Origin of the sequence: Pseudomonas sp. NPDC089422, from assembly GCF_044749405.1 — a bacterium.
In the GTDB taxonomy this organism is placed as follows: Bacteria; Pseudomonadota; Gammaproteobacteria; order Pseudomonadales; family Pseudomonadaceae; genus Aquipseudomonas.
This window is the reverse complement of the sequence record NZ_JBIVHW010000014.1, coordinates 56,892-170,972: the sequence shown is the minus strand read 5'-3', so window position 1 is coordinate 170,972 and position 114,081 is coordinate 56,892. Positions and strand designations below refer to the sequence as shown.

At 54.8% G+C, this 114,081-nt stretch carries 100 protein-coding genes and 4 pseudogenes (1 of these 104 cut by a window edge); 67 read left to right on the top strand and 37 right to left on the bottom strand.

What is annotated here, in order from left to right:
• Positions 1 to 86: 86 nt before the first annotated feature.
• Positions 87 to 596 carry a class I SAM-dependent methyltransferase gene (locus ACIPZ8_RS24055; RefSeq protein WP_400728499.1) on the bottom strand — a complete coding sequence of 170 codons (510 nt, stop codon included), beginning with the start codon at positions 594 to 596 and terminating at the stop codon, positions 87 to 89.
• Between the two features lie 486 nt (positions 597 to 1,082).
• Here ACIPZ8_RS24055 and ACIPZ8_RS24050 point away from each other — a divergent pair, with 486 nt between their 5' ends.
• The 4 genes from ACIPZ8_RS24050 (at position 1,083) to ACIPZ8_RS24035 (ending at position 6,180) form a co-directional block, all read left to right on the top strand.
• A complete protein-coding gene (locus tag ACIPZ8_RS24050) occupies positions 1,083 to 1,685 on the top strand; it encodes a hypothetical protein (protein ID WP_400728497.1) in 603 nt (200 codons plus the stop codon).
• Positions 1,686 to 1,729: 44 nt separating this feature from the next.
• Positions 1,730 to 3,697, top strand: coding sequence for a hypothetical protein (locus ACIPZ8_RS24045; RefSeq protein WP_400728494.1), 1,968 nt, complete (start codon positions 1,730 to 1,732; stop codon positions 3,695 to 3,697).
• A 9-nt stretch (positions 3,698 to 3,706) separates the two neighbouring features.
• Entirely contained in the window at positions 3,707 to 4,699 is a 993-nt protein-coding gene (locus tag ACIPZ8_RS24040; protein WP_400728491.1) for an ATP-binding protein, read from the top strand.
• Between the two features lie 497 nt (positions 4,700 to 5,196).
• Positions 5,197 to 6,180: a hypothetical protein gene (locus tag ACIPZ8_RS24035; RefSeq protein WP_400728488.1), complete on the top strand. Its 984-nt coding sequence runs from the start codon at positions 5,197 to 5,199 to the stop codon at positions 6,178 to 6,180.
• 112 nt (positions 6,181 to 6,292) lie between these two features.
• On the opposite strand, the gene ACIPZ8_RS24030 is transcribed toward ACIPZ8_RS24035, so the two are convergent.
• On the bottom strand, positions 6,293 to 6,781 hold the full coding sequence (locus ACIPZ8_RS24030) for a helix-turn-helix domain-containing protein (protein ID WP_400728485.1): 489 nt from the start codon (positions 6,779 to 6,781) through the stop codon (positions 6,293 to 6,295).
• 229 nt (positions 6,782 to 7,010) lie between these two features.
• On the opposite strand from ACIPZ8_RS24030, the gene ACIPZ8_RS24025 reads away from it, so the two are divergent.
• From ACIPZ8_RS24025 to ACIPZ8_RS24010, 4 genes are all read left to right on the top strand, one after another.
• Entirely contained in the window at positions 7,011 to 7,415 is a 405-nt protein-coding gene (locus ACIPZ8_RS24025; protein ID WP_400728482.1) for a hypothetical protein, read from the top strand.
• 2 nt (positions 7,416 to 7,417) lie between these two features.
• Entirely contained in the window at positions 7,418 to 7,822 is a 405-nt protein-coding gene (locus ACIPZ8_RS24020) for a DUF6957 family protein (RefSeq protein WP_400728479.1), read from the top strand.
• Between the two features lie 86 nt (positions 7,823 to 7,908).
• Positions 7,909 to 8,640 carry a metallophosphoesterase gene (locus tag ACIPZ8_RS24015; protein WP_400728476.1) on the top strand — a complete coding sequence of 244 codons (732 nt, stop codon included), beginning with the start codon at positions 7,909 to 7,911 and terminating at the stop codon, positions 8,638 to 8,640.
• Positions 8,641 to 8,702: 62 nt separating this feature from the next.
• A complete protein-coding gene (locus ACIPZ8_RS24010) occupies positions 8,703 to 9,062 on the top strand; it encodes a hypothetical protein (RefSeq protein ID WP_400728473.1) in 360 nt (119 codons plus the stop codon).
• Between the two features lie 37 nt (positions 9,063 to 9,099).
• Here the strand turns inward: ACIPZ8_RS24010 and ACIPZ8_RS24005 are convergent, their stop codons facing one another.
• Complete coding sequence (locus tag ACIPZ8_RS24005) at positions 9,100 to 9,378, bottom strand: hypothetical protein (RefSeq protein ID WP_400728470.1); 279 nt, start codon at positions 9,376 to 9,378, stop codon at positions 9,100 to 9,102.
• A gap of 131 nt (positions 9,379 to 9,509) precedes the next feature.
• On the opposite strand from ACIPZ8_RS24005, the gene ACIPZ8_RS24000 reads away from it, so the two are divergent.
• The gene (locus ACIPZ8_RS24000) at positions 9,510 to 9,851 is read left to right on the top strand and encodes a hypothetical protein (RefSeq protein ID WP_400728468.1); all 342 of its coding nucleotides are present in this window, start codon (positions 9,510 to 9,512) and stop codon (positions 9,849 to 9,851) included.
• A 203-nt stretch (positions 9,852 to 10,054) separates the two neighbouring features.
• Here the strand turns inward: ACIPZ8_RS24000 and ACIPZ8_RS23995 are convergent, their stop codons facing one another.
• On the bottom strand, positions 10,055 to 11,035 hold the full coding sequence (locus ACIPZ8_RS23995) for an IS5 family transposase (protein ID WP_400728465.1): 981 nt from the start codon (positions 11,033 to 11,035) through the stop codon (positions 10,055 to 10,057).
• Positions 11,036 to 11,908: 873 nt separating this feature from the next.
• Between ACIPZ8_RS23995 and ACIPZ8_RS23990 the strand changes: the two genes are divergently transcribed.
• Positions 11,909 to 12,349, top strand: coding sequence for a hypothetical protein (locus ACIPZ8_RS23990; RefSeq protein WP_400728462.1), 441 nt, complete (start codon positions 11,909 to 11,911; stop codon positions 12,347 to 12,349).
• 220 nt (positions 12,350 to 12,569) lie between these two features.
• Here the strand turns inward: ACIPZ8_RS23990 and ACIPZ8_RS23985 are convergent, their stop codons facing one another.
• Positions 12,570 to 13,571 (bottom strand): NAD(P)-dependent oxidoreductase, encoded by a 1,002-nt coding sequence (locus ACIPZ8_RS23985; RefSeq protein WP_400728459.1) that lies wholly within the window; start codon positions 13,569 to 13,571, stop codon positions 12,570 to 12,572.
• 688 nt (positions 13,572 to 14,259) lie between these two features.
• Between ACIPZ8_RS23985 and ACIPZ8_RS23980 the strand changes: the two genes are divergently transcribed.
• Positions 14,260 to 14,529 (top strand): c-type cytochrome, encoded by a 270-nt coding sequence (locus ACIPZ8_RS23980; protein ID WP_400728456.1) that lies wholly within the window; start codon positions 14,260 to 14,262, stop codon positions 14,527 to 14,529.
• Positions 14,530 to 14,693: 164 nt separating this feature from the next.
• Here the strand turns inward: ACIPZ8_RS23980 and ACIPZ8_RS23975 are convergent, their stop codons facing one another.
• Together ACIPZ8_RS23975 and ACIPZ8_RS23970 are read right to left on the bottom strand one after the other, a co-directional pair.
• Positions 14,694 to 15,629, bottom strand: a complete 936-nt coding sequence (locus ACIPZ8_RS23975; RefSeq protein ID WP_400728454.1) for an AraC family transcriptional regulator N-terminal domain-containing protein — start codon at positions 15,627 to 15,629, stop codon at positions 14,694 to 14,696.
• Between the two features lie 137 nt (positions 15,630 to 15,766).
• Positions 15,767 to 16,144 carry a PaaI family thioesterase gene (locus tag ACIPZ8_RS23970; protein WP_400728452.1) on the bottom strand — a complete coding sequence of 126 codons (378 nt, stop codon included), beginning with the start codon at positions 16,142 to 16,144 and terminating at the stop codon, positions 15,767 to 15,769.
• A gap of 136 nt (positions 16,145 to 16,280) precedes the next feature.
• Here ACIPZ8_RS23970 and ACIPZ8_RS23965 point away from each other — a divergent pair, with 136 nt between their 5' ends.
• The 14 genes from ACIPZ8_RS23965 to ACIPZ8_RS23900 all read left to right on the top strand — a co-directional run bounded on the left by ACIPZ8_RS23965 (position 16,281) and on the right by ACIPZ8_RS23900 (position 30,929).
• Positions 16,281 to 16,412: a hypothetical protein gene (locus ACIPZ8_RS23965; RefSeq protein WP_400728450.1), complete on the top strand. Its 132-nt coding sequence runs from the start codon at positions 16,281 to 16,283 to the stop codon at positions 16,410 to 16,412.
• Positions 16,413 to 17,032: 620 nt separating this feature from the next.
• Positions 17,033 to 18,100 (top strand): NAD(P)-dependent alcohol dehydrogenase, encoded by a 1,068-nt coding sequence (locus ACIPZ8_RS23960; RefSeq protein WP_400728447.1) that lies wholly within the window; start codon positions 17,033 to 17,035, stop codon positions 18,098 to 18,100.
• A gap of 83 nt (positions 18,101 to 18,183) precedes the next feature.
• Positions 18,184 to 18,705, top strand: a complete 522-nt coding sequence (locus ACIPZ8_RS23955) for a nuclear transport factor 2 family protein (RefSeq protein WP_400728444.1) — start codon at positions 18,184 to 18,186, stop codon at positions 18,703 to 18,705.
• A 54-nt stretch (positions 18,706 to 18,759) separates the two neighbouring features.
• The gene (locus ACIPZ8_RS23950) at positions 18,760 to 19,596 is read left to right on the top strand and encodes an oxidoreductase (protein WP_400728510.1); all 837 of its coding nucleotides are present in this window, start codon (positions 18,760 to 18,762) and stop codon (positions 19,594 to 19,596) included.
• Between the two features lie 48 nt (positions 19,597 to 19,644).
• Complete coding sequence (locus ACIPZ8_RS23945; RefSeq protein ID WP_400728441.1) at positions 19,645 to 20,619, top strand: DMT family transporter; 975 nt, start codon at positions 19,645 to 19,647, stop codon at positions 20,617 to 20,619.
• 377 nt (positions 20,620 to 20,996) lie between these two features.
• Complete coding sequence (locus ACIPZ8_RS23940) at positions 20,997 to 22,217, top strand: OprD family porin (protein ID WP_400728507.1); 1,221 nt, start codon at positions 20,997 to 20,999, stop codon at positions 22,215 to 22,217.
• A 313-nt stretch (positions 22,218 to 22,530) separates the two neighbouring features.
• Positions 22,531 to 23,436, top strand: a complete 906-nt coding sequence (locus ACIPZ8_RS23935) for a LysR substrate-binding domain-containing protein (RefSeq protein WP_400728439.1) — start codon at positions 22,531 to 22,533, stop codon at positions 23,434 to 23,436.
• A gap of 215 nt (positions 23,437 to 23,651) precedes the next feature.
• Positions 23,652 to 24,137, top strand: a complete 486-nt coding sequence (locus ACIPZ8_RS23930) for a (2Fe-2S)-binding protein (protein WP_400728437.1) — start codon at positions 23,652 to 23,654, stop codon at positions 24,135 to 24,137.
• Positions 24,134 to 26,323: a molybdopterin cofactor-binding domain-containing protein gene (locus ACIPZ8_RS23925; RefSeq protein ID WP_400728435.1), complete on the top strand. Its 2,190-nt coding sequence runs from the start codon at positions 24,134 to 24,136 to the stop codon at positions 26,321 to 26,323. The genes ACIPZ8_RS23930 and ACIPZ8_RS23925 overlap by 4 nt, the downstream gene beginning before the upstream one ends.
• Before the next feature lie 247 nt (positions 26,324 to 26,570).
• Positions 26,571 to 26,921, top strand: a complete 351-nt coding sequence (locus tag ACIPZ8_RS23920) for a Zn-ribbon domain-containing OB-fold protein (protein WP_400728433.1) — start codon at positions 26,571 to 26,573, stop codon at positions 26,919 to 26,921.
• The gene (locus ACIPZ8_RS23915; protein WP_400728430.1) at positions 26,918 to 28,063 is read left to right on the top strand and encodes a thiolase family protein; all 1,146 of its coding nucleotides are present in this window, start codon (positions 26,918 to 26,920) and stop codon (positions 28,061 to 28,063) included. The genes ACIPZ8_RS23920 and ACIPZ8_RS23915 overlap by 4 nt, the downstream gene beginning before the upstream one ends.
• A gap of 1 nt (position 28,064) precedes the next feature.
• On the top strand, positions 28,065 to 28,829 hold the full coding sequence (locus ACIPZ8_RS23910; RefSeq protein ID WP_400728427.1) for an SDR family NAD(P)-dependent oxidoreductase: 765 nt from the start codon (positions 28,065 to 28,067) through the stop codon (positions 28,827 to 28,829).
• 11 nt (positions 28,830 to 28,840) lie between these two features.
• Positions 28,841 to 29,647 (top strand): enoyl-CoA hydratase/isomerase family protein, encoded by an 807-nt coding sequence (locus ACIPZ8_RS23905; protein WP_400728424.1) that lies wholly within the window; start codon positions 28,841 to 28,843, stop codon positions 29,645 to 29,647.
• A gap of 61 nt (positions 29,648 to 29,708) precedes the next feature.
• Positions 29,709 to 30,929, top strand: coding sequence for a CaiB/BaiF CoA transferase family protein (locus ACIPZ8_RS23900; protein ID WP_400728421.1), 1,221 nt, complete (start codon positions 29,709 to 29,711; stop codon positions 30,927 to 30,929).
• Between the two features lie 30 nt (positions 30,930 to 30,959).
• On the opposite strand, the gene gcvA is transcribed toward ACIPZ8_RS23900, so the two are convergent.
• Both gcvA and ACIPZ8_RS23890 read right to left on the bottom strand, forming a co-directional pair.
• The gene (gene gcvA / locus ACIPZ8_RS23895; protein WP_400728418.1) at positions 30,960 to 31,868 is read right to left on the bottom strand and encodes a transcriptional regulator GcvA; all 909 of its coding nucleotides are present in this window, start codon (positions 31,866 to 31,868) and stop codon (positions 30,960 to 30,962) included.
• 136 nt (positions 31,869 to 32,004) lie between these two features.
• Positions 32,005 to 33,438: an aldehyde dehydrogenase family protein gene (locus tag ACIPZ8_RS23890; RefSeq protein ID WP_400728415.1), complete on the bottom strand. Its 1,434-nt coding sequence runs from the start codon at positions 33,436 to 33,438 to the stop codon at positions 32,005 to 32,007.
• Between the two features lie 300 nt (positions 33,439 to 33,738).
• On the opposite strand from ACIPZ8_RS23890, the gene ACIPZ8_RS23885 reads away from it, so the two are divergent.
• Together ACIPZ8_RS23885 and ACIPZ8_RS23880 are read left to right on the top strand one after the other, a co-directional pair.
• The gene (locus tag ACIPZ8_RS23885; protein WP_400728412.1) at positions 33,739 to 35,079 is read left to right on the top strand and encodes an MFS transporter; all 1,341 of its coding nucleotides are present in this window, start codon (positions 33,739 to 33,741) and stop codon (positions 35,077 to 35,079) included.
• Between the two features lie 286 nt (positions 35,080 to 35,365).
• Positions 35,366 to 37,075, top strand: coding sequence for an ABC transporter ATP-binding protein (locus tag ACIPZ8_RS23880; protein WP_400728409.1), 1,710 nt, complete (start codon positions 35,366 to 35,368; stop codon positions 37,073 to 37,075).
• A 7-nt stretch (positions 37,076 to 37,082) separates the two neighbouring features.
• Here ACIPZ8_RS23880 and ACIPZ8_RS23875 read toward each other — a convergent pair whose 3' ends face one another.
• On the bottom strand, positions 37,083 to 38,006 hold the full coding sequence (locus ACIPZ8_RS23875) for a LysR family transcriptional regulator (RefSeq protein WP_400728406.1): 924 nt from the start codon (positions 38,004 to 38,006) through the stop codon (positions 37,083 to 37,085).
• Positions 38,007 to 38,137: 131 nt separating this feature from the next.
• Complete coding sequence (locus tag ACIPZ8_RS23870; protein ID WP_400728404.1) at positions 38,138 to 39,037, bottom strand: LysR family transcriptional regulator; 900 nt, start codon at positions 39,035 to 39,037, stop codon at positions 38,138 to 38,140.
• A 131-nt stretch (positions 39,038 to 39,168) separates the two neighbouring features.
• On the opposite strand from ACIPZ8_RS23870, the gene ACIPZ8_RS23865 reads away from it, so the two are divergent.
• Positions 39,169 to 39,999: an oxidoreductase gene (locus ACIPZ8_RS23865; protein WP_400728402.1), complete on the top strand. Its 831-nt coding sequence runs from the start codon at positions 39,169 to 39,171 to the stop codon at positions 39,997 to 39,999.
• Between the two features lie 32 nt (positions 40,000 to 40,031).
• Positions 40,032 to 40,316, top strand: a complete 285-nt coding sequence (locus ACIPZ8_RS23860; protein ID WP_283725612.1) for a DUF2790 domain-containing protein — start codon at positions 40,032 to 40,034, stop codon at positions 40,314 to 40,316.
• 314 nt (positions 40,317 to 40,630) lie between these two features.
• Here ACIPZ8_RS23860 and ACIPZ8_RS23855 read toward each other — a convergent pair whose 3' ends face one another.
• Both ACIPZ8_RS23855 and ACIPZ8_RS23850 read right to left on the bottom strand, forming a co-directional pair.
• On the bottom strand, positions 40,631 to 41,008 hold the full coding sequence (locus tag ACIPZ8_RS23855) for a hypothetical protein (protein WP_400728399.1): 378 nt from the start codon (positions 41,006 to 41,008) through the stop codon (positions 40,631 to 40,633).
• Between the two features lie 100 nt (positions 41,009 to 41,108).
• The gene (locus tag ACIPZ8_RS23850) at positions 41,109 to 42,077 is read right to left on the bottom strand and encodes a toll/interleukin-1 receptor domain-containing protein (RefSeq protein WP_400728505.1); all 969 of its coding nucleotides are present in this window, start codon (positions 42,075 to 42,077) and stop codon (positions 41,109 to 41,111) included.
• 345 nt (positions 42,078 to 42,422) lie between these two features.
• Here ACIPZ8_RS23850 and ACIPZ8_RS23845 point away from each other — a divergent pair, with 345 nt between their 5' ends.
• Together ACIPZ8_RS23845 and ACIPZ8_RS23840 are read left to right on the top strand one after the other, a co-directional pair.
• Positions 42,423 to 43,253: an oxidoreductase gene (locus tag ACIPZ8_RS23845; protein WP_400728396.1), complete on the top strand. Its 831-nt coding sequence runs from the start codon at positions 42,423 to 42,425 to the stop codon at positions 43,251 to 43,253.
• A gap of 163 nt (positions 43,254 to 43,416) precedes the next feature.
• Complete coding sequence (locus ACIPZ8_RS23840) at positions 43,417 to 44,451, top strand: phenylacetaldoxime dehydratase family protein (RefSeq protein ID WP_400728393.1); 1,035 nt, start codon at positions 43,417 to 43,419, stop codon at positions 44,449 to 44,451.
• A gap of 60 nt (positions 44,452 to 44,511) precedes the next feature.
• Here ACIPZ8_RS23840 and ACIPZ8_RS23835 read toward each other — a convergent pair.
• From ACIPZ8_RS23835 to metC, 5 genes and pseudogenes are all read right to left on the bottom strand, one after another.
• A pseudogene (locus tag ACIPZ8_RS23835) lies at positions 44,512 to 44,796 on the bottom strand (alcohol dehydrogenase); the annotation flags it as partial.
• 130 nt (positions 44,797 to 44,926) lie between these two features.
• Positions 44,927 to 45,685 (bottom strand): amino acid ABC transporter ATP-binding protein, encoded by a 759-nt coding sequence (locus ACIPZ8_RS23830; RefSeq protein ID WP_400728390.1) that lies wholly within the window; start codon positions 45,683 to 45,685, stop codon positions 44,927 to 44,929.
• The gene (locus ACIPZ8_RS23825; protein WP_400728387.1) at positions 45,682 to 46,332 is read right to left on the bottom strand and encodes an amino acid ABC transporter permease; all 651 of its coding nucleotides are present in this window, start codon (positions 46,330 to 46,332) and stop codon (positions 45,682 to 45,684) included. Before ACIPZ8_RS23825 ends, ACIPZ8_RS23830 begins: the two co-directional genes overlap by 4 nt.
• 3 nt (positions 46,333 to 46,335) lie before the next feature.
• Positions 46,336 to 47,157: a transporter substrate-binding domain-containing protein gene (locus ACIPZ8_RS23820; protein WP_283724211.1), complete on the bottom strand. Its 822-nt coding sequence runs from the start codon at positions 47,155 to 47,157 to the stop codon at positions 46,336 to 46,338.
• Between the two features lie 108 nt (positions 47,158 to 47,265).
• Positions 47,266 to 48,432: a cystathionine beta-lyase gene (metC, locus tag ACIPZ8_RS23815; RefSeq protein WP_400728384.1), complete on the bottom strand. Its 1,167-nt coding sequence runs from the start codon at positions 48,430 to 48,432 to the stop codon at positions 47,266 to 47,268.
• Between the two features lie 118 nt (positions 48,433 to 48,550).
• On the opposite strand from metC, the gene ACIPZ8_RS23810 reads away from it, so the two are divergent.
• A complete protein-coding gene (locus tag ACIPZ8_RS23810; protein ID WP_400728381.1) occupies positions 48,551 to 49,462 on the top strand; it encodes a LysR substrate-binding domain-containing protein in 912 nt (303 codons plus the stop codon).
• Between the two features lie 314 nt (positions 49,463 to 49,776).
• On the top strand, positions 49,777 to 50,178 hold the full coding sequence (locus ACIPZ8_RS23805) for a hypothetical protein (RefSeq protein ID WP_400728378.1): 402 nt from the start codon (positions 49,777 to 49,779) through the stop codon (positions 50,176 to 50,178).
• Positions 50,179 to 50,353: 175 nt separating this feature from the next.
• On the opposite strand, the gene ACIPZ8_RS23800 is transcribed toward ACIPZ8_RS23805, so the two are convergent.
• The 4 genes and pseudogenes from ACIPZ8_RS23800 to ACIPZ8_RS23785 form a co-directional block, all read right to left on the bottom strand.
• Positions 50,354 to 51,502, bottom strand: coding sequence for an XdhC family protein (locus ACIPZ8_RS23800; protein ID WP_400728375.1), 1,149 nt, complete (start codon positions 51,500 to 51,502; stop codon positions 50,354 to 50,356).
• A gap of 125 nt (positions 51,503 to 51,627) precedes the next feature.
• Positions 51,628 to 52,392: a methyl-accepting chemotaxis protein gene (locus ACIPZ8_RS23795; RefSeq protein ID WP_400728502.1), complete on the bottom strand. Its 765-nt coding sequence runs from the start codon at positions 52,390 to 52,392 to the stop codon at positions 51,628 to 51,630.
• A gap of 93 nt (positions 52,393 to 52,485) precedes the next feature.
• Positions 52,486 to 53,361: pseudogene (locus tag ACIPZ8_RS23790) on the bottom strand (cache domain-containing protein); the annotation flags it as partial.
• Between the two features lie 520 nt (positions 53,362 to 53,881).
• On the bottom strand, positions 53,882 to 54,403 hold the full coding sequence (locus ACIPZ8_RS23785) for a DinB family protein (RefSeq protein ID WP_400728373.1): 522 nt from the start codon (positions 54,401 to 54,403) through the stop codon (positions 53,882 to 53,884).
• An 840-nt stretch (positions 54,404 to 55,243) separates the two neighbouring features.
• Between ACIPZ8_RS23785 and ACIPZ8_RS23780 the strand changes: the two genes are divergently transcribed.
• From ACIPZ8_RS23780 to ACIPZ8_RS23765, 4 genes are all read left to right on the top strand, one after another.
• On the top strand, positions 55,244 to 55,492 hold the full coding sequence (locus ACIPZ8_RS23780; protein ID WP_400728370.1) for a hypothetical protein: 249 nt from the start codon (positions 55,244 to 55,246) through the stop codon (positions 55,490 to 55,492).
• A gap of 187 nt (positions 55,493 to 55,679) precedes the next feature.
• The gene (locus ACIPZ8_RS23775) at positions 55,680 to 57,038 is read left to right on the top strand and encodes a DUF4041 domain-containing protein (protein ID WP_400728368.1); all 1,359 of its coding nucleotides are present in this window, start codon (positions 55,680 to 55,682) and stop codon (positions 57,036 to 57,038) included.
• Between the two features lie 48 nt (positions 57,039 to 57,086).
• Complete coding sequence (locus ACIPZ8_RS23770) at positions 57,087 to 58,253, top strand: restriction endonuclease (RefSeq protein ID WP_400728365.1); 1,167 nt, start codon at positions 57,087 to 57,089, stop codon at positions 58,251 to 58,253.
• 104 nt (positions 58,254 to 58,357) lie between these two features.
• A complete protein-coding gene (locus ACIPZ8_RS23765; protein ID WP_400728362.1) occupies positions 58,358 to 59,629 on the top strand; it encodes a cyclic-phosphate processing receiver domain-containing protein in 1,272 nt (423 codons plus the stop codon).
• Positions 59,630 to 59,849: 220 nt separating this feature from the next.
• Here ACIPZ8_RS23765 and ACIPZ8_RS23760 read toward each other — a convergent pair whose 3' ends face one another.
• Positions 59,850 to 63,104, bottom strand: coding sequence for a DEAD/DEAH box helicase (locus tag ACIPZ8_RS23760; protein WP_400728359.1), 3,255 nt, complete (start codon positions 63,102 to 63,104; stop codon positions 59,850 to 59,852).
• Positions 63,105 to 64,056: 952 nt separating this feature from the next.
• On the opposite strand from ACIPZ8_RS23760, the gene ACIPZ8_RS23755 reads away from it, so the two are divergent.
• The gene (locus ACIPZ8_RS23755; protein WP_400728356.1) at positions 64,057 to 64,308 is read left to right on the top strand and encodes a hypothetical protein; all 252 of its coding nucleotides are present in this window, start codon (positions 64,057 to 64,059) and stop codon (positions 64,306 to 64,308) included.
• A gap of 20 nt (positions 64,309 to 64,328) precedes the next feature.
• Here ACIPZ8_RS23755 and ACIPZ8_RS23750 read toward each other — a convergent pair whose 3' ends face one another.
• Positions 64,329 to 65,282 carry a tyrosine-type recombinase/integrase gene (locus ACIPZ8_RS23750; RefSeq protein ID WP_400728353.1) on the bottom strand — a complete coding sequence of 318 codons (954 nt, stop codon included), beginning with the start codon at positions 65,280 to 65,282 and terminating at the stop codon, positions 64,329 to 64,331.
• A 192-nt stretch (positions 65,283 to 65,474) separates the two neighbouring features.
• On the opposite strand from ACIPZ8_RS23750, the gene ACIPZ8_RS23745 reads away from it, so the two are divergent.
• The 4 genes and pseudogenes from ACIPZ8_RS23745 to ACIPZ8_RS23730 form a co-directional block, all read left to right on the top strand.
• Positions 65,475 to 66,491, top strand: a complete 1,017-nt coding sequence (locus ACIPZ8_RS23745; RefSeq protein ID WP_400728351.1) for a DNA-binding protein — start codon at positions 65,475 to 65,477, stop codon at positions 66,489 to 66,491.
• 111 nt (positions 66,492 to 66,602) lie between these two features.
• Positions 66,603 to 68,678: a PAS domain-containing protein gene (locus tag ACIPZ8_RS23740; RefSeq protein ID WP_400728348.1), complete on the top strand. Its 2,076-nt coding sequence runs from the start codon at positions 66,603 to 66,605 to the stop codon at positions 68,676 to 68,678.
• Positions 68,679 to 68,857: 179 nt separating this feature from the next.
• Complete coding sequence (locus tag ACIPZ8_RS23735; RefSeq protein WP_400728346.1) at positions 68,858 to 69,091, top strand: hypothetical protein; 234 nt, start codon at positions 68,858 to 68,860, stop codon at positions 69,089 to 69,091.
• Positions 69,060 to 69,231, top strand: a pseudogene (locus tag ACIPZ8_RS23730) (GlxA family transcriptional regulator); the annotation flags it as partial. The gene ACIPZ8_RS23735 and the pseudogene ACIPZ8_RS23730, both read left to right, overlap by 32 nt.
• A 21-nt stretch (positions 69,232 to 69,252) precedes the next feature.
• Here the strand turns inward: ACIPZ8_RS23730 and ACIPZ8_RS23725 are convergent.
• The 3 genes from ACIPZ8_RS23725 to ACIPZ8_RS23715 all read right to left on the bottom strand — a co-directional run bounded on the left by ACIPZ8_RS23725 (position 69,253) and on the right by ACIPZ8_RS23715 (position 75,524).
• Positions 69,253 to 69,900 carry an HAD family hydrolase gene (locus ACIPZ8_RS23725; protein WP_400728343.1) on the bottom strand — a complete coding sequence of 216 codons (648 nt, stop codon included), beginning with the start codon at positions 69,898 to 69,900 and terminating at the stop codon, positions 69,253 to 69,255.
• Positions 69,901 to 69,999: 99 nt separating this feature from the next.
• Positions 70,000 to 74,574, bottom strand: a complete 4,575-nt coding sequence (locus ACIPZ8_RS23720; protein ID WP_400728340.1) for a hypothetical protein — start codon at positions 74,572 to 74,574, stop codon at positions 70,000 to 70,002.
• A gap of 242 nt (positions 74,575 to 74,816) precedes the next feature.
• Positions 74,817 to 75,524 (bottom strand): HAD family hydrolase, encoded by a 708-nt coding sequence (locus ACIPZ8_RS23715; protein WP_400728337.1) that lies wholly within the window; start codon positions 75,522 to 75,524, stop codon positions 74,817 to 74,819.
• Between the two features lie 83 nt (positions 75,525 to 75,607).
• On the opposite strand from ACIPZ8_RS23715, the gene ACIPZ8_RS23710 reads away from it, so the two are divergent.
• Positions 75,608 to 75,817: a hypothetical protein gene (locus ACIPZ8_RS23710; RefSeq protein WP_400728332.1), complete on the top strand. Its 210-nt coding sequence runs from the start codon at positions 75,608 to 75,610 to the stop codon at positions 75,815 to 75,817.
• A 108-nt stretch (positions 75,818 to 75,925) separates the two neighbouring features.
• Here ACIPZ8_RS23710 and ACIPZ8_RS23705 read toward each other — a convergent pair whose 3' ends face one another.
• Positions 75,926 to 76,336 carry a helix-turn-helix domain-containing protein gene (locus ACIPZ8_RS23705; protein ID WP_400728329.1) on the bottom strand — a complete coding sequence of 137 codons (411 nt, stop codon included), beginning with the start codon at positions 76,334 to 76,336 and terminating at the stop codon, positions 75,926 to 75,928.
• Positions 76,337 to 76,615: 279 nt separating this feature from the next.
• On the opposite strand from ACIPZ8_RS23705, the gene ACIPZ8_RS23700 reads away from it, so the two are divergent.
• Positions 76,616 to 76,825: a hypothetical protein gene (locus tag ACIPZ8_RS23700; RefSeq protein ID WP_400728325.1), complete on the top strand. Its 210-nt coding sequence runs from the start codon at positions 76,616 to 76,618 to the stop codon at positions 76,823 to 76,825.
• Between the two features lie 9 nt (positions 76,826 to 76,834).
• On the opposite strand, the gene ACIPZ8_RS23695 is transcribed toward ACIPZ8_RS23700, so the two are convergent.
• Both ACIPZ8_RS23695 and ACIPZ8_RS23690 read right to left on the bottom strand, forming a co-directional pair.
• Positions 76,835 to 77,362, bottom strand: a complete 528-nt coding sequence (locus ACIPZ8_RS23695; RefSeq protein ID WP_400728322.1) for an SH3 domain-containing protein — start codon at positions 77,360 to 77,362, stop codon at positions 76,835 to 76,837.
• Between the two features lie 329 nt (positions 77,363 to 77,691).
• Positions 77,692 to 78,024, bottom strand: a complete 333-nt coding sequence (locus ACIPZ8_RS23690; RefSeq protein WP_400728319.1) for a hypothetical protein — start codon at positions 78,022 to 78,024, stop codon at positions 77,692 to 77,694.
• 599 nt (positions 78,025 to 78,623) lie between these two features.
• Here ACIPZ8_RS23690 and ACIPZ8_RS23685 point away from each other — a divergent pair.
• Entirely contained in the window at positions 78,624 to 78,941 is a 318-nt protein-coding gene (locus tag ACIPZ8_RS23685; RefSeq protein ID WP_400728317.1) for a hypothetical protein, read from the top strand.
• Positions 78,942 to 79,596: 655 nt separating this feature from the next.
• Complete coding sequence (locus ACIPZ8_RS23680) at positions 79,597 to 80,079, top strand: hypothetical protein (protein WP_400728314.1); 483 nt, start codon at positions 79,597 to 79,599, stop codon at positions 80,077 to 80,079.
• A 593-nt stretch (positions 80,080 to 80,672) separates the two neighbouring features.
• Here the strand turns inward: ACIPZ8_RS23680 and ACIPZ8_RS23675 are convergent.
• The gene (locus ACIPZ8_RS23675; RefSeq protein ID WP_400728312.1) at positions 80,673 to 80,984 is read right to left on the bottom strand and encodes a hypothetical protein; all 312 of its coding nucleotides are present in this window, start codon (positions 80,982 to 80,984) and stop codon (positions 80,673 to 80,675) included.
• Positions 80,985 to 81,007: 23 nt separating this feature from the next.
• Entirely contained in the window at positions 81,008 to 81,943 is a 936-nt protein-coding gene (locus tag ACIPZ8_RS23670; protein ID WP_400728309.1) for a hypothetical protein, read from the bottom strand.
• A 349-nt stretch (positions 81,944 to 82,292) separates the two neighbouring features.
• Between ACIPZ8_RS23670 and ACIPZ8_RS23665 the strand changes: the two genes are divergently transcribed.
• The 7 genes from ACIPZ8_RS23665 (at position 82,293) to ACIPZ8_RS23635 (ending at position 89,409) form a co-directional block, all read left to right on the top strand.
• The gene (locus ACIPZ8_RS23665) at positions 82,293 to 83,408 is read left to right on the top strand and encodes a hypothetical protein (RefSeq protein ID WP_400728306.1); all 1,116 of its coding nucleotides are present in this window, start codon (positions 82,293 to 82,295) and stop codon (positions 83,406 to 83,408) included.
• An 822-nt stretch (positions 83,409 to 84,230) separates the two neighbouring features.
• Positions 84,231 to 84,560, top strand: coding sequence for a hypothetical protein (locus ACIPZ8_RS23660; protein WP_161774813.1), 330 nt, complete (start codon positions 84,231 to 84,233; stop codon positions 84,558 to 84,560).
• Complete coding sequence (locus ACIPZ8_RS23655; RefSeq protein ID WP_400728303.1) at positions 84,544 to 84,843, top strand: hypothetical protein; 300 nt, start codon at positions 84,544 to 84,546, stop codon at positions 84,841 to 84,843. The genes ACIPZ8_RS23660 and ACIPZ8_RS23655 overlap by 17 nt, the downstream gene beginning before the upstream one ends.
• A 1,303-nt stretch (positions 84,844 to 86,146) precedes the next feature.
• Entirely contained in the window at positions 86,147 to 87,145 is a 999-nt protein-coding gene (locus ACIPZ8_RS23650) for a hypothetical protein (RefSeq protein WP_400728300.1), read from the top strand.
• Between the two features lie 39 nt (positions 87,146 to 87,184).
• On the top strand, positions 87,185 to 88,465 hold the full coding sequence (locus tag ACIPZ8_RS23645; protein ID WP_400728297.1) for a tyrosine-type recombinase/integrase: 1,281 nt from the start codon (positions 87,185 to 87,187) through the stop codon (positions 88,463 to 88,465).
• Positions 88,466 to 88,538: 73 nt separating this feature from the next.
• Positions 88,539 to 88,850: a hypothetical protein gene (locus ACIPZ8_RS23640; RefSeq protein WP_400728295.1), complete on the top strand. Its 312-nt coding sequence runs from the start codon at positions 88,539 to 88,541 to the stop codon at positions 88,848 to 88,850.
• Positions 88,851 to 88,968: 118 nt separating this feature from the next.
• Positions 88,969 to 89,409 (top strand): hypothetical protein, encoded by a 441-nt coding sequence (locus ACIPZ8_RS23635; RefSeq protein WP_400728292.1) that lies wholly within the window; start codon positions 88,969 to 88,971, stop codon positions 89,407 to 89,409.
• 260 nt (positions 89,410 to 89,669) lie between these two features.
• On the opposite strand, the gene ACIPZ8_RS23630 is transcribed toward ACIPZ8_RS23635, so the two are convergent.
• Positions 89,670 to 89,945, bottom strand: a complete 276-nt coding sequence (locus ACIPZ8_RS23630) for a helix-turn-helix domain-containing protein (protein ID WP_016487079.1) — start codon at positions 89,943 to 89,945, stop codon at positions 89,670 to 89,672.
• 794 nt (positions 89,946 to 90,739) lie between these two features.
• Between ACIPZ8_RS23630 and ACIPZ8_RS23625 the strand changes: the two genes are divergently transcribed.
• The 7 genes and pseudogenes from ACIPZ8_RS23625 to ACIPZ8_RS23595 form a co-directional block, all read left to right on the top strand.
• Entirely contained in the window at positions 90,740 to 91,501 is a 762-nt protein-coding gene (locus ACIPZ8_RS23625; RefSeq protein ID WP_400728288.1) for an SIR2 family NAD-dependent protein deacylase, read from the top strand.
• Positions 91,502 to 92,357: 856 nt separating this feature from the next.
• Positions 92,358 to 92,678: a hypothetical protein gene (locus ACIPZ8_RS23620; RefSeq protein ID WP_400728286.1), complete on the top strand. Its 321-nt coding sequence runs from the start codon at positions 92,358 to 92,360 to the stop codon at positions 92,676 to 92,678.
• 227 nt (positions 92,679 to 92,905) lie between these two features.
• On the top strand, positions 92,906 to 94,555 hold the full coding sequence (locus ACIPZ8_RS23615) for a hypothetical protein (RefSeq protein ID WP_400728284.1): 1,650 nt from the start codon (positions 92,906 to 92,908) through the stop codon (positions 94,553 to 94,555).
• Positions 94,556 to 94,706: 151 nt separating this feature from the next.
• Positions 94,707 to 97,127: a TerB N-terminal domain-containing protein gene (locus ACIPZ8_RS23610; protein WP_400728281.1), complete on the top strand. Its 2,421-nt coding sequence runs from the start codon at positions 94,707 to 94,709 to the stop codon at positions 97,125 to 97,127.
• Positions 97,124 to 98,419, top strand: a complete 1,296-nt coding sequence (locus tag ACIPZ8_RS23605; RefSeq protein ID WP_009681866.1) for an ATP-binding protein — start codon at positions 97,124 to 97,126, stop codon at positions 98,417 to 98,419. The genes ACIPZ8_RS23610 and ACIPZ8_RS23605 overlap by 4 nt, the downstream gene beginning before the upstream one ends.
• Positions 98,394 to 100,634, top strand: a complete 2,241-nt coding sequence (locus ACIPZ8_RS23600; RefSeq protein WP_400728277.1) for a DEAD/DEAH box helicase — start codon at positions 98,394 to 98,396, stop codon at positions 100,632 to 100,634. Before ACIPZ8_RS23605 ends, ACIPZ8_RS23600 begins: the two co-directional genes overlap by 26 nt.
• Before the next feature lie 248 nt (positions 100,635 to 100,882).
• Positions 100,883 to 101,248: pseudogene (locus ACIPZ8_RS23595) on the top strand (transposase); the annotation flags it as partial.
• Positions 101,249 to 101,571: 323 nt separating this feature from the next.
• On the opposite strand, the gene ACIPZ8_RS23590 reads toward ACIPZ8_RS23595, so the two are convergent.
• Positions 101,572 to 103,503, bottom strand: a complete 1,932-nt coding sequence (locus ACIPZ8_RS23590; protein WP_400728274.1) for a UvrD-helicase domain-containing protein — start codon at positions 103,501 to 103,503, stop codon at positions 101,572 to 101,574.
• On the bottom strand, positions 103,500 to 105,893 hold the full coding sequence (locus ACIPZ8_RS23585; RefSeq protein WP_400728271.1) for an AAA family ATPase: 2,394 nt from the start codon (positions 105,891 to 105,893) through the stop codon (positions 103,500 to 103,502). The genes ACIPZ8_RS23590 and ACIPZ8_RS23585 overlap by 4 nt, the downstream gene beginning before the upstream one ends.
• Before the next feature lie 303 nt (positions 105,894 to 106,196).
• On the opposite strand from ACIPZ8_RS23585, the gene tnpA reads away from it, so the two are divergent.
• From tnpA to ACIPZ8_RS23555, 6 genes are all read left to right on the top strand, one after another.
• Entirely contained in the window at positions 106,197 to 106,517 is a 321-nt protein-coding gene (gene tnpA / locus ACIPZ8_RS23580) for an IS66-like element accessory protein TnpA (RefSeq protein WP_400728269.1), read from the top strand.
• Positions 106,514 to 106,849, top strand: a complete 336-nt coding sequence (tnpB, locus tag ACIPZ8_RS23575; protein ID WP_400728266.1) for an IS66 family insertion sequence element accessory protein TnpB — start codon at positions 106,514 to 106,516, stop codon at positions 106,847 to 106,849. The genes tnpA and tnpB overlap by 4 nt, the downstream gene beginning before the upstream one ends.
• Positions 106,850 to 106,912: 63 nt before the next feature.
• Positions 106,913 to 108,460, top strand: coding sequence for an IS66 family transposase (gene tnpC, locus ACIPZ8_RS23570; protein ID WP_400728263.1), 1,548 nt, complete (start codon positions 106,913 to 106,915; stop codon positions 108,458 to 108,460).
• Between the two features lie 113 nt (positions 108,461 to 108,573).
• Positions 108,574 to 109,104, top strand: a complete 531-nt coding sequence (locus ACIPZ8_RS23565) for a DMT family transporter (RefSeq protein ID WP_391137254.1) — start codon at positions 108,574 to 108,576, stop codon at positions 109,102 to 109,104.
• A 143-nt stretch (positions 109,105 to 109,247) separates the two neighbouring features.
• Entirely contained in the window at positions 109,248 to 109,967 is a 720-nt protein-coding gene (locus tag ACIPZ8_RS23560) for a hypothetical protein (protein WP_400728260.1), read from the top strand.
• A gap of 62 nt (positions 109,968 to 110,029) precedes the next feature.
• Positions 110,030 to 110,452 carry a VOC family protein gene (locus ACIPZ8_RS23555; RefSeq protein WP_400728258.1) on the top strand — a complete coding sequence of 141 codons (423 nt, stop codon included), beginning with the start codon at positions 110,030 to 110,032 and terminating at the stop codon, positions 110,450 to 110,452.
• A gap of 7 nt (positions 110,453 to 110,459) precedes the next feature.
• Here the strand turns inward: ACIPZ8_RS23555 and ACIPZ8_RS23550 are convergent, their stop codons facing one another.
• The gene (locus ACIPZ8_RS23550; RefSeq protein ID WP_391137303.1) at positions 110,460 to 111,365 is read right to left on the bottom strand and encodes a LysR substrate-binding domain-containing protein; all 906 of its coding nucleotides are present in this window, start codon (positions 111,363 to 111,365) and stop codon (positions 110,460 to 110,462) included.
• 214 nt (positions 111,366 to 111,579) lie between these two features.
• Here ACIPZ8_RS23550 and ACIPZ8_RS23545 point away from each other — a divergent pair, with 214 nt between their 5' ends.
• Positions 111,580 to 112,104, top strand: coding sequence for a hypothetical protein (locus tag ACIPZ8_RS23545; protein ID WP_400728255.1), 525 nt, complete (start codon positions 111,580 to 111,582; stop codon positions 112,102 to 112,104).
• Between the two features lie 742 nt (positions 112,105 to 112,846).
• On the opposite strand, the gene ACIPZ8_RS23540 is transcribed toward ACIPZ8_RS23545, so the two are convergent.
• A protein-coding gene (locus tag ACIPZ8_RS23540; RefSeq protein ID WP_400728253.1) for a hypothetical protein crosses the window boundary here: on the bottom strand, positions 112,847 to 114,081 show its final stretch. The gene runs 2,800 nt beyond the window's last position; 1,235 of the gene's 4,035 nt are visible here — the last part of the coding sequence; its start codon lies off the right edge, out of view; the stop codon is at positions 112,847 to 112,849.

Here is a 114,081-nt window from a genome sequence, read left to right as displayed (position 1 = left end):
CTCTGAAAAACAAAACGCCCGATGCGGTGCATCGGGCGTTTTGAGGCCTGTCGGCCTACCTGAACAGGTGTAAACCTATTTCAGGACTAGACATGTGGATCCAGGCTGGCGTGATAAAGGGTTTCCCCCTCGAATTCGCCCAGCGCCTCGCCATGGGACGGGCCGCTGGTGAACATCAAATACGCACCCGGCGCAGCGTGCTCCTGGAATACCGGGAACATCCGGCGCTGGTCGTCGGGCTTGAGGTGGAAAAAACTGTTCCAGGCCAGGATGCCAGCGAACTGTCGATCAAGTTTCAGCGTGCGCATGTCTGCATGAATCCATTGCTGTTCGCTGAAACGTGCGCGGCACAACGCAAGCATCTTCGCGGAAGAATCCACACCCACGAGCGACAAGCCAGCCTCGATCAGGAATCGTGCAACGGGCTGGCCAGAACCGCAGCCCAGATCGAGCACCACATCAGATGGCTGCAGCAGCGCATGAAAGCGCTCGATCCATTTGCGTTCAGTGAAATGATCGCCGCGCAGTCGATCCCAGGCCGAAGCGTGGCGGTGGTAAAGGTCGATGATCTCATCGGCTGAGGGGTGGTGAGGCATGGGGCATCCTTGAATGGCCAGTTGAACGGCCTGGAGTACACGGAAGAAACGATAACCCCATCTCCGGTAGCTGCTTTAACCAAACAAATCAGTGAGTTGGGAATTTTTATCCCGCTATTCGGTGAGTCAGTCGGTAAAAATTACTTCCCGCATTGAGAAGTAACTTCGACCCCATCGCACCGTTAAGAGGTAAATTAGACCCTATGGCATCACACGTCATTAGGATTAACTAAATGCAATGTCTATCTCATAGTTTTTGTGGGATAAGCCTTGTAGATGAGAGTTTTTATATCTTACTGGTCTTTAAGCGGCTTCGAAAGTAGCAAATCAGTCCTAAACGGCTCCATTCGTCGTACTAAAATTCAGGAAGCAATTTCGTACCTTCGTATCCAGTGAGGCCTATCCAAAATGCCATCACTCAAAGGGCACCGCCGCAAGCAGCTGGCAGCTAGCAGGAAGACGAGTGCTCACAACCGAAGCTTATGGATGACGTACAGCCCCAAAATGGATGCTGACCTCATCATCCTGGGTGATCTAGAGATCATCCATTGGGCTACGGAGCTTGAGACTTCTTCCGACGTGCTGACCTACCGGTTCGATGAAGACGTTAATGTAAGCGTGGACGCGGAAGGGGCAGAGAATTTCAAGAAAGTCAGAGGCATATGGGTTGAGCACAAGGATGGCTCGATTGCACTCCACCAAATCGACCCCAGTGAGAGGCTAGTACCTGACCGAAAAACCATCCCGATTAGATACTGTCTTATAGATCAGGTCATTCGGCACGGACATCTCGTTTCAATTTCTTATGGCCGTCTAGCCTTGGAAGCCCACAAGCTTGGGTTCTGGCTTAAAGTAATTACCATGGCATCACAGGTCAGGGGCTATGTGCTCGACCATGAAATAAAACTTGTTGGATCTCAAGTCCAGTTAATGAAGGAGGGCACTATCCGGTCTCTCCTTGCTGAGCTGTCTTTTTCAGATCAGGCTATCGCACTAGGAGTCATTTGTAGACTAATAATCTCAGGAAGTATTCGAGTTGAAGCGGAAAAAAATGGATTTGGTTATGACACAGTGTGGCACCAACCATGATTAGACGGTCGCGTTCGGAAATTGTGACCCTTATACAGGCATCAATGCCTTGGGAAAGTGTGTCTGAGCAATCATTGCCTCCAGAAACTGCGGCAGTATTTAAGCATCGGAAAAAAGCGCTAGAGATGTATATGGAGGGGTGCACGATATCAGACATAACGCACCAGACCACAGTAGACGGTAGCTATCTAAAAAAAATCATCAAGCGATGTTTGACTGTGGCTCCAAATGGTTTTGTGTACGGATATAGTGCGCTGCTGCCCAATACGGCCATCAAGGTTTACAGGCGGACAAAGCTTGTCGATGCGTCGCTGTGGCAATCGGGTGCAGGCTTCGCCGGAATGTTGGGAGCTACTTTTGAGCGGTACCCAGACCTTAAATCAAGACTCACAGCGCTTATTTTGAAAAGAAATCCAAAGCCAAAGCAAAACGACAAGAGCAAGGTAGTACATGAGTTTTCGAAAAGAGCGATAGATATTCATCTAGACTTTATAGAAATACTCAAGGAGAACGGGCATCCGATAACAGAGTGGCCATTTAATACAACGCATAAGGGAATAAAACCCTTGACTAAGTTTTTCAACGAGGTGCGAGAAGCGCATTATGAGCGTGTGGTGCACCTTACTGGAGATAGTGGCGCGATAGCGCATGTCCCTGTAGGAACTGGCCATCGCTCACTGACCAGGTCGGCAGGCCTGATGGATATGATTGAAATTGATTCGTATACATTTGATGCCATGTTTGTCTTGATTCGTGAGCACGAACATGGTCTAGAAACCTATCATGTATTGAGAAGGTTGCATGTGCTTGTGGCGGTCGAGTCTTTGACTACGGCGGTACTTTGGTATTATGTTGTGCATGGAAACGATGTGAGTGCTGAAGATGTTTTGGCGCTAATACGGCAAATGCTGAGCGCTCAACTTCCGAAACCTGAATTCACCATCAAGAATCTAAAGTTATTAGAGGGCGCAGGGTATCCCGCAGAATTGTTCCCGGAAATGGTGCAAGTTTTGCCATTGATTATTAAAATGGATAATGCGCTTGCGCATCTAGGTCGTAAAGTGAGCACTGAGATGAGGAAGCAAACTGGATGCATCCTCGAATTCGGCGTGCCTGGTCGACCAGAAAGACGTCCACATATAGAGCATGCGTTCAAACGACTAGCGGAAGACTTGATCCAGCGTTTTCCAAGCACTACTGGCTCCGGCCCTAATAATGGTAGAGCGGATGATCCTGAACTAGCAGCTTGCAAATTCCGGATCGCCAGTGATGACTTGGATCAGTTGGTATATACTTATTTCGCGAACCTCAATGCGGAGCCCTCCGAAGGTTTGCGTTTCTTGTCTCCACTGGAAGCCGTTTCACAACTGGTAAAAAAAGATCATTACTTACCGAGGCTTCCGCCAAATGATGTGAGGAAGACGTTAGGAGTGGTTACTGTAACGATTTCTCGCGAGGTAAAAGGAGGGGTAAAAGATGGCCATCGCCCTTATGTCACTATTCATAAAGCCAGATATACCTCCGATCGACTGATTGATAGTCCTGAGCTCATAGGGAAAAAACTCATAATTGAAGTCCAGGAATCGGATTTGCGCGTCGTTAATGCATATTTAGAGAATGGATCACCTATAGGCCCACTCACCGTGCAAGGCGACTGGGTCGAACTACCGCACAGCCTAAGAACTCGAAAAGAGATAAATTCGCTCATTGCTAGAAAGATTATCTTTCGACTTAAGGGCGTGTGTATCGTTACAGTCTATACCCGCCATCTTGAAGCAAATTTAGATAATGCTGCAGCGCGTAAGAGACAAGATAAAAAATCGGGAACTACACTCGACAGAGTAAGGTTTGAACAGTCTCAGAGCTCGCTTGATAATCAGGCTCTGGTTGAACGCGAAACACATGAATTACCCATGTCTTCTCCCTCAGCGGCCGCTACGCCAATACCTAAACGCGAATATCTTGTGCCGCCCAGTGACCTAGATCTCCTAGATTTGGTAAAAAAGCTTTGAGGGGGCATCATGACTACCTATGATCCGCTTGACGCTCAGCAGAAAAAAAATCTCTTTTGGAATCATCCATTAGTGACGAAAGACTATGTTGCATTGACGCCGAGTATGCCTCAAGTGCTTGAGGTAGTCATGGACGCTATCGCGCTTCATAAAAAAAGCCTTGTTTTTAAGGCATTTCCTCGGATGGGAAAAACCACGACATGCAAGTTCGTGCTTAGTGCGCTGGAGCGTCATCCTGCCTACAAGGATAGATCCATCAGTCTGGTCTCTGCGGACACCCTTGGGGAACCAAACCGTAGGGAGAGTATCATCATAAGCCTTGCAAAATTCCTAGGGATCCCCATACCTACCAGGCCGATGGTCGCATCCATACGCACAAAAGTGTTGCATGAGGTAGAAAGCCGGTTGCGGAATCAATCAGGCCGACATTGGATTTTGATTGCAGATGAACTTCAAGCACTTAGCGTGGAAGATTTAGAGCATCTACAATACATGCAAAATGAGCTTGCGCTGCATAATATCGACACGACCCTTATCGGCTTCAGTCAAACACAAATTTCTCACAAAATAACTTTATTGAAGGAGCAAAAGCGTGTGGAGCTGATTGTTCGATTTCTCAATGAGGTATGGGACTTGCCCTATTGTGCTGACCAAGGCTGGATATATCAAACCCTTAAAAGTTACGATGCTGATTTTACTTATCCGGCAGGAAGTAACTGCAGCTACACTCGGTTTTTCTTGCCTCACGCTTATGCCGCTGGTTTTCGAATCGCTGCCGCGGCCCCAGATATTTACAAAGTCATGTCGGCGTCTGCCAAAGCTCTCAGTCTTCCTTTAGTGCCTACTGAATATATATTCGAAGTATCTCGGTTGATCTTGATTCGTTCTAGTGAGCGAGATGCTACAGGTTTTACATTGGCGCGTGAAGACATAGAGTCCATTGTAATCGAGTCTAAGCTGGATGAATACGTCGATATATTAAAGACTATCGGTGCTCTATGATTCCTACAAATCCAGTGCGGCTAACATATCTCCGGCCCGCCTTTAAATATCAGTCATCTTGGCTTGTGTTTCTTCACTTGATCAAATGGAATCATCTGAAATCCTTTTCTGAAATACGCGATATCATAGGATTGCCGCGAGGGCAGGTTTCAGTCAGGGATCGCTGGTGGGTCTGCGAGCATGTTCCTCATTGGAGAGTAGAACGGGCATGTGGGCTTCCGCTTGGCGAGCTTAAATACTCGTATATAGATGGATGGTTTCCCTTACCTGTAGATTGGAGGCGTCATACGTTGGAAATGAGGCCGCGCCCAAAGATTAGGCATTGCCCGGAATGCATTAAATATGGATATCATTCTGTAGTATTCTATTTTGAGTGCATCTCACACTGCCCGTGGCATCATTTGCCTCTGGAGTATTGCCGAAATTGCTCCGACGCATTACAAAGAAAGAGGCACGAAAAGCATGGTATTGCAGCTATTGCAGAAGAATGCCGACACATGAAGGTAATACTTGGCATAGAATCGCCTGAAGAAATTTCAATAGACTATATTGTTAAAATTGAGGACTGGTGTGATCGGTTCAGGGGATGGGTAAAAGATGGTCAAAAACTGATCGGTGAAGCTGTATATGAGGTTGTAGTGGAATTACCTTCCAATCGTCAGAATGTAAATATAGTCTTCCAGTATCTGGCATGGCATACCTATCGATCTGGGCAATCGACAAAACTTTATGCGCCAATCAGATTTCTAAAGATTCCGCGGTCAAAGCTCGCGATTACAAACCCTGCGAAAGAGAGCGATAGAGAGGCGACACGACCCAAAGGCGAACTAAATTATGTTATTGCTACGGCCAAGTCAATAAGGCGCTATATATTTAATCGATACATACGATTGCATAGGAAATGTTTTTCACGTATCGCTCGCTTGAGTGAAGAGTCTTGGTATTCATTGAATCTTGAGTCTGTCTGCCCCTGTGTAATGGCTTATTTGATTATTCTGTCGCGGCAATGGGGGGTTTCACCTTGGCATTTACTGCATATGCAAACTAGTCATGTGGAAACATTTCTCAATAGACTTTGGCTGAGTCGTAAAACACGGGCTTGCGAGGTTGAAGTGGCAATGTATAAATTGATTGGTGACTTTTATCGGGTATGGAGCGTTCTTCGTCATTATAAAGATTTGAATTGTTGGGCGCTGGTCTTAAACTACAGGCATGAAGGCGTTTACACCACCTACGTCGCGCCAATGATATTTGAGACTGCTCGTGAGTATCGCGGCTATATTCATCGCGATGCGCTCATATTTATGGAGAATCCAGAAGTAGCGCTCGCAGGTAGCATTGCAAATTGCACCTGTCGTCGCAGACATTCTTTACTAGTACATGTTGATCCTCTTGATAACTACTCACTTATCAGAAATCAGAATATTTTTTGCATATTTATCAATAAAAACTCTAAAAGCGGTCTTCGTCTTGATTTGTAGCGTGTCGCTTCTCGTTATAATCTTTTTAATATTTATTAGGAGCTGACCTTTAAAGTAATGTCGTACTTAAGCAGTGCAAGCAATTTATGTATACGACATCTCCGCAATACCACTAATCTTGAGCTTTACGCCAAATTCTACCAACAGTCGTTTGGTGAATCCCTAACTCTCTAGCAGTTTCACTTTGACTGAAACCCTTATCTCGAAGTTTCAACGCTTCCTGGATGATGCTATCAGGAAGGCTCCATCCTGCTTTTTCCTTCACTAGCTTGCCATCTGAGAAGTGCTTTGGCATGTCGGCAACGATGCCCAGAGCATCAAGCTTTTGAATTTCCTTTTTCAGATCCGCACGACGCTCCCCGATGGACAACCGCTCATCATAGCTTGAGGCCACCATCAACAAAGCTATCGGATCGAAGGATAGGGCTTCAGCAATGCTGCCTAGCATCTCCAATGTAACGCCGGTTTTGGCGTTTTCCAGACGCTGAAGGTGGCGAGGCTCAATCTTGGTCTTGATCTTTGCATACAGCTGATCACGAGACATCCCGCGGCCGGCGCGCGCGAGACGCAGCACTGCCGCGAGGGCTTCCCTCGATACCATGTCGAATCCTCAAAAGTGAGGATAAGGCCATATTGATCCTATGCACGCCATGACATATAGTTCATGGCGTGCATAGGATGGCCACCTTGGGTCTCGCAACCCGCGTGGAGTCTAAGGCTAGCGGTATCGGCCTCCAGCCAACGAATGGCAAAAAATGACGATCATGGTCGAGAGTATGGCCTTCAGTGACCGTTGCGTGTGGACTATCCCGTCGTAGGGAGTCCCCCTCATGCGACCAGCAATGCTAGGAAGAAATGTGTTTTTGACGAAGAGCGATGAGCTCCAAGGGAGGTTCAGGATTGAGGACTCAGAAGTCCTGTTCTGGAAATCCATCAACCTGAGCCGCTGCACCTATGTGTTTCTAGTCGAAGGGGTAGGTTTCGATGCAGGCGCCCTTGGCCCTACATCACAGCTTGTGTTTGACGTATCAACTATCAAGTCACTCTGGGAAAACGGATCACCAGAGCTCCTGAGCGTGCACAGGGTGTACGTGATTCCTCCACTAGCCCTACGCAAGGTCGGTTGCTACATGGAGCCGCTGTCTGAGATCCGAATCAGCGGTGGTAGTGAGAGGTCTCCTGTCTATGAGTTCGTTACAGACACCGGTCGTGTTTTCAGCAGCGATGAGGTCTGACCATGGCTGTCACGCTTGAAGAGGTGAGTGAGTTTTTCTACGGGCGAGGGGAGGTTGTCTCGGGATGGGAGGGTGACGATGGCGCGCTGATAGAGCTCGCTCAGGCGTATCACCCGGGTAAGCCGTATTGCTTGGTGCGTAAGTGGATCGTTGCCGACCTGCAACTCTCACAGGCAGAGCTGGAACGATTGAAATCTGAGGCGGTACAGCCTTTGGTGCTTTTTGCTCATGAAGTTGTCCGAGACAGTCGCAATCGATTTGCCCCTGGGCACTGGGTGCGCAGCAACTTTGGGATCTCGCACAACAACCCATGCATGTTCGAAACCAGGAGCACGGTTTACCTTCTGCTAGGTGATGGCTGCAAGAAGCGCGCTACCCTCAACACGGTTTTTTCACTGCGTCCCTAGCTCAATCCGAGAGCTAGCCCGGCTTCCCTTCGGTGAAGCCTTGGAGAAGCGATCCATACAATGCTGCTCGGAGCGTGAGAGAGCTGATGAAGGTTTTGGTGTATTCAGATTTGCATTTGGAATTTCGGGGCTTCGAGCCGCCCCAGGTCGACGCCGATTTGGTGGTGCTCGCTGGAGACATATCCGTGCGCGGTCAGGGCGTGGCTTGGGCCAACCAAACCTTCAGATGCCCAGTCATCTACGTCCCCGGTAACCACGAGTACTACAAAGGCGGGCATCTGGATCGTACGCTCATCAAGATGAAGCAGGCTGCGGATGAGCATGTGCATGTCCTCGAAAACGAATGCCTGGTCATTGGTGATACCCGATTTTTGGTGACCACCGCCTGGACAGACTTCACCTCAACCGGCGATTACAAAAAAGCCATGTATGAGTGTTGGGAGTGGATGAATGATTTCAAGGTCATTCGAAGCGGGGAGGGGTTCAGGAAGCTTCGCCCCGTTGATCTCATTGCTCGGAACATGACCGCTCGCGATTTTCTCGCCACCGAGCTCGCTACTCTATTTGACGGACAAACGGTTGTGATCACTCATCACTGCCCGATCCAGGATGTCGCCGGTAATGGGCATGAAGGCCATCTGGGCGCGGCGTATTTCAACCAGTGGCATGACTTGGTCGCTCAGGCTGATGTCTGGGTTTTTGGTCACACGCATCACGCGGTCGACACCGTCATTTCCGGCTGCCGACTCGTATCGAACCCGAAAGGCTATCCGGGCGAGCGCACCAGTTTCTCGCCGGATTTCACCATCGAGATTTAATCTGCCGTGGGCAGTACTCTCGCGTCGAGCACAAGGGTCAGGAGTAGGAGCAGGAACAACGAATGTCAGATGAAGTCGTTATCGAATACTACATCAAAGAGCTCTCGGTTTTTCAGCTCAAGCGGATCTTGCGGGGGATGGCTTTCAGGTACCCGTCACCTGTTACCGGCTACTTGAGCGATGTTTTCATCACGTCGGATTGCGCTGTAGGCATCGTATTTGGCCACACTGATCCAGGGCAATATGAGCAACGGGCGGATGGGCACATCCTGCAAACGTCTAGCATCGAGCATCTGAAGAAGGTGGGGCGTTACTGGGTGATTACTACCGCAGAGGGACTATTTGTGCTGACGTCTTTCAAGCGGGGATTGGGAAGGGCGAGCTTACGAGCGCTTATTGCGGGAATGATTCCAACAACATAGCCAGACGCTTCCATGCGCTGGATGAACGATGCTGCGATCAAGCTTCCGACAGCAATGTTCGGCGTTGGTGGATACTACTCAGGATTTTGTAATCACGAATTCGGTCGTTGGAGAGATGACCGGCATCAACCAGGCCACGAATGTAGCCTTCGGCTTTGCCCCGGGCTTCGCGCAGCTCACCTTCAGATGTGCTGCGGCGAATGTCATCAACGATGAGTTGCCAGCGCTGACTCTGGCGAGCACCAATCGGGTCGTCGGAGAAGTCGGGAGCAGTGAGAAGAATTTCGTAGTAGCCAGCAACAGGTGGATTGCTCAATTGCAGCGTTCCTCAAATTGAATCTGCTGCAAGGCTAGCATGCGCACATCTAATCGCTTGTTGCTGGTCAGCCCATAGGTAGGCACCTCGTGTGTAAGCTTCCGAGGGTGTCACAGCATAGGAGGTAAAACATGGTTAAACGGCCAGGGCCGCTTTCCACGTGCAAGGTTGTCGATGTCTCGCCATCAGCCATGCCCAGTACGGTAGTCAAGGCGATGCAGATCGATTTCGATTTGGTGGTAACGGCGTACCTGTCTTCGGTTGAGTATGGGCCGCATGAGCTCTTCCTGAGAGGGGTAGTCTTCGGTGACCGGGAACGGCGTTTTGATGATGGTGATCCCATTCGCACCTCCAACATCGTGACCTACGAAGAGCTCCTGGGCTATGTGATCGCGCGCACCCTCAACAGCACCTACGTAGTGTGCGATTGGGCGGCAGATGGTGCGAGAGGGGGCTCGAAGGCTCAGCACTAGCACCGCCAGCTGAGCTTTTGATCTGGTAGTGAGAGGAATAGCATGAAGGTCACTAGGGATGGTCTGAAGTAGTCATGTATTTCTGGCCGACTTCAGACCCGGCCGATTTTGAAAGCGGAGAATCGATCAAAAGCGATGCTATCATCCGCTCATTGCTGCGTTTTTTAGCCGCCGAGAGCACCTCGCAGCAGCCATTGCCCGCCTTACAGGCGCACCTCTCCTGCAGCGGTCAGTAACTGTCGGCGCGCCATCCACAGGTTCGACAGGGCGAACAGCGTCAGCAGCTGCGCGGTGTTCTTCGCCAGGCCGCGGAAACGCACCTTCACATAACCGAACTGGCGCTTAATCACTCGAAACGGGTGCTCGACCTTGGCGCGCACCTGCGCCTTGGCCTTCTCGATCTTGCGGATCTGCTTGTAGAGCAGGCTGCGCTTGCCGTGTTTCAGGTAGGTACTGCGCCGGGCCGCGACCTGCCAGATGACCTGGCGGCCTTCATGCTCGGGGCGTTTCTCCACGCCGGTGTAGCCGGCATCGGCACAGACGACGTTCTCCTCGCCGTGCAGCAGTCGGTCGACCTGAGTGACATCGGCCACGTTGGCCGCCGTGCCCACCACGCTGTGCACCAGGCCGGACTCGGCATCGGCGCCGATATGCGCCTTCATGCCGAAGTACCATTGATTGCCTTTCTTGGCCTGGTGCATTTCCGGGTCACGCTGGGCGTCCTGGTTCTTGGTCGAGCTCGGCGCATGGATCAGTGTGGCATCGACGATAGTGCCCTGGCGCAGCGACAGGCCGTGATCCCCCAGGTAGCCGTTGATCACGGCCAGAATCCCCGCCGCCAACTCATGCTTCTCCAGCAGACGGCGGAAGTTGAGGATGGTGGTTTCGTCGGGAATGCGCTCCATGCTCAGTCCTGCGAACTGGCGCAGGATGGTGGTCTCGTACAACGCTTCCTCCATCGCCGGATCGCTGTAGCCAAACCAGTTCTGCAGCAGATGCACGCGCAGCATCGCCCTCAGCGGATAGGCCGGACGACCACCTTCACCCTTCGGGTAGTGCGGTTCGATCAGGGCAACCAACCCCTGCCACGGCACCACCTGATCCATCTCGATCAGGAACAATTCCTTGCGGGTCTGCTTGCGCTTGCCGGCGTACTCGGCGTCGGCGAAGGTCATCTGCTTCATCGAAAAACTCGGGCAACGGGATCGGCGCATTTCACCAGATTCGGGGAGTCTTTTTCAGACCATCCCTAGCGAAACCGATTCAGGTATGGTCACAGATGTCATCTGCGACATGTGTGGAGACTCAACACGCGTTGCGGCCGGCGCGCTGCAGTTTGGGACGATGCATGCATCATGGGGCGAGGGCTCCTCACATTGCGGCGAGCAATACGAGTTACACCTGTGCGAGAACTGCTTTTTTGTCCAGGTATCGACCATGCAGCGAACGAGATGGGTTGGAGTGATGTTCGAGGATGAGGGCGATGCCATCCTTAAGAATGATGCCTACGGGAAGGTCAGCAAAAGCAGCAGCCATGACGGCGGCGATGACTGACCGACCTGAGCGGTGATTTAGCTACCATTTACTGAAATGTTGGCTTGGTCAGCTCAGCTCCCAATAGCCTTCGTCTCTTTTCTTTATCCCGGCCCGCTGGAGAGGTAGACCTAATATCCCTGTGTGCCTCAGTGCATCTCGTCGAGGGGGCGTCAGAATTCGCTGAATGAGTATCTCTTACAGCAATCGCCCTGGCTGTGGTTCTACCTGATCAAGATCCCGACTGTCGATCGCGTACTCCATGCTTGCGCCTCTGGATCACATGGTGGTTTCCTGCCAATTGTCGATACAGCGTGTGATGGTCACATCCGATGAAGACACTAAGTGGAGCGAACCATAGACAAGCAGAATCAGGCAAATCGCGAGCAGGTCTCGACTAACTTCAGCACCGCCCCCAGCCGTAGTCTGAACCCATGCAGAAACACACCTGCAACGGGTTAACCAGACGATGCTGATCTGAACGACCCGGCCCTAAATCCTTGATTACGACCGGAGTCACCGCCATGAAAACCATTAGCCAACTGATCGTCGCAGCCACCTTCGCTCTGAGCGCGACCGCATTCGCTGTTCCGAGCAACCAAGAGGTTCTCGTTCATCCTCAAACCACCGAAGAGCAGCAGATTGTTGCGGCAGGTGGCTTGGATCGCACTCCAGGCTTCAAAGTCACAGAAGGCGGTTCGGATCGCACCCCCGGTTTCAAAGTCGCTGAAGGCGGTTCGGATCGCACCCCAGGTTTCAAAGTCGCTGAAGGCGGTTCGGATCGCACCCCAGGTTTCAAAGTCGCTGAAGGCGGTTCGGATCGCACCCCAGGCTTCAAAGTCGCCGAAGGTGGCTCGGATCGCACCCCAGGCTTCAAAGTCGCCGAAGGTGGTTCGGATCGTACCCCTGGCTTCAAAGTCGCTGAAGGCGGTTCGGATCGCACTCTCGATCGTCGCCAGGTATAACTTATAAATATTTATTGGGACATGGTTTAAGCATAAAAAGCCCTGCAGTTCTCGCAGGGCTTTTTATTTTAAATGAGAATGTTCCTTTAAAAGCCTGCCTTATACTGCCATGCGTAATATTCTGACATATGCCAGCAGAGTCTGGCTTTTACGTGTTGCAGGAAGAAATGATGATCTCCGATAGCATCAGCATGAAACGAGTTTTGAATTTTCGTAATTTTCAGCTCTGAATTTTTACTCCCGCCAATCCCTCTAGCACCTCTACAACGTGACTCATGTCCCGTGCCTTATCGTCTTGGCTCATGGCTTGATCATAGAACTGTTTGACAATCGCAGAGGTGAAGGCAGGCGAACCGTTTTTTTCAGCCTCAGCGAGAAACAGGCGAATATCCTTGTGCATCAAGTCCAACCTAAAGCCAAAGTCAAACTTTCGACTTAGAATTGAGTTCGCGATCAAGGTTTCGCTAGTGAAGCTATTAGCCGTACTCACGTTGAGGATATCTAGCATCTGCTTAGCATTTAAACCGGACTTGATACCGAACAATAATGCTTCAGCAGTCCCGACTAGAGTGGAGGCAACGATCATATTATTGACTAGCTTCAAGGTCTGTCCGAGACCTGGCCGATCGCCAATGTGCTCAACCTTTCGACCGAATGCACCGAATACCGGCAAGCATCGAAAATACGCTGATTTGTCGCCCCCGACCATTACCGACAGGGTGCCAGCTTTAGCTCCAATGACGCCGCCAGCAAGTGGAGCATCCAGAGCAGTGATGTTTTTAGTCGCCAAGACTTGGTGTATGTGCCGGGCCATGCTGGGCCCTGTGGTGGAATGATCTACGACGATCCTCACCGCGTTGCCCTCAATCACCCCATCCACGCCTAAAACCACTTGGTCTACCACGTCCGGTGTTGGGACGCAAATCAGTACAATTTGCGCAGCATCAGCAACTTCTTTGGGAGAAGCGTGGCTGCGCGCGCCGCGCTCGAGCAGTGGTGCTAAGGCGCTGGGATTGGGATCGTAAACATTGAGATCGAAACCGTTGACGATTAGATGCGTGGCCATTCTTTGACCCATTGCACCAAGCCCGATGAAGCCAATTTCTTCGCTCATTATTGTTGTCCTTGTTCGATGCCGAGAATGCCTCAGAGGAGCCAGAGCAAAAGGCGGAATCACGTGCGCCTCTGCACATCGCGCCCATGTGCTATGGCCAGATGCCATCCTAGACAGATCGCTAGAGCGACTACAACGCACTTATACGCACTACTAAGTTGAGATTAAATCAAGCATGTTTCAGTACATAACAACTTACGGCCACTGATTACTATTGCCGGTTCGATTTGGCCATCGCTCCTGTGCTATCGCACGGTAAGACTACATCCGAGTGTCATGTCGTGCCGGTGTATTTAACATACGGAGATCAGTCCACAGTTCGCAACGAGCCTTGGGCACGGCTTGCTTGGACGGCTGATCCACACACGCCTATGTAAAACAGGCTAGCCGGTCTTTGTTACATGGGATTGCGCAAGATTTTCTACGATCTGCTCTGAGATTAGATAGTGCTTGCGCTAAAATTATTGAACAATGTTGAAATCTTGCCCTTAGGTCTTTGGGTAATAGCAGCAGTCTAAGTCTCAGCGCACAGCGTATAAGAATCGAGAGTTAGCCTCGCCAGAGCTAAAGTTGGTATACGGTGATGGTGGTGCAGAGGTCATTGACTATAAGTATGAAATCCATTATTTCTGCGCCTTATAACTACCACCTGCTTATAGTCGTTATTTTTTACTTATTGATACAAAAAAAGATATTGCTCCTTCACTTCTTAACTAATATTAGCTAGTCAGTCCTGCTCTAGGGTCAAGGTCATGCAAAAAATCGAATTTGGCATTGCGATTCTCTGTCCTTAGCAGTGCAGATCGCGCAAGCACAGGAAGTAACGAACCTCCTGCAAACTAACGCTTGCACTGCTTGTCACCAAGCAACGACACGCACTGTAGGGCCAGCGTGGAAGGAAATCGCTGATCGTTATCGTGATGGGAGTAAAACCGCAGTACAGCTTAGCGAGAGCATAAAAAATGGGGGGGGTGGTGGGTGGGGGCAAGTTCCAATGCCACCCCAGGCTCAGCTGAGCGAGGCGGATCGTGTCAGCATCGCGGAGTGGATACTCACCAGCAACTAATTTTAACGCAATTAAGAGAACGATGAGGAACAGCTAAGAATTGTGGCTCTGGTTTGGTTCAACAGAGTTTTGACTGAGCCTCCGTGTGAATGCTTCAGGAAAGGTAGCGTAGTTAATCCAGTACAGCTCTCCATTTGTCTGATTCGGTCGCTTGCAAGGCAGAACTATCCTGCTTTCGCCCTTAACCGGGCCATGTCCTTGCTTGGTGAAGCGCCGAAAAGACGGCTATACTCGCGGCTAAACTGCGAAAGGCTTTCATAGCCCATTTTGTAGCCGATCGATGATACGTCACTCTGTTCAGAGAGCAGAAGACGCCGTGCCTCCTGAAGTCGCAATTGCTTCTGGTACTGCAGTGGGCTCATGGCTGTCACCGACTTGAAGCGGTGATGCAAGGCTGAGGTACTTAGGTTGATCAGCTGCGCTAAGTTGTCGATGCTTAAGGGCTCTGCGTAGTGGTTGTTGAGCCATTCGATCGCGCGATTGACGCGATGGGTCTGAGAGTCGGGAATTGCTATCTCGTGCAAGCGTTGACCCTGCTGTCCCCGCAAAAGTCGATAGTAAATTTCTTGCAAGGCAAAAGGGGCGAGGGCGGCAATGTCATCTGGCGTCTCCAACAGACGTAACAACCGCAGAGCAGCGTCCAATAGCGATACATCAGTACGCTCAAGAAACAGCCCTCGCTCGCCGTCGCGCGGAACAGGCACTCCGATTGGGCTCACATCGGCGATCAAGCGGCAAAGCTGAGCCGGATCGATGTCGAGACGTATACAGAGATAAGGCTGTTCGGCGCTGGCCTCAATAACCTTGCCCACGATAGGCAGGGTGACCGATACCACCAGATAATTGAGTGGGTCGTAGATGTAGGTTTCGTTGGCCAACCGCACTTCTTTACGCCCATCGATGACTACACACAGTGCAGGCTTATGCACCTGATGTAGGTCTTCAGTAGGGTAGTCACTACGGATCAGGTGCAGATCCTTGATCGCTGTTTGGTGAATGCCAAAGCCTGGGGCAAATTTCTTTATCAAGGTCGCCAGTTCGGCGCGCCTCAGGTCGATAGCGTCCGGAAGCTGCAGATCAGCTGAGGTAGAGGAAGACATGCTGGTCACTCTCCTTGGCCTAGGTTGGATCGCAATAGTTAAGCCGATTATGGAGGCGTCGGCTAGTACAGCTGTGTCACACGATCTTGCAAAATCCACCCGTGCTGAGCGTCCGTTCTCTGGGTTACTGAGCAGGCTCATCGACGCTTGAATGTCCCTTGGGCAGTCGCCAGCAGTTCTCCTTGGCTAGATGTAAGCGTGCCCTGGGCGAAATAGAGGCTGTAGCCGCTCCGCGTTACTGTCCCATTGGCAATCACGGTACCTTCACGCGCTGCACTCAAGTAGGAAATGTTCAGCATGACCGTCACGCCATGAACCTCCTCCTCATGCTCAGATGCGTGAAGGCCGGCATAACCACAAGCTGCATCCAGCAACGTAGCGACCAGTCCACCGTGCAGCATGCCTTGCCGGTTGAGATGCCGGGCCTGAATGGGCATGCGAAATTCGGCCTCCCCATCAACCCAGGAAACCAATTCGACACCGAGGCTTTCCAAAAAAGGGTTGTTCAACTGCATCTGCTTTTCCTCGTCTAAATGGCACCGCTACGGCTTTTCAATCAGGGGGAGCTTCGACCTCAAGGCTCTGAAAATACTGTTGAGTCTGAAAAGCCTTGGCAAGTGATATAAATAGCGCTTCGCTTGAGGAAATCTGATGCTGGCTTTCATACGCGGCTTCAAGGTGGAACCTTGGGAGGGGAAACGCAGCGACCTCAACATGGCGCGCAAGCGCCGGCGTTGCGAGGACATGAGCGAACACTCGCGTGGCAGACGCCTGATTTTGTGATCGCTGAGCGGGGCATCGCCACTTTGCTCCGGTTGCCACTGGGGCTTTGGATGTGCCACATAGGGTTGGTTTATCGTGCTCGGCATTCTAGGCCTGACGTGTCTGTGAAAATATGCAGGGCCCCGACTGAGTTTTTGCAGGCGCAAAAATTTGTAATGCAATGTTTCTTCAGCGCCTGCTCAAGAGCGCGTGCTAACTCTTCAACAGAAGATTTTTCTTTCATATTCATGTAATAAGCAGTGCTTCGAGAGTAGCCGGCCGGGATCCAATTCAAGCAAGACTTTGATTATCAATGCAGTTTCTAAACATCGACTTACGGGGTAGGTTCTGGGCACCAGCAAACCTGCCATTGTGAAATTTTCCTTCAAGCCCCTTGTTTGAAAACGCGATAATCAACGGCGCTGGGGCGTTTTGTTGAATAATTTCAATTATTTTCACGTGTTATCTAGCGATTCAGATCACATTTCGATCGTTTGGCCGGACAAAATGTACTGTGCTAGACCTTCAAGCTCACGTGCATTTGCAGTGGGTACAGGGAGTCCATGAGGCTACCTTGTTCTGTTCGCCTATCACCCCACCACCATGTGCACCCGCTTGCCTACAGACGGTGGAGATTGGTTATGAAAATGCGCGCAGCCCGAATGCACGGCTACAAACAACCGCTTGTCATCGAGGAAGTTGACGTACCGGATATCCTTCCAACAGAAGTACTTGTTCGTGTCGAAGCAGCAGGGATGTGCAGAACAGACTTTCAATTGGTCGATGGCTATTTCACAGCGCTGAATCTCCCTTTCCCAGCGACCCCAGGTCATGAAATTGCGGGCTCCATTGCAGCCGTAGGTACTAGTGTGCCTGCAGCTTCCGGCCTTGCTAAAGGTGACCAGGTCGTGGTGGTCGGTGGTTGGGGCTGCGGAGAATGCGACCAGTGCCGTGTAGGTAACCACCAGATCTGCGGTAATGGACGCTGGCCAGGGTTCGGTCTGTATGGCGGTTATGGCGAATATGTTCCGGTGCCCTATCAGTGGCTGATCCGACTGGGCAGTGAGAGCAACCTAAAGCCGGAGGAGTTGGCGCCGCTGACCGATGCCGGTCTGACGCCGTACCGTGGCATTAAGAAACTACAGCAGGCTGGGGTGTTGGGCCCCAACAGCATCCTTGCGGTTAACGGCCTCGGGGGCCTTGGAATGTACGCGGTTCAGTACGCAAAACTGCTGTCTGGTGGCTCCGTTGTGGTGGCCTTAGCACGCAGCGATGAGAAATTGGCGATCGCCAAGGAGTTTGGCGCCGATGTGACTATCAATGTCAAAGGGAAAAGCTTGGAGCAGGTTCGCAAAGATCTGATACGGGAGACTGGGCGGGGAGAGTTCAATGCCGTCATCGACTGCTCTGGGGCAGAGGAAAGTATTCGCCTTGGCACAGGCATGCTCGCTACCAGCGGGGCGTATTGTTCAGTGGGGCTAGTTGGCAATCGCATCGACATTCCGCTGTTTCCGCTCGTGGCACGCGAGTACACCTACTACGGCTCATTCTGGGGTAACTACGTTGATCTCAGCGAGGTGATAGAGCTTGCCAAGAAGGGCCAGATCAAACACCAAATCAACATCGTGAAGTTCGAAGATGTAAACGACTGCCTGGATCGACTGCGAGATTCTGACTTCGTGGGCAGGGCCGTCCTGACGTACAAGTGAGGCGATGACATCGGACGCTGCCGAGCGACGTGCTGGGCAGCGTCTGAGTGTGATTAACAGAATGACACGACGAGGACTGAGTGATGAAAACCATGACGTGTTCCTTTCGAAGGGAGCTTCTGGTTGTTGCCTGGGCTGCGTTTGGTCTGTTGTTCGTGAACTCGATCAACGTGGTGCAGGCGCAGCAGTCCGGGATGGACAAGTCAAACAATACGGCCCTGATTCAACAAGCCTTCAATGCATGGGCTGCTGGCACTGGTGGGCCCTATGACTTGCTTGCGGATGATGCTACCTGGACGATCACTGGCAACTCCCGCGCGTCGAAAACTTACAAAAATCGGGAAGCATTCATGAGCGAAGTCATTCGCCCCTTCAATGCGCGGATGAGCGAACGCCTCAAACCAAAAATCACCCGGATTTACGAAGACAAAGGGACAGTGATTGTCCTCTTTGATGCAAGCGGTACTGCCAAAGACGGGAAACCTTACTCCAACACCTATGCCTGGTTCCTCGACATGCGCGAGGGAAAAATTGTGAAGTCGACAGCCTTCTTTGATTCCGTAGCATTCAATGAATTGTGGAGTCGGGTTCAACCAACCCCATAGCCCAAGGCTCCGAGCTTTCCAATCGGCATGAAAAACGCCTTCAAGGGGAAGACGATGAAAACTTGGTTTATCACCGGAGCGTCCCGCGGCTTTGGAGCCAGGGTCGCTGAACTCGCACTTGAGAAGGGTGAGAATGTCGTTGCCACCGCGCGTAACACGGCGGCCTTGATCAAACGGCTAGGCATTCGCCCGAATTTGCTGCCACTCCCGCTAGATGTCACGGACGAAGCTCAGGCACGAGCGGCGGCAGAGCATGCTGTTCACAGGTTTGGTCGCATTGATGTCCTGGTGAACAACGCCGGGTTTGGGCTGGTCGGTGCCGTGGAGGAGGCAACGACAGATGAGGTGGAACGACTTTTTAGAACCAATGTGTTCGGCGTACTTTGGGTCACCCAAGCAGTGTTGCCGTACATGCGCGCTCAGCGCTCCGGGCGCATTCTGAACATTTCGTCGGTTGGAGGGTATCGAGGTGGAGCCGGTTTCGGTGTCTACTGCGCCTCGAAGTTTGCAGTGGAAGGGCTGACGGAAGCGCTGTACCAAGAGCTGGCTCCGTTGGGTATCCATGCAACCGTGATCGAGCCTGGATATTTCAGAACTGACTTCCTCGACTCGATATCGCTCGCAATGAGCCGTGCGCACATCGAAGACTACGCCAGTACTGTCGGGGCTGTTCGCAACCGCGTCGCTAATATGAACCACATACAGCCGGGTGATCCAGATCGCCTCGCACAGGTGATTGTGGAATTCTCTGACGCCCCCAATCCTCCAGTTCGCTTGCCCTTGGGCAGCGATACTGTTTCTGCAATTGAAACCAAAAATGCTGCAGTTGCAGACATCCTGGCCCGCTGGCGGCATGTGTCAGTGTCGACAGATTTCCCGAAATCCGATTGAGACCCACTGGGATCCCCCGGCGCCCGTCGGCCCGTGAGGGAAGCACCAGTGCAAGACAACTTCCCGGCGCTCAGCGTCATTGAGGGGAACATGAAAGCTGACGTGGTGGCGCACTCATCGCAGGCCAGGCGTGAGCGCTATGGGCTTGCTTTCGGGATGTTCGCTGCCGTGATTTGGGGCGGCTACCTGGCCGTAACGCGGCAAGGCATATCGGCTGGCCTGACAGCTGAAGACCTATCCTTTCTCCGCTATTCGACGGCAGGCATCATCATGTTGCCATGGATTTGTCGACATCAGCCCTTGCAGCTTGCCGGCATTGGCTGGGTTAAGGGCTCAGTCCTTGCGCTACTTGCAGGCCCGCCGTTTGTGCTGGTCGGAGCGTCTGGATTTAACTATGCGCCGCTTGCGCATAGTGCAGTGATCCAGCTTGGGACGTTGACGCTGATGGGGATCGCCTTGTCGGTGATCATCACCCGCGAGCGAACTTCGAAGCGACGTCTAGCGGGGGTGGCGATCATCATCACAGGTCTTGCCGTGACCGCAGGGCCCGCATTGTTAGATGGCAGCTCAGACGCGTGGAAGGGGGATTTGCTGTTCGCAACGGCGGGCAGCATGTGGGCGTTATTTACCGTGCTTCAACTGCGTTGGAGGATTGCCCCCATGGCTGCTACAGCAGTGGTTTCGGTGCTTTCGGGGTTGATCTACTCGCCGTTTTATCTAGCCACACATGGGCTTTTCAACCTGATGCGGGTCGATACCTCAATGCTGATCCAGCAAGCGTTCGTACTAGGTGTCTTGTCGGGTGTGGTGGCGTTGTTCACGTTCTCTCGGACGGTCGAATACTTAGGCGCTGCGCGAGCCTCGTTGTTTCCAGCATTTGCTCCAGCGATAGCCATTTTGATTGGCATCCCTCTCACCAAGGAAATTCCGACGCTTTGGCAGATGGTCGGCCTGGTGATTCTCTCGGCAGGCCTGCTGTTGGCGATCCAGATTACTCATGCGGGCCGCCACACTCCTGACTGAACGAAGACGCTGGAAATGACCTGCTTCTAGTACCTGTATTGCGTCACAGCAATAGGGGGTAACGCCTGCCTAAGGACTTTGGATTTCGTGCTCTGATACCGGTGGCGACCCTCAGTAGGCGTTCGCCGTAGGGTCGCATTGATAAAAACTCAGCCGTGACGACCCTTTTAATCGATTGTCACTGGGTTTGGCCGGTTTCTACGATCAGCTCCGCACACTGCGATCCGGTAATCGCTCCGGACACAACAAGAATAAGAGAGCTCCTCATGAAATTGTCCCATTCGATCGACCAGATCAACGAATCCTCGTGCCCGCATCTCCCGGTTTTTAAAACTCGTCATCCTGCTCCACACGCCTGGTCACTCCTAATCTGCAGCATGGTAGCGGGGGCTCCGCTCAGCGCCAGCGCAGACTTTATCGGTGACAGCAAGGCCAGCCTGGAAACCCGGAACTACTACTTCAACCGCGACTTTAGGCAAGTAGGCGCAGCGCAAAACAAGACTGAAGAATGGGCACAAGGCCTGATCTTGCGCTATGAGTCGGGGTACACGCGAGGGCCAGTAGGAGTCGGTGTCGATGCCATAGGCTTGTTGGGCATCAAGCTAGACTCCAGCCCTGATCGCACGGGCACTGGGCTACTCAAATCTGACCGAGAGGCGCCGCACCGGGCACAGGACGAGTACGGTGAAGTAGGCGTGACAGGAAAAATTAAGGTGTCCGACAACACCTTGAAGGTCGGTACATTGATCCCGAAATTGCCGGTGGCATTCTCCAATGACAGTCGACTGTTGCCACAGACATTTCGGGGCGGCTGGTTGAACAGTACGGAGATCGACAATCTGTCTGTGGATCTGGGGAGGCTTGACCGAGTAAACCTGCGCAACTCTTCTGATTACGAGGCGATGGCTGTCTACAACGGGGTGTCACGCAACATTCGACTCGGACGGCATCTGGACAGCGAGAAATTTAACTTCGGTGGTGCCACCTACAAGTGGTCACCCGACCTGAGCACCAGCTACTACTACGGTGGACTGGAGGACATCTACAAGCAGCACTACCTGACCCTAAACCATGTGTGGAACGTAACGAAAGGTCAGGCATTGAAGTCGGATGTACGCTTTGCACGCAGTGTCGACGATGGTGAAAGCAACGTCGATAACCGAGCACTGCAGGCAATGTTCACCTACAGCCTGGGAGGCCATGCATTCGGTCTTGGATACCAGCGAATGGATGGTGACACCGGCTTCGCCAATATCAACGGTACTGACGCGTATCTGGTCAACCTGGTACAGATCAACGACTTTGGCAATCAGGACGAGAAGTCGTGGCAGGCCCGCTATGACTACAACTTCGCAGCCCTGGGTATCCCAGGGTTGACGTTCATGACGCGCTACATCTCGGGCGATGACGTCGTAGTGCGGGGCAGGAGTGGGGCAGGTAAGGAATGGGAGCGAGACAGCGAGTTGGGCTATGTGATTCAGAGCGGCCCCCTGAAGAACCTTGGTATACGCTGGAAGAACGCCAGTATGCGAAGTAATTTCACCAGCGACATCGACGAGAACCGCCTGATTCTGACCTACACCGTGGCGTTGTGGTGATGATTTTACCACGGTAAGTGCGCGGCCAGCTCGGCCCACTCAGTGTTACTTGGGGGCGTCAGAGCACGTCGACGTCCTTCTACCTCAACAGGCATACCGTTGCCTGAGTAAAGGCCGCCTCTGGGCGGCCTTTATCTTATTGGGCGCGCCGAAGCCACCTCATCTGTGAAGTCACTGGGTTGAGTATTTCTAAGGTCAGTCGTCCATTTTCTTCGCTTGTCGGGCAGGTGCTCCAGACGGATCTTTGCAATCAAAAGCCTTCTTGGTTCCTAAGTTGAGCTGCAGTCGCCAGCAAGGCGTTCGGAGAGCGGTTATGCGCCAAGATCAACTTGATGGTCTGGTGACCTTTGTACAGGTAGCGCGGCAGCGGAGTTTCACTTCGGCTTCACACCAATTGGGTGTATCGCCGTCGGCTGTCAGCCAAGTGGTGAGAGGCCTCGAGCACAGGCTTGGGGTGGTGTTGTTCAAACGCACGACCCGTAGTGTCAGATTGACCGAGGCGGGGGGACGCTTTCTCAAGCAGATCGAGCCCTTGGTGGAGGAGCTAGTAAAAGCGTCACAAGATATTGCAGACAGCGCCAGCGTGCCTTCCGGAGAACTGCGTTTGGTCGCGACAACATCGGCTTACATGACCATCCTGCGACCTGCACTTGGCAGCTTTCTTGAGCAGTATCCTGCCATTGAGGTTGAGGTCATTTTGCATGAATCCAGGATCGATTTGGTTCTGGAGGGTTTTGACGCTGGCTTTGGTTTGCACACCCAAGTCGAACGGGATCTTGTCGCCGTGAGCGTCGGTTCCTCCCTGAGGATGGGGGCCTTTGCGTCACCAGCTTACCTATCTCGTCGACCTGCGCCAGATCACCCGGATGACCTGCATCGTCATGAATGCATTGGCTATCGCCAATCTGAAAGCGGCGCCCTAGAGCGTTGGGCATTCGACAATGGCCAGGAAACCATTCAAGTAAGGGTCAAAAGCCGCTTGATTTACAGTAATCCCGTTGCCTTGACACAAGCTGCGGTGGACGGTTTTGGCATTGCCTACATGGCTGACGGTCATTTGGACGCGCTACTGCAAGAAGGGAAGTTGGCACGTGTATTAGCCGACTGGAGCCTGCCAGCTTCACCTTATATGTTGTACTTCCCTGACCGGAGAAGCATCTCCAAGCGACTACGCCTACTCATTGATCATTTGCGTCGAAGCGATGCCATAGGGAACTAACCGACTAGTTACCTTTGGTGCCGGACGCCTTGTCCACTTCGTCAGTTTTCAGTTTTCCTTCAAGGGCTATGCAGTAAAACGCGCCAATTCTGAAGAGCAAACTCTCTACGCTTGGGAGGGGAGAATTGCCCGGAGGCTTTGGTGCGGCTTAAAGGATGTTATCTCGGTCGCCCTCCCGCACAGATGGTTCACTACTGAATGGGTCAGGAGGTCGCATGAGCCAAACTCTCAACATCAATGGTATCGCTCATGAAGTGGACGTCGACCCCGACACGCCGCTGTTGTGGGTGTTGCGCGATGTTCTTGGAATGACAGGTACCAAGTTCGGGTGTGGGATGGCGCTCTGTGGGGCCTGCACCGTCCATATGAACGGCACAGCCATACGCTCATGCATGATGCCTGTCAGCGCCTTGGTATCAGCACAGATCACCACAATTGAGGGGGTAGGTGCGACCGAGGTCGGGAAGCGCGTACAGGCGGCCTGGCTGGCTCAAGAAGTGGTTCAATGTGGGTACTGCCAGTCAGGGCAGATCATGTCTGCCACTGCATTGCTGACCAGCAACCCAAAGCCGGACGACCAGACCATTGATGGTGCGATGGCGGGGAATATTTGCCGCTGTGGTACCTACGTGCGAATTCGTGAGGCGATCAAGGTTGCGTCTGGTCAGTCTGGACAGAGCACAACGGAGCAGCGCTCATGAACACGCCCGCCTCTTTGTCGCCACAAGACCCTTCACAGAAATCTGTTGGGCTTAGTCGGCGCAGCTTCATCATGGCAGGCGCTGCCCTCGGCGGTGGCTTGTTGATCAGTTTCTCACTGCCAATTTCAATGCGGGGCGCGTTCGCGCAGGGCGCAGAATTCTCTCCTAATGCCTATATTCGAGTTGATCGCGAGGGACGGGTTTTCCTGACTATTCAACCGGTCGAAATGGGGCAGGGTACCTACACCTCCATGCCGGCGCTGATCGCTGAAGAGCTCGAGGTCGGTCTCGATCAGGTTGTGATAGAGCATGCGCCCGCTGACGATAAGCGCTACGCCAACCCGATGCTGGGGTTCCAGGTAACGGGCGGTTCCACATCGGTACCTGCAAACTGGAAGCCGCTCCGCGAAGCAGGCGCGATTGCGCGGGCTCTACTCATCACCGCTGCGGCGAATCAATGGGGCGTTCCAGCCAGCAGTTGTAAGGCTGACAAGGGCGTCGTCTCGCATCCAGAGAGCGGGAAGCGCGCCGGATATGGAGAGTTGGCAGATGCAGCGGCGCAACTGCCAATGCCAGAGACTGTCGCGCTGAAGGATCCGCGGGAGTTCAAGCTGATTGGGACACCCGCTAAGCGTACCGACACGCCTGACAAGGTCAACGGTAAAGCTGTCTTCGGCATCGATGCTCGCCCGGAAGGTGTGAAGGTAGCAGCGGTGATGCTGTGCCCCATCGTAGGAGGAACTCTGGACTCTGTTGACCCTGCACCGGCGATGGCGGTGAAGGGTGTTCGCCAGGTGTTGCGCACCGATAATTCAGTGGCAGTAGTTGCCGACCATATGGGGGCTGCGCGTAAGGCCTTGGCGATGCTGCAGGTCAAATGGAATGGCGGTGAGAATGCCAACGTCTCGAGTGAGTCGATGCTCAAGAACATCATGGCAGCGTCAATGGAGCCAGGACTTGAAGTGCAAAACGAAGGTAACGTCAAAGAGGCGCTTGCCAAATCAGCAAAAAAAATCGAGGCGATCTATCAAATACCGTTCCTGGCTCATGCGTGCCTTGAGCCTGTCAACTGTACCGTGCATGTCCGCAAGGATGGCTGTGACCTGTGGCTAGGGATTCAGGTACCGGCGAGGGCTAAGGCCGTAGCCGCGAAAATCACCGGGCTGCCGGAAGAGTCGGTACAGGTGCACAACCACCTTATCGGTGGAGGCTTTGGCAGACGACTGGAGGTCGATTTCGTCGAGGATGCAGTGAAGCTCGCTCGCCAGGTTGATTATCCCTTGAAAGTCATTTGGTCTCGAGAGGAGGACACGCGTCATAGCACCCTACGACCGTTCCACTACAACCACCTCAGTGCAGGCTTGGACGACAAGGGAAAACCGATTGCCTGGACGCACAAGGTGACTGGCGGCTCGATACTTGCGCGCTGGTTACCGGCTGCATTTACCGATGGTATTGACCGCGACGCCATTCGTGATGCCAGCGGCCCTTACGCATTCCCCGCGCTGAGCGTGCACTACGTTCGCCACGAACCACCTAAGGGCATTACGCCGGCGTTCTGGCGTGGGGTAGGGCACACTCAAAACGCATTCATGGTTGAGGGACTGCTTGATGAGTTAATACAGCTCAGCGGCTCTGACCCGTTTGAGTATCGCTATCCCCTTCTTGAGAAGCATCCACGGGCAGTCAAGGTGCTGCAGATGCTGAGGGAAAAGTCTGGGTGGGATACGCCTGTCGCCCCTGGACATGGCCGTGGTCTCGCCCTGACCTCGTGCTTCAGTACCTACGCCGCCCAGGTAGCGGAGGTCAGCGTCAGTCCCAGTGGTGAGGTACGCGTGCACAAGGTCTTTACCGTGGTGGATTGTGGCATTGCGATCAACCCTGACAGCGTTGTGGCACAGGTGCAGGGCGGGACGATTTTCGGCTTGAGCGCTGTACTGTTTGGCAACATCACGTTTAAGGATGGAAGGGTCGAGCAAGGTAATTTCGACACCTACCGTGTCTTGCGCATCAATGAAACGCCACAAATCGAAACATGGCGAGTTGAGAGTGATGAGTCTCCTGGTGGTTTGGGAGAAGTGTCGACGGTGACCATCGCGCCGGCTGTGGTAAATGCAATTTATGCCGCTACTGGCAAACGGCTGCGCACCTTACCGATTGATCCGGCAGCTCTGAAAAAGGCTTGAGAAAGACGACTGGGTGCCCGCCGCCCTGGCATTGGCGGGCACCTGGTAGGGGATTAACACAGAGCTCCTAACATGAAGTTTTTGAAGTGGTGGTGCGGGTTCGTTTGGTGCGGGTCTCGTTGCGACATGCGGTTTGAATTTTTCTCAAACCAAAGGCGTCTTTATATCGTTTGTCGGGCTTCCCCGGACTGTTGAACATGGCCTCCACGGCGCCGCGATCGCGGCATCTGTTACTGGAGGTCGAACAATGAATACATCCCTTTGGAGCAGCCAGGCACCCTCGAGGTTGCTCGCATCCCGTCATCGTGTATCGGGTGATCTGGTTTTCCCGCCTGTCTCTGCCCACTCGCCGCTGGCTGAACAGTACGACGCGGTCGTCCTGGCCAACGAAGGTTGGATTTACAGCTACACCATCATCAATCCAAGCCCCAAGAGCGGGCTGCAGCCGTTTGCCCTTGGTTATGTGGACATGCCTGGCCCAGTGCGGTTGTTCGGTCGTGTGAACGGCCCACGACGCCCTGAGATCGGCGATGTTTGCCGGGTGTTGCCGGACGAAACCTTTGGCTATGTGTTTGAATTGGTGGAGGATGCGCAATGACAGCCATGCACGTTATGGGCGGGGCGATGACCCGCTTTGGTAAGCACCCAGGGGTGAAAGCCCCGGAGCTCGCTCAGCAGGCGATTCTGGCTGCCGTAGCCGATGCCGGTATTGAGCTCAAGGATGTTCAGGCGATCTATTGCGCCAACGTTCTGGGTGGAATGATTCTGGGTCAAGTGATCTTACGTGACCTCGGTCTGGCAGGGATCCCGGTTTACAACATTGAGAATGCTTGCGCCAGTGGCGCCACCGCCGTACACCTGGCGCGCCACGCACTGGTCGCTGAGCAGTACGACACTGTTCTGGTCTTTGGTATCGAGCAGCTGACCCAACTGGGCGGCGGCACCATTCCAATGCAGCGCAATGATGAGAAAACCGACTTGTTCGCCCAAGCCGGCATGGTACTGCCAGCAGTGTACGCAATGCGCGCCACTCGTTTCCTTCACGAGCGTGATGCACAGCCAGCTGATCTCGCTGCGATTGCTGTGAAGAACCGTTACCACGGCTCGCTGAATGAGTATGCGCAGCAACAAACTACCGTGACCCTGGAAGAAGTACTGGCTTCGCGCATGATTGCGGATCCACTGACGCTGCTGCAGTGCTGCCCATCGCAAGTAGACGGCGCCGCTGCACTTGTGCTGAGCAAACGTGCTGGCCCTCACGCCAAAGATGTGTGTGTCCTTGGCTCCACCGTCGTTTCCGGTCTGGTAGAAGGTGCGCGTGACGACATCCTGGATGCGGAAATTACTGCACGTGCTGCTCGCCAAGCTTACGAGCAGGCTGGCATCGATCCGCGCGATATCGGTGTAGTCGAACTGCATGACGCCTTCACCATCGCTGAGTTGCTGTACTACGAAGCCCTCGGTCTGGCACCGCACGGAGAAGCCGTAGCCCTGCTTAAATCCGGCGCTACCCAAATCGGTGGGCGTGTACCGGTCAACCCAAGCGGCGGCTTGCTCGCCAAGGGCCATCCACTGGGTGCAACGGGTGTAGCGCAAATGGTCGAACTGATGTGGCAATTGCAAGGCCGCGCCGGAAAACGCCAGGCCAATGCTCCACGTATTGGCGTAGCGCAATGCACCGGCGGTGGGATTGCCGGGGTTGACCATGCGGCGTCGTCCGTGCACGTACTGGGGGTGTGATATGTCGGCACAACGTTTTCATAGCGGCCAAGTGGCAGCTGTTACTGGCGCTGCTCGTGGCATCGGCTTGCGTATTGCTCAACGTCTGGCAGAGTCGGGCGTCACCACCTACCTGCTGGATCGCGATGAGCAGGTGCTGAATGAAGCTGTCGAGCGCCTCACTGCTGAAGGCCTGCGCGTATATGGCATTGCCCTGGATCTGACCGAGGCCGTCGCAGTAGACCGTGCTTTCGCGCAAATCGGCAAAACCCATGGTGCCCTGGACTTCCTAGTGAACAATGCTGGAGTAGTGCGCGATAAACGCTTCCTGAAAATGACTGAGGAAGACTGGGATCTGGTGGTGAACACCAACCTGCGCGCGCAGTTCCTTTGTTGCAAAGCTGCATTGCCATTGATGCTGGATCGCAGCTTCGGCCGAATCGTCAACTTGTCCTCGCGTGCGTGGCTGGGTGGTTTCGGCCAGGCTAACTATTCAGCCGCCAAAGGCGGTGTGGTTAGTCTGACCCGTAGCCTGGCGATCGAGTTCGCGGCCAAGGGCATCACGGTCAACACCATTGCTCCGGGGATCGTTGATACGCCCCTGTTCCAGAGCTTTGACGAGGCGGTTCAAGCGCGGCTGAAGGATACCGTCCCGGTCAAGCGTATCGGTACTCCGGACGATATCGCCAACGCGGTGGAATTCTTCCTCGACCCGGCAAGTAGCTACATTACCGGTCAAACCTTGTACGTCTGCGGTGGACGAAGCCTGTCTTCGGCCAGCGTCTGAAGGAGGTTTCCATGCCTGTAACTTTGGAACTGCATGGTGCGGTAGCGAAAATTACGCTGGATCGCCCCGAAGCGTTGAACGCACTGAACCTGGACGCCTTGCGCGAACTGCGTGCGCACCTGGCAGAGGTGCGCGACCGCCGCGAAATTCGAACTGCGATTATCACCGGCAGCGGTGACCGGGCTTTCTGCGTCGGTGCTGATCTGAAGAGCACACGCGAATCGTCAGCGTCGTACGCCGAAGCCCTGTTTTTGGAGAACGAGGCAGCGGCCGATGCTGGCCTCTACATCCGGCTGATGGATCTGACTGACCTCGATCTCCGAAAGCCACTGATCGCTGCCGTAAACGGCCATTGCCTCGGTGGTGGGTTGGAGCTGGCATTGCAATGCAGCCTGCGTATTGCATCGGGCAACGCCAGTTTCGGCTTGCCTGAAGCGGTAGTTGGCTCCATACCGGCAGTTTCCGGGTTGCATCGCTTGCTGCGGGCTGTCCCTTCGGCCCATGCGATGCAGATGGCGCTGACTGGACAGCGTATTGATGCCGTTCACGCGTCGATGATTGGCCTCGTGTCGGAAGTTGTCAGTACCCAGCAAGAACTTGCAGAGCGTGCTTTCGCTCTGGCTGAACGCATTGCAGCCGCAGCACCGTTGGCGATACAGGCGCTGCAATCGCTGTCGACCCAGACCGCTCACCTGTCTGACCGCGACGCTCAGCGATTGACCGAGTTGTATTGGGGAGTATTGCGTGATACCGAGGATCGGCTTGAAGGTCGCGCAGCATTTGCCGAGAAACGCTCACCGCAGTATCTGGGCCGTTAGGTTTTGGAGGGCATCATGACAATAAAAAATCCCTGCACCTTCAACCCGGGAGGGCGATGCTATGTTGCGTGACGCTTTGAAGGGGCTGACCGTTCTGGACTTCACTCAGATCGCCGCCGGGCCGACCTGCACCATGTTGCTGGCGGATATGGGGGCGCAGGTGATTAAGATTGAGCCACCAGAAGGTGAGTTGGGCCGTACTCTCGGCCCAGCTTGGGTCGGCGAATCCAGTGCGCTGTACCATGGCTTTAATCGTGGGAAATTGGGTGTTTGCCTAGATCTCAAACACCCGGAAAGCCTGGCTATCGTCATGCGCATGGTGGCCGAAGCCGACGTGCTGATCGAAAGCATGCGTCCAGGTGTGATGGCTCGTTTGGGATTGGGCTATGAGGCAGTAGCTGAGGTGAACCCAAAGCTAATTTACTGCTCTATCTCTGCCTATGGACAGCATGGCCCGTACGCCGAGCGCGCGGGTGTGGATGGCATTCTTCAGGCAGACTCTGGATTGATGAGTTTGATCGGTTTGCCAAACTCGCCACCGTGCAAAGTGCAGGCGCCGATCGTTGACGTGGTCACCGGCTACATGGCGAGCATGTCAATTCTTGCCAAGTTGCAGGCGCGCCATGCCACTGGATTGGGAGGGCATCTGGACGTCAGCCTGATGAACAGTGCCTTGGCATTGCAGCAGTCCTCAATCACCAGCTTCCTCCGGGATGAGCAGTTGCCTAAGCCGATTGGCAGTGCAGCACCGTATGCGGCACCTAACGAAGCCTTCCGCACGTCGGATGGATGGATCATGGTAGCAGCGTACAACGGCAATCGATGGGAGCGCCTGTGCACTGTACTTGGGCGCGAGGAGTGGATAAATGATCCGCGGTTCGAGAGTTCCAACAACCGGGTCAAGAACCGGGCGCTAATGCAGTCATCACTAGATTCGGTCTTCGTTACCCGCTCAACAGCCGACTGGCTCGAAGCATTGCGCGAGGCCGATATCCTCTGTGCGAAAGTCGCCGACTATAGTGATCTGCTCAAGCATCCGCAATTGGCTGAAAACGGCATGCTGGCCAGTGTTGAACACCCCCGTTTTGGTACGCTGCGTACTGTGGGTTTCCCGGTCAACAGTGCGGCCGCAGCAGCCGAGCCGTATCGGCCAGCACCCGACCTGGGGGAGCACTCCCGCGAAGTATTGAGAGGGTTTGCGTTCGACGAAGAAGAAATAGACCGGCTGCTGAAGGGCGGTGCAATACGTCAAACCGAAGAGGCTAAGCCCTTCGGTGAGTAATAGTTGAATCCCGGCCCAGGCCGGGATTTTTTATTCTGTGGAACGGGTAATGCGCGCCTGCTCCAGAATCCATTGGCGGAAGATCGTCATATCTTCGCGCTCTGGGCGGTGCTTGGGGGTAAGCAAATAGTAGGTGTACGCCCCACGATCGACGGTTTGCTCGAATGGACGAATCAGCGTACCTTCACGAAGTTCTTTTCCCACCAAAAACAACTGGGCCATCGCAATACCTTGGCCGCCGATAGCAGCTGCATAGACCATCGACGAGCTCTGGTAGATCATGCCGGCGCTTGCATCGACCTGGCCAATGACGCCTGTTGCCTCCAGCCAGTAGGCCCAGTCGTCAGGACGGGCAATGGAGTGCAGCATCGTGTATTCAGCGACGTCTGCTGGAGATTTCAGTCCAGGCTCGGTATTGAGGAGGGCAGGGCTGCATACTGGCGCAAGTAGGTTGTCACTGAGCGTATAGCTGTTGCAGTTGGGCCAGTCACCAGCGCCGAGGCGTATGGCTGCATCCAAGTCTTCCTTTTGAAAATCCACCGGATCCAATGAGGCTGTCAGCAACACTTCAATCTTGGGATTTTCTTGATGAAAGCTGGCTAGGCGCGGGATGAGCCATTGCATTGCGAAGGTGGTGTAGGCACGCACCTTGATCTGACGGCGTTTGGCCGGTCGCTTCAAGTGACGTGTTGCACTGCGCAACTCTTCAATGAAGCGTGCCACCGCATTGAAATACTGTTCTCCAGCGGGGGTCAGGCTGACCTGCCGATGACCTCGGGTAAACAGCGGCTGCTCCATGAAATCTTCCAGCGTACGGATCTGTCGCGAAACTGCACCAGGGGTGACGTTGAGCTCGTCGGCAGCCAGAGTAATACTCAAGTGACGCGCTACTGCTTCGAAGGCGCGGACAGCATTGAGCGGAGGCAGTTTGTCCTTCATGGGGATCTTCTTGTAAGGCATAGATGACCTTATTTTTAGCATGACAAAAGCTCAAGCGAAACACTTTGTCAAACGACAACACCCCGCCGTGATTCAATCACGGAAGGGTATTGATTTTCGCGGAGGTGGAGAGGCGTCAGAGGCGGATGATGACTGACTTGAGTTGGGTGTAGTGGGACAGGGCATCAATACCCTGCTCGCGCCCATAGCCGCTTTGCTTGAAGCCGCCACAGGGGGTCTGTACGAATCCACCACTGTACTCGTTTACTACGATACGACCAGCGTCCAAGCCTGCAGCAACACGGTGAACACGACCAATGTCGCGACTCCAGATGCCGGCCCCCAGACCGAACTCGCTATCGTTGGCGATGCGCAGGGCGTCTGCTTCATCTTTGAACGGAATGACGCAGACGATTGGCCCAAAAATCTCTTCTCTGGCCAGCGTCATGTCGTTGTGCACGCCGGTGTAAACGGTCGGTTCAATGTACCACCCATTACCCAGGTGTTCGCCGGTTGCAACTTTGCCGCCAATAGCTGGTTTGAGACCTTCACGTTCGGCTACTTCGAAGTAGCTTTGAATTTTCTTGAACTGGGCTTCGGTAGTGATCGGCCCAGAGGTGGAGTCAAAGTCCGGCCCGACATTCAGCGCTGCGACTTCAGCGATAAATTTCTCAACGAACTGATCATGAATGTCTTCCTGCACAAGAAGGCGAGTACCGGCTGCACACCACTGACCGCTGTTCCAGGTGAATGCGCGGGTAGCGCCTTTGGCGGCAGCGGCCAGGTCAGCGTCGTTGAATACAATGTTGGCAGATTTGCCGCCCAGCTCCAGCGTCAGTGGCAGGATGCGCTCTGCAGCAATGCGTCCTAGCTCCTGTCCAGCAGTCAGGCCACCGGTGAAGGAGATCTTCCGCATCAATGGATGGCGCGCCATGACAGGGCCGATGACGCTGCCTTTGCCTACAATGACGTTGAACACGCCTGGTGGTAGACCAGCTTCTTCCACGGCGATACGCGCGAGCTCAACCAGCGACGCAGAGGTGTGCTCAGAAGGCTTGGCAACTACGGTGTTGCCGGTCGCCAGCGCAGGCGCGATGGCGCGGGCGGCCTGATGCAGCGGGGCGTTCCATGGCAGGATCACACCAATGACCCCGAATGGGTCGCGGCGGGTATAGACGTGATAGTTCGGGCCCTGGTTGATAACCTCACCGTCCATGACGTTGACCAGACCTGCGTAGTATTCAAAGTATTGGGCAGTCAGATCCATCAAAGCGGCCATTTCCTGGCCAGGCTTACCAGTTTCGGCACTCTCCAGGGCTCCAATACGGCCGACACTCTGACGCACAATACGCGCCAGCTCGATCAGAATACGACCACGCTCCGAGGGGCGCATATCACGCCATGCAGGTACGGCCTCGTTAGCGTTTTCGATGGCAAACTCAACATCTTGCGGGCCGCTGTTAGCGATTTCGCCCATTTTTTCGCCGCTACGAGGGTCAATCTTGTCCACGAAATGGCCGGTGCAAGGTGGCAGGGTAGCGCCGGCGATGTAACTCTCAACTTTTAACATCGGGTGTCTCCTCAGCCCACGCGACAGGCAGTGTCAGCGGGCCTCTTGTTGTTTGAGCTTTGATGACTGGCAGCAGATTCGACCTTTGTGCACATGTTGTTCAAGGGAATTTTCAGCGGCCTTCGGTTGAGAAAAACTCAGTCACGTGTTCTGCACTAGTGTGCGCTGACCAGTGACATTGACTCCCAAATTGAGTTGATCAAACTTCAATTGAGTGCGGCGTTAAACTCGCTTCACCACGATGGCTAGCGATGCCATCGTTCCCGTCACAACAAGAAATGTGCTCACGGGAGCCAAACCATGACTAACGACAAAGAGGCGGTTCTTGACCGCATGCCTAATATCGAAACTGCTGCGCCAAGCCAAGGTAGGTCGCTCAACAAAACAGAACGTAAAGCCATCGTAGCCGCAACGCTGGGCACAATCGTCGAGTACACCGACTGGGTGATCTATGCGACATTCTCCTCAATTTTAGCTCGACAATTCTTCCCGGCAGGTGACAGCCTTACGGCATTGCTCTCGGTGCTGGCGGTGTTTGCCGTTGGCTTCCTTATGCGCCCGATCGGTGGCGCAGTACTTGGTGTCTTCGCTGACCGTTACGGACGGAAGAAGGGTCTGACCCTGTCCATTCTGTTGATGTCGGTGGCCTCCTTGGTTATCGGTATCTGCCCAAACTATGAAAGCATCGGCATTGCCGCACCAATCATTCTAGTTCTCGCTCGTTTGACCCAAGGCTTCTCGGCCGGCGGCGAGTTTGGTTCAGCCTCGGCTTTCCTGATCGAATCGGCACCTTCTGATCGTCGAGCCTTTGCTGGCTCCTGGCAGTGGTTTGCCATCAACGCCGGTACCCTGGTGTCGTTCCTGCTGGGCTATGTATTGGCTTCGATCGGCAGCGACACCGCGCTGGAAGAGTGGGGCTGGCGTGTAGCGTTTGTGATCGCTGCATTGATGGGGCTGCTGACCCTGTGGATTCGTCTGTCGGTGCGTGAGACCGAAGTGTTCCAGTCGCGCGTGAAAAAGAAGGTGGTCGAGAAGAGCCCCCTGCGTGACATCTTCACTAAACACCGGAAAGACGTATTCCGGGTTATCGGTGTGGCAATGGCCGGCAACTTGTTGAATTACGTATGGATGGTGAGCTACCCGTCACAGGTACATCTGATTACTGGGATGCCAATCCGTGACACTCTGTTGGCAGGCTCCGTAGCGGTTGGTGTATCGCTGCTGCTGATGCCCTTTGCCGGCATGCTTGCCGACCGTATCGGTCGTCGTCCAGTTCTCATCGCTTTTGCGCTTTGCTCTGCTCTTTGGGCTTGGCCAAGCTTCGGGCTGTTGCACCATGGCATCAGCCTGGTTGAAGTGACCATTTTGCAAACGATCTCAATGGTAATCATGACCGGCTTTGGGGCCGCTTCGGCAGTCACTATGGCCGAGCAATTCCCCGCTGAGGTTCGTGTTACCGGGATTGCCTTGCCTTATGCACTTTCTGTCACGCTGTTTGGTGGTACTTCGCCCTACATCATGACGGCAATGACAGGCTCGGGTTACGGACACTTGTTCTGGATCTACCTAGTAGTGGTCAGCCTGATCAGTGCGGTAGTTTACATGCGCATGCCAGAAATGAAGGGGCAGCCGTTGCGATAAACGTATAGGTGCTCCCAAAGGCCGCCCTAATCGGGCGGCCTTTTCGTTTCAGGAGGTAATTGCTCGGATTGATAAGTGGGGCTTCAAAGGGTGAAGGGCTAAGTCACCTTGTTCATTGGAGCTGAGAAATCCACCATACATCCATCACTACTGAGGGTAATAACGCCCGACAACTGCTAGCCCTGGAGACGACCATGCACCTGATCCCACGCTTCGAGTTCTTCCTCATTACGACGCTGCGCAAGATCATCCATGCCGAGAATGGCGTGAAAGTGAAGGTGCTGTAATGAACGAGCATTTCCGTCCCTATCCATACCGCCAGGTGCTTGGTTTTGTGGCCAGCATGTGGATGCGTCGACGCGGGTATTTCTTCTCCGGAATTTTGCTGACGCTTGCTGCGACGGGCTTTGATCTGTTGTTGCCCTGGGCGTCAGCCAAATTGATCGAAAGCGTTGCCCAGAGTGCACATGCAAATGCCGTTTGGCAGAACTGGTTCATGCTTCTCGGTGCCTTCGCAGGATTCACCGTTAGTCGCAACCTTGCTCATCGCTTGTGGATTCCGCTGGCGTCGCGAAATATGCAGGCAGTGCTGTTGCAGAGCTTTGAACATGTGCTGGCGGCTCCAGCTCACTGGCATGCGGTGCAGTCATCCGGTGACACATTGCGCCGCTTGCGCCGGTCAATGTCCGGGTATGACAAGGTCACTGACGCGGTCACGGTGCATCTGGGGCCCGCCCTGATGGTGTTGCTGGGCCTTGTCGTGATGATTGGTTGGCGTGAGCCGTTGGCCGGCGCCTTTGCATTGCTGGTGGCGATTGCCTTCATGGTCAGTAACCTGATCGTGGGCATGCAGTGGATCCGTCCCGCTCACCTCAACGCCAATTTGAATGATGGGCAATTGAGCGGCCTGGCCGCTGACGTGCTGGCAGCTGCGACCACTATCAAGAGCTTCAGGGCAGAGACCCGTGAGCACGCTCGTATGGAGCAGGTTGCCCAAGAATGGGGGCAGGCTTCCTCGAAGGCATGGCGCCGTGTAGTGGACTTGGGCCTGATGCAGAACTTGCTGCTACTTCTGCTGCTCGCTGGGTTGAGTGGAGTGGCGTTGCTTGCTTGGTCAAAGGGGGCTACACGTCCTGGTGACGTAGCGTTCGCAGTGACTTCGTTCCTGCTGATGGCGGGTTATCTGCGCGGCTTTGGTGAGAACCTCCGGACAGCTCAGTCGGGACTGGAGGATGCAGCCGATGCTTTGTTTTTGACAGGGTTGCCGCGGGAGGAGTCCGGTTCCAGCGATTCCTTGCCGAGCGTCGAAAAGCGGCGCGGTGAGGTGATTTTCGAGGGCATCGGATTTACCTACCCGGGCGCAGGTTCAGCCGTACTCGAAAGCTTGAATCTGCACGTACAATCCGGTGAGACCGTGGCCATTGCGGGCGCTAGTGGATCGGGTAAGTCAACCGTATCCAAGTTGCTGCAGCGTTTCTACAACCCCGACAGTGGACAGATCTTGCTGGATGGACGTGACATCTCCACGTTACCGCTGGATTTTCTTCGCCGCACCGTATCCATGGTTGGCCAAGACGCAGTGCTGTTGAGTCGCTCCATTCGTGACAACATCAGTTACTCAAAGCCCAAGGCAAGCATTGAGGAGATTGTGGCCGCGGCGACTGCCGCTTGCGCACATGATTTCATCATGGCGTTACCGGATGGCTATGACACGCATGTAGGCAGCTATGGGGCGTTACTATCTGGCGGTCAGCGTCAACGCATCGCACTGGCTCGGGCATTGCTCGCGGATGCTTCGGTGTTGGTACTTGACGAGGCGACCTCCGCGCTAGACTCACAAACTGAGGCAAGTGTTTTGGCAGGTATTGTGGCCTTCCGTCCTCAGCAAACGCGGATCGTGATCGCCCACCGCCCAGCGGCTATTCTTGCGGCCGATAGGGTGCTCTGGTTGGAGGAGGGCGTAGCGCTCGAAACTGCATCGACTGCGGTCGTCTGAATCTGGTTTAGAGTATGAGCCCCTTCGGTTGCGCTTCTGCATGCTCGCTTCGCAAGAAGTCGATGAAGGCTCGTAACTTGGCAGGGACGCGACGGCGGTCAGGATAGTAGAGATGGAGGGGTGGGATCACTGGGCTCCATTCCTCTAGGATCCGTAACAGCCGCCCTTGTTGGATAAAGGGCTCAATGTACCCATTGATCATGTACGCGATTCCAAGCCCGTCTAGTGCTGAGCGAACCAGTATTTCGGAGTCGTTGAGGATCAACCGGCCCTTTATTTGCAGATCAATTTTCTCCTGGCCGTTGTCGAACTCCCAGCGCTCGATCTGCCCGCTGCTGGAATGGCGGAAGCTGATGCAGTCATGCTGCAACAAGTCGCGTGGATGGTCTGGTTGGCCAAACTGCGTGATGTACTCGGGGGAAGCAATTATTTGCGCCTTGAGGGGAGGGCCGATAGCCAAGGCGACCATGTCTTTTTCGACCGCGTTACCGAAGCGGATGCCGGCATCAAATCCCTGTCCGACAATGTCCACCAAGTGATTTTCGGCACGGATCTCCAGATTGATCTCGGGGTAAGCGGCCATGAACCGGCGCAAGATCGGTTGCAGGACAATCAAATAGGCGGCACGCGGTAAATTGACCCGTAGTAGCCCTGCAGGATGATTGGCCTCGCGGCCGAGTTCCTGTGAGGCATTCGACAGTTGCTCAAGCGCCGGCTGTACCCTCTCCAGGTAGCGTTCTCCTATTTCTGTCAGGCAAACGCTACGGGTTGTGCGATTGAACAGCACCAACCCTAGACGTTGCTCCAGCACCCGGATGCTTTGGCTGACCGCTGAAGGTGAAATGCCAAGTTTCACTGCAGCATTGGAAAACCCTTTTTCCTCCGCCACCGCCATGAAGGTTACCAATCCATCCAGGTGATCCTGACGCATGGTTATTCTCCGCCACGATGGGTGTGATGTAACTGAAGCTGTAGCACCTACTGAATGGGCTTGTACAGGACGATTCTGGTACATTCGTACCGAAAGGTTTCCATAGTAATCCCAGATTATGCGTAACGCGTTTACACTTTTGGGCGAGCCGCACGGGCAAACTCGATGAATGCCTTGAGTGGCGCTGGTACATGGCGACGGCTGGGGTAGTAAAGGTGCAGGCCAGGATAAAAGGGGCACCAGTCCGGCAACACTTGAATCAATCGCCCGTCGGCCACATGCTCGCTGACCATTTCTTCGAAAACATAGGCTAGACCAATCCCTTGTAGTGCAGGGCCCACCATCAGACTCACATCACCCAGGGTCAATGGGCCGCTGACTTCAATTTCCTGGGCGATCCCTCCGCGCTCGAATTCCCATCGGTACAGTGAACCACTGGGGAAGCGATGCCGAATACAAGGTAAACCGTGTAGATCCTCTGGTTTCTGCGGAATCGCATAACGCTCGAAGAAAGCCGGCGTGCCTACGACCACCGAGCGCATGTTTGGGCCTATTGGCAGTGACACCATGTCGGCTTCCAGGCGGTTGCCAAACCGAACACCGGCGTCAAAGCCTCCCGCCACTACGTCCACCAACGCATCGTTTTCGACCACCTCCAATCTGATGTCCGGATATTCCTGCAGGTACTGGCTGACAATCGGTAGCAGCACGAGTTCGCATGCCTGGCGACCAGCAGTGATGCGCAAGTTGCCTGAGGGTTTGTCTCGAAAATTATTGAGGTCTTCGAGTGCATCATCAATGTCCCGAAAAGCCGGTTTCAAGCGTGTGTAGAGTCGCTCCCCCGCTTCTGTCAGGGCGACACTTCGAGTGGTTCGGTTGAATAAACGTACGCCTAGGCGGTTTTCCAGGGCGCGCAGAGAGTGACTTAGGGCTGAAGGAGACAGACCCAGTTCGACCGCTGCACGGCTGAAATTCAGGTGCTGCGCGATGGATAGGAATATCGTCAGGTCAGCAGTGCTAGGAGCCTTCATTTATGAATGCCTTTCACTAAGTCATGCAAAATAAATGGGATTATCACATAAGTACCACGACTTTAAAGTGGCATCAACTCATCGAGAAGGCCCGGCAATAACGCTCGGGTCGCTGACAGGAGGAGTTGAAAATGCGTACTTGGTTCATTACTGGAGCTTCCCGTGGTTTTGGCACCCTCATCGCAGAGCACGCCCTGCGTGCCGGCGACGCTGTGATTGCTACCGCCCGCAAACCACAAGACATTACCGAACGCCTGGGTACCCACCCGAACCTGCTGACTGTACGCCTAGACGTGACCAGCGAAGAAGAATCGCATCAGGCTGTCGCGGAAGGCATCAAGCGTTTTGGCCGTATCGATGTCGTCATCAACAATGCCGGTTTCGGTGTACTGGGTGCGGTGGAAGAAACCAGCGCCAGCGAAACCGAGCGACTGTTCGCTACCAACGTGTTCGGTGTCCTGAACGTAACCCGCGCTGTCCTGCCGCACATGCGTCGCCAGCGCAGTGGCCACATCGTCAACATCTCTTCGATCGGCGGCTACCAGGCTTACATGGGCTGGGGTGTATACGGCTCCACCAAGTTCGCAGTGGAAGGGATCACCGAAGCGCTGCACCAGGAGCTGGCGCCGCTGGGCATCCACGCGACGGTCGTAGCCCCGGGCTTCTTCCGCACTGACTTCCTGGACGAGCAGTCGCTGATCAAGACCGCCCTGGAACTGCCGGACTACGACGACACCGTCGGTAAGATGCGCCAGTTCGCCGAGGCGGCTAACCATGCACAACCCGGTGACCCCGTAAAGTTCGCCGAAGCCATCCTGGCTCTGGTGAATGCACCGAAACCGCCACAGCGTCTGGCGCTGGGCAGCGATACCGTCGCGCGTATCGGCGAGAAGCATAGCTTCGTTGAAGCGGAACTCAGCGAGTGGAAAGATCTGGCGCTCTCTACTGACTTCAAAGACTAAGGCGAACGCTACAAACTTGGAGAAAATGAACTATGAAAAGTGCTCTGATTTCACTGCTGGGTGTTGGGGGGGCACTGCTGGGTGTACTTATGGTGTCTTCGGCGTTAGCTGCGCAATTAAATTCAACGGCCACAACAGCAACTACATTTACTGATTATCACTATGAGCAACGCTTGGATATTGCTCGGGTACTGTCGCACACTGAAGTTCCACCTGTGTGTTATGTCGTACCGGTGGAAATGACCTATGAAGACTCACAGGGAAATCAGCACACGATTCGCTACCACGCTATGGGCACTGGCTGCCTCAGCGGTTGATCTCCACACGCTTACGAAGACCGGGCTAGCCCGGTCTTTGCGCTGGTAGGTACTCTGAGTGGCCCACGTTGCTGCGCGGCGTTGAACGGGCGTAAACGTCTGGCAGTAAGCAAGGATGGTTACTACGTATCGTTCCGTGCCAAAAATGGTCGTTGAGCGTCCGAAGCCTACAGCCTCGACAATTTTGGCATGTAAGCCTCCTTTTTGACCTCTAAACTGAAATGTTTTACGAGTCAAAAATGAGGCTTACAAAATTTGAGCCCCCTGTCGGCCGGATTGAATGATCCTGCTGCGAAGCTCTGCATTTATGCGAGTTAGGTAGTCTGCCGGCAAGAGACAAACGGTCTGACATCTCTGTCGTCTACTGCCTGAAGCACGAAGTACTGCCCATTCGCCTTCAGCGCGTGGATGATGCGACATTGGACATAGGCGGTGCTGTATGAGGTGCTGGGGCCTTGGATGTTGAGCACCAATTCTCCTCCGTAGCTGCTCACGTACCTCAAGTCTTTCAAGGCTCCCGCCGTTTCACCATTGGCCTCTGCGATTTCGATTATCAAATTCCGTAAGGTCGATTGATCTGTGTCTGCCACTTCAGCGGAAAACCTGGCCTGCCGCTGACTTTGAAAACCTCCTCCACGACTGGCTGAGCCCAGACGGTTGAATGTGATATGAGCGAGCAGGACTACTTCCATGGTCTGAGCCTTCTGTGTAGGTCTTACTTCTAGGTAGCAGGGGGCATTTTATGCAACGCACGGTGCGCCGTGTTCTGGCTTGTTCATATCCGGCAATGACTCACCGATTGCGTTGTAACGGTTCGATGAGAAGGCTCCAAAGCGTCTCCGCACCGCCTTCTTGGGAAAGTTTCTGGTCTTGTCGAGTGTGGAACGCCATGCCAAAACTTTTGAGGTACAAGGATTGGTCGTCTGTATCTACTGTGAGTGCCTCGTTGTACGAGCCCCCGCCAAACGAATCGCCATGGCTGTAATAGATACCGGCGCCTAGCTGGCCACCGGTGAACAGAGTCGCCTTGGCAACGATGTTGCCGTCCTTGTAAATGCTCGCAGCAAAGCGATTGGCATCTATACGACGAAATGCGCCTTCGTACCCTGGGTTGCGCGACTGGAGCTCCAGCAATGAGTTCTCGAAATAGCGGGCAATGTACTCGAAGCTATCGAACAGAAAGCGGTCTCTGTCAAGCTGGGTGAAGCTCTTGGCCATCCGAAGGTTGCTTGAGCGAGGGCCAGCTGGGGGCATGGGAGCGGGCGCTGAACTGCTATCGAAATTGGTACGCTCAGATCGAGGTAGTGTGCTCGGTTGGCTGCGGCTGCATCGATCGGCGGCCTTCCGCACTTCCTTCGCGACTTGCAAGAATGCTTCGTCTCGATCCGGCCAAAGTGTCACTGGCTTACCATCTTGAGGAGTGCCAAGCAGCTTGCCAAACGGTGCGTAGTGCCAATCGCATGGGCGAAGAATCACAGGTATGACGATCGCTTCCCCTGCAGCATGGCGCTCCATCGCTCGGGCCAGCTCGATGTTGTAGCAGTAATCGGAAGCGATGAAGTCAGGGCTCACCAGCAACAGGATGATTTCGTCGCTGTTGATGTGATCATCAATTGCCGCATCGATGACTTGGCCCGCACCGATTCTGCGATCGTGCCATGTGTCAATGACGCCCTGGCGTTTGAGCATGGAAAGCTGTTTTTCGAGCTGATCGCGCAGGGCCTCGTCTGCATGGCAGTAAGAGAAAAACACGTTAGGCAAAATGGTTACTCCCTCTCTGGTAGGTGCTGCTTTGATCATATGATCTGCTCACCGTAGAAGTACAGGTCGCAGGATCGTAGCTCGCACTCGATGACCAGATCGAAGAGAGCTAAATCACGGGTTTCCCCGCGCTGTGAATAGCTTTCCACGTGCGTTCGCATTGTCGTGGTGAAATGATGCATATATGAAAGCATCAAAGGAAGGGAACAGCTATTTATGAGCACGGCTCACTAAGTCTTGCTAAATCCATGGGATTATCACATGGATGATTCCCCTTTAAAGTCGCATCAACTCATCGAGAAGGCCCGACAATAACGCTCGGGTCGCTGACAGGAGGAGTTGAAAATGCGTACTTGGTTCATTACTGGAGCTTCCCGTGGTTTTGGCACCCTCATCGCAGAGCACGCCCTGCGTGCCGGCGACGCTGTGATTGCTACCGCCCGCAAACCACAAGACATTACCGAACGCCTGGGTACCCACCCGAACCTGCTGACTGTACGCCTAGACGTGACCAGCGAAGAAGAATCGCATCAGGCTGTCGCGGAAGGCATCAAGCGTTTTGGCCGTATCGATGTCGTCATCAACAATGCCGGTTTCGGTGTACTGGGTGCGGTGGAAGAAACCAGCGCCAGCGAAACCGAGCGACTGTTCGCTACCAACGTGTTCGGTGTCCTGAACGTAACCCGCGCTGTCCTGCCGCACATGCGTCGCCAGCGCAGTGGCCACATCGTCAACATCTCTTCGATCGGCGGCTACCAGGCTTACATGGGCTGGGGTGTATACGGCTCCACCAAGTTCGCAGTGGAAGGGATCACCGAAGCGCTGCACCAGGAGCTGGCGCCGCTGGGCATCCACGCGACGGTCGTAGCCCCGGGCTTCTTCCGCACTGACTTCCTGGACGAACAGTCGCTGATCAAGACCGCTCTGGAGCTGTCGGACTACGACGAAACCGTCGGCAAGATGCGTCAATTCGCCGAAGCGGCCAACCATGCACAACCGGGTGATCCGGTGAAGTTTGCCGAAGCCATCCTGGCCCTGGTGAACGCTCCGAAGCCGCCACAGCGGTTGGCGCTGGGCAGCGACACCGTGGCGCGCATCGGTGAGAAGCACAGCTTTGTCGAGGCAGAGCTGAGCGAGTGGAAAGAGCTGGCACTTTCTACCGACTTCGCGGTGTAAGTCGACCACAAGCGTAAATAAGACACAGAAACCGGGCTTGCCCGGTTTTTGTGTTTCTGGAGGGCGGAATGTCTTGAGGTAACCGCTTACTAAATAGGGAACTGGAAAGGGAAGCTATAGTGAAAGGATCCAGCCCCGTCTTTACGCCTGTTGGAGACGCATCATGGAATCGGCAATCCCTCCGTATCTGCGTACTGAGCGCACCCAACCTTCCACCATGCCTCCCAGTCATGTTCCTCCATTTCCCGCCTGGGCAGCACGATTTGATCCGCTGGTGGGGCAAGTGGTCATGGCTTACTTCGGCGTGCAATCAACAGCTGAGCTCAGCATTGAAGATTTGAAGCCGATCACCCATCGCTTCGTGTCTTCCAGTGGCCCGAAACACTGGGATCTAGCGCATTGTAAAGACGCAGCAGGCTTCCATAACCTCATCGCCATTGCCTACTGGTCAGAACCTGCTGACTTCCTGAGGTGGCGCCAGCAGAGTGGTTTCGATGTTTGGTGGAACGACCCACAACGCGCTGGGGAGACGGTGGGATGGTTCATTGAAATAGTAAGCCCTACCGCGGATCGCTTTGAAACCCTCCAGGCATCTCTCGGCGCACCAGAAGGAGTCGCCCACCTGGCCGAGTCTTTAAGTGACACCGTCCAGGAGCATGGATATTGGGGCAGCGTTCGGGATCGGTTTGCACTTGCTCAGACTGATCCGCTTAGAGGCACTAAGCCTGAAGCAAATCCCAGCCAACAAGGCTCGCCACGTACCCACCTGTCAGGTAGGCAAAATCTTTGTTTGATCCGCTCTGGCCAAGATTGGGGGGCTACTCGTGATAAAGAACGAAACTTGTATCTACACGACATTCAGCCTGTACTGGAGGAGGGCATGACCTACCTTCGTGATCAAGGCGGGCCACTCGGCTGCCTTTCATGCCGTTTCATGAGGGTACTGGACACCACTACCGGCGAACCGCTGGAAAAAAGTTTTGGGCTCGCGCATTTCGATGAGCTGGCGAATTTAGAGGCTTGGGCTAAGACCCATCCGACGCATCTGGCCATTTTCGGTGGATTCATGCGCTATGTGCGAGCGTTAGATTTCCAGGTGGCGCTGCGACTCTACCATGAGGTTTCTGTAATCCCGGCCGACTCTCAATGCTTTGAGTACATCAATTGCCATCCAGGCAGCGGATTGTTGGGCTCGTGAAATCGGCAGGACACCCGCTAGGCCATGCACAACAAACAATCATGGCCGAGCGGTGGTGAGTCAATTGTTGGCATCCAGCACGACCCGGTACCGTGCCTTACCGCTTCGCAGGTGATCGATTGCCTCATTAACTCTGTTCATGAGGAAATATTCAACCTGCGGAACGATCTCATGGCGATCACAAAACTCCAGCATGGTTGCCGTGGTACTTGGCGACCCGGCCGGAGAGGCAGACAAGATCTTTTGTTGGGGGATCAAGTCGAACACATGCACCGGAATAGCAATGGGAACGATGCCAACGAAGCTCAGACGGCCCTTGGCACGAAGTGTGCCAATCATCGCCGATGACGAACACGTGTAGTGGCTCGCCGCCGTGGAGAAGCATAAAGCCAACATCGAAACCTGACGCTTGAGTCGGAGGGGGAAATGAGCCTACCGACTCGAGCGCCAGTCCCGTGCATCAGATCATTGTGGCTTAGTAACGCCTCAAGAACTGTTGGACTCGCTCCCCGCTATCAACCCCGAAAAAGTCGCTTGCGTAGGCATTTTTCACGATGTTGCCACCCTCCATGAAAATCACACGATCCGCTACCTCCTGGGCGAAGCGCATTTCGTGGGTTACCACCAGCATTGTCATTCCCGCATCAGCAAGATTTCGCATGACTAGAAGCACCTCATCTCGCAACTCAGGGTCGAGAGCGGACGTAGGCTCGTCAAAGAAGATCACCTCAGGATCCATGGACAAGCCCCGGGCTATGGCCACACGTTGCTTTTGACCACCAGATAGCCGGGCAGGGTAGAAGTCTGCTTTAGCAGCCAGGCCAACCTGTTCCAGTAAATCCATTCCTTTTTTTACTGCTTCCTGCTTTGGGACTTTCTTGACGCTGACAAGTCCTTCGATAACGTTCTCAAGGGCCGTGAGGTGTGGAAAGAGATTGAAGGACTGAAACACCATGGCTGTCTTCTGGCGCAGCTGAGCAAGTTCATGCTTGTCTGCGCGACTCATTCGTTTCCCGGCAATCAGGTCAATCCGATGCCCGCAAATCTCCAGAATCCCGCTATCGGGCTGTTCCAGAAAATTCAGTGAGCGCAACAGCGTGGTTTTCCCTGAGCCTGATGGCCCCAGAATAACCACTACCTCGCCAGCCTCTACTCTCAAGTCCACCTTGTTCAGAACAACATTGTCACCGAAGGACTTGGAGACGGCAGTGACCTTTATTTTAGCGTTGCTCATCGGTAGCGCCTCGTCATACGCCCTTCAAGATAGGTTTGAATTAACGTCAGAATCTGGTTGATGAGCCAGTAGACCAGACCAATCATCAGGAACATTTCCATGTAGCGGAACGTCGACGCACCTACCTGTTCTGCTACACGGGTCATCTCAACAACAGTGATGGTTGACGCGAGTGAAGTGTCTTTGATCAGGGCAATCAAGCGGCTTCCTACGGGTGGCAGCGCAATGCGGGTGGCCTGGGGAAAGATGATTCGACGAAGACACGTCCAGTAACCCATCCCCATAGCCTGCGAAGCCTCCCACTGACCAGGATCCACGGCATTGATACCTGAGCGAAAGTTCTCGCTCAGGTAAGCGGCGGAGAACAATGTCAGTGCCAGCAGGGCCGAAGGGATCGGCGTCATCGTAATGCCATAGTGAGGCAGGCCGAAGTAGATCAACAGAAGCTGAACCAGCAACGGTGTCCCACGGAAAATCGACACATACATGAACGCAACTGACCGCAAGATTGCGAGGTTGGAGTTGCGCATAAGCGCAATGCATATACCGAGCAAACTGCCCAATACAAAAGCGCCCAACCCTAGTCCAAGCGTGACCAGTACAGCTTGCTGAAGCAGTGGCCAAGCGCGCAGGAATAATTCCAGCATCAATCACTCCTCAGCCAGGGCTTTCTTGATACCCGAGAGCATTTGGTAGTCCGCACCAACGTAATGTTTGGAGTAGGCCTCCACGGTGCCATCGGCAATCATTTCACTAATCGCCTTGTTGACCGCTGTTTTCAGACTCTCGCTGCCCTTGCGCATTGCCGCGGCAGACACCTGGTAGGTGAGGGGGGCACCTACTGCCTTCAACGGCAGCTTGTTGACCACACGGTAGTTTTCACCGCTGAACCACGACGCGATCACCACGTCGACGCGACCGTTGGCCAGGTCATTGAACACCAGCCCGCCGTTGTCATAAGTGCGAATAACCGACTGGGTAAGATTCTTATGAGACCACGACTCATTACTGGAGCCCGCCGTAACCCCCACTGACTTACCGGCCAGATCTGCTCGCTCATGGATATCGGTGTTCTTGGCGAGAAGGAAAATCCGAAACTCTTCCACGCCGTATGGATCGGAGAAATCGACTTGCAGTGCCCGCTCTTTAGTGGGAGTGAGATCGTTCATCACCAAGTCGTACTTGTCAGCTTTGAGGCCTTCTACGAAGTTTTTGTAGGTATCGGCAATGAAAACGACTTTTGGGACACCGATACGCTTGGCCACTTCCTTCGCCATGGCCACGTCGTAACCTGACGGTTTGTTTTCCGCGTCGATGAAGCTCCAGGGGGGACTGGTCTGTGTGTTGGCAATACGAATCTCGCCAGCCTCCTTGATACGCTGCAGAGAGTCATCCGCGCTTGCGGAATTGACGCCCAGGGTTGCCAATGCGAGCAAAGAAATTGCAAATCGAATGCCGGTGATTGTTTTCATAATCCATCCTTAATTTATTAATCACCGCCCCGAGATTGGGCGGCGAAAGGCGGCAGCACTTCGAAGGAAAAGGGCGGCGAAATCTTGCGCTCACCTACCCCGTGGGTGTTACACGATTGCGTGCTCAAGACGGGCTTGTTCGTAGCACTTCAGTGCATTGTCGAGATCGCCGATCAGCACCTCTGGGTCTTCAAGACCTATGGAAACCCGAACGATTGGCTGGTTGGTAGGCGGGTATTGGCGCGCCTGCTGCTGACTGGCAGGGTAGTAAGCAACTAGACTGTGCGTCCCTCCCCAGCTTGCGCCTATTGGGAAATGCCGGAGCGCATTGAAGAAAGCACTGAAGGCTGCCTCACGAGCTGGCTGGAGAATGAACGAGAACAGGCAGCCATTGCCTTCAAACTGTTTCTTCCATAGCGCAAACCCAGCATTGGACTCCAGTGCGGGGAACATCACCTCGCCAACCATGGGGTGGGCATCCAGCCAGCGGGCAACTTTTAACGTGTTTTTGCTCTGCTCCTTCATCCGTACCTGAAGCGTGTCCATTCCTCGCATGACCAGAAAACAATCATCGGGGCTGACCGCCTGGCCCAGAATACTTTGAGTCTCACGTAAGCACTCGTAGTACGACGTGTTGAGCATGCTGATACTGCCCATGAGCACATCCGAGTGACCGCCAAATACTTTGGTGACCGCTTCAACCGATAGGTCAATACCATGCTCAAGGGGGCGGAAATACAGCGGGCTTGCCCAAGTATTGTCCATCATGGTCATGACACCATGACGTTTGGCGACCGCCGCAATACCGACGATGTCCTGCATTTCCATCGTGATTGTGCCTGGCGCCTCCAGACAGATCATCTTTGTGCTTGGTTTAATCAAGCGCTCAATATTGGAGTCGATAGTGGGAGGGTAGAACTCCACCTCTACACCTAAATTCGCCAGCCAGTTTCGAGCGAAGGTTTTCAAGGCACCATAGCAAGCATCTGAGATCAAGATGTGATCACCGCTACGCACGAACCCCATCACGGCAGTGATAAGGGCAGACGCACCAGATGGAGTGACCACGCAGTGACTGGCGCCTTCCAGTTGCGCAATCCTGTGCTCCAGGCTCCGTGCTGTTGGTGTGCCGGTAATACCGTAGCTGTAGCCATCAGGCTGACGAGATTTGCGCGCGACGAAATCTTCGAAGGTATCAAAAACTACAGTCGAACCGCGCCATACAGCAGGTGACAAGCTGGCAAAGGGGTTGTCCGCGTGATCGGTGAATCTCATTGTGAAGGTGCCCCCAGAGGCGGTTGGTTATGGGCTGATTCTAGGGGTATGAAAATCTTGCGAGCAAGACGGTGAATTATTTACTCTATAAGTTCAGGTTATAGCTTAGAGAGACTTCATGGGCATTCGAGAAATTGAAATGTTTCGCGCCGTAATGACCTCCGGTACGACCAGTAAAGCAGCAACGATGCTGGGTGTATCGCAACCGGCAGTCAGCCAGGCGATTAGGAAGCTGGAGGTCAGTGCGGGGCTGCAGCTGTTTGTACGCTCTCGCAGCAGACTGATACCCACCCAAGAAGCGGTTGCGCTGATGGCGGACGTAGATCGCTTCTTCATGGGCTTTGAAGCCATCGAGCATCGACTGAAAAGCCTTCGCGATCTGGGCATAGGGCGTTTGAACATTGCCGTGCACCCGGCGCTTGGCGTGTCGTTTCTTCCCCGGGTGCTGGCGGATCTAGACCTCGCCAAGCGCGACATGCAGGTCTCGTTGCGAGTATTGAGTTCGAAAGAAGTGCACCAACAAGTATCTTCCGGGCAATGTGATTTTGGACTAATGGCTGATGAGATGCCTGTCGCTGGGCTTGAGCACTCAGCGTTTCTCGATAGCAATGGTGTGATTGTCATGCACGTCAGCCATCCACTGGCAAAGCAATCGATTATCACGCCTCGTGACCTAGGTGATGTGGATTTCCTTGCATTGAATCCCGAGGACAGCAGCCGTCACCGATTGGAGGCAGCGATGCGGGAGGAGGGCGTTGAATTGAAAATTCGGGTCGAAACACCGTACGCCCACACCCTGTGTGAGCTGGCCATGCTTGGCGTAGGGGTGGGGTTTGTGAACCCGGTGGCGGCGCGCGACTTCCTCGATCGCGGGCTTGTTGTCAAACCCTTCAGTATTGATGTCCGTTTTGCCAGCCTCTTGGTATTCCGCCCTGGTAAACCTTTACCCGAGAACGCACGGCAGTTCATACGCGTTCTGAGAATCCGCCTTGCAAAAGACCTGAAGCAGCTCAGAACCAAGCTTGGGTAAGTGTGAGCAGGATTTTTCGGTGTTCTACTGCATACAACCTCGCAGGAACAGCGTCGCCTAGTGGAAGCGTTGAGACCTACTCTCGAACCTGTGCATGCAACGGTGTCAGACGTCTTGCGAATCGTTAGTCATGCTCAGGACGCCATTAGCAGCAAGCAGAATCAGGCAAATCGAGAGCAGTACTCGACTAACTTCAGCACCGCCCCCAGCCGTAGTCTGAACCCATGCAGAAACACACCTGCAACGGGTTAACCAGACGATGCTGATCTGAACGACCCGGCCCTAAATCCTTGATTACGACCGGAGTCACCGCCATGAAAACCATTAGCCAACTGATCGCTGCTGTTACCTTCGCTCTGAGCGCCACCGCATTCGCTGTACCGAGTAACCAAGAAGGTCGAGTCTACTCCCAAACTGCCATAGAGCAGCAGGCTGTCGCTGAAGACGGCTCGGATCGCACTCCAGGCTTCAAAGTCGCTGAAGGCGGCTCGGATCGCACCCCAGGTTTCAAAGTCGCTGAAGGCGGCTCGGATCGCACCCCAGGTTTCAAAGTCGCTGAAGGCGGTTCGGATCGCACCCCAGGTTTCAAAGTCGCTGAAGGCGGCTCGGATCGCACCCCAGGTTTCAAAGTCGCTGAAGGCGGCTCGGATCGCACCCCGGGCTTCAAAGTCGCCGAAGGTGGTTCAGATCGTACCCTCGGCCGTCGCCAAGCATAAACTACTGTGGCAACCCACATCGGACGGGGACAGAATGGTGAAAAAGCCCTACAGGCTGAACCCTGTAGGGCTTTTGGTTTCGTAGGGAGGAGAATGTGGCTGCCAGGTTGGTATTGGTTCAAACGTCTAATCCAGTTGCCGTTGCAAGCTGTCGGGGCAGGGCGCGTACACGTTTCTAGTGTTGCGTCACGGGCTCTGCATCATGAATGGGGGCTTCACGGGCCTTCAGCATTTCACCTTTACGACCGTTGAAGTGAGCGGTTATCTCTGCCAAAAGAGACAACGCTATAACCTCAGGGGTATCCCCACCTATATCCAACCCCATCGGATAGTGAAGTTGCTCGAATGCCGGTTGTGAGTGACTGTTGGGTATCTCAGCGAGCATTCGCTCTGTGCGGCTACGTGGCCCCAACTGACCTACATAAGACGGGCGCTGATTTAGGCTCTGAGCCAGCCAGTGACGATCTTGTAAGTAACTGTGAGACATGATGACCACAGCAGCATTCGTTGTCAGCTCGCTAGGAACCTGACCAAATTCCAGCGATAAATGCATAACTTGGTCTGCATTTGGGAAACGTTCACGCCTGATGAAGTGACTTCTTGCGTCGATCACAGTCACTTGCCAGCCCTGTTGCTTCGCCATGGCGACCAGCGGTTGAGCATCGTGCCCCGCGCCAAAAATGACCAGCTTTCGCGGTGGTGCCAGATACTCAAGGAGAACCTCGATTTGTTCAGCTCCCATCTTGTAGCGATGCAGGGCGGTTTTTTTGTATTCAAATGCAGCCTGCAGGTCGTCCATTAGCAGTCCTACCAACACTGCGGGGCTTCCATTTTGAAGTAGGGTTCCTGATGGCGATACCGCAGCTCTGGCGCCAATCAATGCAGCTGCTTCCCCGGTGCCAGAAATAACCGTCGCCAGCGCGGCGGGGCGTTGCTCCCTGATGACCTGCCGCAACAACTGCGCAGGTAAAAAAGGCTGTCCGACTCGCACCCGCTCTAGCAGAATATGGACTGTGCCATTGCAGCCCAGTCCAAAAGCTAGCTCCTCTTCTTCACCAGGCTCATCTCCTGGAATGCCCGTGCTGTAGGTGCGAATCACCGGTTGCGTGTGCTCTGTTAACCACCAAGCTTTCTTGGCTAGATCGCTTTCGAGGCAACCTCCGCTGACCGTACCCACAGCACTGCCGACCTGAGAGATCAGCATTCGAGCACCAGGACGCCGGTAGGCTGAACCCTCAACTTTTACGACTGTGGCCAGCACCGCTTCCTGTTCCTGGGTGGCTAGCTCCTCCAGAGCGTCCAGTAATTTGTCAACGTCGCTCATGGGCTACAGTCCCGTTTCGCTCTGACTGGATATCAGACTAGTCCTGTCTCCCGGCTTATCCACAAAATCACCTACAAGACTGTTTACCGAATGCTTCAGCTCTCGCCTGGCAAACGGTGTATCTGTCAGATGCGGAAGTTGCCCACCAGTTGCTGCAAGCGTGCGGCTTGATGATCGAGGTCAGCGCAGGCGCGAAGTGTAGCTTGGAGATTTTCCACTCCCTCCTGATTGAGGGTATTGATCTCTGTGATGTCCATGTTAAGGCATTCGACGACAGCCGTCTGTTCTTCGGTGGCGGTTGCCACTGACTGGTTCATGCTGTCAATTTCGCCAATGCGCTGAGTGACACTACCCAAACGCTCGCCTGCCTGGTTAGCGATTGCGACACTCTGTTCGCTGTAGCGTTGGCTCTCGGTCATAGTGGTGACCGCTTCGCGAGCTCCTACCTGTAACTCTTCAATCATTTGGTGGATCTCCTGAGCGGACTGCTGCGTGCGATGAGCGAGGCTGCGTACTTCATCCGCGACAACAGCGAAGCCACGACCAGCTTCCCCAGCGCGTGCAGCCTCAATCGCCGCGTTGAGTGCTAGCAGGTTGGTTTGCTCGGAGATGCCTTTAATCACCTCAAGGATCTGACCAATATTCACTGTCTTGCTGTTGAGCGCCTCAATGTTGCCGCAGGAGACGCGAATCTTAGTGGACAGTTCGTTTATCGCATTGATCGTTGTTTCCACCACTCTGCGGCCGTCCTCGGCCTGGCTGCGCGCGGAAGAGGCTTGCTGCGACGCGTCTGCGGCACTGCGGGCAATTTCTTCGGCAGCGGCGCCTAGCTCGTTGATCGCCGTGGCGACACTGTTGGTGCGGCTCGCCTGTACGTCGGAATTGCTCATCGAGGAATTTGAGGCGTCAACCACTAGACGAGCGACCTCATTGAGCTGTTTGGTAGTGGAGGACACTTCGCGGATTGATCCATGGATGCGCTCTACGAAGCGATTAAAGGCATCTGCTAGCTCACCGAATTCATCGCGGGCATGGATCGCTAGACGCATAGTGAGATCTCCTTCACCCTGAGCGATGTTCTGCATGGCACTGCCCATCGCCTGTAGGGGTCTCATCAACACGCGGGTCAAGAGGCTTAAGGCCAGAATAACGCTTGCCAATGCGATGAGGGTTACTATTACAGCGGAGTCTCGGAATTCAATGAGCGGCGCATAAGCCTTATCTTTGCTCACTGCCAGGCCAATGTACCACTTCACGGAAGGTAACCCTTCCACGGGCGTGAAAGTGAGGAACTCTTTGCCCTTCGCGGTATCGACCTCTCGGATTTTGCGTCTAATGCCTCCGGTGTCGGGGGGATAAAGCTCCTTGAGATGTTTGCCAATAATGTCTTTGTTCGGGTGAATCAATATTTTTCCATCGGCACTAACCAAGAAAGCGTAGCCAATGCCACCGAAATCCAGTGTGTTGATGATTCGAACAAGGGTCTCGAAGCTCAGGGAGCCCCCTACAACGCCTACCGAGGGGACTGGGGTCGCAATCGTGATGATCAGTTTTTTGGTAGCCGCATCAGTATATGGCTCAGTGAGGGTTGTAGTGCCGGCCGCCTGCGCGCTTTGGTACCAGCTGCGGGAGCGAGGATCGTAGCCCTCGGGCATGGCGCTGGGTGGGCTGACACTGAAACGACCTTCCTGCGTACCAAGGAAAGTGAAGGTAAAGGTGGAGTTCAGTACTTTCTGTCGGAGTAGATCATCGATCATTGACTGTTGCGGATTGGAAGCGAGCGACTCGGCCACACTCTCTATCATGCCGATCCGCCCAGAAAGCCAGCCTTGAATGCTCCTAGCCGTAACGTCGCCCATGTCTTCCAAAGAGCTTTCTAAATTGGTCTGAAGGGAATTTTTCTGATGCTGATAGTTGTAAACAGTGAAAAGTATAAAAGCAGCGGTCACAACCAACGAGGTAGCCATTAAGATCTTGTGGCTAAACCTAATGTTCTTTAGCATCTGTGAGATCCGTTCATCGACGAGCAGGGCCAGCTCCACCCAAATCGGCAGTAGGTAAAGGGCGCGGAGCCCGGTATTGTTCGAAATTCGATTGCAGTCTGTCTAATTAGTGCAGAAGCGACGCTGTCCATGCGGTACTGCGCTGACTGGCCATCGCCCTGCGATATCAATTAAATATCGCGCAGCTCTGATGTTCTGATCACTCGAAATTTCCGAAATACTGGCTTGAGAAAAACGCAAATATTCGGGGTGGCTTGTCCACTCCATTGCCTTCTGACTGGATCACAGAACCCCCAAATGCATTGATCCGCGTACGTTGCGCTAGCGCACAGAATCCCGCATTCGTCTGACGCTAATAATCACCCGCCCTGACAACTTAGAAAGTGTTCGCGCATTCTGAATGAACCTCCGTCAGATAAACACAAAGATCGGTTACTGGAGGGGGCGCGGGGATTTCGAAAAAAATCTGTGTTAGCCAACCCCGATGAAAAGTGGAATGGTTGACCGTATGCAGAAACATTGTTCCTATTGTCATCACTCCGGGTCGCCCGGAGAGGAAATTAAAATTTAACTCCCTGCTTAACGAGGAATCTGTTTGATGCGCAGTCCAAGAGACAAACCATTCATTGATCTCTTCCTGTGCTTTGCGCAAATTGGTAAAGTCTGGGTACGGAATCTCCATTTTGGACAGGTGACCATGGTCACGCTCAAGCACATGTCCCTGCCAGATGCGATCTATTACATAGACGTGGTTTAGGATCCCTATGATGTTTTTGAGCGGCCCTGCGTGTTCTTTAGCGAGCTCTTCGGGCGGAAGTGCAGCCAAGCTTTCGTACATCAGCTTGTCTGCCCAACGCTTATAATTAGAAAACATTTTGGCCGTGCTTGGGTTGATCACTTGGCACCTCCGCGTAACCGGCCTATTAGAGGTCTCTTCACAACAGTACAGGTATAGCGCATGCGCCACACCTAGTCGATATGTCGTGTCAATGCTAGGTGGTGATGCGAAGCCTTGGGCACAGGGGCACCATCAACGGTAGCTGAGTACCGACTCATTTGTGCACCTAGGATGCGGACATCCCCGCTTTGTCTTGATCGTTAGCCATGATCTCGCACCTCGTGTATCACACAGAGGATCTGTGTTCTGTTCAGATGCTGGCGAGCTCTGGCCGCTCCCTTTACTTTCGTATTGGCAGATCGGGTGAGCGAAAGATCGTGAAGCGCAACGTGTTGTGTAATAAAGGCTGCGACATAGCTTGGGCCGCATTTCGCAATCGGAGCGCGGCTACCCGGCTTCCAAGAGAGGCAGGCGCTGCCGGATGTCGGCGATTAGCCGCCGACCTTCTGCCTCCATCAGATCGCCATAATTGGCGATGGCGCCACACTCTCGGCACGTGAGGATGGCCTTCTTGTTCGCCCTCTGTGGTTTCACAAGGTCTTGTCTGAAAGTCCGGCTGGTATCTCCGAAGTCGCGCTGCGAGATTTTTCGCCTGGTGCGAAGCGTCCGCAGCACGATGGCGAATGATGACTTCAGTTACATGTTCAACTCCTCCATTTGTGCTCGTCCTCAGTAACGCCGCGTTGAGGTCACTTCCTGCCTCCGTCGGAATGCTCCTGTGATCAGGACAGGGAGGAGGTGTGACGAGCGTTCCCCTACGTCGATGAACTGTTGATGCATACAGTATATCTCGCTAAGCTCAGAAGGAGAACATTTGTACTCCATGCGGTGATGAGCGCTATGAAGAATTCACACGAGACCCAGGACGACTGCTTCGCGTTTTTCTCGCGAGAGGAGCTGCTCGAGCAGCAGTGCCTTCTGCTTGAGAGTGAGCTGCTTGTGATGGGCGAGGAGTTAAGCGCCTTTCGCGAAAAAATTGCCACCTTGGTTCTGATGTGGACGGGCATCAAAAGTGAGCTACGGCAAGCGGAGGTGGAGTTGAGTGAAGCGAGACAGCAGCTTGATATGAGCACCACTGGTCACCCGTAAACCTCTTCACATTAGCTGCCTTCATGATGGCTTTATGAATCCACTCCGGTTACGCTCATTCGCAGCAGGGAAGAGGTGCATTGAGCTAGTGCCGTGCGGGCTTTGCACGGCAAATTATTGCAGGGTTCCGATACCTACCTCGTGCTTCTCCGGTCTATGCATTCGACTCAAAACGAGGAAGGAACCCATGTCATTTAGCGACTATCTGAAAGGCCCAGCTCACCGACAGCGTGCGGAAGCTCTCGAGGCACAGCTTGCCGAGCTCCAGGTACAGCATTCGCAGCTGCAAGAGCTCGTCACGAAAATCGGCGCCATGGATGTAGTGAATATCCAGATGCTGATTGAGCAAGAGCAGACCAGGCTGGCGGGTGTGCGCGAGGAAACCCAGCGTTCGGAGAGGGAGTTGGCGGCGCTCTCACAGCGCTCAGATGATCTGCAGGGGCAGATACTCGTTTGGGAAGAGACGTTGCTCCTGGAAAGCTTCGCTCTCTATGAGCCCAAGTTCAAACTAACCAGCAGCCAGGAGTACAAGGCTCGGCTGGATTACGTTCGTGATCGTCAGAAAGTCCTGATCAAGAATGGGCAGGCGGCCATCGGCAACATGAACTGGACGGTGAACAACAGCCAGGCCCAAGGTCGTAAGCTCGTAAACGACATGATCAAGCTGGTGATTCGCTCGTTCAACAACGAAGCTGATGCCTGCGTGGCCAACGTGAAATTCGACAACGTTGAGCTGGGCGAGAAGCGAATCCTCAAATCCTATGAAGCTTGCAACCGGCTAGGCAAGATCATGAGCGTGGAGATTTCTGGGGTCTACCTCGACCTAAAGCTCGATGAGCTGCACCTCGCTCATGAATTTCAGATCAAGAAGCAAGAAGAGAAGGAAGAGGCCAAACGCGCCCGTGAAGAGCTTCGGGAGCAGCAAAAGCTCGAGCAAGAAATTCGCGCGGCCCGGGAAAAAATCGCGAAGGAGCGGAAGCACTTCACCACCGCAATGCGCGACCTTCAGGCCCGCCTTGAGCGAGTGCTATCTGATGAGGAGCGTTCAGCGCTGCTGGTGAAGCTGGCCGAGGTTGAGGCAGGTCGGGCCGAGCTAGAGAGCGAAGAGAAGCTCATTGACTATCGCGAGCAGAATGCTAAGGCCGGGTATGTGTATGTGATCTCTAACCTGGGCGCGTTCGGAGAAGGCATTTACAAGATCGGCATGACTCGCCGCCTTGAGCCTATGGATCGAGTCGATGAGTTGGGCGATGCATCGGTACCGTTCTGGTTCGACGTGCATGCGATGGTTTTCTCGAACAACGCTCCTGCATTGGAAGCGAAACTCCACGAGCATTTTGCATCGGGCCGGCTCAACAAGGTCAACGGGCGGAAAGAATTCTTCAGAGCTGAGATTGCTGAGATCGAGAAGGTCATTCGAGAAAATTACGATGCTGTCGTAGAGGTCATGCATGAGGCGCCGGCGGAGCAGTATCGTGAAAGCCTTCGCATGGCATTACCCAAGCCGGCGATCCAGCAATCAGAGCGCATGGCTGCGCGAAGCTAATTCGTGACCAAATGTATGTGAAGCGTAACGACTCAGGGACTGTACACCGTGATCTATCAATGCAACCACTGTCATCGCTCAACCTTTGAGACCTATTGCTCCCAATGCGGGTCTGCTGACGCTGCCTTACTACCTCAGCAAGGTTTGACGCCCCTTGATCCATCGTTTTACCCAGATTTTCAGTATCAGTCGAAGGGCTTCCTGAAGGACATCTGGGGCAAGAAAAAGGAGCAGGCCCAGCTCAACGACCTTCTGAACAGCGTTCTCAGAAAGTACTCAGAGCTGAAGCAGCCGTATTTCACCAACTTCATTCACACCACCCGCGATCCGGTGGGTGGTGCAGGGGATGAGGCTGCAGTGCCAGGCGCACGTATGAATGGTGTCTATTCCGAGCGTGAGCTTTTCAGGGAGGTGCTTATTCGCAGAGGCTTTGACGAGCTTGAGCAATTGCCCACTCTGCTCGACAAGTTGCTGCTCACGACCGCTTTCAACTCTGTCTACGCCGGCTTCTCGCGAGAGGTTACTCGCCACATCCGATCCGACCTGGCCAGCTCGTTGAGGTCGTGGATTGAGGAAGCCGGTACGACATTCCGGGCTGACCTTGCGCTGTTTTACTACTACCTCTGGGAAAGCGATGCCTCGTTCCCAGGACTGCAGTTCAACCCTCAGGCTGCCACCACGACCGGGGTTCCATTGCTTCCTCTTCAGACATTCCAGTCTGGGTTGGGCCTTTGCGAAGAAATCTACTTCGACATTCTGGTTGAGCGCTTAGGAAGCCAGCTCGAGCACTTCAACCCCAATCGCTTCATCACCATGTACCTGGTCGATGCGATGGACGGATTCCAGTTTGAGGCTTTCTTGGTCGAGATTTTCCAAACCATCGGATACGACGTCCGTGAAACACAGAAAACTGCTGATCAAGGCGCCGATCTGTTCGTGAGCCGGTTCGGTAAGACGATGGTCATCCAGGCAAAGAACTACAGCGGCTCGGTAGGCAACGCTGCAGTGCAGCAAGCCATCTCTGCCAAGGCCTTCTATGGCTGCGATGAGGCGATGGTTGTCACCAACTCCTACTTCACCAAGTCAGCCAAGGAGCTGGCAGCTACAGCGGCAGTGCGACTGGTCGACCGCGAAGGTCTCCAGACTTACCTCGACGACTACAACCAAAAGCTCATCGAGGTGTTCCAGGCCGAAGCCGAAGCAGAAGGGGCGTAGGCTGACAACGGCTCTGGCCATCTGCAAAAAAATTCATATTTGCTGTCACAAATCGACCCCCTCAAGGGCTTCCCCAATTCCTCAACTGGAAAAGGTGAAACGCAGTGAAGGTCTATTTGGATGACCAACGTCCGGCTCCGGCCGGCTGGACGCGAGCCTATTGGCCCGATGAAGTCATTGAGATGCTTCGAGGGCAGATGGTCGAGGTAATTAGTCTTGATCATGATCTAGGTGACGATCAGCGCGGTACAGGCTACGACGTAATTACGTGGATCGAGAAGGAAGTGGCGTTAGGTAGGCTCACGCCGCCAGTGATCCTGGTTCACTCTGCAAACCCAATCGCCGCGCAACGGATGAGAGCAGGCATCGAGTCCATCTCAAATCTGATAGCTGGTATGCCCCTTAGTCAGGGCGGCAAATCGAAGACCAACGAAATTGACACTCATGGAAGGAAAGACGTGATGGAAGATCTGGAACTGCTGTCTCGCTTGGAAGTGCACCAAACCTTTGGGGTGTCGATGATCCAACGAATCTCCGGGTTCGGCCACCAACGAGCATTGGACACTGCAGCCCGCCTTGAGGCGGAAGGTGCGATTCTTCGAGATGGTGACCTCTCTCAATGGACGATCGACAACACCCGGTCTCGTTTGCATGCGCTCTATCAGACACACAAATCGGCAATGCAAGAGCTCGCAGAGTTCCCGAGAGCGGGCGTTGAGCCTCTGATTTTGATGGATGTCCCCAAGGGGTGGAGCAGGGCTACGAATCGTGTCTTGGTTGTTGGACAGGAGACCCTGGGATGGGACTTCGAGCCGGGCAGCTATTACGACTGGCCGTATCCAGCCATCAAGGGTTTTGAGGACTTCTTGAGTGTACCTAACAGCGTCGAGGCCATGATCCACGGCTACCGGGCCTTTGAGTTTTCTAGGCATCAGCCAGGTAACGTCAACAGCCCGTTCTGGCGTGCGTATCGTCAGATCAGGGAGGCAGTTGGCGATGAGCCTGAAGGAATGGAAACAAAGGTTCTGTACACCAACCTTTTCAAAACCGCTGTAAACGGGACGAGCATTGTCAAAAATGGCACTATCCAAGAAGCTGATGACATCTGGCGCGCCTCAGCTCAGCTGCTGACTCGTGAGATCGAAATTCTTCGTCCCGACGCCGTGGTGTTCTTTACCGGCCCGGATTACGACCGTTACCTGGAGCTGGAATTTGCCGGCCTAGAGTGGGTGTCTGTTGACGGCTCCAGTCAACGGCAGCTCTCAAAGGTTAGTCATCCTTCTCTGCCTTCTAAAGCTTACCGAACCTACCATCCTGGCTACCTCAGCAGAGGTAATTGGCATCTGTTAGATCAGGTGTGCGCGGCATTGGTCTAGTCGCTGAAATGGCCGGGGCGCTGAATAGTAGCGTTTTTGGCGCCAACGGCTACGGGCTGGCATTCAAGTAAACCGATCCAATACTCCATGAAGCGTTAACCAGGTGCGTACTTGAGGACGGAAGGTGCATTCCTGCCTGCGTTCGTGAGTGCTGCCAGACAACGACCTCATCAGGCAGCACGCTACTCGCCCTAGAGCATTTTTTCTGGGTCTACATATCTCAAATGCTGCACACGATGTCCATGTCACAGCCGATAGTTTCTTTGAGGTACGCCACCGCAGCAGCCAAAACCATGTTTTGATCGTCGGTACGACTACTGAAGGAAAGTCCAGGTTGCACGATTACGATCTCCGCCTCGATTTTTTTGAAGCGAGCGGTTTTGATAAGGTCATTAAGCAGCAGCCCGCTGCCAGCAAGGTAGCGGGTAGGGCGACGGAATGACCGCAGGCGTTCCTCTCGACGCTGAATGTGTTTGCCTAGCTCAGAGAAACGCCATTTCCATTTAGCCGATCTCACTGCCTGGGAGCATACCTCAACCACATCTTTGACTCGTTCACCTGGCGTGCTTCCACCTGCAAATTTGCAGTGGATTAGTGCTAGTCGAATGCGGTCGCTTTCCTCCTTCAGGCAGACCAAATCCGCAGCTTCGCCAGCGGAGTCATCGTCGAAAACGACATCGAACCCTCCTCGGACATAATGCTGAGCGGCCTTCCACTGGATGGAGTCCAGGCGAGGAGCACCGTCTTTCCAGTACGATTCTTTGGTAAGGTCGACGTCTGACCAGTCCCAGCTTTCGAATCTCTCACTACTGATTTCTAGGTGTCGTGGATCTCGAGGCTCGATCAGTAAATTCCCATCCAATTCGGTGAGGTCGACGAAGCGTACCAGAGGAGGGTAATCGCTCAAGTATTGACTCAGCTGGAGTGTTTTCTTGCCAATGGTCAACGCTACCAAATCACCACGTGTTTGTGTAACGGAGTAGCCAGTTTCTCCTCCGACTGTGAGTGTGAATTCGGCGAATTGGCTTGTCTCGTCACTGAGAGAGAACCGCAGTCGGTCTCCCTGCACATCAATGTAGGTAAGGTCTACAAAAGTGATAGGGAGTCCGTTGGGAAATGCCGGCGTGGTCAGTACAACGCGCTCCTCAGCGATACCGATGATCTCAGCAGGCCATTCGACAGTGAGCACAATTTTGTCCATAGGGAAGCTTTGCACCTCCGTAGGGATCAGCACATTTGCGATGATGTGATTTACGTCAATGCTTTCGTCTAGGAGCTTCGTACCGACAGCAGAGCACCATCGAACGAACGCAGGAATGGAACCTTGCTCCCGTGACCACACCCTGCCTTTGCGTGAACAACCGACGGAAACTCTGTCACCATCTTCCCAACCCGTTCCGCTGACGTTGTTTTTAATAGACCCACCTCCACCCTCCGTGGCACTGAGGGCGCTAGCTACGTCAGCGCCGGTGTACATGGCGTAACTAAGATTCCTGCGCCCATGTTTTTTCACGCCCATGTTCTGGAAGATCAGTCGATTGATGTTTCCAAGAACGCGGAACATTTGCTCTCCTTCAATGAGTGCGGCATCAGCTGAGACGCTCATCGCGAGCTCTTGGAAAAGTGAGCTGTGGTCTGTGGAGGAGAGGAAGAGAAGTCCTAGCTCCTCATCGTGATGGAGCACGAACAGAGTCCACTCGTGATCAAGTAATCCCTTAGCGTTCGTCCAGCGCACTCTGGTTTCAGCCCGGGTGACGAAATAGAGTGTTCGCGTCTCCCGGTTAAGCCACGCATCCTCCACATGCTGGTGCGTGGAGAGCCCTCGATGGAATCGCTCCGGGGAGAACTTACGCGCTCTAAAGGTAGCTGTACTGAAGACGGGCCGGAGCAGCTGCGGCGATAGGGCAACTTTGGACTCCTCTTCTTCACCCAAGCGAGTAGAGGCCTGGAGGAATGCGATCAGTTCACTGTGTTCTCGAACAGCATTCGAGCTGAGCTCGCTCAGTACGCTATTCCAGTCGGCGTCCTCACTGTAGAGGCGCTCCAGCGAGTGAGCTACGTCCAAGTCGCCGATGTTGGCTACGACGGTTGCTGTGCCAATGTCATCACCAGCTACTCGTGTAAATCGACCAATGAATTGCAGCAGAATCGCAAGACTGCGATGACTATCATGCAGAGCCGCGACCTTGAGTTGAGGAAGGTCGAAACCCTCCCCAAGCATGTCGACACAGATTACCACTCTAGAAAGGCCGGAGCGGAGGTCAGCGATTCGAGCGTCTGCATCACTGACATCAGAGTGAATCAGTAGCGGTCGCAAGTCCGGAGCGAGTTCTAGGTAAATCTGCTCCACCACTTCAGCTCGAGCGATGGTGTTGCAACGGGCCATCATCAGGTGATTGAGGCCGGCTTCGAGATCCTGTCGCAGTCGAACCAAAGCTGCCGAGGCAATTGCACGATCGGCGTGTTGTCCTCCACTTGGTTGGTGTACCGGCTCGAAATGGATGGGTTTAAAATACTCGTCACGCTGTGCAGCTGCTAACGAGTAACTGAAGATAACCTTACCGTCTACGAGCTGCCCATCTCGGCGGAATGGGGTGGCGGTGAACTGTAGGGTTGGAATCCCCCGAAAACCGGATTTCAGGTTGCTCCAAGTCTTCGCTGGGACGTGATGGGCTTCGTCAAGAATAAGGGCTTTGCATCGTTGAGCGATTGCGGAGGGTAGGGGGCTCCCAGCTCCAAACGTGAGAGAGCTGATTGTAGATATCACCACATTACATTGGTTGAAAATCTCTAGGTCAGCTTCAGTCTTCGGCCGAGATGTGATGATGCCAACGACCGGGTTTTTGACTTCACGGGGTATGACGCCGAGCTTGCGAAGCAGGCCCAAACCTTGGAATTTCAGCGCTGTCTGGTGACGAAGCAGATCCCACGGTACCACCACCAGTACGGGGGTCTTACCGTAGGCCGCCAAGGTAGCAAGCATCGTCTCGGTTTTACCCGTGCCCGTCGGCATCACGATAGTTGCTGGCTCATTTTCAAGGCTCCAATGAGCACCTATGGCGAAAAGAGCGCCCAGTTGCGGGGGTCTTAGGCCTTCATTTCCAGGAGGGACATGACCTGTGTCATCTCGAAGCTCCGCACGATAAGAGAGCTGGTTCTGCCAGCTTCTTGCCGCTTCTGATGCGAGCTCCATGAGTGATGACTGTTCTAGCTTATCGTTGAGATCGTTCAACAGGCGATGAGCGCGCCACACGTACTTGTCGTGCCGGATCTGAATAACCCCATCGACCCCTTCGGGCAGCGCTATGTTGGGGCGTTCCGATACAATTACACGGATACCGCACTCCAAAGACCACAATGGTTCTCGTATGCGGGGTGACACGTGTACTAATGTCTCGTTGATAATGCGGCTTTTTACACCAGGCAGCAGCTGATAACGAATTTTCCCGATCGTGTGATTATCTTCGAAAACCACCGGTGGCAGCTCTACCATCAGATTCCTTCCCGAGTTCAGCAGACTAGGCTAGCGTAAGTGGGACGATTATAAGATAGATGGCCTAATGATGGCTCGAAATTTGGTAATCGGTAAGGAATTAGAAGGCGATAGCAGCACAACCGAGCCTGAATGATTACCCTGCACCTTAAGCACTATATGGGCATTTCGGTGGTCGTTCCCGATAACGAAGATGAGATCGTTCAAGGTGTATCAGTGCTGCTCAAGCTGATTCACCAGCCTGCTGGGTAAGTCCGGTCTGACAAAGGTCACCAACGCGGACGGTATCCACCGCAGGCTGGACTTACCCAGGTGAGTGGGCGGAACGCTCAGCGTTACTTTCAGATCGGAGTGGGTAAGGCGGGATGCGACGTGCACGAGGGGGCGAAATGAGTATTTATAATCCAGAAACGAAAACCCCGGCTCAAGGCCGGGGCGGATGTTTCGTGGTCTTTGCAAGGAGTCGTAAGCTTTCGCTCATTGGAGCTCAGTGCCAACCATTTCTCAATCCTACGGCGGTTGATACTGATGTCAACCCTTTTTATACAGGCCACTAGCCATTAGGACGCCGAGCATGTCGGACACCGTACAATAGCGACCCCATCTGATCGACCAGCTCATCAGCTCTCCTGTGGAGCTCCAAAGTTTGCGGTGTTCTTTACCCCTTGCCCAGCGCTGCAGAGGTAACGTTTCGAAACTCCATTGACATCGTTTTGACCACCGGAATCGGCAAATTTTGGGGGGAAAGCCGGCGAGCTCTCATACAAAAGCTTCAACCCCTCCACCGAATTAGCTAGCAATTCAGTGAGCCTTATGTCGCAGTTCCGCGCTCGAAGAGCCGGCTATGTGATGGGGAGGCCTTCTATGCTGAGATCAGCATGGCACGGGTTGAGCTGAGTATCTACGCCGGCTGATTGTCGAGTATGAGGTGTACATGAAAGTCGCTGAGCTGATTCAGTTGCTGCAGGCGTTCAATCTTGAGACGAAGGTGTTGATGACGCGTTCAGACTCCGGCCTGGAGGACGTTGTGGATTGCTATGAGGATCTGGTTTGCCAGGGGCGGGTGTTCAGATATGACCAGCTCGATGATTACGTTATTTCCCAGGGCGCTGACGCAAGCACTGCTGAGAGAGTGATCGTCATCGACATGTGTGAGCGACTAGAAGACTGGAACAAGAGGCAGTGACGCCATCGCACCTGCCCACCTCATCCCTCCAGCTTCCTGATGAGCCCTCCAAACTGTTGAGCCGGCTCCACATAGCGAAGGGCTGATTTCATGTCGCTCCATCCCACGTACTCCATGAGCGTCTTGATGTCCCATCCTGAGCTTGCTGCCCACGTGGCAAACCCGCGTCGGATCGAGTGAGCACTGTAGATCTGGGAGGGTAAGCCACAGCGTTCAAGTGTGTCGCGAAGCAGGGGTATCAGACTGTGGGCTGCAAGTGGTCTCTCGCTGATGTTGCCCCAGCGATCAATGCCTCTGAACACACCTCCGCGGGTAAGGCCAGCAATCTCAATCCAGTTCAGGTAAGCCTCGACAGGGCAAAGCTTGCTCAGCGATGGGGTTTTGTACTCGCGCCCAATGTTCTGCCGATCTCCCTTGCTAGACCCCAGATAGAACTTAATCCCTACGTAGCGCTCGGCGTGCGTGTTTTCGATCGTTAGCCGTGCAAGTTCGTCCCCGCGGAAGCCCCTCCAGAACCCGATCGTGAGGAGGGCGATGTCCCGACTCGCCTTGAGAAGAGCGGCCATGTTGCCGGCGGATCTTGCCTGAGCAGCCTCATCCTCGAGATGCGCGACTGCCTTCTCAAGATGCAGCAACGCTAGCGGGGCGGCTTGCTTTTGCTGAATGGGGTGAAGCGCCCTGATGCCTTTGAGCAACTGCCTGACTTTTGGTGCCTTGGTCGGATCTGGAAAGCCGTTGCTCTGATGCCAGTTGGCGAGCGCAGCCAAGCGCTGCTTGAGGGTGCTGAGCGCCAGCTGGTCAGCGTACTCAGCGATGTACCGCACCACTGACTCAGTGGTAGTGGGGAGATAGCCGCCCCAGGTCACCTCGAAGTGGGTGAGGGCAGCCGCATAGCTCTTCGAGGTGTTCTCTCGAACACTCGCCTCCAAGTACTTATCTGCCTTGCTGGCCCGCTCAACCACGTAGTCCTCCAATTTCAGCCCTCGGTGGCTCCGTATTGCCGTTTGTACCGGCATTCAGCCCATTTTACCCTCGCGCAGAGCCTTGACAAGCGATAATCCTCAATTATGTCTTATCAGAAATAAGAAAATCCTTATCTATAAATCGTGGTAAAGTGGCACGTAATTACATGACACGTAAAACAGTACGAAATCGTAGGAGCTGAAATGGCTAGAGGTGGAATTAACCTGGCATTGGTGCGCAAGGCTCGAGAGGCGTTGCTGTCCAGAGGGCAGAACCCTAGCATCGACGCTATACGCATCGAACTCGGGAATACCGGCTCAAAGACAACAATTCAGCGCTATTTGAAGGAGATCGAATCGCACGATCCTCGGCCTTCAGCTTCCCCCGCGCGTCTGAGTGATGAACTCACGGAGATCGTGGGTAAGATGCTCGAGCGCTTGCTGGAGGAGGGAAACGAAGCGCTGGCACACGAGCGAGCTGCTTTTGAGTTTGAGCGAAAAGGGATGAAGGCAGAGAGCAGTACACTTCAAAGTCACCTAGAACAGGCGCAACGAGAGATCACAAAGCTGCAGTCAGCACTGAAGACCCAGGATGAAGAGCTCAAAACTGTTCAATCCAGCCTTCAGAGCGAGATCACCCGTAACGCTCGCATCAGCCAGAACTGCAGCGACCTTGAAGTCCGTATTCAGGAGAAGGACGTCCAAATCCTGTCGCTGGAGGAGAAGCACGCGCATGCAAGGGAATCGCTCGAACATTACCGCGTAGCGGTAAAGGAACAGCGCGACCAGGATCTAAACCGTCACGAAACTCAGATCTACCAGATGCAGCAAGAGGTGACAGTCCTCCAGCAGACGCTCATGGTTAAGCAGGAGGAGGCCACTCGGTTGATCCGCGACAACGAGCGATTGATTGCCGAAAACCGCCAGCACGCCAAGGAGGCCAGCCAGCATCGTAATGCTATCGAGCATCTGAGAGGCGACCTGGGCATCGCCAATGCTGCAACTGCTCGCGCGGAAGGGGCCAAAGAGCTGCTAGCTCATCAGCTCGAAACCAAGAGTAAAGAAGCTACCGATGCGCACCTGGCTGGGACAGCAGCACAGCAAAGGGTGGAGGAATTGAAGGCCCAACTCGAACAGTCTGAGGTCGAGCTAGAGATACTCCGCGCCGCGGTTGAAACCAAAGAGCAGTCAAAAACCAGCAAGCATCAAGACAAGACGTAGCAATGGAGTACAGATGTGCTCCTTCCAGATTTCAAGCATAAAGCAGCGCATCAGGCTCTAGAATGATCCCAAGCGGCTAATCGATCATGGCTGTAAGCGAAGAGGCAATTTATGGATCGCGAAGGCCCTGGCACCCCAGGCACCTTTGATGCTCCGGCATCACACCATCAGAATCATGCATTTCCGACAACCGCCTCGGAGCGCCTACAGCTGGCGCTCGATGCTGGCGCCATCATCGGAACATGGGTATGGGATATTCCGGGTAACCGGGTTACTGCTGATGAGCGATTCTCCCGCTCCTTCGGGCTGGCAGCAGACAGGTGCCAGGCCGGCATCCCGATCGAAGAAGCGTTCTCGTCCATACACCCTGATGACCGCGATCGAGTCTCGACTGATATCCAGGACGCCATGCGCCGCGGTGGCGCCTATCGCTGTGAATACCGGGTGCGGCAACATGATGGCGGCTACCGGTGGGTCGAGGCCAATGGCCGGGCCGAGCTCAACTCTGAAGGCCTGGCTGTGCGCTTTCCTGGTGTGCTCATGGACATCGAGTCACGCCGGTCAGCGGAAGCTGAGCGCGACAGGATGTCAGCTTTGCTTCGAACATTCATGTCCGCCGTCCCCGGTGTCGTTTATGCCAAAGACCTAAAGGGAAGGCTGCTCGTTGCTAATGACGGCGCCACTCAACTGATCGGCAAGCCGCCAGAGCTCTATTTAGGCAAAACTGACCTAGAGGTTCTTGAAGACAAAGCCCAAGCACGCCAAATCATGGAAACCGATCAGCGTATCATGCATGGCGGGAAGGCCGTTCAGATCGAAGAACGTGTCGACATGCCGGATGGCACTGCCACCTACTGGCTTTCGGTTAAGGCGCCACTTTGCGATGACTCCGGCCAGGTCATGGGGCTGATCGGCTCGTCTATTGATGTTACTGCGCGGAGAAATGCCGAGGCGGAGCTCTTGGAGCTCAATCGCACGTTGGAAGCACGAATCGAGGAAGCCGTTGCCGAGCGGGAAGTGGCTCAAGCAGCGCTCCGCCAATCGCAGAAGATGGAGGCGGTCGGGCAACTGACTGGAGGCATCGCTCACGACTTCAACAACCTGCTGGCTGGAATCACAGGAAGCTTGGACTTGATCAAGCTTCGCATGAAGCAGGGGCGCATTGCTGACGTAGAACGCTACCTGACGGTAGCTCACGGGGCCGCCCAACGAGCAGCATCCCTCACTCACCGACTCTTGGCCTTCTCTCGTCGTCAGACGCTGATGCCTGTTCATACCAATGTGAACAATCTCATCAGCGATATGGAGGAGCTGATTAGTCGAACAGTAGGGCCGACAATTCAGCTCAAGGTAGAGCTAAATGCGACATCGAGTACCTGCTTGGTTGACCCAGCCCAGGTGGAGAATTCACTGCTCAACCTTTGTATCAACGCTCGCGACGCATTGGAACGCGAGGGGTCGATCTCCATCAGGACGTACAACCAGATTCTGGAGCAGGGCCCGGAACTGGATCCTGAGCTGGCGCCTGGAACGTACTTCACAATATGTGTCTCCGATGACGGAGTCGGCATGAGCACTGAGACGCTTGCCCGAGCATTTGAACCGTTCTTTACGACAAAACCTGTTGGGGCGGGCACCGGACTCGGTCTTTCCATGATCTATGGCTTCGCCAAACAATCAGGAGGGCAGGTCAGGATCGAGTCAGAAGAGGGGCGTGGCGCTCGAGTGTTCCTTCAAATGCCCAGTCAACCGACTGAGGTCGAAGGTGCAGCTCGCGCTGAGCCACTCCCTGAGTCGGGAGCGATCTCGTCAGGCGAAACAGTGCTGGTCGTCGATGACGAACCTACAGTCCGCATGTTCGTGAGCGAGGTACTAGGTAACTGCGGGTACATCGTCATTGAGGCAGCCGATAGCCTTGCTGGCCTTCAGTTACTCCGATCGGATACTCCTATTGATCTACTTGTGACAGACATCGGTCTTCCAGGGGGGATCGACGGTAGGCAAATGGCAGATGCTGGCCGGAGCAGTCGGCGTGGTCTCCCGGTCTTGTTAATGACTGGGTATGCGCAGCCGAACATTTTGGGGAACGCTCAGCTGGAGCCTAACACGGCAGTCCTGACTAAACCTTTCGCACTCGAGGCGTTGACGATTAGCGTCAATGAGTTGCTCCGCAGCCGCCTAGAGTAGACTGATTGATGCAATTCAGATCGCTTTGAAGGCAAAACCGTATAGGGGTGGGAATCACAAGACTGACGGCAGCATTGCAGAAGAGTGCACCTACGCGTGATCCCCAGTATCGAGGCGGTGATTCCAGTCACCGCAGCCGACGTTAGTATCTAACGCAGCGATAGACGGGAAGAGGCGCCATGCAAAATCAAAACAGAGATCAAGCGGAGCAATTGATAGCTGAAGTGCTTGCGGCGGCCTTCTCGATGGCTGAGGAGGATGGCGGCTCTGCAGAAGACCGAAGCCTTGTTCGCAGGGTGCTGCAGTGTACAGAAGAGGTGCTGAGCGCTCAGAGAATCTCGGTGCACAGCCAGGCAGGTGTAGCCGGCAAAGTGCGGATGCCTACGCCTCGAAGCTGCCAGATTGATGATTGAGCGGAGTCGGCAAGCCTAAATGTCGTAGCCCGGGGACAGGTTCCAAGGATCGCCAGCACCTGCGAGAAGTGTTTATCCGCGGATTTGGTGTACCGCCTCTAGCCGTGCGGAGGGATCCACGGCGGGCCGTATCCACCTGACTGTGCCTTTCCAGTCGCTTTCTAGGCAATCACTCGGCCTAACAGCTGATTCAGCGCACGGTAGTCGGGACAAAGGTAGAAATTCGCATAACCGACAAACCTGGAAAAGTCAGTATCTCCATAGCCCGCCACATGGCAGCCCGCGAGCAGTCCTGCCTCAACACCAGACAAGCTATCCTCAACCACCAGGCACTTGCCGGCTGGCAACCCCAAATGCTCGGCGGCATGTAGCATGATTTTTGGGTCGGGCTTCCAGGCCTGTACCTCATACGCACTGATGATGGCGTTCTCAAAGGCCGTGTAAAGGCCAACAGCTTTGAGGCAGCTTTCGATCTTGATGCGAGGCCCATTGGAAGCCACACATGCAGGAATTTTGAGCGCCTCTACAAACTCGATTGCGCCCGGCATAGGCTCCAAGCTCCCTTCAAAGAGAGGGATGCTCCGCGTGCGAAATCCAACCGTGAGAGCCTCGGAAGAAAGCGTAGGGTAGAGGTCACGCAGACCATCTACGAAACACTGGAATTGGACACCCCGAAACCGGCTGAGTACCTCGGCAGGTGACATCTCAACATCCTGCTCTCTAAGCAACTGACTCAACACCTGCGCTGCAAGGCGTTCGCTGTCTACCAAGGTGCCGTCGCAGTCGAAAATGATGCCGTGAATCGTCATAGGTATTTCTCTAGCTCCTCTTTGACCAGCTTACCGAGCACCTTTTCTCAGGCGAAAATGAGCTCATCTTAGGCACTGTGCTTCAACAAGTGCCATGTCTCATACCTCTGTATCGCCAGTCCTGACTCGCGCTTCCGCTTGCCCGAGCGTATCAACCGAGGCCTGCTCCCGGATAGCATTCTCAGCCTGCTGTTCTAACTTGTCAGGTGCCCGCCCAGAAACCTCCGTTTCACTCTGTGGGTCGTCAGAGGGTGACACTCGTGCCAGGAGCGCGCCCTGGTCATTCACGGTGTAAAGAGGAGCGATGCTCAGGAAAAGAATCTGAGCGTTCAGCGTCCTAGATTGTTCCGGACGCTGAGCGGCCTGCTTGGTACTAATCAGCATGCGCTTGATGAGCGTGAAGTAGGTAGGTGTAAACCCATAATCCTGAAGATAGGCGAACCCTTTCAGGCTACGTTCTAGAAATTCCGTGGGGCAATGTGGATGCCGGAACAGAGGCTCCAGAAGATGCGAAATCAGCTCAAGCATCATTGGAAAATTGCACCTGCCAGTCACGAACAACTGGCTGATAAATCCGATTACCATGAATGCTGCAGAGTCAAAATCTACGGCAGGTACCGCAAGGTAAAGCCGCAAGCTTCTGATGCCCATATTCGCGAATGCTAGACCTTGATCCATCATCGCGATCAGACTCGGAATGTCTACTGAGACGAAGCTGCGACCTGCTGCAATCAGCTTGATAAGTGCGCAGGAGTATTCGACGCGCCTAAGAACGCCAGTATCCTGCATCCCTTTGAGTAGCATTTGGATTGATGCCGAGTGCACATCAAGTGCCGAGGCCAGTTGAAGCATCCGTGCATCCAGAGAGAGCAGACCAGCGTCGTACTCTTTGCACAACATCAGGGACGCATGCTCCTCCACATCAAGTACGTCCCGGAGCCGATCTAGCTCAGGCGTGGGATGGAGTGGGCCATAGCAAGGCACCACGGTGCAAAAACTGGAAATCGCAATATCGATACTGCTCAGGAAAGCTTGCTCACGAGCATGATCATCTTCGGTTTCCTCATGGAATCCCAGCTGCCCCTCGTGGGTGAACATTGTGCCGCTCTTGCGGAAGGCCGACGACATTTCGATCTTCATGTCGAGCGATCGTCGAGTTGCGGTGCTGACATAGACTGTCATCAGCTGGCCGAGCACATCCAAAAGTCCCAGCATCGCCAGCTGGGTCAGCATCGACAGATCAACTACCCAGCTCGAGCCATTGAGAGAGCAGGGCAGGACGTCGTGACCTGTCCCCACGACAGTAGAGACTTGCAAGGACGGGCCATCCAGAGGCCAACCCCGCACGAGATCAATGATGTCTCGCCCCAAGCGATTCGCAACCAGACCTAGGGTAAGGGGATTTTGCTCATAGAGCTTGAGTATGCTCTCACCTTGGGATTGATACTGATCAAGATGCTGTAGGAAGACATTGAAATCCATCTCACCATTGGCATCGGTCGGGATTCTCATCGAAACCAAGGTCTTACTCGGAAAGACGGAGTCCCGAACCCGATTATGAGAAAGCTCCATTAGCCGCTGGTGAATCGTCATGATGCGCCTCACCTCTAAAACCTGCGTGCCCATCAGGTAACTGAACGTCACCTTTTCCGATACACCCAGGCCGATCAGGCCTAACGCAAACTCCGAATCCGGTGCGATAAACTCACCTACGGATGGATAGTGCGTGTCTCTACCATCGATGCTGACATGCCGGATCTCCCCATGCTCGTCAGCCAGCTCTACAGATGCTCCGGGCTCAACTACAGCTAGCGTCTGCTTAACCATGCCCATGATCGAGTCCGCTTCTTCAGTCAGCGTCAGCATCACCTTGACGTGGGTCGCTGCCAACTCAACGTCTTCAAGGTTATTTCGCATGGTATGGGCAATACGAGCGAGTCCTTTTTTTGCTTGGCCATGGCGCATCTCGATATTGGCCAACAACAGCAGGTCTGTCGGTGAACCTGCAAGTTCCGACGGAATCTCTGAAATGAGTGCGTTCAGGTCGACAACCCCTTCGCATGCGGCAACCCGGATCAACGTGAGCCAGGGGTTAACATCTTGGCGGTGTTCAGAAACGGTTAACTCCGCAATCTCGCGCATGCGAGCCCAGTCACCGGCACTGTTGAACAGAAACAAAGCCTGTTCCCGGGCTTCAGGCGACTGCCGCCAGGCCGTTGGCATAGAGTCGAGTAGATTTCTCGCCTGCGCATGGCGACCCACCAGGATGTAGCAGTGCAGCAAATCAACGTGCAGCGGCGTAAATGACTCGACTGGGAGCAGCTTTTCGAACAGAAAAATTGCATCTTCATATCGGTGAGCACGAAGCATTGCTCGAGCTGCCATTGCTAGCTCTTGAGGCTCTGTGCACGCTGGCGCTAGCTCTGCGATTCGATCTACATACTGATTCCGAAGTGCGTCATCGTCTTCGTATGCTCGACTGGCGAAGCATAGGTCAATGACGGAGGTACTGGCCGGAGAGAAATCACGCTCGGCAAGCTCCTTGCGGACGGTTGCCGCATCTGCTGTCTGCAACAGCATCTCCCAACTGAGCCGCCGAAGCATGGCCGATACACGAGTCACAATGTCAGACTGAGTCCGCCTTGCCGCCTCATTACGCGCTACCTGTAGAAGATCATGACGGGACTGGGCCATGCAGGCATGACCAAAGCGGAGCAGGGACTCATCAGGCAAAGTATCGATCACAGCAGAGAATTGATCGGTAACTTCCCTCCAGCGTTGGAGGTCGCACATAGCTTCGACTTCAACCCGAGTCACAGCGGTCGTTATGCTGGCGCCCTTTATTTTGGCTTGCTGAACAAGCTCGAGCGCCTCCGCGGGACGCTGCAGTAACATCATCGCGTAGGCTAGATTAGCGATAACCTCGCTCACTGTCTTAGCGCTTTGCGAAGCCCAGATCGTATTGTCTCGATCCTCAAAGCAAGCCATAGCGTCCGACAAGACTGCTACATGGTGAGCAGATAAACACCTCAGGTTCACTCGCGCCTCATCTTGCGTTGCGAGGCGGATGGCGAAGCGCAGGTAGGACTCAAGGATGAAAAACGTGCAGTCTTGCTTTTCCATCGCTATACGAATTAAGCGAACAGCGCCTTCATCGTCATCCATACCACTGAGAGACGACGCCAGCAGCTGCCATGACGATGCCTTGTCAGCAAAGATGCTTGGAATTTCGTCCTCGCTCGTCAACCGCTCTCCGGCAAGTAACCGAGCGTTGGTTGTCACAGCCCAGATATGAAAGGACTCAGGGAACCGATCTAGCAATACGCGACCGATATCTACCGCTGCTTGGTACTCCTCTCGCAACATTCGTGCGCGAACCATCGCAGCGGCTATTCGATCATCTGAGTCACAAAGGCTAGCGGCGGTATCGAAATCTGTCGCCGCGGCTTCGTCACTGCCCAGGTGCCAGAGGGAGAGTCCACGCAGTAAATACCATCTGGCCTTCTGGTGATCGTCAAAGTCCTTCAGGTCGCTCTCTAAGAGCTCTAATTGCTTCAAGCTGTCTTGGTATAGGTGCTCTCTCTGCCCTTCAGTGATCCGATCCAATTGTCGAGATATGAATGTGTCCGCTGATGATGCGAGGGCCGAAGGCAGATCGTCTGACATGATCAAGCCTTGAGCGCTTGAAGACACGGAACGCAGTTCGCCTAGGTGGCCATCAGTATTTGGAGTCAAGGTGAGGGTAGCTGCCAGCTTGCCGCCGCCACCAGTGAGCCTCAGGCCATTGTCTGCGTGGAAACCATTCCAAATTGAGCGAGTGTGTTGGAATTCCAGGGCCAGGGCGCCCAGATGACGCTGTGCGGTTGCCTCCGAAATTTCGCCTGCAGAACTATTGAGTTCTGCGCATGCAGCCTGAAGCGAGGCCCACACATCACTGCTCTGGCGCGAGAAAATCCTCTGGCTAATGAGCTGCTTTTGGTTATCGACTTCTATTGAGCTGTCGGAGTCCAAGTCATGCGGCATGAACTTGAGATGAAGAATGAATGGGTATAGGTCGGCCTTGTCCACCTCAGAGCCAGTCTGGAGCTCCACTGCCCGCTTGATCGCAGCGTACGCTTTACGGTTGCTTTCGTTACTAAATCTCTGAGCATGGACACGCACATACCAGTCATCAGCTGAGGCAGACACCATCGCGTAGCGAACAACCTCTACAGCACCTTGCATTGAGGAGCTGCTTGAAGCGTGATAGACGATGAGCAGCTCATCTAGGTTGCGCTGAAACCTTGGCTTGCTGAAGTCTAACCAGGCGAGTCCAACCGCCTCGTTGAAGATCTTGTTGTCGGTGGGTTTCAGCGAACGCTTCATCTGCAGACGCTGCTTTGCGGTCTGCCCAGTGAGGGGATGCAGGAGATCGATGATCAGATCATCAGTGTCATGATCGAAAAGTCGCCCTTGGAAAAGTAGCCGGGTGATGACATAGCCATCCCGGGCACCTGGGCATTGTGAACCAAGACACAAAGCAAGCAGGCGGACTGCTTGAACACGGCGCTCGAATGACCCGCCACGATCGCCGGTGGATACCGGACTCGCTACATTTTTTCGGCCGCCTTTTGCAGCCGCATCACTAGGGGCTGGAGCTACCCTTACGGGCTTTTTCCTTGGAGCCTTGGCCATACCTGGTTCGCAATCCTGAGGTTCGGGCGTATTTTAACGGGCAGCGCGTGCGGTGCGTAGCCGTTTTGCACCGTGACCGCATGATGATCGCTAATGACTCAGCCCTTGTTTGCCAATGGGTATGCAAAGATAGTGCTGGCGCTTATCGGCTAGGCGCCCATGACTGTAGGCATTGTGTTCATGCCGACATTAAGTTTGATCCCCCCAGCCGCGGCTGTTCGAATCCGGTACTGAAGGGTTGTTCAACAATCCAAAGCTTTAGGGTGGCGGCTTTCAAATCTGATGTCGTTCGAACCTACCAACCGCGCTGGCTGTTGCTCGGATTGCTCGGCAACCAGTTTCGCGAATTGCACCAGGTCTCGGATTGCTTCAGTTCCGGATCTATTTAGATAGAAGCCTTTGATGCCAATAGCACGAGGCCCATCTCGATCACAGCGCGGCGAATCGCCAATCATCGCTACTTGAGCCGCACCGCCGAACAGGTGGCCAGGCACAACCCCAAGATCATGGCACACGGCGCGGTAGATTGCTGGGTCAGGCTTGATGACCCCGAGATCGTAGCTGAACGCGTAAGCGTTGAGATCTGGCAGGAGCCGCTTCACCGCAGGCCCATAGGGTGCAGCAAGATTGCTGCATATGGCGGTAGCGATGCCGTGCTCATGCAGGAGGGCGATCGCATCATGTGCATCCTGGAACACCTCAATCGAGTCGATCTCGCGCTCAAGAGCTGACTCAATTGCAGCCATGCGGGACGATGCAACCTGGATGCCGAGTAGGTCTGCAGCATCTCGAATCCCAGCGTTGAGGCTCATCAGTCTGTGGAAATCCACTGAGGAGGGGCGACGGCCATGCTTGGCACCTTCACGCAGCAACTGACGATACGGGTTTGTGTGAGCGGCGATTTGCAGGGTTGTGCCGAAGGCATCGAAGATCACTGCTGTGATTGCCATCCGTATCTCCGTGGTCGATCTGGCGGAAGCGAGAGTACACTAAGCCCTCAGATGCAGGATGCCACACCGTTGAGGGTGAACAAGTGAAGCGAACGCTGCTGGGAACGGCTGAAGCCGGCGAGCCGCTGCTCAGGCAAGCGCTTGAGGCTATCCGAGCTCATAACGACGCTTTGGCTCATGGGCTGCCAGCAGAAGAAATCGAACGCCTTCGACTGGAGGCTGATCATCTCTACCAGACAGTTATCGACTACCAATTGCACAGCGCCGGCACACTGGGTGAGTCAGTTCATTAATGGAGGCGACGATGTGACGATTCACCAAATCCGTAACGACATCCAGTTGGTTCCCCGCTTCTCACCAAGCAACCGTGAGGGCATGCAAGGAGTTGACCAGGGCCGATTTTAATCCGCGAATGCTAGCTCCGCCTGCCTAGACTCCCTCATGCCAGCGTGAGTCGTCTTAGGAGCGTTCATGCGAGGGCGGCCAGCAGCGTCGAGTCCTTCCACCTTGATACGAAGACCTGGAAGCCCACCATTGCGCTGCAGCTCTGCAAGCTCTTCCGTTAACTTTGACATCAGATCTACGGGCGTTCGACCTGTGTCCTGACTGAGTGTCAGAGTGAGGAGCGTCAACGGGCTCAGCTCGAGCCGGCTACTGATCTGTTCGAGCTTGTCCAAGGTGATGCTGGATTTACCTAGCTCGAGTTTCGAGAGGTACGTACGACTTGTTGTGTCGGCGAAGTCACGCTGACTGATGTTGCGCTTGCTGCGGAGCGCGCGGAGTACGCTGGCGAAGGAGGTCTTTAGAGTCATGACGCTTGCTCATCGGCTCTGGCGTGAGTGTGCATTTCCTTTTGCTCCGTTCAATGAAGAGGCGGCCACCTGGAAGGCGCTTTCGATAGCAGGCTATCTATGGTTTCAGAGCCTACCATGATTGGTAACTAGGACAACCGACGCATATACCTAGATCTGGAACGCCACAATGGTGTCTCGGCTTTCTCCACTCAACGAGCGTGTTTTGAACGCTGGTGCGCTGATAGAAGCGCTGCCAAACACTACGATTGCTAAAAACAGGTCGCCGGAGTGATCACAATGAAGAAGGATCTCAGTATGGTTTTGCCTCCAGACCATCCGATGTACACCGATGCAGTGGATGCTCTGAGACGGTACCACCAGGCTCAAGCAAACGGTGTGACGGGTGCTAATCTTGAGCGCCTTCGTCTCTTGGCGGAGCATCGGTTTCAGGCAGTCACCGATTATCAACTGCGTGCACTCGGTGGGCCGGCGGAGCCCAGCCACTAAGCTTAACTGCTACACGCCGTACCGCTTGCTCCCTCCAGAGGTGATGCAGTAGCGACCGCCTCTGGGGCCTATGCAAATTCGACCAGAAGAGCAGGGGCACGATGAGCCATATTCCGGTGTAGTGCTGCGAGCTGGCTGCGGAGCCGGGCGGTCTCTTTTCGGCTGCGGGGTAGCGAAGCAGTTGGAGCCGCTGCAGAGGTTTCTGTATGAGATCCATCGCTGCGGTTGGCCGTCGAGGCTGATGCGTGCCCATTCCTGCTTCTGCTCATAGACCTGAACCTTCTCACCGCGGTTGAGGCTGGAGATAACTTTCCCTCCCGGTTGAGCGCGCAGGTTCAGCTTATCCGCGTTCACGAAATGCTCAGGCGCCGAGGCTTGTGTAGGTTGTGGTGCTGGTGATGAGGTTGGTGCCAAAGTGCTCACCGGTGCCTGGCTGACTGACCGCTCAGTTTTGGGCGTGTCCTTCTTGCCGACAGCCCAGCCCACCACGAAGAGAACCAGCAGCATCAGAAACCATGACTGACCATTCTTGCGCATGTCCTTTGCACCCTCAAAGTGAGATCTGTCCTTTTCAAGCAGTAGCCGGCGGGATCGCCGCAGCACCGAACGGCCCAGTTCGGCAATGTACGCCTGGCGAGCAATTTTCCATCTGTCATCGCTGAAGATATTCAGCTTAGCCGAGCGGCACGGATGGGAAGGGCAAGCTGTCTAGGCGGTCTCGAGCCGTCTCGTAGATATCACCAAATGAGAGACAGCAAGCGGAGCGCGCCGGCGTGACGGATGGACGCCCGAAGGGGCGAGACGTCGGCGTAAGACGAGGGCTCGATTCACGACAGCCGGGCCTGGTAGGGCACGCCCTCATCGCTCTATAGGGCTTTCAACATCCGTTCCAAGGTCTGATGCTCCCAAGTAGACAGCAGAGCAATCGGATCTGTCCGATCACCTGGGTCGAATTCCCAGCGCTGCCCATCGGGACTCACACATCTCTCGCAATAGTCCAGCTCATCACAATCGTTGTAGATCGTGATCCGCCATCCCTCTACATCGACCTCGAAATGGCAGGCATATAGCTGTTCCCAGGACTGGTTGCCGACCCTAGTCATTGTCCGGCGTCCGAGCACCACCTCTCGCAACACCTGGCAGACCTCTCGGGCCGTCAGCGCGGCTGATGGTATGTCGTGGTAGCGTTCTGTATTCATGCGCAAGTGAGTCCCCCTTATCCAGTCGGGTATACCACAGTGAGGGCGCGTACTCTCGAGAGCAATCCCGGCCAGCCACGCGCACTTATAGCCGATTGAGTGTGCGGGTTAGATCAAGCCCCGGGTTAGGAGGGCGTTCTCAGGTCTACTTCCGCAAAAATTTTTCAGCTCGCATGCTTGGTATCCAATAGCGCTTACCGTCCTTAGCCATCGACCAAGGATCAAAAAAATCACGGAGGTGAGGTAACTCATTTTCTGGGTCTTTGGCGAGCCGCTGGCGTACAGCGTGTCGATAGCTCCTATGCCAGACCTGCTTGTCAAATCGCTCACTAGTGGCGGTGGTGATACCGCATATGGTGTTTTTGCGTCGGCTTCTGCTCATATGGGGTCAGCGTTGATGAAGCACGCAGGTTCGCGTGCTTGCTCTGAACTGCAGAACAGATCAGATTAACACGAAAAGCCTCAGATCCCCCCGTCGAGCGGTTGCCCGGGCGGATCTGACTGTTTGGTCGTAAGGAGTACAAATGTACTCACCACCTAGCTGCAGTCTTCGAAGCGTTTTGAATGTCCGTCATGTAACCACACACGAGATCTGCCCTATGCATCCAACAACGCCGGACGGTCGCTACCTTGTAGTCAAAGGTCAGCTCTGGCGCTGCAGCAACCCCGCGTTGCCTGATGAGGAGCGACAGCACCTGGTGCACGACTTGATGGAAGCACGGCGAGCCGTGAAGGAAGCCAAAGCACTGGATGATGAAGACAATCTGCGTGCCGCTCGAGCAGCGGTGGACTTGGCGAAAGTGGCACTAGGGGAGAGGGGCCCGGTGTGGTGGGATGACGGTAGCCCGGACTACAACCGCCACAAGGCAATCAACACGCCTTACGCTGAATGGTACCGCTCACTGCCCTCACCATAGCGATCATATGCTCGGAGTTGATTTATGGCGTCATGGCACACAGGCACTAAGATGGCACCTGACGAAGCGCCATCTACCTTTCTTCATCGAGTTCAAGGCGCCCGTCAGCGGAGGAGATTGCGTCTGCGCAGCCGTGGACGCAATTCCTTAGTGACGATCTCCCCCGACAGCGAAACGGAATCTGCTGTCCAGAGAAATTATTGCTAGGAGATAATTATTGCTTAACCATAATTTCAAATAACTATTCGCCCCCTAATCGGCCCGACCACTGCGCTCGCACCACGATCACCAACCAATTTCGCTAGCTCTTCGACCGCGGCACGCAGTGCGTCCTAGTTGTGGCTCAAGCGCTCAAGGACTTCAGCGGCTGTCCGAAGCTCTTTCATGAATAACGTGTCTTGGTGAGATTGGCGGTAGACCTTTAATCACGGCTTCCCTCTCATCTGAGGCGAGGGTTGGTATAGTCATCGACACTTCGGGCTCGAAGAGGCCGGCTGAGTCGTTGCGAGGCCTTCTAAATGAGTTTGTATACGAGCCTTACGAATGTGGCTTGGAGGTGGGTAGGAAATCACGGGCGATTCAGTCAAAGATTGACTAGCTAGATTTGCGTGCTAAACCTCAAACTACTAGCAAAAAATAATAGCAGAGGCGATGCATGTCCAATGATAACCGACCCAAGCTAAGGCTCATCAAGACAGGCTCCAAGTTAAGCATGCCTTTGTTTCGCAATCCGGCGAAGGTCGTACTTGCGCCTATGGCATTGAGCGAGCCAGCGGATGCTTGCCAGTCCACATCTGCTAGTCCGTGGCCTCACAAAATTTCATTCGACCTGCAGTCCATTGATGCCGGCTCACTGCGCGGAATCATAGACGTCGCCCATGAGCCATCAATGCTTCATCCGGAGGCTGAGATGATCGTAGAATGGGCTTTCCGCTCGGGCTGTCTCGACCAAAGCATCAGTAAGCGGGCTGTGTGGGAAAACGTAAGGGCTAAGTGCCGGGAGGCGGGCATTAAGTCTCCGCCCTACCAGGCTGTGGCCAAGCGCATTGATTGCTTGTTTTCGCTTGAGGTGCTGCGTTTCCACCCGCTGACCCGCGAGAAATACGCGCGAAACTCTGGCGATGAATCTGTGGACTAACCCGAACCTGTCTTTAAGTCCGCCCCATACAGCCTTTGCGCTGCCCAGCCATCACTGAAAGGCCTGAAAGGGAGCAGGAGTTAGAGCCTAGAAGATTTTCACTTATCACTCTCCGCTGCCAAGAGTCATTTACCGTCCCGGATTGGGGCTGTCCTGCCTCACCCCTCCAGCTTCCTAATGAGCCACCCAAACTGCTGAGCCGGCTCCACATTGCGAATGGCTGATTTCATGTCGCTCCACCACACGTACTCCATGAGCGTTTTGATGCCCCAGCCTGAGCTTGCGGCCCACGTGGCAAATCACTCCTGGATAACCCTTCCTAGCAAAGGGCACGGAGAGAATGAGATCGCATACCATGTGATGCTGCTTCAGGAAGCAGGCCTTCTCATCGCTATATGACGCCCCAGAAGGACTGGTGCGGAGAAGGCCGGCGTAATGAGCCTGGCAGTTATCCTAGAGATCAGAAAGGATAGGGAAAGCAGGAGCAAGGATCGTTGAGGAATAGACACTGGGTGAGTAAGCCGAGCCCCCATGTACTAGGTTCGGTGGCTAGCTATGGCTGGCTTGTTGGGCAAAGCCGACAGTCGGGTTGACTATCGATCGTAGCTATTGCCACCAGTGCTGATCTTATAGATGGTTTCGGAGTAGGGCAGACGCGCAATGATGGTGGTAGCGTTCACCACAGCCCCCATCGTCATGCCGCGGCAAAGCAGGTTCACATAGCCCTGGATACGAACGCACATCGCATCAGCGCTATCGATAAAATTCGTCTTGTTGAGGCGAAGCATGATGACTGTCCTGCCTTCTGGTACCGCTCCATTTGGCGGTACTGAGAAGATCGTAATCTGGGTGTAGATGACCAAGCAGAGCAGGGCGATGCCCGCTGCGATGAAAGCCTTTTTCATGGGATGAGAGTCCTATCTCAGAATCAATCGATGCGCTTAACGATGCCGAAGCGGCCTTCTTTGAAATCGCTTGCCCGGAGCACAGCGGGAGCAGCTTGGTCACAGCTGTAGGTCGAGTAGCTCACTGGCGGATTACCGAATCGATCCGAGCTACGATCAGCGCAACCTGAAGACGAGGCAACGATGTACAGGGGCTTAGTGATCGCTTCATTAGGTACTTGGAGACCCATTGAGAACCTGATGCTTGCCTTGTGAGCAAAATCGTTAGCGTCGTCGTGGTAGTTTCCCAGGAAGGTCGCATAGCTGCTCCAGCTAACAAACTCAAAGCCCATGACGCCAAGGCGTTTGAGCTCACCACCGTTTGATGCGTAAACGATCAGAGGGGCCAGGCGGGGATCTTTGCTCTTGGACGAGTAGGTCACCTTCGCGGTTATGTACCGAGAACCGCGCTCAGCCGATCGGTACTCGTACTCATCCCCGTGATCGTTGAAGCTCCACTGGCCGGCTACTTGAGCAGACTGAAGCGAGATAGCGCTGTCGTCCGCAGTGAACGAGCCTTTGACTGGAATTGCTTTCATTCCTAGAGATGCCAGCCGGCGCTCTTCCTGTTCCTTGGCTTCACGATCCTTGACCATCTTCTGCAAGAGGCCACTCCCGGTCGCTGATTCGGGTGAGCCTGGGTAGCGGGAGGTTAACGATTCCAAGGCAGCTTTCGCTGCTGTTTCGTCTCCGGCATCGACCGCTTTTCTCACCTGTGCCAAGAACACTGGCGGTGTCTCTTTGAGAACCTTATTTTCCTGTTCAAGCTGGCTGATCCTACTGTTCGCAGCTGCGATCTGTGTCTGAAGAGATTTGACGTCTCCACGAAGACTCTCCGCCTGCTTTTTATAGGCTTCGCCCCCATCCCCACATCCGGTAAGAGAGAGTGCCAAGCAGGCCACCACCAGATCATTTCTCACATCGAACTCCTTGAGCTACCAGCTTCCACGTAGGTGGCAATTTACCATCATGCCGCTATTGTCGGAATGGGAATCGCAGTCGAATCAGGGGATCAGCCCGTTTCTTGGCGCGGCTTGCGCCTCCGGTGCGAAGCTGTGCTAGGAGTGCTCGTAGCATACAGTGCAACCATATTGGAACTCCTCTTGCCGAGCTGAGATCTTGGACTACATTAACAAGAGGCTGCCTCGCCTAAGCTCTGGTCGACTTGAAGAGGTTATCCGCCAAACACATCCTCCCAGCATCTTATGACTCACCTGTCTTGCGACAGATAAAACGACCAGCAGCAAAACAGGGCTTGAGGATCATGAGATGGCCAACATTCTCACCCACGCTGCTCGTCATGCTAAAGCGGAACTCCTTGCTGCAGGCATTGAACTGGGGCATGCGAAAATTCAGGAAGTCCTGGCTGCGCTCCTTGGCTACCACACCTACAGTGCACTGAAACAGGAAGAGGATGATCGAGAGCTTGAGCATCATCTGTCCGATGCAGAGTTCGTCATTCTCCATCAAGAGTTAGGCGTATGCCGTGCTGCTGACGTCTCCGAGCTTCCGGGTGAGGTGGTACCCAGGTGCATCGCGGCGCTGGAGGAATGCCTGGCAGTTCGGGTTCTCCCAAACACGGACGCTTACCTTGAGCGTCATGGAACGGCGGCAGCAGTTGCAGCTTTGACAAACCTCACGACGCAGGGATTGCACCTTGGGGCAGATTGTAGCTCGAGCGTTAAGCCGAGTACTGGCCCACGTTTCTCAGTTCAGCAGCCGGTCTGGGAATCGCGTCATTTATGGCACGTGCATGCCCATTTCTCATTGCAGAGCATCGCTCCTGTAGCGGAGCCTCTGAAAATCGATGTAGTACTCACATATGCAAAAGCGGGCCGCTCTGGCTTGATCTTGAAGGGAGTTAAGCCAGTAGTAGATACCACCGCGACGATTGGGTTCATGCGAGTGGATCTGTCGGTTAAAAGGGATGACGCTTCAATTGTTCGACCTTGGGTCGCTATCGTCCTCGATATATACTCTGATACTGTCTTGGGAAGCGCTGTTTCATTGACCGATGATCTAGCTCTGCTAGGGGTCAACGCTTTGACCAACGCACTTAATTCGACTGCGTCTGGTGATAATGAAGAAGGGAGTGGAAGCCAAGTTTACCGCATTACCAAGCTCGAGATCGATCACTCCTATGCTTCTGCGAGGGTGAACGAAACGGCCCAGTTAGCTGGGATTGAAATCATTGACCGCCATAATCGCATTCAGTGGAGGGGACGAGCAGAAGCCATCATGCGCAGTATTTATATGTCCACAGCGAAGAACCCGCCGAGCCTGCTTAGAGTGGGTTCTCGTTCCGATATTGAAACGATGACGGAAGAGCAATTTGTGCAGCTCTTTCATATAAGCTTCAAGCATGCGCCACGTCGGCCGGTGTAGGCGGGTTACACCTTTGCAGCGTTCTAAGTGAAACGCGGTCATACGCAGCTACCTGTGTGGGAGCCATGTTGCAAGCCAGCGGCTTAGCCGGTCATGAGGGAAGGGCGCCGAGATCTCGAATCTATCGGAAATTCGGGCTCGAAGAGACCGGCTCATAGCGAAGGGCACTGGGAAGAAGTGGTCGCATAGGTCTGGAGCACAAGCCGGACGCCCAGCCCGGTTGCGACCAAAACCTCGGTCTTAAGTGATTTCGGTTTCACAGACAGACTGGGAGCCTGCTTCTTGTGCTTTCACCACCTCACCGATAGGGTACAGGTCTGTACGAGCCACGCAGACGCGGGAACACGCCGTAATCTCGAAGAAGAGATTAAACGCATAAATTGCCAGCGTCGGGATAAGCATGGCGAAGGCCAGTGCGATGGATGCATCATTCTAGGGCGCCGCGCTCTTGCTGAGGATGACTTCGTATCAATAAACGCTATTAAATGACGCATGTGACGCAAAAAATATAGGGATATTTTCTGTCAACAAATAGCTAGTAATGCTAGAAACCCGATTCTTATCGATTCGGATGCGGCTCATTAATAAGCCTAAAATGTCACCTACCCACCGGAACGGCGGCTCGATGCCCGTCAATAAACGATTTTACGCGGACTGTTACCGATTCTGAGATGATGACAGCCGACTCAATGCCAGGTAATTTCCTTACCTACCCAGGTGATTAATCTTACCTATCGTGACGGCACCAGATCAGACAGGCGGCAAGGGTTGCCCGCTCTGTACGCTACAATTTGAGAAGGAGACTGTGGAGCCAAGCCCCTTATGAACGCCCCAAACCGCCACGAGGCCATACGCCTCGCTCAACAGCGCATATGTGAGCTGGAGCAGGAGATTAGTGTCCTTCAGGAAAGGGAGGAGACGCCAGATGCAGATTTCTCACAGAAGCTCACCAAGCTGATGAAGAAATACCGGCTCAGCGCAGAGGAGGTGATAGCGCTCCTGCTTGTCAGAGGTGATGTGGATCAAAAATCCGTGAGCCTAGAGACCGTGTTGAAGCTTCGGTACATCCTGGGACTCAAAGACGTCCAGGCATCACACAGCTCTGAAAAACCTTTTCGGGTGAGAGGTTGGGTCAATGTCGATGTCGAGTAAGCGCAACAGAGCACTGGATGGGCTCGTCAAAGAGGGCTTTTTCGATGTCGAGAGTGTCGCGCGCCTCTTCGAAATTAACAGTGTCATCGGTCAAAAATACGCAGAGGCATGCGCCGAACTAGAGGTGCCCAGGGTAGCAAGCATGGTGCGCTTCTTGGCTGAGTTAGATAGCTTAGCGAAACAGCATTCTGTCTCACCTCAACAGATCATAGTTTTGCTAGACCCTGATCACTTTCAGCGAAAGGGTAAACATCCGAAGGGCGGCGAGCATCAAGAACGTTGAAATAACTCGACTAAATATTCATTTAGTTGAGTTGGAGTCGATCACGTATAAAAAAGAAGGGGAGTTTGGCAGTTTATTGCCTATGAGTTCAACGAATCCGGCAAGTATTCCTAAGATTTAGATTCGTCGACATCTGCTCTCGATGGCTCACAGTGTGCGCTAACTAGCAGCCTGGCGGTTGAAGCGGCTAGACATCGTATCAGCAATCTGGCGTGGACGCCTCAGCGTCAACTGGCGTTGATTACCTGCTTTTGCATAGTGATCCACAGGCCTCGTTGCCATTCGGTTAATCGATGCGGCTTTTGGATACTCAATCCACGCTATCTGCCTGACATACACCGGTGCCGTAGCGCCTAAATTTCTTCTTGAGGCAGTAAGGTTAGAATTGCTTCTTATCTCAGATTTCGGCCATTGGTCAGGAAAAATGCAGGTCTCAACGGTGCTGTGGTTTCATCAATAGTTGATCGTGGTTTACCACCGCAAGTCGACTGGTGCGGCTGAGGCTCTGCTAAGCACGATTGAGGTTGCATGTGCGCAGTGGAAACGAACAAAACCTTCTAGATGCAAGGAAGATGTAGCCGAGAAGTAAGATTGCACCCATGGCATCACTGGACAGAATTTAGAAATCGGTCTACCAGGTGCTGGGCCAATCTGACCAGGGCATGGGGTCAGAATGTGGTTGAAAATGGGCTTAAGCCGATTTACTTCCGCGATTGGGGTCAGAAAGGCTTCCGTGTACTCCTGGGCGGCGTCGGCAGATTTGCAATGTACCCCGGGAGTGGCCCGTGTGGAATATACGAATGTGCGCATAATGCATATTATGTTAAATGAGATGCTAGGCTACAGATGTTCATGAGCCTGCAACCTTTCACCATTCGCCGTGTGGCCGTAAGCCAAAAATGATAAAGCGGAAATTCAAAAATCGTACATGGCCTATCAAGCACTTAGCAGATCCCCTGCGGTTTCATGTCTCGATCAAGAAAGGCATAGAAGATAAAAGGCAAGGTCTCCGTGCTTGACTGCAGCATCGCTTTCCCCCAAGCGCCAAGACCCTATACTCCATGATTTTTTAAAAAACAGCGGTTTGCGCTATCTCTTCCGCCAGTACGCACGCTTAAAGGTATTGAAAAACAAAGACATAACTAATTCGGTTTTTTTAAAATGATAATCGACGCTGGCTATGGATCTAAACCCTCAGAAAATCAATCGATTACTGAGGTTTACAGTAAATTAAAAGTGATAAATCTCAGGCTGGAATAATCCGCTACTATTGAAATACTGCTTCTTTGATGCGAGCACTTTCATGCCTTCGCTTCATCCTCTTTTCTCCGGGGCCACTAGCATAGCGCTGAATACGCCTGACTATTACCAGGCGCACCCGGGGCTTGCGACCTATTTAGCGGGCTTTGAACCAAGCCTCAATGTACTGCAGTGCATGGATGCTGCGCGCGAGTTCATTTCAAGCTATGCAAGCCCCAACGGCGCTGGTGAGACCCCCTCAAGCTTTAGATCCTCAAGGGTCGTGATAGAGCGACTCCTTTTATGGGCGTGGATCATCAAGAATAAATCCGTCGAAACGCTGGGATATGAAGAGTTTCGTGAATTTATCGCGTTTAGTTCTGCACCACCCTCACATTGGATAGGCGATGTTGCACGTCACAGGTTCCGTTGGGTGGAGGACGTTGGATACCTCGCCAATCCCGCTTGGCGCCCCTTTTGCAAGCCCATTTATGATGGCGGCCTTCGTACTCAAAGTATGTTTGAGCTTATCGTAACCTACTGTGCATCCTTCTACGATTTCCTCATAAATAAAAGAGTGTGCAATATAAATCCAGCTAGAAATTTTGAAAAGCTTACGATTCAGAGCCTCACAGTTGTATCTAAACCAATTGATCGCGGCTTGACTGCTTGGCATGTAGATGAAGTTCTTAGGGTGGGCACGAGTTTGACGTGTGGAAGACATGAGCGGGCTTTGTTTGTTGTGGCTATTGCGAAAGACGGTATTCACTACCTCGTCGAGGGCCTGCGAGGCACCCAGGTAGTAACGACGCCGGCCATATTCCACACATATCTTGAGCGCTATCGCCTAAGTCGTGGACTGCCCAGGGTACCGCCCGCGTGCGAAATGGAGCCGTTGCTAATGACGGGACACGGTCGCGCGGGGCTGACCCAGCGCCAAATTAGGAACATCGTCAATGAACTCGTCCACGTCACAATTCAGGAAATGGAAGATAAAGGTTGTGCGAGTGACGTTACTGCTCCTCTCAAGAGTGCATGCATGGATTCTATATTACTGTCATAACTGGAAGTCTATTGTCTTCAAAATTCTGGCTGGTATTTCATGGCGCGCGCACCCCAACCCTTGTTCGAAACCCACGATAACTTCATCGAGCAAGACTTCAGTTTGCACGGCTCACCGCTGGCCTGCGTCGGCGCCTTTCTGGGCGAGTGTGACGCTGCACTGGAGGCTGACCGCGGCTACGCCGCGGTACGTGCGTTCCTGCGCGCCTTTTCCGACAACGCCCAGACGTTCAACTCGTACCGCAGTCATACCGAGCGCTTACTGCTGTGGGCGCTACTGGTCCAAGGCAAACCGCTGAATCAACTCAAACGCCAGGATGCCCAAGACTATCTGAACTTCTGTCGAAACCCGCCAGATGACTGGATGGGTCCGGTGACCCGCAGCCGGTTTGTTAGTAACCCACACGCGCTCGACGCTCGCGAGGCTTACATCCCCAACCCCAAATGGCATCCGTTTAATCTCAAGTCCCGCAAAGTGATCGCTGCAGAAACTCCCTGCACCCAGGAGTATCATGCTGCGAATGGCACGTTGAACCAGGTGTTTACCGTCTGTAGCCGGTTCTATGAATTTCTTATTGAAGATGGCTTCGCCCAAACGAATCCGTTTCGGCTCCTCAAGAAAGGCAGCCGTTTTTCTACGCAAGAACTTGAAGTTTCTTCTTCGCGGGCTCTTACGCCGCTGCAGTGGGACTTTGTCCTGGATACCGTTGAAGCAATGGCGAACGCCGAACCGGAGCGGCATGAGCGAACATTATTTATTGTTGCTACGCTGTTCGCCATGTACCTGCGGGTTTCCGATCTCGCCGGTCGTAAAAACTGGAAACCCACCATGGGTGACTTCCGCTTAGATGATGAAGGCAATTGGTGGTACTTCGCCGTGGGTAAAGGCAACAAGGCGGCGAAGATTGCCGTGCGGGATATCTACGTAGAGCGCTATTTGAAACGTTATCGGCGATTCCTGGGACTTCCCGAGTTACCTCATCCAGGAGAAACTACACCGCTGATCACGACGCTCAACGGCCGCGCCGGTTTGTCTGATCGACAGATCCGCGCCCTCCTCCAAACCGTGTTTGATAAAGCCGTAGAGAAGATGCGCAGCGAAGGCCGCGCGAACCACGAGATGGAAAGTCTGCGCTGTGCGTCTGCGCACTGGCTACGTCACACCTCGGCCACCTTTGACGCGCCGCTGCGAAATCCTAAAGACCTGCAGGAAGACTTGCGTCACAGCAACCTCAGTACGACCCAGAACACCTATTATCACTCGCATGATCAGGAGCGCGCGCATTCGGTCAAGCGCATTGGCATGCGCGACCGCGGTTGAACTCGGATCGCCTGTTCGCCGATCCCCAGCCTGGCGTCCAACAGGGATCGACGCCTTTTTCTAGGAGTCAAGAGTGAAAATTACCGGGCGGGTCGAGATTGAGTGCATCACTGATGTCACGTGTGACGTCTGCGGGAATTCTACGCGCCTGGCTGCGGGCAGTTACCAGTATGGAACCCTACAAGCCCGCTGGGGGTATGGCAGCGAACACGACGGCCAGCGATTCGAGGTATACCTCTGTGAGCACTGCTTTTTCCAGACCCTGGCGTACGTGAAGCAAGAGCGACGTGTTCAACAGCTGTTCAGTGATGAGCCGACGGCTGAGTGCGGTGATTTGGGCTTGGTCGCCCAGGACGACTACTTCCAGGACGCGGGCCGCCGCTGACTGGTCGACCCTCAGTCAGCCGCTGGATCCGAATTGGTGGTGGTCTATCTCTCAGCGGGCAGCTCAGAACGGACTGCTGGCATCCCCTACCCCCTAATTGTTAAGGAGGGTCTCGCAGATGCGCGAAATTCGAAAGGCGAGGAATGTTGCCGGCCGAGAGGCGATTTTCCAGTCCAAGGCACAATCCAGAGTCATGACCAGCGGAGATTGGCTGACCTGGCCTGAGCTAAATGCGCTGCTGCCGGCGTTAGCTGAGCAACTCAGCGCCGGCGCTCCTAGCCGGTATTTAGACGGTGTGATCTTCTCTATCAACTACGAGGGCGTGGAGTACTTCCCACGTTTTGCCATCGATGCATGCGCCTTGGCCATTGCGGCCCAGGGAATGCAGGGCGTCATCGCTGTGCTGGCCACCAGGCTGAATGGCTGGGGCATGGCGTTATGGTTCGAATCATCCAATTCGTATTTGGGCGGTAAGCTGCCGAAGGACGTCATATCGTCCGACCCCGACGCGGTGGTTCAAGCCGCACAGGACGAGATAGATGGGGCCTTGCATGGCTAGCGCTACTCGTAGCTAGGCCCATCGCAGCGCCTCGCTCGCTATACCCAAGAGACAAAACCGCTTTATTTAGCGACGCCCTCCTCCATTCAGGCTTCCGGCCGGCAGTCTTCGGCAGTGCTAGTCAGGAATCTTCCACGATTCTCGACACGGTGTCCTGTACAGGCCAATTGAAAAACGGGGAGCAGCGGCGGTGGCCATAGGCATTTTGGATGTAGAAGGGGCCACCTTAGTAGCGCTCATTTTGGGCGGTGAATCGACGGTCAAGGCTTGAGCGCCTCTTTTTTCACCTGTTTGATCAGCCCGTCGAAGCTCACCTCCGGATCTTGGATAAGATACGCAGATACGATGAGGCTGAGTGGGTGGACACCCATGCGGCCGGCCAGCTCTTCAATTTTTTGGATGGTCGGCGACTTGAGTCCGCGTTCGAGGGAGCTGACGTAGGTTCGACTACTGACTACGGCGAAATCTTCCTGGGTCAGATCGTGCGAAATGCGCATGCGCCGCAGTGCTTCACCCAGGGATTCACGGATTTCCATCATCATTCCTCATAAAAGGAATGATGAAGCGCTATCGAACACGATAGGGCTACAACCTATAGTGTTCATTGTGGGATAATTTGAGCTTTCCAGCCCTGGTGACTGGTCGCCTAGGGGTATGCAGCGCTCAGTGGAGCCCGTTTTGATCTATTTGTCCGAATCTCACACCCGTACTGTCCGTACGGGTTCCTATTGTGAAATTGAAGGGATGTGCTTTTGGGTAACCTTGCGGCCGCTTTTCAACGGTGAGAGCGAGCGAGCAGCTGTGGTTGAAGATGCCTACGAACTCAACGTCTTCCTGTCTCAGGCAACGGGCGTCGAGATTGCGCAGGTACAAATGCTATGCCCTCCTTCCATCACCGGTCGTCCGCACTGGAGCCTGGAAGAGCTTCGTAAGATAGTGATTCACCGTGGACTTGAGTCCTCGCAAAGCGCAGTGATTTACGAGACTGCGGTTGCCACCTACAAATTAGGGGATCTCGATTTACGACTGCGGAAACGGTCACACGCGTTGTACTCGGCGCGAAACCTAAACGCGCGAATCACGAGCGCGGCCCCTCCACCTAAGTCTGCAGACGAACCGCAGTTGTACGCGCACTTTTGATGCGGGAACGCACACCGTCGTTGACCGGTGAAGCCCGTCCACACTGCGGTTCCGGCTTTCCAAGCGTAAGCCGTGCTTTTTCGGCACGAGGCCCCGAATTGGCTATTCACCTCATAGAGATAATTCCGATACCGCCTGCGGCCGCTCTCCTGACTGCCTTCCCTGCCCCGCGTTAGGATGATGAATACTCATGAACACCCTAGCAAAAGCAGCAGACGCACTGCGGGATGCGCAACATATCATGGTGTTTACCGGCGCTGGCGTTTCTGCCGGCAGCGGCATTCCGACTTTTCGCGACCGACTGACCGGGTTGTGGGAGCGCCAAGACCCTCAACGGTTAGAAACCGCGAAGGCATTTCGCGAAAATCCGGCGCTGGTTTGGGGCTGGTACCTATGGCGGCGCCAGCAGGTCATGCGGGCTCATCCCAATGCGGCACATCAGGCGATCCACCGGTTATCAGGCAGCGGTCGGAGTGTCACCGTGGTCACTCAGAACGTTGATGATTTGCACGAACGGGCGGGCAATCAGGACGTGCTTCATCTCCATGGCAGCCTGACGCTCCCCAAGTGTTTCGCCTGTCATCGCTTTGTAGCGGGATCGCTGGAATTTCCGAGCATTCCAGCGGAAGGCGCATTGATAGAACCGCCCCGCTGCCGACGGTGCAACGGTCGCTTGCGTCCAGCTTTGGTGTGGTTTGGTGAGGATCTTCCGCCAGGCGCATGGAAAACCGCCAGTGGAACAGCACGACAGTGTGAGGTCATGCTTTCTATCGGGACTTCCGGTGTAGTCCGACCTGCTGCTGACTTACCAGCTATAGCGTTGGCATCTGGTGCAGTGGTCATACACGTCAATACGCTGGATGTATCCATGAACGGGCCGAACGAGATCATGCTGATAGGCCCCGCTGAGAAAGTACTGCCCCATCTGATTGCTCTGGCACTGAACGACTGAGTTGTCGCAGCGCTGTGTTCCACATCGACCAACCACGACAACGGCGCGCCATATGTGCAACATCAGAAACGCCAAGCACCATTAAGCCTATGCTCGCCTCCGGTTGCGCTCTATCCGCCGGCGCCCAGGCAAGCAGGAGCGTTTCAAGACTTTGAGCTCCGCTTCAGGGCATGTTGTCCTTTGCTGGTGTACTGGTGGTGTCTGGATTTTACATGCGGCCACCTGACTATCGACCATTCTCTCAGGAAGCTTCACGCGTAAGCCGCCGGTCCTCTAGCTCTCCGTTAGCTGTTGTACGCGTCAGTGACCGCGGTGAGCTCCACGTCCATATGAATGGCGCGATGTCAGCTGCCACACTACTTGAGATCTAGAGCGACGAAGGCACCGTGCTCCCGACCGGTTTTTCGCTCGAGCGGGATCTGCTGCGCACGTCGACCTGTACATCTCTGGCGTCGTACCTGGGATCCTGGCAGATACTGCACCTGTTGCAGAGAAAGCGTGACAATCTCAATCACATTTCATATTTACGCTTGTACTCAACGTCAATATTTTGCTAGCAGGCCGACCGATTAAGGGGACAAGTTGAGATGAGACCCTGCAGAGGCTCACGGGTGGTTCTCGACCAAATCTGGTCCTGTAGAGAACTTAGCTCGCACCCTGCTGGAATTGACCGAAGCGCTTGCCTCGTCTCATCGTATACGTAAACGTGAAAGCCCAGTTCTATTGCACGAGACATCTGCCGGTGCCAGTAGAATTTTCCATCGCCCATGATCGCGTCCTCGCCTAATAGGAGGTCATAGCGCTGGAGGATGTAGTCGAATAGCACGGTTCGCGAAATTTCGAGAAGCGCTAGGGAATGACGCGTATCTGCCGATCGCCAGGCCTGATGTCGCGCAATGTGTCGGCTACTGACTTCAGGAACGCTGAGCAGTATGACTTTGGTGTAAAAAACCACAGAAGCCTTGGCATCGTCTACCAACGCGATCTCGAAATCGTTGACAATTCCTTCATGCGGCCAATGGTCGACGCGTATCAACCGATAGCCGGGCTGAGCATTGTAGCCCGCGCTTTCACCGATATCCTTGATCCCGTCGACCCGAGTAAGGCGGGCGTAAATCGCAGAGATACGGGGACAACCCACTTCCCCTTGGAGGGATCGCGCCCCACCGTCGAATGAACGGCGTGTAAGCCACTTCACCTTGCGTACCTAGGCGCTTTGCGATAGCGTAAATAGGCGTCGCTACATGGTCGACGCGCTGCCCACCCCTCGAGGCCTCACTGGCCGCAGCGAACCGGACCGAACCATGATCACCACATTATCTTCCGACCTGAGCCTTTCCGGGCATCGGGGATGGCGGGTGGGCGTCTCCGATGTCGCTCCTACTGGAGCAACGGAGAAAACTCATGGTTCCCAACACACCACACGAATCAGTCAAAGTTCAGGCCAAGCGCCTGCGCGACCTGTTCGGTATCGACCTGACCACCGCCAAGTACGTATTGGCGCGAGGGCCGTATGGCTGTACCGACTGGTCGGATCTGTGCACGCGCCTGAGTGAAGACATTCCACTGCAGCACGCCCTGCAGCTGGCAGAGCTGCCCCAATCGCCCATTGCTGCCGCGTACTTGGCAAAACACCTGCGCCGGTTAGCCTCCTCGGTCAGTCAACTGATCCTCACCAACCGCAACCTGCCTTCGCTCTGCGAAGCACTGCGACAAGTCTTCGCAGTCCCGGGCAACCCGGTGACACTGGCGGATGTGTTGCAGCCAATCACGCCGACTGCTTGGCAATCCACCGACCTCAGTCCGGATCCGCTGGCGGTAATCCAGAGCCGGGTCTGTATCAACGGCGTAATACTGCAGTTGATAGGCACCCGCATTTTCTGGCCACGGCTGTTTACCTTTGATGCTGAAATCACTGTCGAGGCACGCACGGCTGAGCCAGTTGGCGATGACCTTATAGTCATGTGGGAAGTCGCACCTTGGTATCAAGCCAGCCGCGATTACCTGCTCGATTACCAACGTAGCAATGACTGGGACGATCTGCCTGAGTTCGTCGAACCGCAGATTGTCGAGAACCCTCGCATGTCGCAGCATCGGCGCTGGCTTGCTCAGTGCCTGAAGGGGTGGTCGCAAGAGCGCCGCTATAACGACGAGGGCGAGGAGTTCATTCCGTTTCTGTACCAGGGCCACGCTTATCTGGTGTTTGGGGTCCCCTGCTCAGAACCGGTTACCTCCTCCCCCTTACGCCGCCAGTATGTCCAATTTGCGGACGACGACAGTAATTGCTATCAGGTGGTCTTGTTCGATGGCCAACTGGCGCAGGTCGAAAAGCTGACGCCCCCAAAATCCGTTGACCGGCATGATTGGGAATACGCCAACTATCACCAAGCGCTGTGTCACGGACTGCTGGGAGGAGCCGCCGCCGCCGGCTGGATTAACGCTCCTGCGAGTGGCTGGGACGACCTGCTGTTCATCTTCCCCGCCAACCACTTCAGCCTGGAGTGCGAGTTGCGGGTGGAGATTAAGCCCGAACCAGACGAAACCCTCTGCACCTTGCAGACCGATAACCCTGACCTGGCCGTGGAAGTGCTGAAGCGTGTGTTCAAGGGCCAGTTCATTCACTACGAGCGTGCTGAACTGGGTGCTAGCTATGCCATGCGCATCGATCTGCAGCCGCACTCTGCCCGCGCAGACCTGAGCCTGTCACTGGTTTTTATCGAAGAGACCGTCTTCCAAAGCGCACATCTGATCGGCCGACGCGTAACGCTGAGCGATGAGCAGGGATCCGCGCTTTACCTCGAGCTCAAACCGGCCTTGCTCAAGCTGGTCCAACGCCAATCGCTGAAGGCCCTGAAGAAGGCTATCTGTGAAGGGCAGATTCTGCGCGTACAGGGCCTACCCGATCAACTGCAGGAGGCGCCCAGAGTGTCGCCCGATGCATCAACGCGCGAACCCTCAGACGCGTGGGAATCCAACCCCCTGACAGAACCGTTCTTCGATGGTGAAGGTCAACTGCTGTTCCGCGCCATCCACTATCAACGCGATAACTTCTAGCCCTGAGCATAGCGACGTAGTACCCCGCTACGTCGCTGTGCGACAGCTCAGTGATTTCATCCAAGCTCTCCCTTCGTCTGTTCCACTTGGCCGGCCTTGAAAAATCCGTAAGAATGTCATTTGGCCATTACCTACTGTACGGAATACTCATATGCCACGGAAGCGCAAAGGGAGCGGCGGCGGGCCGATCGCTCTGTACGCCTTGTTGTTCGTCGTTGCCCTTCTGGCGCAGATTCCAAAACAGGTCTGGATCGCCCTCGGGGTTATCCTGGGCATAGGTGTATTGGTATGGGCCATCAGACGCGCTACCCAGGCAAAGCCTTACGTTCCTGAAGATGACATTGTTGCCGAGATCGCTGCGGCGTCTCGACACGCAACGTCCCCCAGTGTCACTGTCCAGTTCAGCACCAATACCCGCGAACGAGACTTCCATACTGTCCAGGTCGGTTCCTCCAGCGACAGTCAGAGTTACGCCATTCCAAAGCCAAGTGCCAAGCCCGCGGGGGTTCGTTGGCTGGCTGAAAACGAGTCCGTTAACGTGGCTGGGTTGGCCATCCCCGGCGGACTGCTCTACATCACCGAGCGGGCGACTCAATTCGGCCAATCTGAACCGTCCCTGATCGACGCCACGCTTCGTGTCGCGCGCTCACCGATGAACCTCACCGAGCGACAGATGCCGTACTGGCCAAGCTACCGGAGCATCACGCCCGAGGCGCGGCGAGCGTACCTGCAATGGTTGGCAGGAGGTCGTCGCCAGCCTGCTGAAGCGGGTTATGTGTTCCTGTTTTTCTATGGGCTTGAACGCCGTGCGCTGATCGATGCATCGACCGATCCTCAGGCCAAGGCAGAAATCCCGGCCATCAAGGCCGAGGTCGAGCGTTTACTTGGTCTTTACGGCGATAACAATTCTTTCCGCGGTTACGCTACCCGTTTCCTCGCTCATATCGACGCGGGCGCTGTTCTGCCTCAGAGCTACCTAAGCGAGCCCGGCGCCAGGCCCGCAGATGGGTATGAGCTGCCCATGTCCCTGCGCGTTGCGCTGGGACAGATGGCCGTGGACAAGTATCCGCTTAATTCGAGCTGGGCATTGGCCTGGGCACTTGCAGAGCCCAACATCTCCAGGCGCACACCTGTGACGCGGTGTCCCGAGCAATTCGCAGCGCTCTTCAAACACGAATTCGCGAAGCGCTATCCCAACGGCATTGTGCTGCCCCAGAACAAGACCAAGCTGAAGGTCGCCTATCGACCCGCTTCTGCCGGATTGAATATTCCGGCAGTGGCCGTAGGTGACCTTCCTGATGTCGCGGCGACCTCAGGAACGCGTAACAAGCTGCAGGTCATTGTCGAGGACTGCACCACCGTACTCGACGCTTTCAGTCGGTACCTAGGGCGTAATCCAGACGCCGGAGATAGCCTGGAAGCCATCCTGCAGTTGCCAACCGAACTCTGGCCTACTGAGGCAAAAGCAGAGCTCGAACAGTTGGAGCAACGCGTCGGGGGCGAAACCATCTGCATGAGTTTCGGAGAGCTGGCAGGTCGATTCAAATCGGCCGGCGCGCTTTCCCGTGACAAAGTGATCGCCCTTGCCCGGGCGTTGGAGAGCAAGCGGATCGGATTGGAACCCGACGTCCTGTCTGGCAGCCGCACCCCCAAGTCTGAAGACACCATCGCGCTGTTCGCGGCGGACTCTGACGAGGGCACGCTTCGCTCTACCGATGCCTACAGCGCCGCAGCAGTGACGTTAGACCTGGCCAGTGCAGTCGCTGCAGCAGACGGTGACACCTCGCTTGAAGAAGTAAGTCTGCTGTCAGGCCACATTGACTCGTGGGATCACCTCTGCATCGCGCATCGCAAACGCCTGAAAGCGCACCTCCAAATTCAGCTGAAGCAACCGCCCACGCTGGCAAGCCTCAAGAAGAAGCTTGAGCCCTTGACCCTCGAGGCCAAACGAAAAATTGCCAGCTTCCTGGCCCACCTGGCACATGCGGATGGCGAGGTGACGCCGCAGGAAGTGAAGCTGCTTGAGCGCGTGTACAAATCGCTCGCTCTCGATCCGCAGTTCGTCTACAGCGATCTCCATAGTGCAGCCGTTCGCCCTTCCCAGGCCATGGAGGCAATGCCTTCGACTGTCGCGCCGGCGACTGCGGCGGAGGCGTCAGAAGGCATGGGTTCAGGCTTCGCACTGGACATGAGCAAGGTCGCTCGTCTGCAACAAGAAACGGCAGAGGTGTCGGCGCTTCTGGCCAGCGTCTTCAATGAAGAGTCTCCCACCGAAACATCTGGCGCCTCGGAACCAGAAACGCTTCAAGATCAGGAGGGCAGTAGCGCCGAACAGCTTGCTACCGTTCATGGTTTGGACGTCGAGCATTCTGCCTTCCTCCGCCTGTTGGTTTCTCGGACTGAATGGAGCCGCGCTGAGCTGGAAGACGCAGCCAGTGATATGGAACTGATGCTGGATGGCGCCCTGGAACGGATCAACGACACAGCATTTGAGCTGTTCGACATGCCCGTGACTGAAGGCGATGAACCCATCGAAATCAACCCCGAAATTCTGGATGAATTAGCCCTATGAGTAAAATACGAGCCAAGGATCGCGACGCGGTCATTCAATCGCTGCGTGCGGGTGTTGTGCCCCGTGTAGGGCAGCACCTGATCCAGGTAGGTCGGGCGGGTGAACTCGATTCGCTGCTCAAGGATGTGGATCGTCTCGCAGATGGCGGCTCCGCATTCCGCGTCGTCGTTGGCGAGTATGGCGCGGGTAAAACCTTCTTCCTCAACCTGGTTCGCGGCATCGCAATGGAGCGCAAGCTCGTCACCATGCACGCTGATTTGAATCCGGACCGTCGTCTTCATGCTTCGGGTGGTCAGGCGCGATCCCTTTACTCCGAACTGGCCAAGAACATGGCCACGCGCACCAAACCCGATGGCGGCGCGCTCCAGGGTATCGTTGAGAAATTCATTTCCCAGGCTAAAACGGAAGCTAAGGCTAAAGGTGTTGAGAGCGAGGTCGTCATTCGTGAGTACCTGGCGGAGCTCACCGAAATGGTCAACGGTTATGACTTTGCCGACGTCATTGCTGCCTATTGCCGCGGTTTCGAGGAAGGCAATGAGCAGCTTAAGGCTGATGCCATCCGCTGGCTGCGCGGGGAATTTTCCACCAAGACCGATGCCCGCGCTGCGCTAGGCGTCCGCACGATCGTCGACGATGCCTCCGTTTACGATCAATTGAAATTGCTGTCGCGGTTCGTGCGTCTGGCTGGCTTCGGCGGACTGATGGTGTGCCTGGATGAGTTAGTCAACCTGTACAAACTGGCGAACACTCAGGCCCGGAATGCCAACTACGAACAGATTCTTCGGATCCTCAATGATTCGTTGCAGGGCTCGGCTGAAGGCCTGGGCTTTGTGCTGGGCGGCACGCCAGAGTTTCTGATGGACACGCGTCGGGGGCTCTACAGCTATCCTGCCCTGCAATCGCGTCTCGCAGAAAACAGCTTTGCGAAGTCTGGACTGGTTGACCTTTCTGGGCCTGTCATTCGGCTCAGCAGCCTGACCCCTGAAGACTTCTACGTGCTGCTGCAGAAGCTGCGCAATGTCTATGCCTTCGGCGAAGCTGAGAAGTTCTTGCTGCCGGACGAAGCCATCCCAGCGTTTATGGCGCACTGCAACCAGCGCTTGGGCGAGGCCTATTTCCGGACGCCGCGCACGACCATTACCGCTTTCATCAACCTGCTCGCGGTCATCGAGCAGAACCCTACAGCGGACTGGCGCACCTTGCTGGGCGCGGTGGAGCTGGCCAAGGATGAGGCTGGCCAACAGGATCTTGAAGTTGAGGCCGACGATGAGCTCGCCAGCTTCAAGCTCTGACTCTTCTTCGTTTGAGCGTCTTCATCCCGAGGTTCAGCAATGGGTCTGGTCACAGGGGTGGACGTCGTTACGTGATGCCCAAGAGTGGGCGGTACCAGCGTTGGTGGGCGCTGATCGCGATGTGATCATTGCAGCGTCTACCGCAGCAGGCAAAACGGAGGCCGCATTCCTCCCTATCCTGACCAACCTGCTCAACGACCGCGAGCCCGCCGGCGCAGTGCTATATATCAGCCCACTCAAGGCACTGATCAATGACCAATGGGACAGGCTCAGCCGGCTGTGCGAGCGGCTAGAGCTGCCCGTCGTTGCCTGGCATGGTGATGTGGCAGCAAGCAAGAAACAACGGTTCCTGAAATCCCCTGAGGGCATCTTGCTGATCACGCCGGAGTCCCTCGAAGCCCTCTTCGTAAACAGGGGCTCAAGTTTGCCCGGGGCTTTTCAGAACCTGCGCTACATCGTCATCGATGAGCTTCATGCCTTCATTGGCAGTGAGCGCGGTAAGCAACTGCAATCGCTCATGGAACGGGTTGAGATCGTCGTAGGCAGGGCGCTGCCTCGCGTAGGACTTTCCGCGACGCTTGGGGAGATGTCGCTGGCCCGGAAGTTTCTGAGGCCGGTTCGCCCCGATGACATCACCATCATTGAGTCGAAATCCTCTAACCAAGAACTCCAGGTGCAAGTCCGCGGCTACCTTGAACAGCCCATGCAGCAATTGGTGGAGGGTCACTCGGTAAATGCATCAATAGATGAAGGCGACGAACAGGAGGAGACCTCTGGCACCAAGGTGGCAATTGCAGGCCATCTGTACAAGGTGCTGAGAGGGCACAACAACCTGATCTTCCCCAACAGGCGCCAAGAGGTTGAATGGTTTGCCGACCGACTGCGCTCACTGTGCGATAACGATGGCGTGCCAAACGAGTTCTGGCCGCACCACGGTAGCTTGTCCAAGGAGCTGCGCCAGGATGCCGAGCGCGCGTTGAAGGCGGGAGATCCTCCTGCTTCTGCCGTATGCACTACCACCCTGGAGCTGGGTATCGACATCGGTAACATCCGGACGGTCGCACAGATCGGTTCCCCACCCTCTGTGGCAAGTCTCAGGCAACGGCTTGGCCGCTCGGGTCGTCGACCCGGTGAGCCTGCAATGCTCAGGGCGTACTGCCGAGAGCGCCCCTTAACGGATCAGTCTGATCTCTCCGATCAGTTGCGTGAGGGCCTTGTCCAAACGGTCGCTATGATCCGCTTGCTGATCGGTGGATGGTTTGAACCACCTCGGTCGGGAGGCTTGCACGCCTCGACACTGGTGCAGCAGTGCTTGTCGTCAATTGCTCAGCTCGGCGGTGCCTCGGCAGCGCAATTATGGGGAAATCTCATAGCAAGCGGCAGTTTTGCGAGCGTCACCAAGCCTGATTTCCTGTCTTTGCTGAAAGGTATGGGTGAGAAAGAGCTGATCGTCCAGGACAGCTCAGGACTTCTGCTGCCAGGCGAACTCGGGGAGCGATTGATCAACCACTATGAGCTCTACACTGCATTCACGAGCGATGAAGAGTTTCGTTTACTCAGGGATGGCAAGCCACTTGGCTCGCTGCCCGTCAGCAAACCCCTGACCAAGGGGCAACGCATCATTTTCGGCGGCAGACGTTGGCAGGTTCAGAGTGTCGACCTGGAAGCGAAGGTGATCGTAGTCACGCCGGCGCGGGGCGGCGAGCCCCCTCAGTTTGATGGGCTAGGTGCGCAGGTGGATGATCGCGTCAGGCTTGAAATGCGAAACGTGCTGATGGAAACCACCCCCTGTCCTTTCCTGGACAAGCACGCTCAAGCCCTTCTAGAGGAGGCTCGGAGTAACTTCCGTGCCCTCGGATTGGGTAGCACGGCAATTGTTGGCTCCGCCAGTGTCAGCTACGTGGCGACCTGGCGAGGGGACTACACCAACGATGCGCTGGCCTTGCTGCTCCGGCATGTGGGCATTCACTGTGAAAACACAGGGCTCTTCCTGGAAGTTGCATTCAGTGACGAGGATACGTTGCGAGCGTTGCGCGTGGTCGGTCAATTGGATATTTCAGATGTAGAGCCCATCTTGGAGAGCGTCGAAAACATGATCCGAGAGAAATGGGATTGGGCCCTTCCCCGCTCGCTCCTAATAAAGTCATTTGCCTCAAGCCATCTTGATCTCCAGGCCGCGGTTTTAACAGCACGACTTCTTGGCGAAGAGGCGTAGCGCGAGGCGAGCGCACCATGGCGCCTCCTCTCCTAGGATTTAGGCCTTAGGCCTTGTTGGATGAATCGAAATCATCTACGATCTTTTCATAAACCACTTGGTTAGGAGTCAGCACGGGAGCTGATTTCGCCTTGGGATATGCGAAAGCACATAAAAACCACCTTTTGGGTGGTTTTTTTGTGCCTGCTGTTTTTGCTCCTGACGGACACTTCCAGCTTGTAGGAAAGTAGACGCCGTGCCCCCGACCTGACAAAAGTATCCCGACTCAAGGTTTGCTGGTCCACGTAATGATGGCCAAGTTTGCCGATTACTTGCAGCTGTACCGGCAGGAGAAAAATTTTGGCCGCATCGAGCTGGCAATCGCTTGCTCGACCATAGCCCAGTGTGTTGGGCAAACCGACGTGCAACTCCGGCCGCTGGTCGATGCGCTGAGTGAACCTGTGCTGAAGCAGGGCGTGATTCATGCTCATGAAACGCCCGTGCAAATGCTTGCGCCGGGCGAAAAGAAAACCCATCGGGCCTACGTCTGGTCCTACAGCACTACGTCGATCTCGACGCTCGACTTTAGCCCAAGTCGCGCTGGCGAACACGCCCGCAACTTCTTGGGCGACTGGACCCCACTTCATATGTCTGATAAGCGAACGTTATCCGACCTTGGGAGTGCGGTTGGCGGCAGATACGCTGGCTCACGCCATCACTGTGGGAGCCGAAGCCGCTTACTGACCCCTTGGCGGCGTGGGCATTGAAATGGATCAGTACCGCCCGGCTATCTGCCAATCCTGGAGAGCAGGTCCCGACCCTGCTGCTGGTAGCCGAAGGCAGCAATCGGCCAATTGCAGTCGCTCTCACCCTCAGAGATACCACCCGGTTGCTATCACTTCCACCTCGGGAGCCTGCCGCTCTGCTCTTGATTCAAATAGGTCAGGCACTAGTTCGTTTATGGCCACCCATCTAAGACTTCCTGTGTAAAGACTGCGCTTCGCGGCAAGATCCCGCTCGCAATGACGTTTTCCAGGGTGGTCGCCGGATCAGCGACAAAGAACGTTAGTACCAGACCCCGCTGGGCGCGAGTGCAGCAGACGTAAAGTAGACGCAGCGTTCGGCTCCAAGTGTTTTCATCACCGTCCATTGCTCGTGCACGATCTGCAGCACGGGCCTCAGCACTCGCGAAGACACGCTCGTAGTTGTACGTTCGGTAGTCGCTTTCCTCCTCGTCCATTACCACCATTACTCGTTCGAACTGCGCTCCCTTCACACCGTGCTGTGTAGCATAGGGAGAGCCTTCTGAGACATAGCGCTCGTAGGGCCAAAGCTCTTGTGCAGAGCACTTGAAGAACTTGGCCATTGCCGCGTCCGTGGAGAGTCCTTCGGCCGGAACTGCATCAGTAATTTCGGGCTCCTGAGCAGCGTCAGCTACATCCCTGACAAATCCAAGAACACGCGTATAGCGATCGTCGAACTGGAAAAGACCTGTGTCACTGAGATGGAGTGCTATTTCACCAATGGTGGTCCTTGTCTCGTCCAGCATAGCGACAAGTCTCGACATAGCAGCGTGCAGTTCTCGCAACACAGCCGCGGCACGTTGGCCGGCAAGGGCCTCTGGTGCCAGGCGCGGGCTGAACTTCCGGAGCAGGTTCATCGCCGCGAACTCGTTACCGGCCTTCACTGCGGCAACGATCGGTAGCGCAAAGCTTAGGAAGGGTCGAACGGGCCAGCCGGTGCCATCCTGCATCCCCTGTTTCATGCCCTCCGATGTCCTATCGTTCAGCGCAGAGTAGATGCCGCCGAAGCCGAGCCGGTTTGCGGCCATGCGGTGCACTATGACAAGAATCTTGAGCGCGACGTCTGGAGTCGTCCAACCCTCGTCGTTGTTCGTCGCCGCGCTCCACGCCCGGACGCTTGCCAGGGCCTCAATCCGGTTAAGCGTATTCGGCAGTACGAACATCCGGGCTGAGCCCTCCACCGGCTTGAGATCTCCCTCAACCTTTTCGTGCAGCCCTCGGACTTGCTCCATGCCGTCGCCCTGCGCGCGCACGGCGTTGGCGACATCAAGGATCTGTTTGGCACAGCGAAAATTCTCTGGCTTCGTGATGGCCCGCCAGTGGTCCTCGAGCGGGATGTCCCCCGCCCCTCTCATGAAGATCGCCTGCATCGGGTCGCCAAAAAATCCGAGACAGAACTTGCGCCGCATCTGCGCTTCCACCTCCTTGAAGGACTTTACCACGCTCGGGAACGTGTCCTGACTCTCGTCGATGAAGACAAACGGGAAGTTCAGCGCTACGACCCGTCGGAACAGCGGGCGATTTTGCAGCAGGAAGTCGGCGAGCTGAAGGATGTCCTCGTGGCCGAGGATGCCCTTCGCGTAGTCACTACCCGCGCCGTAGTTGAAAGTCTTGATACCAGCAATAACCTCCAGGTTTCGGACATAACGCTCCTGGTCAGCCTTGTTCCTGTCGCGTGTAGTCTGCCGAACACGCGAGCTGTAGTTCTTGAAATCTTTTTCCAGCTCAGAGATACGCCTGCGGACATCGTTCTGTAGCCAAACCTTAATGTCCGCCTGAAACGTCTTGGTGATAGACCAGTAGAAGCTGTGGATGGTCGAGACATGGACCAGCGGGTCGTCGTTAACATCCGCCAAAATTTCTTTGGCGGCGAGGTCGGTATATGTGATGCAGGCAACCTTTTGCTTTTTTGCACGCATGCTAGCGCCGTGCTCTGAGATCACCCAGTCCAGCGCCTTGATGAGGGAGGTGGTCTTGCCGGAACCTGCGCCGGCGCGGACCACGAATGGCTGCGGGGGTATCGCAGCAATACACCCGTGGATCTCGCGGTCGGCGTCGGTGTCTGGGCTATCAATTCGCCTGCTCATGCCGTATGCCCCGCGTCTGCAATGACGGCGACAAAACCGGCTACAGTCGGCTCAATTGTCGCGACCTCGGTGGTAATAGCCGCGTCCGCCTCAATCTCGTGGGCCACTTTGGCTTCGAGCCAGGCTAAGCCCTCGGCGATGTACGTCGGGACCTTCCAGCAGTTGAGCGGCCCGCTTGCGAGGACCTCTAGCGCGAAGCGAGTCTTGTCGAAGTTCTTGCCGATCACCCTGGCGTGTAATTTCTCAGCCAGTTCCTCTGGGCTGCTTGGTGCGCGCTTCAGCTTGAGTCCGACCCCCCGGTTAGCCTCAGCCTGACACCAGTCAGAGTTCTCAAGACCGAAGGCCTCCTCAAGCGTGCGGCCGCAGAGCTGGGAGGTAGTGGCACCCACCGTCACCATAACCTTGGTTTGATAGGCCACCCGAACCTCAGCGCTGGCCCCCTCGGCAAGCGATAGCGTCTTTTGCTCCGCCGTGACTTCCCAGAGTTCGGCCACCGACCGCTTCTTAGGGATCCAGCTGATAAGGGTTTGGTTGGATGTGACGGCACCTTCCACGTGAGCATGGCAGGTGCTGCCACGCTTCTTGGACTTCTTCTTGCCGCCCGGTGCTGCCTCGTCGTCGTCTTCGAGCTCGAAGGGCTTGAGGTCGTCGTCCTCGTTATCTTCGTCGACAGTGCCGCCAGCTCCTGCGTCTTGCGCGGCGGCAGTTTCATCACCCGTCTTAACCGTTACGCTGTCCAGATCCGTGATGACGAGCGTAGTGAGTCCAACGAAGGCGATCAATTCTTGGAACCTATGCGCGAACGCGCCACCGACTTCAAGGATGGTCAGGGCGGAGGAACGCAGGCGCTTGGCCGCCGACTCAATCATGGCTGGCAAAAGCAGGCGCTCGACATTGCCCTCCACCAAGATGACCGCATCGGAAAAGAAGAGATCGCAGTGTGTGAGTTTGAGATACCGCTGCAAGAATTCACGCGCTGGAGCGTCGGCCTGGCCCGTCTTGAAGAGCGAAAGATTCATTACTTCGGTGTTATGGGCCAGCTGATCGCTAACACGGCGGAAGTACCTAATGGGTGAGAATCCGCGCTCATAGAGGATGTGTGGGGAGTGCGTGGTGACAACGAGCTGCGTGTGGAAAAACGTGGCGTGATCGTTGGCGTCCTCAAGGAGGCGCAAAACGTTTCTGATGAAAACCTGCTGGATCTGCGCGTGCAAATGCGCCTCAGGCTCTTCAATGAAAATCAGATGCAGTGGCGCCCGTTTGTCTTCTTCGGCTTTCCACTGCTCGTGCAGGTCGAGGAGTTCAACCACCATATAGACTAGGTTCTTGAACCCCAAACCGTTATAGCTGTCGGGCAGTTGCGCGGTGACCGCACCAGGAACCACGTAGTGAACCTTGGCATCCTGTCCCAGGACGGTGGTCGGATCCAAGGCCGCTCGAATCACGATCTCGGGGTTGTTGACGCCTGGATAGCCGAGTTTGGCGAGGCGCTTTAGGGTGTCGCTGAAGACTTCCTCCAGGTGGAAGTTCAGTTCTTTCTCCGAGGTATCGAGCGCTTTGAGCGCTGCGTGGTCGTCGCCACGCTTCTCCAGATTACGGTGATAGAAACGGCTCAGACGTCGCGACAAGCTCTCGGCGCGGTCGGAGCTGCCCGCGTCCGGGTCATCGAGGTGTCGCTGCGCACGCAGGAAGTCCACCCTCACCAGAGACTTGAGAATGGCGGCGCCACCCGGCTCGTTGCCTAGGGGGAGCGGCTCATAATCTGCCTCCTTTGGCTGATAGCCGACAAATGCACGCTCATCGAGTACGTAGTAACGGAACGTATACTCCTTGCTCAACTCCTTGGAGAGGTACTTCGTCAGGCTTTCCGGCCAGGGCTTGTACTCGTCGGGATCCGCCGCCACCGCAGCCTCATTCTCCGCGGCTGCACTGCGCCTGGCCATCAGTGCGGTCGCAGCGTTGTTGGCCTTTTCATGTAGCTCATGAAACTTCCGGACGAGCGCATGGGCGTCCCGAGGCTCGAACGCCACCCGCATGCCGACGCACTTGCCGTCCCACTCCGTGCTCGGAAGAAGCGACATTGCAGTGGCGAGGTCGTCCTCACCGACGCGGAACCAGAGATCTAAAAGAATGGACGGCAACTGCTTGAGCGCGTCCTCATCGCCTGGAGGCGTCCTGCCGATGGCGTCGATCTCGGCCCACAGCGCCGCGCTGAAATCGAAGAGTTCGAATTTCTTCGCTTCGCCACGGAGCATCGAGTACAAGCCTTGCACAGCAGACGTCTTTCCGCTGTTGTTGGCGCCAACGAAGATGGAAATCTCGTCGTCAAGCTCAATGACGACGTCGCGCAGTCGGCGATAGTTCTGCAGCCGATATGCCTGTAGCTTCATGATCACCTCTTCCTAAGTGTTGCCGGGGCAACTTGGTGCTAAGCACGCAGGCCGGCTGCTTTCCTTTGAACGCTCGCGCTTTTTCCCGCTTGCTGAATCTAACAGCATCCATGTGGGATGCTGAGATGAGACTTTTATAGCGCACGCCATGCGGACTAACCACGCTAGACCGCCAGTCAGCACATCCACGCCGAAGTAACGACGTAAGCGTCCGGCGAACTCACCTTCCGAACTCCAGAATTAAGGGTGATGGTGTCCGCGTATTTTTTAGCGGACGCGATCACCCTTATCACCAGGATTTCCATGCGCCAACGAACCTCTTATCCAAAACCATTCAAAGCCCAAGTCGTTCAGGAATGCCTGCAACCTGGCGCAACGGTGTCCAGTGTCGCCATCAGCCACGGCATCAATGCCAACGTCATCCGCAAATGGCTGCCGCACTATCGAGACCATACCGCAACACCTTCACTGCCGGCATTTGTCCCGCTGAACGCCGCACCTAAACGGCTCGCCGAATCGTCAGTGACAATTGAATTGCGTACGGCTGGGCAATTGATCACGGTGAAGTGGCCAGCCTCTGATCCCGAGGGCTGCGCGCAATTCATTCGGGCTGTCGCTCAATGATCCGCATCGATGCCATCTGGCTGGCCACCGAGCCGATGGACATGCGCGCCGGTACCGAAACCGCCTTGGCGCGAGTGATATCGGTGTTCGGTGCGGCGAAACCGCACTGCGCTTATCTATTCGCCAATCGCCGGGCCAACCGGATGAAAGTGCTGGTGCACGATGGCGTCGGCGTTTGGCTTGCAGCGCGTCGACTGAACCAGGGCAAGTTCCACTGGCCCGGCATTCGCCATGGCGGCGAGGTCGAACTCGATAACGACCAACTTCAGGCGTTGGTACTGGGCCTGCCGTGGCAGCGAGTTGGCACCGGAGGTGTAATTACTGTGCTGTAAACGCCGGCCCTTTGGCCGGTCTACTTGTCGTCGTCCTGCTTCTGCTCTGGGACAATCGGCGGCATGACTTTCTCGCCCAACCTCGACCAGATGACCCCGGAACTGCTTCGTGCCTTAGCGGCACAGGCGTTGCAGTTGCAGTCCCAGGTCGAGGCGATGAGCAGGAAGATCCAGAACGATCAAACCGTCATTGAGCAGCTCACTTACGAAATTGCCCTTCTCAAACGGCACAAGTTTGCCAAGCGCAGCGAGCAGATCAGCCCGGCGCAAAGTAGCTTGCTGGATGACCTGCTCGACATAGACATTGAAGCTATCGAGGCCGAGCTACAACAGCTCCTTCCAGTTCCGCCACAAGCCGAGCCACGGCAATCCCCGAAACGTTTGCCATTGCCGCCGCAGTTCCCGCGCACGGTGATTCGCCACGAGCCTGAAAATACCCAGTGCGCTTGTGGCTGCCAGCTTCAACGCATCGGCGAAGACGTCAGCGAGAAGCTGGATTACACGCCGGGCGTGTTTACCGTCGAGCAACATGTACGTGGCAAATGGGCCTGTCGCCAATGCGAAACCTTGATCCAGGCACCGGTGCCAGCCCAGGTCATCGACAAAGGTATCCCGACCGCAGGCCTGCTGGCCCACGTGATGGTGGCCAAGTTTGCCGATCACTTACCGCTATACCGGCAGGAGAAAATCTTTGGTCGCGCCGGACTGGCAATTGCTCGTTCGACCTTGGCCCAGTGGGTCGGACAAACCGGCGTACAGCTCCAGCCGTTAGTCGATGCTCTGCGTGAAGCGGTGCTGAACCAGGGCGTGATCCACGCTGACGAAACACCGGTGCAGATGCTTGCGCCAGGCGAGAAGAAAACCCACCGGGCCTACGTCTGGGCCTACAGCACGACGCCGTTTTCGGCGCTCAACGCGGTGGTTTACGACTTCAGCCCAAGCCGTGCTGGCGAACATGCGCGCAACTTCCTGGGCTACTGGAACGGCAAGCTGGTCTGCGACGACTTCGCTGGCTACAAAGCTGGTTTTGAACAAGGCATCACTGAAATCGGCTGTATGGCCCACGCCCGTCGCAAGTTCTTTGATCTGCACGTGGCGAACAAAAGTCAGCTGGCTGAACAGGCACTGCATTCGATCAGCGGCTTGTACGAGGTCGAGCGCCAAGCGCGGGATATGAGCGATGAAGACCGCTGGCGAATACGCCAGGAAATGGCGGTGCCGATAATCAAAACACTGCATGACTGGATGTTGGCTCAGCGCGACTTGGTGCCCAACGGGTCAGCTACGGCCAAAGCCCTCGATTACAGCCTGAAACGCTGGGTAGCGCTGACGCGCTACTTGGACGATGGGGCAGTGCCCATCGACAACAACCAGGTTGAGAACCAGATACGGCCATGGGCACTCGGACGCTCGAACTGGTTGTTTGCCGGGTCGCTACGCAGTGACAAGCGGGCGGCTGCAATCATGAGCCTGATCCAATCGGCGCGTATGAATGGGCATGACCCGTATGCCTATCTCAAGGATGTGCTGACGCGGCTGCCGACGCAGCGAGCAACAGCAATATCACAGCTTCTTCCGCATAAATGGATTTGCTTGACCAAGGACGGATAACTCCAGAAATCATTCGCTAGGCGAATGTGCGACGTGCGAACTATCGATTTCCATTCATAGACCATATACATCAACATCGATCTCATCCAAACCGAGACACGAGAGGTGCGGTTATGTTTGGGAAGATTTCGATACTCGCATTGGCTCCGATGGGGTTGGCATTACTCGCCGGAGCACTGATTCCGCTCCAAGCCTCAAGCAATGGCGCACTGGGCCGCGAGTTAGGTCATCCACTCTGGGCGGCGCTTACTTCGCTGATCGTCAGCTCAGCGGTGCTGATAGCGACCATCGCTGTACTTCGCATACCTCAGCCGAGTATCGCAGAAGCTTTACGAGGCCCTTGGTGGCTGTGGATTGGCGGATTCAGCGGCGCGGTGTATGTCGCGATGGCCACCTTCCTGCCACCTAAGCTGGGTGCTTCGAACTACATCTTATTCGTCATGGTGGGCCAGGTGATTGCCGCCATGCTCATCGACCACTTCGGTCTCCTGGGCCTAGCAGTGAAGCCCATCAACGTCATTCGGTTGGTCGGGGTACTCATCGTTCTGTTTGGCCTGATTGTGGTTCAGATAGGCTCAAACAGAGCGCCTGCGTCGGTGCTGACCAACACAGCATCGCACCCCGTGACCGCAGCCCTCAAGTAAACAGATACTCCCTTTCGGCTGGTTGTCGCTCCCTTGTGGCCAGCCTTTTTTATTCAGGTCGATGCGGTTCGCCGAATCGTCCACCGCACGGTGCGTTTGAACAATGGTTCAGCACCCTATTTCCGTAAAACTGGAGAAGCGCTATGAACATCGTAAAATTGCAATTCAGCGATGGCCGTCCAAATGCTGTAGGCCTGGAAGACGTAAATGCTGTACTCCGAACCGTAGGTGTTCGTGCCAGCACTGTCGATATCCCTGACGCTGCCAAGCCAATCCTGAAGGCATCACAGTCGCGGACTGTAACCGAAGCCGAGCAAGCAGAACTGATCAAGCTCTTCAGCCTGAACCGCGCAGAGCTTCTGGAACAGATTGAACTGGCTGGCCGAGTACCTGAAACGCCACGGGGCGGCCTGCTCAGCACCCGCCAACCCAATGTCGCTCCTTACCCAAAGGTTTACGACATGTTGGCCATCCCTGACGATTACCGCGCCACAGTGCTGGAAACTTTCGGTCGCTTCCACGTGAACATGGCTCAAAACGGCGTAGGTATCGATGAGGTGATGACAGTCGTTTCGGGTGGGCCGTTCACCTGGATGTTCGCGCTCCCGGACAGTGTCGTAGTACGGCTCACAGTAGGCCCGGCGAGTGAGGAAACAGCGATCCGCTTGAGTTATCCAGGCATGGGCATCCACGCCGGTTACATGGATGCCAAGCAAGGGCTGGTCGTGGCGTATGCTCATGGCCCCGAGGAGTTCGACATCCACTACGACGAGCCAACAGCTCCCAACGCGCAACTGTTGAACACCAATCCCTGGGTGGATTTCTCCGGCGACATGCCCACCCTGTTCGACAAGATCAACTAATCACGTTGTACCCGCCCTCTCACCGAAGGTACGGGGGCGCTTTCTGCCTGAGGAGCAACCCAGTGTCTATTTTCAAAGTTCAACACATCGACCACGTTGTTCTGCGCGTTGAAGACATGGAGCGAAGTCTAGAATTCTACATAGAGGTATTGGGATGCTCTATCAAGAAGCGAAATGAGGAATACGAGATGATCCATCTCGCGGCGGGGAATTCGATGATTGATCTGGTAGATATCCATGGCCCACTCGGTGCGATGGGCGGCGGTGCGCCAGGGAAGGAGCGTCGCAACGTCGATCATTTCTGTCTTCGCGTCGAGCCCTTTGATGAGGATGCGATCCTTACTCACTTGGAGGGACACGGCATCGCTGCCGATAACGCGGTAACTCGCTATGGAGCACAAGGTGTCGGCCCCTCGATCTACTGCGTCGATCCGGACGGGAATCAAATTGAGCTTAAAGGCCCGGCACAACCAGGAACAGCATGAGCCATAGTCAGGTGCTCTGACTGCAATCCAGGATCGCTTTTCGAAGCCATTGATTCGCGGGATCTGCCTCTTTACGCACGTGCCAGGCTTGCTGATATGACAGGACGGGGAGATCCAGAGGAGCCTCGAATGTTCGTAGTGTCGGATATCTGTCGAGCCCGCTCACAGCCCAACTCGCTACCGTCAAAATGAGATCTGTACCTGCTATCAGTTCGATTGCAGCGCTCCAGTGAGGAAGCGCAACGGCGATTCTTCGCCGGACACCCAGGTTGGCAAGAACTCTTTCGATCTCGTCATTAGCGTCAGGACGCAGGGCTAGCATCACATGAGGACGGTTTAGCCATTCCTCGAATGTGAGTTGTCCGCATTCTGGGAGCGCGCTTTTATCGGCGAGACTCACAAAGCGTTCTGGAAACAACTCTTGCACCTGGATGCCTTCGGGATACTCCGGAAAAATACCGAGGGCTACATCGAGTTCACCATCAGCCAGCTGCGCCATCATAGTCTCACGGCTCGCCTGGCTGACGGCCAGATCCACTCCCGGCGCTACGCTTCGGACATGACGCACCAAGCTTGGAAGTACACGTCGCGTGGCATAGTCCGACAGAGACAGCCGGAACCTCGCTTGCGATTTCCCTGGATCGAATTCTGAAGCTCCTAAGAGATCGTTGAGGTGCCTCAGGGCCTGCTCAAGCGGGGCCAACAAGCTTTGCGCTCTAGCGGTCAGTACCAACTGGCCATCGCGACGAATCAGCAGCTGGTCGTCGAAATGCGCCCGGAGCTGGGCCAGCGCATGACTGACGGCTGGCTGGCTCTTGTGCAGCCGAACCGACGCACGAGTCACATGTCGCTCCAGCAACAGGGCATGGAGGGTCAGTAGCAGATTGAGGTCGATTCTACGTAGCTCTTCCAGCATTTGGCTCGAATCTTTGCGTTGGGTCAAAGGAGCCTATCAAACGGTAGCGAACGATGACAGATCGTTGCTTCGTAGCTGGATAAAGCTTCCGCGTCGATGGGGTACCCCATTTTGCGTTGCTGCTAGCAGTACGCAATTTCTGCCTGGTTTGGTAGGTGTCTTTACCGGACGGTTACCGCTAAAGGACCACCGTCAACTGACAGTGCGTTCCGTGATTGATGTTCATCTGTGGGATCGCGCCGGTTGGTTGGGGACCGCCTACGGCACGTTCAGCCACAACGCTCCACCCTTCATGGCACTCTTGTTCAAAGATCGCAGCAGTGCAATCAAGATTTTTGAGCGCTGGCGCGATCGCTTCGGAGCGGTCGATAAAAACGAAGCCCTTCATATCAGCATTATCCGACAGCTGTGCAATCAGCCAGCAACCCACTATGGGTTGGTCATTACATCAAAGCTCAGCGAAAGCGTGACGGACTCCCAGTATGAAAGCCTCGCATCACGCTCGATGACGATGACCCCTGAGACCGATATCAACCTTTGCAGATTTCTTGACGATCACCAGCGGGCAGGTTGTTACCTGTTGGTCCCGGCAGTGATGGAGCCTAAGCGGCCCCCAGAAATCATCAAGGATGTTTACCTCCTTAAAAGGAACTTGCATGTGAAGACAGCCGCCGAGGTTGCTCCCCATGACATGGAGCATCTGTTCCTGGTGTCCCGAGGGTATGCGACTACATAGGCGCATCCCTGCAGGTGTTGCCGCTGACGGACTTGATAAACCCAGTTCGACCTGAGATTACGCGAAGACGGGTACTGTCTGTGCATAGCGGTGGGCGAAATCAAACGGTGCATCTACATGACTGATGCTTGACAGTTATCCCCTCTCCTAAGCCTGTGGGGAGAGTTGCACTCCCCATGACTACCCGTTTGCGTTGCCACTGACCATTCATTTGCATTCGACCTGACCAGTTGTTTGCATCGGACTTAACCAGCGCTCGGGGTGAGCCTTGACTGGCAGAAATCGACCCATAACTGCCTTCCCGGTGGACAGCAATCGGGCAGAAGCAGCCGGTCATCACTTAGTTTTGGTTGGCCGATTAAGGCTGTAACCGTCATGGATATTTCTGTGCTGCCCGACACGATTATCACCAGAGGTCATTCAGCGCGTCGTAGGTTGATTGACCACTTGGCAGCGGTTATGCACCTGGCGGGACGAGAGCGATATGACCGCTTTTACGACACTTAAATCCGATGCGGTTCGAGAGCTGACGCCGGCGAAGTCAACTTACTTTGTTATCCAGTCGTGCCAGCAAATGGTGCGCCGGATAGCGGGTGCCTGAAGCGCTGATTTGAACGTGACGCGACTTGGTCAGGCCGTCGAACGGCGAATCCATAACGAGTACTGAATCCGCCGCCGGTTCCACGCCCTCATAAACGGCTACTGCTCCCAAGAATGGCGGCCTCCCCTCGCCTGAATTGGCCTACGATTGAGTGCTCGAAGCAGGCTGATAGACGTCAACACGCTTGTGAATATGCTGGTGGTCGGCGTAGTACTCGTGCAGGTTGTGCGCCTCGGCCGACCGGTGATGAAAGCCACGCTCTCCCCACATGAGCCACACCAGCGCCTTGCCGGACTGCGTCAAGTAGCTGTCAAGAAGGTCACGACGCAGATAGCTGAAAGAACCACTGACCTGCGAGCCATACTCACCGACTTCGCGGTACAGGGACGCCACGCCTGAAGCATCGTGCAAGTCCCATTTGTTGGCGCGATACCTGAGACTCAGAGCCTCACAGAGCAGTTTAGAAGGCACGCTTGCACCGTTGTTCTGGTTCATCACGCTGTGGTAGCTCTCCCAGCTGTACTTCTGCACTGGGATGTCGACCGCTACGCCATTTTCTGACCACCGATCAGCGGACACCATGTATTCGGCGCGATCGCCCTCCTGCTCATTAGCGTTAGGCAAACCCGGAATCGAGGAGAAAGGCATCTCACCCGCATAGGTGTAGTAGTAGCCTGGCTCCTCCGGAATAGCATCATTGCCGGGATACTCGAGACCGGTGAACAACGTGCACAGACGGTCGACTTCTCCGCTGTCCACGAATACACCGCGGAGGAAGCTGAAGACCTGTCGGTCATCAGCGGGAGCGTTTTGTTCGAGGAATCCGTCAAGTACGACCCACGGCCCGGTCACGCCATCAATCTCTGCGATCTCCAAGATGCCACAGTAGTCTGGTTGCGGCCCTCTCACCATCCAGTCACCAGCATCCGTCGGCTGACCACTGAACAAGTCTGGGAGCGGCAGGTCGATGCTCGCGGCCTCGAGCGGGAACGTCGGGTCGATGTCCGCATCTGAGGGGCGAGCGCCGCGTTCCTCGGCAATGAGGCCCTGCGCGTACCGTACCCCCCACATCTCGAAGTAAGCGATCCAGCCGTACTTCTTCCCGTACCTGTCGACCTTGTGCTTGTCATTACCCATACGAGGGCCGGAGTTCATTTGCTGGTCAACAGCTTCGAACTGCTCAGGGTCATAGCCAAGTACCAGCATTCGCGAAACGAGTGCTGGCAGCACCTTCTGGTACTCTGGATTGCGGTCGTCGTAGTTCGACCGACGTGGAATCAGTCTCCCGATCGTATAGTTGCCGAAGTCCATTCGAATCGCCCCGCGCTTCGCGCGTTCGACCACCTCCGGAGCGTACTGCGGCATATTCGCAAACG

Bases quoted from the DNA above. Each gene is read 5' to 3' on its own strand.
- ACIPZ8_RS23620 (WP_400728286.1), top strand. From the start codon at position 92,358: ATGACGCGTATCTGCCGATCGCCAGGCCTGATGTCGCGCAATGTGTCG.
- ACIPZ8_RS23615 (WP_400728284.1), top strand. From the start codon at position 92,906: ATGGTTCCCAACACACCACACGAATCAGTCAAAGTTCAGGCCAAGCGC.
- ACIPZ8_RS23855 (WP_400728399.1), bottom strand. From the start codon at position 41,008: ATGGAAGTAGTCCTGCTCGCTCATATCACATTCAACCGTCTGGGCTCA.
- ACIPZ8_RS23635 (WP_400728292.1), top strand. From the start codon at position 88,969: ATGCGCGAAATTCGAAAGGCGAGGAATGTTGCCGGCCGAGAGGCGATT.
- ACIPZ8_RS23995 (WP_400728465.1), bottom strand. From the start codon at position 11,035: ATGAAGCAGATGACCTTCGCCGACGCCGAGTACGCCGGCAAGCGCAAG.
- ACIPZ8_RS23915 (WP_400728430.1), top strand. From the start codon at position 26,918: ATGACAGCCATGCACGTTATGGGCGGGGCGATGACCCGCTTTGGTAAG.
- ACIPZ8_RS23920 (WP_400728433.1), top strand. From the start codon at position 26,571: ATGAATACATCCCTTTGGAGCAGCCAGGCACCCTCGAGGTTGCTCGCA.
- ACIPZ8_RS23650 (WP_400728300.1), top strand. From the start codon at position 86,147: ATGCCTTCGCTTCATCCTCTTTTCTCCGGGGCCACTAGCATAGCGCTG.
- ACIPZ8_RS23875 (WP_400728406.1), bottom strand. From the start codon at position 38,006: ATGCGTCAGGATCACCTGGATGGATTGGTAACCTTCATGGCGGTGGCG.
- ACIPZ8_RS23780 (WP_400728370.1), top strand. From the start codon at position 55,244: ATGAAGAATTCACACGAGACCCAGGACGACTGCTTCGCGTTTTTCTCG.
- ACIPZ8_RS24045 (WP_400728494.1), top strand. From the start codon at position 1,730: ATGCCTTGGGAAAGTGTGTCTGAGCAATCATTGCCTCCAGAAACTGCG.
- ACIPZ8_RS23990 (WP_400728462.1), top strand. From the start codon at position 11,909: ATGAAAACCATTAGCCAACTGATCGTCGCAGCCACCTTCGCTCTGAGC.
- ACIPZ8_RS23655 (WP_400728303.1), top strand. From the start codon at position 84,544: ATGTCGATGTCGAGTAAGCGCAACAGAGCACTGGATGGGCTCGTCAAA.
- ACIPZ8_RS23605 (WP_009681866.1), top strand. From the start codon at position 97,124: ATGAGTAAAATACGAGCCAAGGATCGCGACGCGGTCATTCAATCGCTG.
- ACIPZ8_RS23660 (WP_161774813.1), top strand. From the start codon at position 84,231: ATGAACGCCCCAAACCGCCACGAGGCCATACGCCTCGCTCAACAGCGC.
- ACIPZ8_RS23755 (WP_400728356.1), top strand. From the start codon at position 64,057: ATGAAAGTCGCTGAGCTGATTCAGTTGCTGCAGGCGTTCAATCTTGAG.
- ACIPZ8_RS23965 (WP_400728450.1), top strand. From the start codon at position 16,281: ATGCTGGCTTTCATACGCGGCTTCAAGGTGGAACCTTGGGAGGGGAAA.
- ACIPZ8_RS23810 (WP_400728381.1), top strand. From the start codon at position 48,551: ATGGGCATTCGAGAAATTGAAATGTTTCGCGCCGTAATGACCTCCGGT.
- ACIPZ8_RS23630 (WP_016487079.1), bottom strand. From the start codon at position 89,945: ATGGAAATCCGTGAATCCCTGGGTGAAGCACTGCGGCGCATGCGCATT.
- ACIPZ8_RS24050 (WP_400728497.1), top strand. From the start codon at position 1,083: ATGACGTACAGCCCCAAAATGGATGCTGACCTCATCATCCTGGGTGAT.
- tnpC (WP_400728263.1), top strand. From the start codon at position 106,913: ATGACTTTCTCGCCCAACCTCGACCAGATGACCCCGGAACTGCTTCGT.
- ACIPZ8_RS23970 (WP_400728452.1), bottom strand. From the start codon at position 16,144: ATGCAGTTGAACAACCCTTTTTTGGAAAGCCTCGGTGTCGAATTGGTT.
- ACIPZ8_RS23955 (WP_400728444.1), top strand. From the start codon at position 18,184: ATGAAAACCATGACGTGTTCCTTTCGAAGGGAGCTTCTGGTTGTTGCC.
- ACIPZ8_RS23860 (WP_283725612.1), top strand. From the start codon at position 40,032: ATGAAAAGTGCTCTGATTTCACTGCTGGGTGTTGGGGGGGCACTGCTG.
- ACIPZ8_RS23925 (WP_400728435.1), top strand. From the start codon at position 24,134: ATGAACACGCCCGCCTCTTTGTCGCCACAAGACCCTTCACAGAAATCT.
- ACIPZ8_RS24000 (WP_400728468.1), top strand. From the start codon at position 9,510: ATGGTTAAACGGCCAGGGCCGCTTTCCACGTGCAAGGTTGTCGATGTC.
- ACIPZ8_RS23830 (WP_400728390.1), bottom strand. From the start codon at position 45,685: ATGAGCAACGCTAAAATAAAGGTCACTGCCGTCTCCAAGTCCTTCGGT.
- ACIPZ8_RS23600 (WP_400728277.1), top strand. From the start codon at position 98,394: ATGAGCTCGCCAGCTTCAAGCTCTGACTCTTCTTCGTTTGAGCGTCTT.
- ACIPZ8_RS23700 (WP_400728325.1), top strand. From the start codon at position 76,616: ATGAAGAAGGATCTCAGTATGGTTTTGCCTCCAGACCATCCGATGTAC.
- ACIPZ8_RS23890 (WP_400728415.1), bottom strand. From the start codon at position 33,438: ATGTTAAAAGTTGAGAGTTACATCGCCGGCGCTACCCTGCCACCTTGC.
- tnpA (WP_400728269.1), top strand. From the start codon at position 106,197: ATGCGCCAACGAACCTCTTATCCAAAACCATTCAAAGCCCAAGTCGTT.
- ACIPZ8_RS23910 (WP_400728427.1), top strand. From the start codon at position 28,065: ATGTCGGCACAACGTTTTCATAGCGGCCAAGTGGCAGCTGTTACTGGC.
- ACIPZ8_RS23935 (WP_400728439.1), top strand. From the start codon at position 22,531: ATGCGCCAAGATCAACTTGATGGTCTGGTGACCTTTGTACAGGTAGCG.
- ACIPZ8_RS23565 (WP_391137254.1), top strand. From the start codon at position 108,574: ATGTTTGGGAAGATTTCGATACTCGCATTGGCTCCGATGGGGTTGGCA.
- ACIPZ8_RS23715 (WP_400728337.1), bottom strand. From the start codon at position 75,524: ATGGCAATCACAGCAGTGATCTTCGATGCCTTCGGCACAACCCTGCAA.
- ACIPZ8_RS23705 (WP_400728329.1), bottom strand. From the start codon at position 76,336: ATGACTCTAAAGACCTCCTTCGCCAGCGTACTCCGCGCGCTCCGCAGC.
- ACIPZ8_RS23865 (WP_400728402.1), top strand. From the start codon at position 39,169: ATGCGTACTTGGTTCATTACTGGAGCTTCCCGTGGTTTTGGCACCCTC.
- ACIPZ8_RS24015 (WP_400728476.1), top strand. From the start codon at position 7,909: ATGAAGGTTTTGGTGTATTCAGATTTGCATTTGGAATTTCGGGGCTTC.
- ACIPZ8_RS23825 (WP_400728387.1), bottom strand. From the start codon at position 46,332: ATGCTGGAATTATTCCTGCGCGCTTGGCCACTGCTTCAGCAAGCTGTA.
- ACIPZ8_RS24030 (WP_400728485.1), bottom strand. From the start codon at position 6,781: ATGGTATCGAGGGAAGCCCTCGCGGCAGTGCTGCGTCTCGCGCGCGCC.
- ACIPZ8_RS23820 (WP_283724211.1), bottom strand. From the start codon at position 47,157: ATGAAAACAATCACCGGCATTCGATTTGCAATTTCTTTGCTCGCATTG.
- ACIPZ8_RS23695 (WP_400728322.1), bottom strand. From the start codon at position 77,362: ATGCGCAAGAATGGTCAGTCATGGTTTCTGATGCTGCTGGTTCTCTTC.
- ACIPZ8_RS23560 (WP_400728260.1), top strand. From the start codon at position 109,248: ATGAACATCGTAAAATTGCAATTCAGCGATGGCCGTCCAAATGCTGTA.
- ACIPZ8_RS23625 (WP_400728288.1), top strand. From the start codon at position 90,740: ATGAACACCCTAGCAAAAGCAGCAGACGCACTGCGGGATGCGCAACAT.
- ACIPZ8_RS23745 (WP_400728351.1), top strand. From the start codon at position 65,475: ATGGCTAGAGGTGGAATTAACCTGGCATTGGTGCGCAAGGCTCGAGAG.
- ACIPZ8_RS23885 (WP_400728412.1), top strand. From the start codon at position 33,739: ATGACTAACGACAAAGAGGCGGTTCTTGACCGCATGCCTAATATCGAA.
- gcvA (WP_400728418.1), bottom strand. From the start codon at position 31,868: ATGAAGGACAAACTGCCTCCGCTCAATGCTGTCCGCGCCTTCGAAGCA.
- ACIPZ8_RS24010 (WP_400728473.1), top strand. From the start codon at position 8,703: ATGTCAGATGAAGTCGTTATCGAATACTACATCAAAGAGCTCTCGGTT.
- ACIPZ8_RS23675 (WP_400728312.1), bottom strand. From the start codon at position 80,984: ATGAAAAAGGCTTTCATCGCAGCGGGCATCGCCCTGCTCTGCTTGGTC.
- ACIPZ8_RS23610 (WP_400728281.1), top strand. From the start codon at position 94,707: ATGCCACGGAAGCGCAAAGGGAGCGGCGGCGGGCCGATCGCTCTGTAC.
- ACIPZ8_RS23960 (WP_400728447.1), top strand. From the start codon at position 17,033: ATGAAAATGCGCGCAGCCCGAATGCACGGCTACAAACAACCGCTTGTC.
- ACIPZ8_RS23585 (WP_400728271.1), bottom strand. From the start codon at position 105,893: ATGAAGCTACAGGCATATCGGCTGCAGAACTATCGCCGACTGCGCGAC.
- ACIPZ8_RS24040 (WP_400728491.1), top strand. From the start codon at position 3,707: ATGACTACCTATGATCCGCTTGACGCTCAGCAGAAAAAAAATCTCTTT.
- ACIPZ8_RS23900 (WP_400728421.1), top strand. From the start codon at position 29,709: ATGTTGCGTGACGCTTTGAAGGGGCTGACCGTTCTGGACTTCACTCAG.
- ACIPZ8_RS23880 (WP_400728409.1), top strand. From the start codon at position 35,366: ATGAACGAGCATTTCCGTCCCTATCCATACCGCCAGGTGCTTGGTTTT.
- ACIPZ8_RS23735 (WP_400728346.1), top strand. From the start codon at position 68,858: ATGCAAAATCAAAACAGAGATCAAGCGGAGCAATTGATAGCTGAAGTG.
- ACIPZ8_RS23720 (WP_400728340.1), bottom strand. From the start codon at position 74,574: ATGGCCAAGGCTCCAAGGAAAAAGCCCGTAAGGGTAGCTCCAGCCCCT.
- ACIPZ8_RS23775 (WP_400728368.1), top strand. From the start codon at position 55,680: ATGTCATTTAGCGACTATCTGAAAGGCCCAGCTCACCGACAGCGTGCG.
- ACIPZ8_RS23665 (WP_400728306.1), top strand. From the start codon at position 82,293: ATGGCCAACATTCTCACCCACGCTGCTCGTCATGCTAAAGCGGAACTC.
- ACIPZ8_RS23930 (WP_400728437.1), top strand. From the start codon at position 23,652: ATGAGCCAAACTCTCAACATCAATGGTATCGCTCATGAAGTGGACGTC.
- ACIPZ8_RS23940 (WP_400728507.1), top strand. From the start codon at position 20,997: ATGGTAGCGGGGGCTCCGCTCAGCGCCAGCGCAGACTTTATCGGTGAC.
- ACIPZ8_RS23685 (WP_400728317.1), top strand. From the start codon at position 78,624: ATGCATCCAACAACGCCGGACGGTCGCTACCTTGTAGTCAAAGGTCAG.
- ACIPZ8_RS23725 (WP_400728343.1), bottom strand. From the start codon at position 69,900: ATGACGATTCACGGCATCATTTTCGACTGCGACGGCACCTTGGTAGAC.
- ACIPZ8_RS23690 (WP_400728319.1), bottom strand. From the start codon at position 78,024: ATGAATACAGAACGCTACCACGACATACCATCAGCCGCGCTGACGGCC.
- ACIPZ8_RS23805 (WP_400728378.1), top strand. From the start codon at position 49,777: ATGAAAACCATTAGCCAACTGATCGCTGCTGTTACCTTCGCTCTGAGC.
- ACIPZ8_RS24055 (WP_400728499.1), bottom strand. From the start codon at position 596: ATGCCTCACCACCCCTCAGCCGATGAGATCATCGACCTTTACCACCGC.
- ACIPZ8_RS23845 (WP_400728396.1), top strand. From the start codon at position 42,423: ATGCGTACTTGGTTCATTACTGGAGCTTCCCGTGGTTTTGGCACCCTC.
- ACIPZ8_RS23645 (WP_400728297.1), top strand. From the start codon at position 87,185: ATGGCGCGCGCACCCCAACCCTTGTTCGAAACCCACGATAACTTCATC.
- ACIPZ8_RS24020 (WP_400728479.1), top strand. From the start codon at position 7,418: ATGGCTGTCACGCTTGAAGAGGTGAGTGAGTTTTTCTACGGGCGAGGG.
- ACIPZ8_RS23795 (WP_400728502.1), bottom strand. From the start codon at position 52,392: ATGAGCAATTCCGACGTACAGGCGAGCCGCACCAACAGTGTCGCCACG.
- tnpB (WP_400728266.1), top strand. From the start codon at position 106,514: ATGATCCGCATCGATGCCATCTGGCTGGCCACCGAGCCGATGGACATG.
- ACIPZ8_RS23905 (WP_400728424.1), top strand. From the start codon at position 28,841: ATGCCTGTAACTTTGGAACTGCATGGTGCGGTAGCGAAAATTACGCTG.
- ACIPZ8_RS23680 (WP_400728314.1), top strand. From the start codon at position 79,597: ATGTCCAATGATAACCGACCCAAGCTAAGGCTCATCAAGACAGGCTCC.
- ACIPZ8_RS23975 (WP_400728454.1), bottom strand. From the start codon at position 15,629: ATGTCTTCCTCTACCTCAGCTGATCTGCAGCTTCCGGACGCTATCGAC.
- ACIPZ8_RS23870 (WP_400728404.1), bottom strand. From the start codon at position 39,037: ATGAAGGCTCCTAGCACTGCTGACCTGACGATATTCCTATCCATCGCG.
- ACIPZ8_RS23950 (WP_400728510.1), top strand. From the start codon at position 18,760: ATGAAAACTTGGTTTATCACCGGAGCGTCCCGCGGCTTTGGAGCCAGG.
- ACIPZ8_RS23590 (WP_400728274.1), bottom strand. From the start codon at position 103,503: ATGAGCAGGCGAATTGATAGCCCAGACACCGACGCCGACCGCGAGATC.
- ACIPZ8_RS23800 (WP_400728375.1), bottom strand. From the start codon at position 51,502: ATGAGCGACGTTGACAAATTACTGGACGCTCTGGAGGAGCTAGCCACC.
- ACIPZ8_RS23985 (WP_400728459.1), bottom strand. From the start codon at position 13,571: ATGGCATCTGGCCATAGCACATGGGCGCGATGTGCAGAGGCGCACGTG.
- ACIPZ8_RS23840 (WP_400728393.1), top strand. From the start codon at position 43,417: ATGGAATCGGCAATCCCTCCGTATCTGCGTACTGAGCGCACCCAACCT.
- ACIPZ8_RS23740 (WP_400728348.1), top strand. From the start codon at position 66,603: ATGGATCGCGAAGGCCCTGGCACCCCAGGCACCTTTGATGCTCCGGCA.
- metC (WP_400728384.1), bottom strand. From the start codon at position 48,432: ATGAGATTCACCGATCACGCGGACAACCCCTTTGCCAGCTTGTCACCT.
- ACIPZ8_RS24025 (WP_400728482.1), top strand. From the start codon at position 7,011: ATGCGACCAGCAATGCTAGGAAGAAATGTGTTTTTGACGAAGAGCGAT.
- ACIPZ8_RS24035 (WP_400728488.1), top strand. From the start codon at position 5,197: ATGAAGGTAATACTTGGCATAGAATCGCCTGAAGAAATTTCAATAGAC.